Genomic DNA, 109,037 nt, shown 5'->3' with positions numbered 1-109,037 from the left:
TTGCCGGCGAAGGTCGGGGTGATGACCGGGCCGGTCAGGCCCTTGGTGGTCGTGCCGACCAGCTTCACGCCGGGCAGGCGCAGCACCATGTCGCGCATCTGGTCGCCGATCGCGAAGGCGCGGCGCTCTACCTCGGCCTCGCCGATGGCGTCGAGTGCATCGAGCGTCGCATCGATCGCGATCAGCTTGGGATCGTCGCGCTGGCCGAGAATTTCATATTTCTGCGCAGTATCGAGATTCTTCTCGTCGGTCAGCCAATAGCCATGGCTGAGCATGATCGGCTGGAGCTGTGCCTGGCCTTCGCGCCGGACATAGAGGACGCCGCCCTCCAGCGGACCCATCATCCATTTATGGGTGCTGCCCGAATAGGAATCGACGCCGAGCGCCGGCAGGTCGAGCCGCAGCCAGCCGAAGGTCTGGGCACCGTCACCATGCAGCCAGATGCCCTTTGGTCGGGTCAGCGCAGCAATCTGCGCCAGCGGGAAGATCATGCCGGTGACGTTCGACATGTGCGACAGGAAGATGGCGCGGGTGCGCGGCGTAATGGCGGCAGCGAACAGATCGACCACCGCCTGGGCAGACGTCGCATAGACCGGCACCGGCAAAATCTTGAGCACCAGCCCCTCGCGCGCGGCGCGCAGCTTCCATGTCTCCAAGGTCGAGGGATGGTTGTGGTCGGTCAGGATCACCTCGTCCCCGGCCTTGAGCGCCAGGCCGCGGACCGCGACCGTGTTCGCCTCGCTGCTGTTGCGGACCAGCGCGATTTCCTGCGCGCTGACGTTCATCCGCTTGCCCAGCCGCGCGCGCAGGGCATCGGCGGTGGCCGGATATCTGGTGCGATATTGGGGTGAGGGATTGGCCTGGAACGCCTGCGTCTCGCGCTCATGCGCGACGATCGCGCTGCGGAAGGCCGGGCCGATATTGGCGGCGTTGAAATAATGGATGTCGGGCGCCAGCAGCAACTGGTCGCGCGCGCTATTGCCCGATGGGGCCGCGCGCGCCGCCAGCGGCAGCGCCGCCCCCACGACGGCAGCCGCCTGCAACAAGCCCCTGCGCGAAACGTCCTTGCTCCGGTCGGTCATGCGATGCCTCCTGCCCTGTTCACCCGATGGACGAACGAACGCGTCCGAATCCCCTAACCCCGACAAGCGCCTAACCCAGACTGGCGGTTGTCTTTCGGGGGGAGCGGCCTAGTGTGGCGCCCAATCCCTATCCCGAACCGTTGAGAGAGCGATGACCCGGCATATTCCATGGATACTGACTGCGCTGGTGGGCGCGGTGTCGCTGGCGGTCGTCGCGGTCTCGCGCGGCGAAACGGTCAATGCGCTGTGGATCGTAGTCGCATCGGTCAGCTGTTTCCTGGTCGCCTATCGTTACTATGCGCTGTTCATCGCGCGCGAGGTGATGCGGCTCGATCCGGCGCGGCCGACCCCGGCGATCCGCCGCGCCGACGGGCTCGACTATGTCGCGACCGATCGCACCGTGCTGTTCGGCCATCATTTCGCCGCGATCGCCGGCGCGGGGCCGCTGGTCGGGCCGGTGCTGGCGGCGCAGATGGGCTATCTGCCCGGCACCTTGTGGATCATCGCGGGCGTCGTGCTGGCCGGCGCGGTGCAGGACTTCATGGTCCTGTTCATCTCCATGCGCCGCGACGGCAAGTCGCTGGGCGAACTCATCCGCATGGAAATGGGCCAGGTGGCGGGCACCATCGCTTTGTTCGGCGCCTTCATGATCATGGTGATCATCCTCGCCGTGCTGGCGCTGATCGTGGTGAAGGCACTAGCGGAGAGTCCCTGGGGCATGTTCACCGTCGCCGCCACCGTGCCGCTGGCCATGGCGATGGGCGCCTATACCCGCTGGATCCGCCCCGGCCGCATCGGCGAAGTGTCGATCCTGGGCCTGATCGGCCTGCTCGCCGCCATCGTCTATGGCCAGGCGATTGCGCAATCGCCGGTCTGGGGGCCGATCTTCACCTTCACGCCGGTGCAGCTCTGCTGGATATTGATCGGCTATGGCGCGGTAGCATCGGTGCTGCCGGTGTGGCTGCTGCTGGCGCCGCGCGATTATCTGTCGACCTTCCTCAAGATCGGGGCGATTGCGGCGCTGGCGATCGGCATCGTCATCATGGCGCCGCCGCTCAAGATGCACGCTGTCACCCAGTTCGCGGCCGGCGGCGGGCCGGTCTGGTCGGGCGGCCTCTTCCCCTTCCTGTTCATCACCATTGCCTGCGGTGCCGTGTCCGGCTTCCACGCGCTGATCGCCAGCGGCACCACGCCCAAGCTGATCGCGACCGAGAGCGACGCGCCGCTGATCGGCTATGGCGCGATGCTGATGGAGGCATTCGTGGCGATCATGGCGCTGGTCGGCGCATCGATCCTGGACCCCGGCATCTATTTCACGATGAACAGCCCGGCCGCCGTGATCGGCACCGATCCTGCCGCCGTGTCCGCCGCCGTCACCGCCATGGGCTTCCCGATCAGCCCGGACCTGATCGTCCAGACGGCCAAGGATGTCGGCGAACATACGATCATCAGCCGCGCGGGCGGCGCGCCGACGCTGGCCGTGGCGATGGCGGAAATCTTCAGCCATGTGTTCGGCGGGCCGGCGATGAAGGCCTTCTGGTATCATTTCGCCATCCTGTTCGAGGCGCTGTTCATCCTGACTGCGGTCGATGCCGGCACCCGCGCCGGCCGCTTCATGCTGCAGGATCTGATTGCGCTCGCCGTGCCGAGCTTCAAGGACAGCAAGAGCCAGCTGCCCGGCTTCATCGCCACGGGCCTGTGCGTCGCGGCCTGGGGCTTCTTCCTCTATCAGGGCGTGACCGATCCGCTGGGCGGGGTGAACACGCTATGGCCGGTGTTCGGCATCTCCAACCAGATGCTGGCGGCAATCGCGCTGATGCTGGGGACCGCCGTGCTGTTCCGGATGAAGCGCGACCGCTTCGCCTGGGTGACGATGGTGCCGGCCGCCTGGCTGCTGATCTGCACGCTGTCGGCGGGCTTCCTGAAGCTGTTCTCGACCGATGCGAAGGTCGGCTTCCTGGCCCATGCCGCCAAATATAGCGCGGCGCTGGACAAGGGCGAGGTTCTGGCGCCGGCCAAGTCGATGGCGGAAATGCGCCAGATCCTGTTCAACGATTATGTCGATGCCGGGCTGGTGGCGATCTTCCTGGCCGTGGTGCTGTCATTGCTGGTCTTCACCATCCGCACCTGCCTGGCCGCACGCGGTTTCACCACGCCGACCGCGCGCGAGATTCCGGCTCAACTGGTCACGAAGCCATGAGCCAATTTCTCCAGACGCTGCGGCGCATGGCGCATCTGATGGTCGGCCAGCCCGACTATGACGCCTATCTGCGCCATATGCGCGACCATCATCCCGGCCATGCGCCGATGGACCGCACCGCCTTTTTCCGGAACCGGCAGGAGGCGCGCTATGGCGGCAAGAATGGCGGAAAATGCTGCTGATCAGCAGCGTTTGATCAGCGGCGGGCGTTGAAGCCGGCGACCATCCCGGCGGTGATCGACAGGGCGATTTCCGCTGCGCCAATCGCGCCGATGTCGAGCCCCGCCGGCCCGTCGATCCGGGCGAGATCGTCCGTGCCGAAACCCTGCGCCGCGAGCCGTTCGAGCCGCGCGGCATGGCTGCGCCGCGATCCCAGCGCCGCGACATAGCCGGTCGGGGCGGCCAGCGCCGCAATCAGCGCGGGATCGTCGATCTTGATGTCATGGCTCAAGGTCACGACGGCGGTGGATTCGCCGGGATGGCGCGCGGCGATCGCCGCGTCGGGCCAGCGATCGTCCAGCTCGATGCCGGGAAAACGCTCCGCCGTCAGGAAGCGGCCGCGCGGGTCGATCACCACCGGCGTGACGTCGATCGCCTGCGCCAGCGCGGCAAGCGACTGGGCGATCTGCACCGCGCCGACGATCAGCAGCCGGCGAGGCGGATCATAGCGGTTGAGAAACTGCCCCTCGACCGCGCCCTCGCGGGTGATGCCTTCGTCCAGATCGGTCGAGAGCGTGAGCGCCCGGCCGCGCGCGCTTTCCGCCGCGATCCGATCGAAAAGGTCGGGGGCGAAGCCACCCTCCCCCACGGGCTGCACCAGCACGCTGATCTCGCCGCCGCAGGGCAGGCCGACCTCCCACGCATCACCATCAGCCACCCCATAGCGCGCGACATGGCCGGGCCGGCCGGCAATCACCTCGGCCGCGCGCTGCAACACATCGGTCTCGACGCAGCCGCCCGATATGCTGCCCTCCAGCCGGCCATCCTGATGCACGATCATGTGGCTGCCGCGCGGGCGCGGCGCCGATCCCCAGGTCGACACGACCGTCGCCAGCGCGATCGGCGCACCGCGCCACTCGATCGCCTTGCGGATCACCGCGCCATTATCGTTCATGATCCAGCCTTCCCCTGTTTTCCTGGACATAGGAAAGGCACGGCGCCTTTCAAAGACGGACCAGGCTTCTCAGACCAGCCGCCTGCCTGTCCAGACGACCCGGCCGACGATCGCCACCATCGCCGGATCGATATCGGTCCAGTCGGGATAATGGGGATTGTCGCTCAATACGCTGAACCGGCCGCGCAATGGCCCCATCGCCACCCGCTTGACCATCAGCACGCCGTCGAGCCGCAGCACATAGACGCCGTCACGCAGGCGATCGGCATCATCCTCATGATCGACCATGATGTCGTCGCCATCGTTGAGCGTGGGCGCCATCGATTCGCCATCGACCCGGATGATCGACACACGCTGCGGCCGCACGCCCAGATGCCGTAGCCATTGCGCGTCGAACGCCATCACGCCGGCCGTGCGCTCATCCTCATCCAGCGAGCCCGCGCCGGCCGAAGCGCCGAGCGACAGGCGTGGCACGGCAACCACCGCAGGCAGGCCGCGCACGCGCGGGATCGGTGCGCCGGCTGGCAGCGGACTGCCCAGCATCGTTTCCGCCACGCCGAAATAGCGCGCCAGGATGCGGCGATCCGCCTCGTCCAGCTTGCGCGGCGTGCCACGCTTGATGAACTGCTGAATATAGGCGGGATTGCGCCCGATCAGCCGCGACAGATCGGCATAATTTTCCCCGCGTTCGACGATCAGCCGATCGAGGGCAGTCCGGGCGTCCTGCGCTTCATCCATGTTGCATCCATAATGATAGGAATTTTCCTAGACAAGTAGGAAAATGAATATGAGATAGGAAATTGCCTATCGATTCGCAGGGGGCGAATCGGCTCGATAAAGGAGAGGTCCGTCCATGCTGCTGCGCACGATCGAGAAATTCCTGCGAGACTATCAGATCGCGCCGACCCGTTTCGGTCGCGACGCCGTGCGCGATCCGCGCCTGGTCTTCGACCTGCGCATGGGGCGCGATCCGGGCGATCGAGTAAAGAGACGCGTAGAACATTTCATGAACGAATATCGCAGGAGCGTGAGCCAATGACAAGCGCCGACATGCTGCGCACGAGCGCGAATCTGGTCCGTAATCGAGCAGAAGAACGGCGCGAGGCCGATCCGCTGGCCCAGTTGCTGGTCCAGTTGATCGCCCGGATCGGCGAGCCGGCGACGGTCGAGCGTGCTGTCAGTCGTCCCTGGGCCAGCGCCCTGTTCGAGGGGCGTCGCCATGCCATCCTGTTGCGGGTGGCGGGCGGCAGCCTGCGCGCGCGCCGGGAGGCACTGGCCAACGAATTGCAGGAAGCGGAATGGACTTTGCCGGGCCATTTCGTCGCCGACATCGTGATCGACGACCTGCGCGGCGATGCGGAGGGCGAATGGATCGAGCTGTCCGCCCTCACCATCCGCGACTGGTAGCCTGGTCGTTTAGCGCGGGCGCCCGGTCATGGTGCGCAGCGTGCCGAGTGCGGCACGCAGCGCATCCTCGACATCCTCCGATACCGCCTCGCGCACCGGCACCGCCGAGGCGATCGGCATGTCGGCGATGACGCGCGGCGCGGTCGCCGGTCGGCCACGCTGGACCAGCGCCCGCTCCAGCCGCTCGGTCAGTTCGGTAATCGACAGGCTGTCGATGCTGCGCGCGCTCGGGACGGGCGATGCCTCCGCCCTCAGAACGAAAGGTGCGGGTTCGGGCGCAGGATCGAACGCCTGGATCGGTTCTTCGATCACCGGTTCCGGGACGAAGGCAGGGGCCTGCTCGACGACCGGCTCTTCGTCAAAGGCGGCACATTCCGCCACTGCCTCTTCTTCCCAAGGCTCGAATATAGCGTCTTCCGGCGGCGCGAACGGCGCGCGGCCGAGCGGGATCGGATTGGTCGACAGGGCCGGCATGGCGTCGAACGGACGCGAGAAGGCGGGCGCGGGCGCGATCGCCATATCCTCGACCGGCGCCTCTTCATGCGGGGTCGGCATGGCAAAGGCGGCCGGCGTCTCCATGCGCACCACCGTCGCCGCCACCGGCTCCACCGGATCGCTATCGACCACCAGACGACGACGCCCCGATTCCGGGCGCGCGAAGATATCGGCGCCGCCAAAATCGCGGCTGGCAAAGATCGGAGGACGGGGCGGCGCATCAGGATGTGCGTCGGCGCGGCGCTGCGCGGGTGCAGCCTCTTCGGCAGCGGGCACATTGCGTCCGCGGGCAAGCGCGGTCAGCTTGGCAAATGCGAAACCCATTTTTCTTGCTCCTTGGGCGTCTGGATGACGCCTTCCGCTTATTCTCAAGCGCCTGTGCGGCGCATCCGATCCATTTCGCCGCACCGCGGCCACAATTCCTACACTCATCAGCGCGGCAAAACCGGCCAGCAGCAATCTTGCCTTCATGCCCAGCGGCGGACCGGCCGCCGGGATCGTCTCGCTCAGACCGCTCGACGCGACCAGCATTTCCATCCAGCCGACCGGCAGGGTCAGCACCACCAGGGCACCGCAGCCTGCCGCGGCCAATGCCATGATGGCCAGTCTCCGCATGGACGGTGTGAACTTCGGCATCGCCGCCGTTCCTCAGGCCGCCTTTGCGGTCGAGTCGCGTCCCAGAAGTCGCTGGTAAACAGGCTCATAACGCAAAATGTTTGACGACCAGTTACGCTCCCTCTCGACGAAATCGCGCGCCACGATGCGGCGTTCATCCCAGAAGCCGCGATCCGCGAACATGCCTGCCAGCGCCTGCGCGATCGCGGCCGGGTCGTCCGGCGCGAACAGGGTGCCGGTCACGCCATCCTCGATCAGTTCGCGATGGCCGCCGACGCTCGACGCAGCAACGAGTCGGCCCTGCGCCATCGCCTCCAGCGGCTTCAATGGCGTCACCAGATCGGTAAGGCGCATCGCCTTGCGCGGATAGGCGAGGACATCGACCTGGGCATAATAATGTTCGACCTGGTCGTGTGGCACCCGGCCGACAAAGACGATATGGTCGGTGAAGGGCGAGGCCAGCGCCTGATCGCGCAGCGCCTGTTCCATCGGCCCGCCGCCGACCAGCAGCAGCTTCGCCCTGGGCCGCGCCCGCACGAGTCGCGGCATGGCGGCAATCAGATCGTCCAGCCCTTCATAATCATAGAAGCTGCCGATGAAGCCGACGACATCCGCCCCTTCGAGCCCCAGCTTCGCGGTCAGAGCCGGATCACGCGGCACCGGCGCGCCGAACTGATCAAGATCGACGCCATTGGGCGAGACGGTGATCTTGGCCGAGTCGATTCCGCGCGCAACCAGATCGGACCGCAGCCCTTCGCAGATGACGGCAACCGCATCGGCGGCACGGACCGCATGGGTTTCAAGCTGGCGGGTCAGCCAGTAGCGCGGGCTGCCTTCGGTCCCGGTGCCGTTGCCGACCGCCGCATCCTCCCAGAAGGCACGAATCTCGTAGATCAGCGGAATCCCGTGCCGGCGCGCGACTCGCTGCGCGGCCATGGCGTTGAGCACCGGCGAATGGGCATGGATGATGTCCGGCCGCCACTGGCGCACCAGCGACTCGATCGCATCGGCATGGGCGGAAATGTCGCGCCATTCGCGCAGCAGCGCATTGCCGCCGGCCGCTTCGCCCGGCGTGCGGTGGAAATGCAGGCCGTCGACCAGTTCCTCCTGCGGTCCCGCAGAGACATGGCGCCGGCCGGTCAGCCCGCGCACGTCCCAGCCCTTTGCCAGTTGCGCGCGCAGGATCGCCCGCGTGCGGAACGTATAGCCGCTGTGCATCGGCAGGCTGTGATCGAGAACGTGAAGGATACGAGTCATAGCGGTAACTTTTTGCCGAAAAAGGTTTAACGCCCCGTCAACTCTGTCACGCTAGGGATTTTACGGGGCAAGAGTCCAGAACCGGCAGATCAAAACACGCAATGATTGATACCCTATCCCTGCTGATCAGCCATGGCGTCATCCTGCTGGCCGCCTGGCGGCTGCTGTCGCGCCCGGACCTGGATCGCGACATCGACACCCCGCCGGCATCGCCGGACGGAGACGCCGCCGATGCGTGACCTGTTCTTCATCGCCTTCCTGGGCGCCTTCTTCCTGATGGGATTCAAGCGGCCGTTCCTTCTGGTCATCATCTACGCCTATATCGACATCGTTTCGCCCCAGCGGCTCTGCTATTATCTGCTCAATTCGATCCCGATCTCGCTGATCGCCTTCGTCTGTGCGGTCGGTGCCTGGATAGTGGTCGACGACAAGAAGGATTGCCGTTTTTCCGCGCGGCAGGTGCTGCTGCTCGTCCTGCTGGCCTGGTGCGGTTATACGACCGCCACCGCCGATTTCCCGATCAACGCCGCGACCAAATGGGCCTGGGTGTGGAAGGCGATCGTCTTTGCCGTGTTCCTGCCGCTGGTGCTGCGCACGCGGCTGCGGATCGAGGCGCTGGCGCTGTTCATGGTGCTGTGCGCGAGCACGATCATCATCAATGGCGGCATGAAGACCGCGCTGTCGGGCGGCGGCTATGGCGTGCTCAATCTGATGGTCGACAATAATAGCGGCCTGTATGAGGGTAGCATCATTTCCTGCGTGGCGATCGCGCTGATCCCGATCATCCTGTGGCTCACTCAGCATGGCACCATCTTTCCGCCCGACTGGAAGGTGAAGGCCTTTGCCTATGCCTTGTGCCTGGCCTGCATGCTGATGCCGGTCGGCACGGAGGCACGCACGGGCCTGGTCTGCCTGGTGATCCTGGCCGGCATGATGCTGATGCGGTCGAAGCGCAAGTTCGTCTATGGCCCGCTGCTGGCCTTTGCCGCGCTGGCCGCCATCCCCTTCCTGCCCGCCAGCTTCACCAAGCGGATGCAGACAATCGAAAATCATCAGGGCGACGAAAGCGCGTCCACCCGCGTCGCGGTGTGGATGTGGACGCTCGACTATGTGAAGACCCATCCGGGCGGCGGCGGCTTCGACAATTATCTCCAGAACAGCTTCACCTATTTCGCCCAGAGCGAGGTCGGCGATGGCGACGAGAAGCGGATCGAGCGCCGCCTGGTCACCGACAAGGGCCGTGCCTATCACAGTGCCTATTTCGAGATGCTGGGCGAGCAGGGCTATTTCGGCTTCTTCCTGTGGGCGCTGCTGCACCTGAGTTGCTTCATCCGCACCGAATCGATCCGGCGCATGTATCGCAAGCGCGACGGACCGGATGAGGCCTGGATCGCGCCCTTCGCCGTGGCGCTGCAGCAGGGCCATGTCGTCTACATGATCGGGTCGCTGTTCGTGGGCATCGCCTATCAGCCTTTCATCTTCATGATGCTCTCGCTCCAGATCGGCCTCGACACTTATTTGACCCGCAAGCGCAAGGACGCCGGACGCGTGCCGTTCTTCGAACAGCCTGGCGCACAGGCGGGAGTGACGGCATGACCATGGAATTGCGGATTTTGGGCTGGCTTCAGGGACTGATGCTGGGATTGATCCTGGCTGCCCCGCTGCTGTCCCCCGCCTATATGCCATGGGGCGTGCAGATGCTGTTTGCCCTGTCCGCCTTCCAGTTGCGGCAGGCCGACCGGCGCTGGGCATTGCGGCCGGGCATGACCGGCTGGATCAGCCATATCCGCATGGCGCCGTCGCGGATGCTGCCCTGGGCGGCGAGTGCCGTCGTCGCCTTCATCGCGGACGGTGCGGGCGCGGCGGCCCCCGGCGCGATCCTGCTGGCGGCGCTGACCTGCGAATTGCTGCTCTATCCGCTGCTCACCCGCCTGATCGGCGGCTGGCAGTGGCGCCGTGCCGCGCTGGCGATGATCGGGCTGATTGCCGCCTGCGCCATCGTGCCGGCCGGCGCGATGCAGAATATCGCCATGTTCGCGCTGGGCGTCACGGGCTGCCTGTTCTGGCTGCGCGGCCCCGACGGCGACCTGCGGGCGACGCTCGCGGCCTTTGGCGGCGGGTTCTCGGCGATCATCCTCGCCTTTGCCATGCCCGCCACCATGATGCTGGCCTTCCCGCTGGCGGTCATCAGCCTGATCGTCGGCTGCGCCCAGGCGACGACGGTGCGCCGCCAATTGCTGCCCTGGACCGGCCATTATGGCGCGGGCACCGGCTGGCTGCAGCGGCTGCGATCGCGCCCGTCCTGACAGCGCCGGGCAGGCTGCACGCGGAACGAAGCCGATCATCACGGGTTGGACCGGGAGAAAGAAGGTCGCCCGGTTCCCATGTCGTCCCCCGCCATCATCCATAGCCATGACGGCATGCCCGGCATCAGCCGGCGCGCGCTGAAGCAGGGATGGGCCTATCGCGCGGCGGACGGCAGCCGCATCACCGACCGGGACGAGATCGACCGGCTGAACGCGATCGCCATGCCGCCCGCCTATCGCGACTGCTGGTTCTGCCCTTCGCCCCACGGCCATATCCAGGCGACCGGCTATGACGAGCGGGGGCGCAAGCAATATCGCTATCACCCCGATTTCCGGGCCGCGCGCGAGGCGGAGAAATATGCCGGCTGCCCCGCCTTCGGCCGCGCCCTGCCGCAGCTGCGGGCGCAGATGGAGGAGGATCTGTCGCGGCGCGGCCTGCGCAAGGCGCGGACGACCGCGGCGGTGGTGCGGCTGCTGGACCTCGCCAAGCTACGGGTCGGCAACGAACATTATGCCACCACCAACAAGAGCTTCGGCGCGACCACGCTGCGGCGGCGGCATGTCGACCTGAATGGCCGCAGCCTCACCCTGCGCTACCGCGCCAAGTCCGGCAAGGAACAGCAATTGAGCATCACCGACAGCCGCCTGCTGCGATTCGTGCGGGCGGTGCAGGATCTGCCGGGCCAGCATCTGTTCCAATATCTGGACGAGGATGGCGAGGCGCATCCGATCAGTTCGAGCGACGTCAACGCCTATATCGCGCAGGCCATGGGCGGCGACTTCACCGCCAAGCATTTCCGCACCTGGGGCGCATCGACCATCGCCTTCGAGACGCTGGCGGCGGGCCATGTCTCGCTCAAGGAGATGATCGAGCCGGTCGCGGCGGCGCTGGGCAACACGCCGGCGATCAGCCGCAAATCCTATATCCACCCCGCCCTGATCGACCTGTGCAAGGACGGACAGGATGAATGGCGGCAGGGGCTTCGCCTGCCGCGCCGGACGCGCTATCTGTCGCGTCACGAACGCGGGCTGATCGCGTTCCTCGACGATCTGGCCAACGCGCCCCCGCTGGCAGCGGCAGCCTGATCGAGCCCACGGACCATCAATCAAGGATCAGCATGGCCAACAAGAACGACCCCGGCATCGACATCAGTGTGCGTGCGCCCAACCTCACGGAAATGTGGCATTCGACCATCGCCTGGTTCCAGCTTCATTATATCCAGATCCTGATCGCCATCGGCGCGGCCACGATCATCTATCTGGCGCTCGCGACGCTGCGCCGGATCGGCACCAAGCATCGTGGCCGGCGTGGCGACCCGCTGGGCCTTGGCAATGTGCTGAGCCGCGCGGCGGCGCGCACGACGCAATATTTCATGATCATGGTCGCGGCCCGGCTGGTCGTGGTGTTCGCCGACGCGCCCACGTCGCTGGACAAGACCGTCACCTTCTTCTTCACCATCGCCGTGGTGGTGCAGGCCGCGATCTGGGCACGGGAGATCATCCTGGGCCTGATCGAGCGCAAGACGCTGGCCGAGGATGGCCAGGGCGAGACGTTGGCCAATGCCATGGGCCTGATCCGCATCCTGGTGACATTTGCCCTGTTCGCGATCGCCGCGATCGTCGTGCTCGACAATCTGGGCGTCAACGTGACCGGCCTGGTCGCGGGTCTGGGTATCGGCGGCATCGCGATCGGCCTTGCCGCGCAGGGCATCTTCTCCGATCTGTTCGCGGCGCTGTCGATCATCTTCGACAAGCCGTTCCGCCAGGGCGAGATCATCACCTATGACCAGACCACGGCGCGGGTCGAGAAGATCGGCCTGAAATCCACCCGGCTGCGGGCGATGAGCGGCGAGAAGAAGGTGATTTCCAACGCGAACCTGCTGCAGAAGGAAATCACCAGCCTGCAGACGCTGATCCAGCGCCGCGTCACCTATGCCATCGGCATCATCTACCAGACGTCGGAGGAACAGGCCGAGGCGATCCCCACCATATTGAAGGAGATCGTCGAGGCGGAAGGCATGATCTTCGTCAATGCCGGGATCATAGCCTTTGGTGCCAGCAGCCTGGACTATCAGCTCAATTTCGATGTGCCCGATCCCGACCATCATGACTATTTCCAGATGCGCCATCGCATCGGCCTGGCCATCTGGAAGCGGTTCAATGCCGAGGGCATCGAGTTCGCCTATCCGACGCAGACCAGCTTCACCGCAGCCCCCGACGGCAAGGCGATCATGCCCTATGCCGAGGTGCAGCCGGTGCGCCGCGTCGACGGATAGAACGAAACACCTCGCTTCACCGCAGGACGGATTCGGCTGGTCCCCTTTCCGCTTGCCGGCGGGGACCAGCCGCGCCCTTACCCATCCATCACCAATGACTGATATGGATTTGCCATGAAAATGAACCAGATGGCGGCCCTTGGCCTGCTGATCGCTGCCCCCCTTATGGCGCCTGCAGCCCATGCCGAGGGACTGGGCGCCGAAGTCAATTATGGCCGCGCCGACGGCCATTGGGGCACCGAGATCGGCGCCGGCTATGCGCTCGACATGGCGGGCTTCAGCCTGACGCCGGGCGGCGGCGTCTATCTGCGCGATGGCGATACCAAGCTCTATGGCCGGGTCGAGGCGGCCTATACGATCCCGATGTCGGTCTCGATCGGTGCGGGCGTGCGCTTCAGCGGCGACAATACCCGCCCCTATGCGACGCTGGCGATGCCGCTGATCCCCAAGCTGCGCGCCAAGGCCAATGTCGGCCCGAAATATTATAGCGTCGGCCTGACGCTGGGTTACTGAGCCGAGACAATCTGTCGCGATCGGCGGGCCTGGCAGGGTCACGCCGACGCGACAGCCCCGAAGTTCACAGTGTCGTCGAGCAAAATGGGCCGTTTGCACCGGATATGCACCACCCACGCCCCTGTCACGCGACGCCGGCGCGACACCTGGGTCACAGTTGCCTGTCGATCGGGTCACGACCAGGCGACGATGACGCGCCATCGAGGCGACACTTGGGTCACGCCTCCCATGGGCGACGGGCGATGACGCGGATTGCATCGCCGAGGATAGACCAGAGAATGGCCGAGTAGGAAAGCGGTGGCCGGTTGGGGGCCTGCTTCAGGCGGCCTGCCCCCTCCATCATCCTGCGGATGGCCCCTCCCCGCACGCGGGGAGGAATGGTTTCAGCCCTGGCCCCAGAGGGTGCCGGGGTGGAGCAGGCCATCGCGCAGCGGCAGGGCACCGTCGCGATCCTTCGCCAGCAACAGCGCGCCGTCGAGATCGATCCAGTCGGCACCCTGTGCCACCAAGGCGGCAGGCGCGATGCCGAGCGAGGTGCCGAGCATGCAGCCGACCATGATGCGAAAGCCGCGCGCGCGTGCTGCCTGCGCCAATGCCAGCGCTTCAGTCAGACCACCGGCCTTGTCGAGCTTGATATTCACCGCGTCGAAATCGCCCAGCCGGTCGAGATCGGCGCGGGTGTGGCAGCTTTCGTCGGCGCAGAGCGGCAACGGCGCGCGCAGACTGGCCAGCCTGTCCTCCCGCCCGTGCAGGATCGGCTGTTCCACCATTTCCACGCCCAGTTCGGCGAGCGCCGCCGCCTCCGCCACGATGTCGCGGTCATGCCAGCTTTCATTGGCGTCGACGATCAGCCGGACGCCGGGCGCACCGGCGCGCACGGCGGCAATACGGGCATGATCGCCCTCCCCCGTCAGCTTGCATTTGAGCAGGCCAAAGCCGCGCGCGACGGCAGCGCGGGCATCGGCCTCCATCCGCTCCGGCTCGCCCAGGCTGATGGTGAAGGCGGTGGGCAACGGCGTCGGTGCGGCAAGGCCGGCCAGTTGCCAGACCGGGACGCCGGCCCGTTTCGCCTCCAGATCCCACAGCGCGCAGTCGAGCGCGTTGCGCGCGGCGCCGCGCGGCATCGCCTGCAACAGCGCTTCGCGATCGAGCGGCCCGGCATAGGCGTTGATCGCCGCCGCACAGCCCTGTGCGGTCTCCCCCTCATAATAGATGGCCGTGCCCTCGCCCCGCCCGACATGATCGCCGTCGCCCACGGTGCAGACGACGACATCCACCTCCGTCTTGGCGCCGCGGCTGATGATGAAGGCGCCCGCCACCGGCCAGCGTTCGACCGTCGCGGAAATTATACGGGTCATCGGCGTTTCCTGCGTCATGATTTGACCAATTGGATGGGCGTCATATGCGTGAAACAGGACTGCTGGCATAGTCCCCGCCTTTGCGACAGGAGCGTATTTCCCCGTGACTTCCCGTGAATTGACCGGCTTCCTCTCGCTGCATGAATCCGCCCCCGTGACCGATGACCTGTCCCGCCGCACCTCCGACATGGCATGGCGCCTGGCCTTTGGCGCGATCGGCTGGCCCTGGCTGCTGGCCAGCCTGTCGGGCGGGCGCAAGGCGGACAAGCGCGCGCTGCTGGACGAACTCAAACTGCCCCATGATGCGCTGCCCCATCTGGGAAGCTGGAAGGCCGATGTCGGCTTCCTGCGCCATATCGTGCGCGAGATTGCGCGGCTGCGGCCGGCGCATGTCGTCGAACTGGGCGCGGGCGCATCCTCGCTGATCGCGGCGCGGGCGCTGCAATTGCATGGTGGCGGACAGCTGCACAGTTTCGACCAGCATGGCGGCTTTGTCGACGCGACCCGGCAATGGCTGGCCGACCATGCGCTGGACGTGGATATCCGCCATGCGCCGCTGACGCACGAAAGCGCCGACTGGCCGGGCCGCTGGTATGCGATCGACCGGCTGCCCGAGCAGATCGACCTGATCATCATCGATGGCCCGCCCTGGAGCGTGCATCCGCTGGTGCGGGGCGCGGCCGACAGCCTGTTCGCGCGCCTATCCCCCCATGGCGTGGTGCTGCTGGACGATGCCGCGCGGCCGGGCGAACGGCTGGTCGCGCGCCGCTGGCGCAAGCGCTGGCCGCATATCGATTTCCGCCTGATGCATGACGGCACCAAGGGGACGCTGGTCGGCCGGCGCCGCGACATGTCGCAACCGGTGGCCAATGACAATGAGGCCGGGCGCGGCTGGCGCCATGTCGGCCGGGCGGCGGCGATCGCCGCGCTGCTGGCGACGGGGTGGATCGGCCGGGGCGCGCTGGGCGAATTTCCCCAGGCGGCACAGGCCAGCACCTTCCTGGACGAGGCCGCCGCATCGCGCCGCGCCGGCCTGCTGCGCCAGCAGATGGCGTCGCAGGTCGAGAGCGCCAAGCTGGACGATGCCGAAATCCGGCGGTCGACCGGTATCGTGCTGCCGCGCCTGCCGGCCAATTGGCAGGTGCGGGACGTGCAACTGTTCCCGACCGCCGACAGCCCGGCGATCGCGATCGCGCTGACCACCGAAAAGGGCGAGCAATTGTCGCTGTTCGCCGACCGGGCGGAAACGCCGGCGGAAGGGCAGCCGCTGATCGCGGAACGGCGCGACGGCACGGTCGCCTATTGGGAGGCCGGCGACATGGCCTATGCGCTGACCGGCAAGGCGGATACGCCGCGCCTGATGGCGCTGGCCGAACGGATCGCACCGGCGGCCTGAGCGGCGGGATCACGCCCGCCCATTGAGGCGGGCGCGCCGCGCTGCTAACGCCCCGACATGGAGGATGCCACCGCACCCGCGCCGCGCCGCGCCGATCGCCCTGCCCTGTCGAGTCTGGCCATGCTGTGGCGCTTTGCGACGCGCTATCCGGCGCGGATCGCCGGGGCGCTGACCGCGCTGATCGTCTCTTCGGCCGCGACGCTGGCGATCCCAAGTGGCTTTCGCCTGGTGATCGACAAGGGCTTTACCGGCGGGGGCGATATCAGCCGCTGGTTCGAATATCTGTTCCTGCTGGTGGTGATCCTGGCGCTGGCAAGCGCGCTGCGCTTCTATTTCGTGTCCTGGCTGGGCGAACGGGTGGTCGCCGACATTCGCAGCGCGACCCAGGCCAATCTGCTGCGCCAGGCGCCGGCCTTCTTCGAGGAGAACCGGCCGTCGGAGATCGCATCGCGCATGACGGCGGACACCGCGATCATCGACCAGGTGGTGGGATCGACCGTGTCGGTCGCGCTGCGCAACCTGGTCACCGGCATTGGCGGCCTCATCTATCTGTTCATATTGGCGCCCAAGCTGGCGGGGCTGCTGATCCTGGGCATACCGGTGATCGTGCTGACGTTAGTGACGCTGGGCCGGCGAGTGCGCAAATTGTCGCGCGCCAGCCAGGATCGGCTGGCCGAGGTCGGCAGCGTCACCACCGAAGTGCTGGGCGCGATGAAGATCGTCCAGGGCTTTGGCCAGGAAGGACGCGAGGCGGCCCGGTTCGACGCGACCGTCGCGAGCGGCTTTGCCACCGCCCGGCAGCGCATATTGCTCCGCGCGGTGATGACCGCGATCGCCTTTGCGCTGGTGTTCGGGTCGATCACCGGGGTGCTGTGGCTGGGCGCGATCGACGTCGCGGCCGGGCGGCTGTCGGGTGGCAGCATCGCCGCCTTCGTGCTGACCGGCGGGCTGGTGGCCGGCGCGTTCGGATCCTTGTCGGAAAGCTGGGGCGACCTGTTGCGCGGCGCCGGGGCGGCGAGCCGGCTTGACGAGCTGATGGTGGCCGAGCCGGCGATCGCCGCGCCAGCGGCGCCGGTCGCGATCCCCACGCTGCCGCAAGGCGCGCGGCTGCGCTTCGACAATGTCCATTTCCATTATCCCACCCGCCCCGACCAGGCAGCGCTGAACGGCGTCACGATCGACATTGCGCCGGGCGAGACGGTGGCTGTCGTCGGCCCTTCGGGGGCGGGCAAGTCAACGCTGATCCAACTGGCGCTGCGCTTCTATGATCCCGACCAGGGCGAAGTGCGGCTGAACGATGTGCCACTGCCGGCCGCCGATCCAGCCGCGCTGCGCGCCACGATGGCGATGGTGCCGCAGGACAGCGTGATCTTCGCCGCCTCCGCCCGCGACAATCTGCGCTACGGCAAATGGGATGCGAGCGACGAGGAAATATGGGCAGCGGCGCGGGCGGCCAATGCCGAAGCCTTTCTGCGCGCGCTGCCCCAGGGGCTGGACAGCCATCTGGGCGAAGGCGGCGCACGGCTGTCAGGCGGACAGCGCCAGCGTGTGTCGATCGCCCGCGCGCTGCTGCGCGATGCGCCGATCCTGCTGCTGGACGAGGCGACGTCGGCGCTCGACGCGGAATCCGAGCAGCTGGTCAAGGATGCGCTCGACCGGCTGATGCAGGGGCGCACGACGATCGTCATCGCCCATCGGCTGGCGACCGTGCGGGCCGCCGACCGGATCATCGTGCTGGATCGGGGACGGATCGTGGAACAGGGCGACCATGCGACGCTGGTGGCGCTGGGCGGCCTTTATGCGCGACTGGCCAGTCTGCAATTCCAGGACCAGCTGAACGGCTGAACCGCCGTCCCGCCGGACGCGCGGTCAGCGACCCGCGAGGCAGCGCTGGACGATATAATCGAAGATGGCGGGATGGAGCGGGCGCTCGAAGGTGCAGCCCGATTCATGCGCGCGCACCCATTGGACGCGGGCGCGGCGCCCCTCGAAACCCGGCAGCATGATCCACAATTCGCTGCCGACGGTGAGCTTCATGAAACTGTGCAGGCGAAAGCCGGTAAGCGACATGTCGGCGATATTGCTGGTGAACCAGGTTTCACCCGTACGCCGCACCTTGACGCTGATCACAACGTCGCGCCGTTCGGCAAGCCGGCCCCTGCGTTCCAATTCGGTCAGTCGTTCAGCGCCCATGGTCCACATCCACCCATTCCCCTTCAGCATCGCGCAGGAAGGTAAGGGAAATGTTAAGCGGGAGACGGACGGGCACAAAAAAGGGGCTGCCGAAGCAGCCCCTGGTCTGTGGTCCGATTGATCGTCCGACGGGTCGGAGACGGGAAGTCTGAGACCGACGGGCCCCGGACGATCAGGGATCAGAACGAGCTATACTGCTCGTTGCCGACGAAACCCAGCTTGGTCACGCCCGCGCGCTTGATCTCCGCCAGCACCTCGTCAACGACGACGTAGCGGGTCTGCGCGTTCGGCTGGAACTGCAGTTCCGGCTCGACGGGCAGACGCAGCGACTGCTGCAGATACTGACGCAGGGTCAGCAGGTCGATCGGCGCGCCGTTCCAGCTGATCACACCGCCGGCATCGATCGCGACCTTGTTCTTGACAGGGTCGACCACATTGTCGCTCGGAGGCGCGCTCTGCGGCAGATCGATCTTAACCGCGTGGGTCTGGATCGGAATGGTGATGATGAACATGATGAGGAGAACGAGCATGACGTCGATCAACGGCGTCGTGTTCATTTCCACCATCGGCTCACCATCATCGGAGCCCATGCTCATGGCCATAACGAATTCTCCTTATGCGGCCGATCAGAGGCGGGTCGTCGTCGAACCGGGTTCCGGTTCGGAGATGAAGCCCACCTTCGGGAAACCGGCGCGCTGCATCGTGTAGATGGTGCCGCCGATGCAACGATAGGGGGTATTGATGTCGCCGCGGATATGCACTTCGGGCAGATCCTCGGGCGTCAGATTTTCAACACCACCAGCCTTCTTGATGTCCGCTTCCAGCTTGGCGACGGCGCGATCGAGCAGTTCGTCGGAGCTGACCTTGGTCAGGTTCCAGTAAACCGCACAGCTGCCGTCGGGCGCCGAGGTGACCGACAAGGAAACATTTTCGGGTTTCGTCGTGGTCGGCTCGAACGCCACCTTGGGAAGTTGCAGATCGACCGTCTGGACGACGACCGGGACCGCGATGAGAAAGATGATGAGCAACACCAGCATGACGTCGACGAGCGGCGTCGTGTTGATGTCGGACATCGGCTTGTCGTCACCGCCGTCGGAGCCAACACTCATTGCCATTGATACAATCCTAACCTTGGTGTCGTAGGTGCCCCGTTAACCGGGGCCCCTGTCCGGCAGGGGCCGGGTGGTCGCAGCCGCCACCCGGCGCCCGAACCGGCGTCTTAAGGCGATTAGGCCTTGGTCGGCGCAGCAGCCGGCTTGGCAGCAGCAGCGGCCGGAGCGGCAGCAACGGTCGGCTTCACGGCGCCGTCCGAAACCAGGTAGGCCAGCAGGTCGACGGTGAAGCCGTTCAGCTGTTCCGAGATCGCCTTGTTGCGGCGCTGCAGGAAGTTGTAGGCCAGAACGGCGGGAACGGCCACGGCCAGACCCAGCGCGGTCATGATCAGAGCTTCACCGACCGGGCCGGCAACGGCGTCGATCGAGGCCTGACCGGCAGCACCGATCTTGATCAGAGCGCGGTAGATGCCGATAACGGTACCGAACAGACCGATGAACGGCGAGGTCGAACCGACGGTGGCGAGGAACGCCAGGCCGCCACCGAGCGACGAGTTGATCGCGGCTTCCGAGCGAGCCAGCGAGCCGTGCAGCCAGTCATGTGCTTCGACCGGATCCTTCAGCTTGCCATGCTCTTCCTGAGCCTTGATGCCGTCATCGACGATCTGCTTGTAGGCCGAGTTCTTTTCGAGCTTGGCCGAAGCTTCCTTCAGCGAAGCGGCGCGCCAGAAGGTCGCACGGATCTTCTTGCCCTGGCTGATCACCTTCTGCTGTTCGATCAGCTTGGTGAACAGGATGTAGAAAGTGCCGACCGACATGGCGCACAGGATGATGAAGACGGTCCAGGCAATGGTGCCGCCCTGCTCCAGGGCTTCCATCAGGCCGTACGGGTTTTCCGGCTTGGGCGCCGCGGCTGCGAGATACATCAACATGTTCAAGACTTCCCTCTCAAAAGGATCGTGAAAGGGGAGAGCGGCGCCGGGCGCCTGCCCTCCCGTTTAAATTACTGCGGGATCCGCCACTGAATGCGGTTCGCGTAGGTCGACGGGATCTTGTTACCCTGGTCATCTTCCGCGGGGCTAAAGCGCGCGCGGCGGGAAACCAGCTTACAAGTTGCGTCGTCCAGTTCAGGCGAGCCACTCGACTGCGTAACGGTGCAGCTCGTGACACGGCCATCGGCGCCCACTTCAAGACGGAAACCAGTGGTCCCCTGCTTTTCTTCACGCAGAGCGCGCGAAGGATAGTCTTCCGTGGTTGCCCAGGAACCCGGATTGCCACGCGGCGACACGCCCTTTGCAGCCTGCTTTGCAGCGGGCGGCGGCGGCGGGGCCGGCGGCGGTGCGGGCACCGGAACCTCATTGAACACCGGCGGCGGCGTCCGAACCGTCTGGATCGGCGGCGCTGGGGCCGGGGTCTGGACGATCGGCGGCGGCGCGACGACCGGCGGAGGCTCAATCGGCTTGTCCGGCGGCGGCGGCGGCGGCTCCTCGTCAGGTGGCGGGGGCTCCTCCTTCACGTCGATCACGTTCAGCTGTTCCGCCGCCTTTTTGACATATTTCATGCCAAGACCGGTGACGAAGGCATAGCCGAGAACAGCGTGAATCAGGGCGACGATGACGATCGATATCGTGCGACTCGATCCTTGCGAGTGGTCAGCATAGGCCATTCGGCAACGACACTCCTTAACTCATCTTACCAGTGGGTTGTACAAATCAGCCAAAAACGGGCCGAGCTGCCCGGGGGTATCCCCGACCACCTTTGGCCCTTATCCGTCCATTTGCTACCGTGCGAACTCCTATCGCGGCGCATCGTGGCACGCAAACGCTTTATCGAACTACCGGCTTGCGTTTACCATTACACACCGGAATGACTTGCCTGTGACATCCCTGCCACGGGCTGATAGCATAGGACGAAGATGCAGAAGAAATCCACCACGGCCATGAAGACGCTCGCCTCGTTGTGCCTCATTTCGGCCTCATATACCGCCGTTTTCCCGGCATTTTCTCAGACAAATTCGATGACAGCGCAATCATCGACGGTTGCCGCCGGATTGACCTATGCCGACATTGCCGACCTTTCCGATGCGGCACCGCTGGTTGCCAACGTGCGCATTAGCAACATCGTCCCATTGAAGCCCGAACAGGCTCCGGACGTCCCGGCAGGCTATCGCAGGGTCTATGTCGAGGCCGAAGTGACCGCACTGATTCGCGGCGAAGGGGGCATAAGCCCGACCGTCGGCTATCTTTATGACGCCCGCCTCGATTCGAAGGGCAAGATGCCCAAGCTGAAAAAGGCGCAGGTGCTGCTGTTTGCCCGTCCGGGCGGGCGGCCGGGCCAGATTCAACTGATTGCGCGCGATGCGCAGATCGCCGCCACCCCTGCTGAAGTAGAACGGGTGAAGACCGTTCTGTCGGCACTGGTTGCGCCGGACGCACCGCCGCGAATCATTGGCCTGGGCGACGCTTTCCATGTGGCAGGCACGATCGCCGGCGAGGGCGAGACGCAGATTTTCCTGCGCACCGAAAATGGCGACCCGGTATCGCTGTCGATCATCCGCCGCCCCGGACAACAGCCCAGCTGGGCCGTGGCGCTGGGCGAAATCGTCGACGAAGCCGCCCGCGCCCCTGCCCCCGGCAGCCTGCTCTGGTATCGGTTGAGCTGCAGCCTGCCGGCCACTCTTCCGGCCCGGTCGGTCCGCACCCTGGCAGTGCAGGACGCCGAAGCCGCCCGCGCCGATTACCAGTTCGTCCTGAACGCACTCGGTCGCTGCGCACGCAATCGAAAGCCGAGCTGACCCCCTACGCACTTATCTTTCAATCGGGCGCCGCTGTGCTTTTCCTTGGACAGCGGCGCTCGGGCCGCTATCAGCGCGGCTCTTACAGTGCGAAGGACCAGGAAACGCCATGACCAATCTCCACCGCCATGCCCCGCTGCGCGTCGCGCTCGTTGGCCTCGGAACGGTGGGTGGCGGCGTCATTCGCCTGCTCAACACCAATGGCGACCTGATTGCCCGCCGCGCCGGCTGCCCGGTGCAGGTGGTCGCCATCTCCGCGCGCGACCGCAACAAGGATCGCGGCGTCGACCTGTCGCCCTATGAATGGGTCGACGACATGACGACGCTGGCGACCCGCGACGATATCGACGTGGTGGTCGAACTGATCGGCGGCGCCGACGGCCCGGCCCTCACCCTCGCCCGCCAGTGCCTGGCCGCCGGCAAGCCGTTCGTCACCGCCAACAAGGCGATGCTGGCCCATCATGGCCTGGACCTTGCCAGCCGCGCCGAGAAGGCCGGCGTGGCGCTCAAATATGAAGCGGCGGTCGCCGGCGGCATCCCGGTCATCAAGGGCATGCGCGAAGGCGCGGCCGCCAACGAGATCAGCCGCGTCTATGGCATCCTCAACGGCACCTGCAATTACATCCTGACCACCATGGAGAAGGAAGGCCGGGGCTTTGACGAGGTGCTGAAGGAAGCCCAGGAGCTGGGCTATGCCGAGGCCGATCCGAGCTTCGACATTGACGGCGTCGATGCCGCGCACAAGCTGACCATCCTCGCCAGCCTCGCCTTTGGCACCGAACTGGACTTCGACCATGTCGCCACCACCGGCATCCGCCATGTGATCGCCGCCGACATTGCCGAGGCGGCGGCCCTGGGCTTCCGTATCCGCCTGGTCGGCATGGCGGAGAATGGGCCAGAAGGCCTGTTCCAGCGCGTCCATCCGATGCTGGTGCCGCTCGACCATCCGCTTGCCCATGTCGACGGTTCGCTCAATGCCGTCGTGGCCGAGGGTAATTTCGTCGGTCGTCTCTTCTTCCAGGGGCGTGGCGCGGGCGACGGCCCGACCGCATCGGCGGTGGTCGCCGACCTGATCGACGTGGCGCGGGACGAATATGGCGATGCGCTCGCGATGCCGGTCGCCGCCCTGACCCCGCAGCAGCCGGCAGACGCCGGCCAGCGGATCGGCCGCGCCTATCTGCGCTTCAAGGTGCAGGATCGTCCCGGCGTGCTGGCCGAGATTGCCGCCGCGACCCGCGATGCCGGCGTCTCGATCGAGAGCATGATCCAGCGCGGCGCCAACCAGGCCGATGGCGTGCTCGTGGCGATCGTCACCCATGCCGGCGAGGAACGCTGCGTGCGCGAGACGCTGGAGCGGCTGGCCGGCTCCGACAGCCTGCTCGACACGCCGATGGTCATGCATATTCTGGATTGATCGCGCCGGGACCGGTTGGATCAGTGCTGGCCGGCGCCCTTGACCGAAACCGGCAGGGGCGGCGGTGGCGCCATGTCGGCGTCGGGGTCGAACAAATGGGTGATGGCCTTGCCGGCCAGCATGGCAGCGCCCAGGATCGGCACGCCGCCACCGACGCAGCCCGTCCCCTGCCCGCCGACGACGCCACAGGCGCCCTGCCTGGGTGCGGCAGCGGACGCGCGCGGCGTATCGCCGGCAAGCGGGCGCCCCTCGACCGGCTCGCGCGGTAGCGGCAGCCTTTCCTTCGCATTGCGCTCCGCCCGGCTGCCGCAGACGACGATGCCGCCGCCGCTGCGATCGCAGGGGCGCACGACAGCGGTGCGCGCCTGATATTCCTCCATCGTGGTGCGCTGGGCGAGCGGCGCTTCATCCACCGGCACGATCTCCTGCGCGGCTGCCAGCGGCAGGCCGATCAGCAAAAGAGGGAAAGACAAGACCCACCGCATGACGACATCTGAACAGTCGAACATGGCGGGATGATGGCAGCGGCTGGACGCTGCGGAATGCCATATAAGGCAAAGGCGCGTCCATCCGTGGCATCACGACTATGAAAAGCTTTGCGAGCCGGGCAAGTTGGGTCGACAAGCAGAGGCGGACATCCTATCGCCCTGCTCTATCAGTTACAGCAGAGGAGTGGCTATGGTGCAGGCTAGTTCGATTCTCGATCGCGTCTTGGTACTCGAAATGGTGCGCGTCACCGAAGCGGCTGCAATCGCCGCATCCAAGCTGGTCGGTCGGGGCGACGAGAAGGCCGCCGACGCCGCTGCGGTCGAGGCGATGCGCCTGGCCTTCAACGACCTCTACATGGACGGCACCGTCGTGATCGGCGAGGGCGAACGCGACGAGGCGCCGATGCTCTATATCGGCGAGAAGGTCGGCAACGCGATCGGCAAGGGCCCCAAGATCGACATCGCGCTCGATCCGCTGGAAGGCACCACCATCACCGCCAAGGCCGGCCCGAACGCGCTGGCCGTGCTCGCCATTTCGGAAGAAGGCGGCCTGCTCAACGCGCCCGACGTCTATATGGACAAGATCGCCGTCGGTCCGGGCTATCCCGACAATATCATCGACCTCAACAAGTCGGTGAAGGAGAATGTCGAGGCGGTGGCCAAGGCCAAGGGCGTCGATCCGCACGAGATCATCGTCTGCGTGCTGGATCGTCCGCGCCACGAGAAGCTGATCGCCGAACTGCGCGCGATCGGCTGCGGCATCATGCTGATCCCGGACGGCGACGTTGCCGGCGTGATCGCGACCACCAATCCCGAAACCACGATCGACATCTATATGGGTTCGGGCGGCGCGCCCGAGGGCGTGCTGGCCTGTGCCGCGCTGCGCTGCGTGGGTGGCCAGTTCAAGGGCCGCCTGCTGTTCCGCAACGATGACGAGAAGCAGCGCGCCTACAAGTGGGGCATCACCGACCTGGACAAGGTCTATGACCTCAAGGAACTGGCCAAGGGCGACTGCATCTTTGCCGCGACCGGCGTGACCGACGGGTCGCTGCTGGCGGGCGTGAAGCATCTGCCGGGCGACAAGCTGACCACCGAGAGCGTGGTGATGCGCGCCAGCACCGGCACCGTGCGCTGGGTCAAGGGCGAGCATCGCGTGGAGCGCAAGGACGCCTGATCGGGCGGACAGGACGGAAAGACGAAGGGGGCCGAGAGGCCCCCTTTTTCGTGGTCATCGATGCGGGATGATCGCCCCCCGATAATCGCCGGCGATCAGTGGCTGGCGCGGTGGTTGAGATCGTGGCCGAGGGCGAGAATGGCGACGCCAAGCAGCGTATAGGCGCTTTCCTGCCAGCCATGGTCCATGGTCAGCGCGCCGGCCATGATGCCAAGGCCCAGCGAACCGATCGCGGCGGGCATCATGAAACGATGGACCAGCGCGCCATGGCCGAGCGCGATCGCGCCCATCAGGATGGCGAGCGCCAGCCCCGCTTCATGGAAGATCGGACTGTCGAAAATGCCGCCGGCCGATGCCAGCAGGCCCAGCACCACTGCGGTCAGGAAACAATGCGCGACGCACAGGCCCGAAAGCGCCATCGCAAGGCGATCGAGGCGTCCGGATTCCAGGGCGTGACGGAAGCTGAGCAGCATGGTGCGTGCTACATAGTCGAGACCGGCATAAGTTACAACATAACATCACCGATTTTTCCGGCGGGAAAGACGCTCCCGTTCCGCCGGACCGTCAGGCGGCGAAGCGCAGACAGTTGCGGCCGCTGCCCTTGGCGGCATAGAGCGCCTTGTCCGCCGCCTCCATCAGGGTCGCGGCGCTGGCGCTGCCGTCCAGTTCGACAAGGCCAGCGCTGAAGGTGATGGCGATATCCTCGCCATTGCCGAGCGGGAAAGACCGCACCCCGACGCGGGTGCGCAGATGCTCGCAGATGCGCTCGGCCCGTTCCAGATCGACATCGGGCAGCAGCACGGCAAATTCCTCGCCGCCCAGGCGCCCGATGCTGCCGGTGCCACGCAGCGCCTGGCGCAGCCGCTCGACAAAGCCCACCAGCACCCGGTCGCCAGCGGCATGGCCATGGCGGTCATTGACCGACTTAAAATGGTCGATGTCGATCAGCAGCAGGCAGGCCTGTCCGCCGGCCGCGACGCGGGCGATCTGGTCGTCCAGCTTTTCCTGCAATGCGCGGCGGCTGTCGGCACCGGTCAGGGCATCCTGCGCCGCGGCCTGGTGCAGCGCTCGCTGGCGCGCCTTGTGGCGGGAAATGTCGCGCACCGTGCTGATGACCCCGATCGCCCGCCCCTGCTCGTCCAGCACGGCGCGGACCAGCATCTCGTACCAGTCGAAATCATTGTCCGGCCGGTTGGGGCGAAATTCGACCGCATGCGCCTCCCCCGGATGGGCGAGCGCGCGGCGATGGGTGACGATTGCGAAGGGCCGATATTCCGGGTCGATCAGGTCGACGGCCGGCTGGCCCAGCAGTCGGTCTGCATCGATGCCGATCTGGTCGACGGCCGAAGGCGAGACATATTGGATGATGCCGTCGATGCTGAGATTGACCACGCCGTCGCCGCTATGTTCGGCAAAGGCGCGATAGCGCGCCTCGCTGTCGCGCAGCATGCGGATCAGGCGGCGACGGCTGTTGAGTTCGGCCGCCACGGGGACGGACAGCAGGAAGCTGAGCGCGAGATAGAATTGGAAGAACTGGATGCGTTCGGGAATGCTGGCCGCGACCAGACGGAGCGGTCCATGGCCGGTCATGGTCGCCGTGCCGCCGATCAGGGCGAGGATGACGATCGCCGCCGCCGACCCTGCATAGCCGGTGCGGAAGGCGATCAGCACCAGCGGCAGGAGCGAGGCGAACAGCATGGGATAATCGACGCGATAGAAGATCCACCAGGCGCACAGGGCAAAGGCGGACAGCAGGCCGAACGCCTCCAGCCGCTCGATCGGCCGGGCCTGGCGCGCCCAGCGGCTCACCTCGCCCTGCAGCAGGATCAGCAGCAGCGGCGTGCAGATGAGGCCGCCCAGCACATGGCCGCTATACCATTGCAGCCAGATATGGGGAAAATCACCACCCAGCAAAATGGAGACCACCAGCCCGGCACCGATAGCGGCAAGCACATTGGCGACGCCCGCCAGCGCGAAGATGAAGATGGACAATTCGCGCATCGATGCGGCGATCTGTCGCCCGACGCCAAGCCGGCGGCAGATATAGGCGACCACCAGCGCCTCCCCGACATTGAGGATAGCCATCGGCGCCGCCGCCAATGCGCCAATGCCGAGCAGCGCCGTCGCCATCGTGCTGGCGACCATGCAGGAGAGGATGAGGCGCGGCCAGGCGCGCATACGCGCGGTCATCATTTCCGCCATCAGCAGGGCATTGGCGCCCCAGATGAAGGCCAAACCACCTTCGAATCGCGAGGTCAGCAAAGCAAGCGACGCGACCGCGAAGTAAAGCAGGCCGGTAAATACCGACATTTTCAGGGAAATATGGCGAAGGGCGGGCCGCGTCATGTTCCCATCCGGGTTAAGCGGACAATGTTAATATATATTCCTATGCCGCCGACTATTTCACAGCGAATAGATGAAAACAGGCCCCGGTGACCATCATCGGGGCCTGTTTTTACAATATTACAAGTCTATTCAACTGGATGCGTCAGCCAACAGCGCATCGGTCGGAGCCGAAATCGACGGATTGCGATCCTTGATCGTGGCCCGTGCCTGACGCACGCCCGCGCCATAGTCGGGATGAACCTGATCGAAGAGCTTGCACTGGCGTTCCTCGATCTCATCCGGGATATCGCCCATGGCGGCGGCGATATTGGCGAAGAGACGCGCCTTCTGCGCATCGTCGAACAGGTTGAACAGCGCGCGCGGCTGGCCGAAATCATCATTGCCTTCGCGATGATTATAGCGGTCGGCATCGCCCGAAATCTTCAGCGGCGGCTCCATGAAGCGCTGATCCTCGACCGGGCCGCCAAAGCTGTTGGGCTCATAATAGGCGGCCGGGTTCGGATTGTTCGGGAAGAAGCGCATCGCCCCGTCCTTATGATAATGATGCACCGGGCATTTGGGGGCGTTGACCGGCAGCGCCTCATAATGGGTGCCGATCCGATGCCGGTGCGCGTCGGCATAGGAGAAGATGCGCGCCTGGAGCATCTTGTCGGGCGAGAAGCCGATGCCCGGCACGATGTTGGACGGCGAGAAGGCTGCCTGCTCGATCTCCGCGAAATAATTGTCGGCGTTGCGGTTCAGCTCCAGCACGCCGACGTCGACGGGCGGATAATCGGCATGCGGCCAGACCTTGGTGAGGTCGAACGGATTATAGGGCGTCTTGTCCGCATCCAGTTCCGGCATGATCTGGACCTGCATCTTCCATTTGGGGAAGTCGCCCTTCTCGATCGCCTCGAACAGATCCTCCTGCGTGGATTCGCGGGTGCGGCCGACGACATCCGCCGCTTCCTCGTTGGTCCAGTGGCGATGGCCCTGCATCGTCTTGAAGTGGAACTTCACCCAGAAGCGCTCGCCGGCGTCGTTGATGAAGCTGAAAGTGTGGCTGCCATAGCCGTTGATGTGGCGCACATCGGTCGGCAGGCCGCGATCCGACATCAGGATCGTCACCTGGTGCAGCGATTCCGGCGACAACGACCAGAAGTCCCACATCGCCGTGGGCGAGCGCAAATTGGTGCGCGGATGGCGCTTCTGCGTGTGGATGAAATCAGGGAATTTCAGCGGATCGCGCACGAAGAAGACCGGCGTGTTGTTGCCGACCAGATCCCAATTGCCTTCGGGCGTATAGAATTTCATCGCAAAGCCGCGCACGTCGCGCTCGGCATCGGCCGCGCCCAATTCGCCGGCCACGGTTGAGAAGCGCAGGATCATCGGCGTCTGCGCACCCGGCTGGAGCGCCTTCGCCTTGGTATATTTGGAAATATCGCCAGTGATCGTCAGCGTGCCATAGGCGCCCCAGCCCTTGGCATGGACGACACGTTCGGGGATGCGTTCGCGATTCTGGTGCGCCAGCTTTTCGAGCAGCTGATAATCCTGGAGCAGCAGCGGCCCGCGCGGGCCTGCGCTCAGGCTGTTCTGGTTATCGGCAATCGGCGCACCCGCGCTCGTCGTCATCACTGGCTTATCGACCATATCGTCCTCCTCAACTTTGGATGAGAACAGGCTAAGGCCCCGCGAAGTTTCAGAAAAACTGATTAAATCGGATTGGGTGATCGATTTTTACGGTCAATCTGAAGATCGCCCGAGTCAGGCGGTCAGCGCCCGATCGCGCAGGCGGTGCCATGCCGACAGTCGCGCATCGCGCGGCTGCGGCAGCATTGCCGGATCAAATCGAGTCGTCTTCCCTGCCATCGTCGCGGCCTCGTCCAGGGAGCGGAACAATCCAGCCCCCAGCCCTGCCAGCATGGCCGCACCCAGCGCCGTGGTTTCCACATCCGCCGGACGGTCCACACTGACATCGAGCATATCAGCGATATCCTGGGCGATCCAGTCATTGACGCTCATGCCGCCATCGATCCGCAGCTGGCGCCAGGGCGCGCCGTCAGCGGCGAAGGCGGTGGCGAGATCGGACAATTGGTGCGAAAGGGATTCGAGCGCGGCGCGGACGATGTGCGCGCGGGTCGATCCCTGGGTGAGGCCGGCGATGACGCCGTTCACATCGGGCCGCCAGTGCGGCGCACCCAGCCCCGCCAGCGCCGGCAGCATCAGCACGCCGCCGCTGTCGGGCACGGAGCGAGCCAGTGCCTCCGTCTCCGCCGCCGATCCGATCAGGCCGAGCTGATCGCGCAGCCATTTGATGAGATTGCCGGCGATGAAGATCGATCCTTCGAGCGCATAGATGCGTTGGCCGCCGATCCGGTAGAGCAGGGTGCCGAGCAGGCGATGGCGCGAGGCCGGCATCTGCGCGCCCATATTGGCGAGGATGAAGGCGCCGGTGCCCAGGGTCGCCTTGGCATCGCCGGGCGTCAGGCAGGCCTGACCGATGCTGGCCGCCTGCTGATCGCCGGCCAGTCCGCGGATCGGGATGGCGCCGCCGAACAGCTCTGCCAGCGTGTCGCCAAAGGTGCCGGCATTGTCGACGATTTCGGGCAGCGCCGCGCGGGGCACGCCGAACAGGTCGCACAAGGCCGGATCCCAATCGGTGCCGTCGAGCGCCACCAGCTGGGTGCGGCTGGCATTGCTGGCGTCGCTGACATGCAGGCCAGCGGTCAGTTTCCATACCAGCCAGCTTTCGATCGTGCCGAGCGCCAGCCTATCCCCCGCCTGCGCCACGGCCGGCACATGATCGATCAGCCAGCGCATCTTGCTGGCAGAAAAATAGGGATCGACGACGAGACCGGTGCGCTGTTGCAGCATCGCTTCATGGCCGGCCTCACGCAGCGCCGTGCATTGCGCCGCCGTGCGCCGATCCTGCCAGACGATGGCGGGCGCCAGCGGTTCGCCGGTGCGCCGGTCCCAGGCGACCACAGTCTCGCGCTGGTTGGTGATGCCGATGGCCGCGATCCGGTCGGCGCCACCCGCCCGATCCACCATCTGACGGGTGCAATCGCGCGTGCGGGTCCAGATTTCGGCGGCGTCATGCTCGACCCAGCCGGGCTGTGGATAATATTGGGTCAGTTCCGCCTGCGCCATCGCGATGCGGCAGCCGTCGGGGGCATAGAGCATCGCGCGGGTCGAGGTGGTCCCCTCGTCCAGCACCAGCAGATAGCGGTCGGTCATGCCCTCTCCTCAAGCCAAGCATCGAGCGCGGCCAGTTGCGCGGCGTCGAAGCGCAGGCCCAATTTGGTCCGGCGCCAGAGAATATCCTCACTGGTCTGTGCCCATTCGCGCGCGAGCAGGTAGCAGAGTTCCGCTTCGGTCAGGCCATGGCCGAAATCCCGGCCCAGGTCCGACCAGTCGCGCGCCGCGCCCAGCCAGTCGCGGGCACGGGTGCCATAGGCGCAGCCGATCCGTTCGGCCGTGTCGAGATCGAGAAAGGGGTAGTCGCCGGCCAGCGCGGCGACGAGATCGGCCAGGCCGGTCATCGGGAAATCGCCGCCGGGGAGCGGCGCGTCCGCCGTCCAGTCATCACCCGCCAGCGCAGGCACGAGCGGCTTCAGCAGGGCGATCGCATCGGCCGCGAGATGGCGATAGGTGGTGATCTTGCCGCCATAGATGCTGAGCAGTGGCGGCGCGCCCTCCTCCCGATCAAGATCGAGATGATAGCCGCGCGTCGCCGATTCCGGCCGGGCCGATCCATCGTCGATCAGCGGCCGGACGCCGGCAAAGGCCCAGACGACATCGGCGGGGCTGATCGACCGGGCGAAATAGCGGTTCGCGCCCTCGCACAGATAGGCGATTTCCTCGGCACTGGCCTCGATCGGATCGACGCCATCCTGATGATCGCGGTCGGTGGTGCCGATCAGCGTATAGAGATGCTGATAGGGGATGGCGAAGAAGATGCGGCCGTCGGGCAGCTGGAAGAAATAGGCCATGCCATGGTCGAACAGGCGCGGCACGACGATATGCGATCCGCGCACCAGCCGGATGAGCCGATCGGCGCGGCGATCAGCCCGATCCAGCAGGTCGAGCACGGCGGGACCAGTGGCATTGACCACGACCCGCGCATGGAAGGTCTGCGCCTGCCCGGCCGCATCGCGCGCATGGATGCGCCAATGATCGCCGGCCTGCTCCAGCCGCAGCACCTGCATGCGGGGGCGGATATCCGCGCCATGATCGGCGGCGTCGCGGGCATTGAGGATGACCAGGCGGGCGTCGTCGACCCAGCCGTCCGAATAGACATAGGCAGGGCCGAACCCCGCCCGCAGCGGCGCGCCGGCGACATGCTGGCGCAGGTCGATCGCCTCCGTCGCCAGCAGGGCGCGGCGACCACCAATATGATCGTAGAGGAAGAGGCCGAAGCGCAGCAGCCAGCGCGGGCGCAGCCCCTCGACCCAGGGCAGGACGAAACGCATCGGCTGGATGATGTGCGGCGCGATGCGCCACAGCCTTTCCCGTTCAGCCAGGGATTCGCGGACCAGGCCGAAGGCCCGATGTTCCAGATAGCGCAGCCCGCCATGGATGAGCTTGGTCGAGGCCGAGGAGGTGCCCTGTGCCAGGTCGCCCCGTTCGAGCAGCAACACGCTGGCCCCCCGCCCCGCCGCATCGCGCGCGATGCCGCACCCGTTCACCCCGCCGCCGATCACGGCAAGGTCGTGGATGAAAGGGGCCGTCTCCTGCGTCACGCCGCCGTTCTAGCGGCAAAATGCTGCCCCCGATATTAACGAAGGCAAGATCGTGAAAATTCATCCGGCCAGCCCCATGCGCGATAGCCCATGGTGCCGGCCGGATGTCTGCGAGCCCCCGCGCTCGTCAGAAGGGCGCGCCGTCAGGCGAGGCTGTCGACCACCAGACCGCTATTGCTGCTGCTCGTGGCGCTGCTGGTCGATCCGTAGAGCGACTGGCTGAGGCTGGAGCGGAGATTTTCGAGGAAGGCGATGATCGAATCCAACTGATCGGTGGCGCTGGTCGCGCTCGTCTCGCTGGTCGTGCTGTCGTCATCGCTGCTGTCCTCGACCGGGCGCGGCGGCGGTGGGCCGCGCATGCCCTGCGGCCCCTGCATCCCGTCCATGGCGGCCAGGCCGTCGATGCTCATACTGTCTTCGCCATCGGACGACGCCCCCGCGCCGCCCGGTCCCTGGGCAAAGAGGCTCTGCAACTGCGCCGCCTGATCCTCGGTCAGGGTGCCGGCCGATACCTGATCATCGATCAGGGAATCGATCCGATCCTTCATCGAAGACGGATCGAGCCGTGAACTGCCCGAACTGGCGGAGCTGCTGAGCGCGGAATCGATGGAATCGAGCGCGGTTTCGAGCGCGTCGCCATCCGTCTCCGAGATGGAGCCGGTCTCCACCGCGGCGTCGATGCGATTGGTCATCGACATGCGCGGCGATGGCGGCATGGTCATGTTGTTGTAACTGCTGATAGTCGTCATGCTGGAAGTCCCCACTTCGTTTAGCGGGACCATTCATGCCGAATAAGTCTGAAAAAACATTGTATTTCAATCATGTAATCGATTGAAATAGAGGCGCTACACTGGCCAAGAAAAGGTTAAGGGCGCGCGCCCTCCCGACAATGTCAGGCCTTTTCCAGCGTGCATTGCAGCGGATGCTGGTTTTGCCGGGCGAAATCCATCACCTGGTTCACCTTGGTCTCGGCCACTTCATAGCTGAAGATGCCGCACACGCCGACGCCGCGCTGATGGACGTGCAGCATCACCCGCGTCGCTTCCTCCATGTCCATGCGGAAGAAATGCTGAAGGACATGCACGACGAACTCCATCGGGGTGTAATCGTCATTCAGCATCAGCACCTTGTAGAGCGACGGCTTCTTGGTGCGGGTGCGGGTACGCGTGGCGACGCCGATGTTCGGGTCATTGTCGCCCGTATCGTCCTGATCCGGACCGGCCCTGAAGGGCGCGCCTGCCGATGCGTTGAAGAGATGGTTCATGATGCAGAAGAATATGGCGATTTGTCCTGCCAAGGCAAGGGGGCCGACCGCATGCCATCGCTGCGTAACCACGTTTCCCCGGCGAGAAAAAGGGCGATGCTCCGACCGGAGCACCGCCCTCGTTCGTCATCCCGGCCGGATATCGGCCCGGAAATTCGGCTGTAAAATCAGCCCGCCTCAGGCGGCGAGCGACTTCACCTTGTCGGTGACCAGGGTCACGCGCGCGGTCAGCGGCTGGCTGATGTCGCCGGCCAGCTTCATGAAGGCTTCGCTGCTCTTGGCCGCTTCCTTGGTGAACTCGTCGAAGCTGCTCGACAGGAACTGGCTCTGCAGCTGGAAGAATTCGGTCGGGGTCTTGGCGGTCGAGAAGCTCTTGATCGAGGCAGTCGCCTTCTCGAAGCTCTTGCGGCTGTAGTCGACGGCTTCCTGGCCCAGCGTCTCGAAGCCCTTGGCCGCGATCTTGCCCGATTCCACCAGCGCTTCGACATTGCCCTTGGCGATGTCGCTCAGCTCTTCCATCGCCTTGGTCGACTTTTCGACACCGGCCTTCGCCTTCTCGTTCAGGTCGGCATAGGCCGTTTCCATCTTGGCCTTGGTATCTTCGGCGAACTTCTTACCGGTTTCGAGGATATCGTTCATGATCAATGTTCCTTCCGTGGCAGGCAGCGTCTTCGCTTTGGTCTTCGGGGCGGACACAGGCTCCGGAGCCACTACCGCCTCAACATCTTCAACAATCGGTTCGGGTGCGGCATCCACCGCCGTCGTCGCCGCGACCACCGCCACCGGATCGGCAACGGGTGCCGGTTCCGCAGCAGGGGCTTTAGCAGCAGCAGCGACCGACGCCGGCTTCTTTGCTATCGGCTTGGGCGCGGACGCCTTTGCCGGAGCAGCCTTGGCGACGGGTTTGCGCGGGACAGGCTTTTTGGGCGCGGGCTTTTCACCCAGGGCGGACTCAGCCGCCTTGAGTGCCTCACTGGCAGACAAGGTTGCGGAACCGCTTTTCGCGACCGGCTTGGCACGCGCAGACTTAGGGGTAACGGCCATCGACCATCCTCCGTTTGTTGCACTGCACAATAAGCCTTATCCCAAAGGATTACAAGCCCATTGTGCAGTGCAACAAATCAGACATATTGATGTTTCGGCACTGATCGGCGGCCAATGGGGAATGGCTGAAATCCGCGCCTCTACCGGGCTTTTACGTAACGTCCGGGCGCATCTTCTATTGCCCGAAGCTTGCCGCCGCCCGGCCTGCGCGCGCCGCGGACAGCCACTTCGCGCGAATCGATGCCGCGCAGCCATTCGGCCCAGTCCGGCCACCAGCTGCCCTTGGTCTCGCGCGCAGCCGCAACAAAATCATCCAGCGTCGGCTGCGGCGCGTCAGCGGTCCAATATTGATATTTCTGCGCGACCGGCGGGTTGATGACGCCGGCGATATGGCCCGAGCCTGCCAGCAGGAAGCGCACCGGCCCGGCGAGATGCTCGGTCAGTTTCCACACGCTTTCAAGCGGGGCGATATGATCCTCCCTGCCGGCCTGGACATAGGCCGGGGTGTGGATCTGCGTCAGGTCGATCGGCGTGCCCGCGACGCTGATCGCGCCGGGCACCACCAGCATATTGTCGCGATAGAGCTGGGTCAGATAGTCGCGATGCCAGCGCGCCGGCAGGTTGGTGGTGTCGCCATTCCAGTAGAGCAGGTCGAAGGGCGGATAGTCCATGCCGAGCAGGTAGTTGTTGACGACATAGTTCCAGATGAGGTCGCGCCCGCGCAGCAGGTTGAAGGTCGCCGCCATGTAGCGCCCGTCGAGGAAGCCGCTGGAGGAGAGACGGTCGACCAGTTTCATCTGCTCGTCATCGACGAACAGGGTGAGGTCGCCGGCCGCGCTGAAATCGACCTGCGCCGTGAAGAAGGTCGCGCTCGCCACCTTGTCGGCTTCGCCCCGCGCCGCCAGCAACGCCAGCGTGGCGGCCAGCGTCGTGCCCGCCACACAATAGCCGATGGTGTGGACGCTGGGCACGTTGAGCAGGTCGCGCACCGTGTCGATCGCGTCGACCTGGCCATTGAGGATATAGTCGTCCCAGACCATGTCCTTCATCGAGGCGTCGGCCGATTTCCACGAGACGAGGAAGACGCTGATCCCCTGATCCACCGCCCATTTGACGAAGCTTTTTTCGGGCGAGAGATCGAGAATGTAGAAGCGGTTGATCCAGGGCGGGAAGATGATGAGCGGCGTCGCCAGCACCCTGGGCGTCGAGGGCGCATAATGGATGAGCTGGTAGAGCGGGGTTTCGTGAACCACCTTGCCCGGCGTCGCGGCGATGTTGCGCCCTAGTTCGAACTGGGTGCCGTCGGTATGGGTAAGCTGGCCCTTCTCCATATCGGCCAGCATATGCTGGAGGCCCTTCACCAGATTCTCGCCGCCGCTCTGGATCGTCTTTTCAACGACCGTCGGATTCATCAGCGGAAAGTTGGACGGCGCCATCGCGTCGAGCATGCCGGTGGTGGCAAAGCGCAGCTTGGCCTTCGCCTTGGGATCGACGCCGTCGACCGCATCGGCCAGGTTCATCAGATAATCGGAGATCAGCAAATAGCTTTGCCGGATCAGGTCGTAGAAGGGATGGGTCGTCCAGGCGGGATCGGCAAAGCGCCGGTCCTTGCGCGCAGCCGGGCTGTCGGCCGGCGGCGGATCGGGCTGGTCGCGCAGCAGGCCGCCAGAATCAAGAAAGCGCTGCCATAGCGCCAGCCCTTCATCGGCAAAGCTGGTCTGGATGCGGGCGACGGTCTCGGGATCGAAGGGCAGCACCCGGCCGGTCGCACCCGCCGCCTGTTCCAGCATCAATTGCTGCGCGCGGCCCAGCACCTGGGTCCATTTCTGCATCTCCGCCAGGGTCGGGAGATGGGGCTCCAGGACATCCTGCGTTTCCATGGCCACCTTCCTCCTCCTGGCATTGCCGATATCAGCCGCTTTCACTGGCGCGCCGCAGCCTGGCGGGTTATAGCCAGATTGTGACACGCCGAATGCGTGCCACGCACTATTCCTTACCGAGAGCTTTCAGGAAAGCCCCTATAATGTCCGAAGAATTCTACCGCATGAAGCGCCTGCCGCCCTATGTCATCGCCGAAGTGAACGCGATGCGAGCCGCAGCCCGCGCCGCGGGAGAGGATATTATCGACCTGGGCATGGGCAATCCCGACCTGCCGCCGCCCGATCATGTCATCGCCAAGCTGGTCGAAGTCGCCAGCAAGCCGGACGCCCATGGCTATTCCCAGTCCAAGGGGATTCCGGGCCTCCGCAAGGCGCAGGCCAATTATTATGGCCGCCGTTTCGGCGTCGACGTCGACCCGGAAACCGAAGTCGTCGTGACCATGGGGTCGAAGGAAGGCCTCGCCAGCCTCGCCACCGCGATCACCGCGCCGGGCGACGTGGTGCTGGCGCCCAACCCCAGCTACCCGATCCACATGTTCGGCTTCATCATTGCGGGCGCCACCATCCGGTCGGTGCCGACGACGCCGGACGAGAATTATTTCCGCGCGCTCGACCGCGCCATGGCCTTCACCGTGCCGCGCCCGTCGATCCTGGTGGTCAATTATCCGTCCAACCCGACGGCGGAGACGGTGGACCTGGCCTTCTATGAACGGCTCGTCGCCTGGGCGAAGGAGAACAAGGTCTGGGTGCTGAGCGACCTCGCTTATTCCGAGCTTTATTATGACGGCAATCCGACGCCTTCCATCCTGCAGGTGCCGGGCGCCAAGGATGTCGCGATCGAGTTCACGTCCCTGTCCAAGACCTATTCGATGGCCGGCTGGCGCATCGGCTTTGCGGTCGGCAACAAGCAGCTGATCGCGGCGATGAGCCGGGTGAAATCCTATCTCGACTATGGCGCCTTCACGCCGATCCAGGCGGCCGCCTGCGCCGCGCTCAACGGCCCGCAGGACATCGTCGCCAAGAATCGCGAACTCTATCACAAGCGCCGCGACGTGATGGTCGAGAGCTTTTCCCGCGCTGGTTGGGACATTCCCGCGCCGCGCGCGTCGATGTTCGCCTGGGCGCCGCTGCCCCCCGCGCTCAAGGACATGGGGAGCCTGGAATTTTCCAAGCAGTTGCTGACCCATGCCAAGGTCGCGGTGGCGCCGGGCGTGGGCTATGGCGAGGATGGCGAAGGCTATGTCCGCATCGCCATGGTCGAGAATGAGCAGCGGCTCCGCCAGGCGGCGCGCAACATCAAGCAGTATCTTAAGTCGATGGGCGTCAACACGCCCTCGTCGAAGGGCGCTGCCTGACCTTCACGCGCGTTGCGCGCCCGAAACATGACCATGATCGCCGTCGGACATTGGTTTGTCCGGCGGCGTTTGCTTTAGGCCCCCTTGCCCCTTGGCCCGCGATCAAGGATAGAAGCGAGGGATGAGAGGACCAAGTCGATGATCCCCCTTCCGCAGGTCAGCCAGGTCGCCCAGACGATCCAGCTGGCGCTTGCCCCCGTCTTCCTGCTCGCCGGTATCGGCGCGTTCCTGAATGTCTGCGTCAGCCGCTTGGCCCGCATCATCGATCGCGCCCGTGCGGTCGAGGAATGGGTGCTGAGCACGCGCGGCAAGGAGCATGACCGGATGGTGAGCGAGATCCGCGTGCTCGACCGGCGCATGAGCGTGGTCAATGGCGCGATCTTCCTGTCGGTGGCATCGGCCTGCGCGGTCTGTCTGGTCGTCATCCTGCTGTTCGCGGGCAATCTGTTCAACGCCCATCTGGGCACGCCGGTGGCGATCCTGTTCAGCCTGGCGATGGTGCTGCAGGCCGCCGCCTTCGGCACCTTCATCCAGGAAATCCGCCTGGCGTCACGCACCATCCATATCCGCAACGAGGTGCTCTACCACAAGGTGGAGGAGGAAGAGGCGGCATGACGCGCTTCACCGTCAACGACCGGCCGGTGCAATATCGGATGGATCCCGAAACGCCCCTGCTGTGGGCGCTGCGCGACGCGTCGAACCTGACGGGGACCAAATATGGCTGCGGCACCGGCGATTGCGGCGCCTGCACCGTGGATATCGACGGCGAGGCGGTGCGGTCCTGCCAGGTGACGATCGGCAAGACCGAGGGCCGGTTCGTCACGACGATCGAGGCGCTGTCGCCCGATCGCGGCCATCCCCTGCAACAGGCGTTCGCGGCCGAGAATGTCTCCCAATGCGGTTACTGCATGTCCGGCATCATCATGGCGGCATCGGTATTGCTGCGGCGGACCAACGACCCGACCGATGCGGAGATCGATGCGGCGATCACCAATATCTGTCGCTGTGGCGTCTATCCCCGGCTGCGCGGTGCGATCAAGCGCGCCGGCCGGATCATGCGCGGCGAGGACCAGGCCGGGGATGGCCCGATCCAGGCCGCGCCCCCGCCCGGCATCGCGCCGGACGAGGCGGTGCGCACCGTGCCGGCGCTGCGCAAGCCGTAAATATCGGCCTTAACCGAAACGATAGCCCGAAACCGTCCAGCCCAGCACCGTGCTGCGATGGGCACAGATGGCGGCGTCCTCGCCGCCGGCCCCCAGCGCCACCATCAGCGGCAGCAGATGCTCCTCGCGCGGATGGGCGAAGCGGGCATGGGGCAGATGATCCCAGGCGGCGACGCGCGCCGCCCGGCGAGCCGGATCGGGATCGGTCACCGCATCGCGCAGCGCATCGTCCCATTCGCGCGAGGGCGCCGTCGCCATCGCGCCGCGCACGCGCAGATTGTGGAAGCTCATGCCCGATCCGACAATCAGCACGCCTTCGTCGCGCAGCGGCGCCAGTGCGCGACCGGCGGCGATATGAGCGGCGGGATCAAGATCACGGCGCAGCGACAATTGGGCGACCGGAATATCGGCATCGGGCAGCGCGACCTTCATCGGGATGAAGACACCATGGTCCCAGCCTCGTTCGGATTCGCGCGCTGTGGGAAAGCCGGCCTGTTCCAGCAGTTCGGCCGCACGATCGGCAAGCGCGGGTGCGCCCGGCGCGTCCCAGCGGAGCTGATAGGTATGCGGCGGGAAGCCGAAATAGTCGAACAGCAAGGGCGGCTGGCTACCGTCATGGACGGTGAAACCGGGCGTTTCCCAATGGCCCGACACCAGCAGGATTGCGCGCGGCCGTTCCGGCAGGTCGGCGATCAGGCCGGCGAGATAATCCTGCATCGGCTGCCACATGGCGTCACTGTGCGGGTGCTGGGGATCGGCGGGGTCCATGAAGAAGCAGGGACCACCGCCATGGGGGATGAACAAGGCAGGCTGTTTCATGCCCGCCTAGATCGGATGTCGGCGCCGCCCGCGCAACGCGCCAGGCGGAAACCGATTGTTTCCTGTCAGCCCCTGGCCAGCATCGGGGCGATCGCCTGGGCCAGGGTCGCGCCAGAATAGGGTTTCTTGAGCAGGATGACGTCGCTGAAGCGATCCGGCAGGTCGAGCCCGTCGCCATAGCCGGTGGCGAACAGGAAGGGCACGCCGCGTTCCGCCAGCATGTCGGCTATCGGCAGGCTGGTTTCATTGCCCAGATTGAAGTCCAGCACGGCGAGGTCGACCGGATGGAGCGCGATCGCCTCATGCGCGCGGCCGATGCTGGCGGCAGTCACCACCTGCGCGCCGAGGTCGCGCAGCGCATCCTCGCCATCCATGGCGATGATCATATTATCCTCGACCAGCAAAATCTGTCGCCCCTTGAGCAGATGCGGCGAGGGAGCGGGCGCCGGCTTGGCGCGATCGGTGCCGGCCACGTCGGGCAGGATCGAGGCGACATGGGCGGAGGGAATGCAGAAGCGCGCCTCCAGCCCCGCCAGTCGATAATTGACCTCCGCCCGGCCATCCAGATCATAGGGAATGGAACGCTCGATCACGGTCGAGCCAAAGCCCCGGCGCGAGGGCGCGACGACCGCCGGGCCGCCGCTTTCCAGCCAGTGGAGCAGCAGGCTGCCCTCGGCGTCGACATGCCAGTCGATCGCGACCGATCCATTGTCCGACAGCGCGCCATATTTGGCGGCATTGGTCAGCAGTTCGTGGATGACGAGCGCCAGCACGGTGAAGGCGGCGGGGGTCAGCAGCACATTGGGACCGGTCAGCTTCACCCGGTCACGCCGGTCGCCGAGATAGGCGCCAGCCTCCACCTCGATCAGGTCATAGAGGCGCGCGGGCGCCCAGCGATCGGCGGTGATCTGGTCATGGGCGCGGGCCAGCGCATGGACGCGGCTTTCCAGCGTGCCTATGAACTGGTCGACCGACATGGCGCTGTCGCGAGTCTGGGAAATCAGGCCACGGATCAGCGCGAGGATGTTGCGGACGCGATGGTTGAGTTCCGCGATCAGCAATTCCTGCTTCTCATGCGCGCGTTGCCGTTCCTCGTCAGCGGAATCGGACAGGCGCAGGATGACTTCCAGCAGCGCCGTGCGCAGCGCTTCGGCGACGCGCAGTTCGGCTGGCATGAAAGCGACGGCCGTGCCCTTCACCAGTTCCGACCATTCCTCGAAACTCTTGCGCGGGGTCAGGCGCGGGCCGTTGGGGCCATATTCGATATGCTTGTCCTGCTTGCCGGCCCAACGGACCGAGCGCAGCTGTTCGGCGCGGAACAGCACGACATAGTCGCGCGGCCGGCGCGAGATCGGAATGGCGAGCAAGCCGGCGGCGCGATCGGCATGGGCCAGCGCTTCCGGCATGATGCGGGCGATGCTGTCGGTGGTATAGACCTGGCTGGCGGCCGTCCGATTGAGCATCGACACGATCGCGGCGAAGGACGGCTCGTCCGGGGTCAGGCCCGACAGCGTCATCTGCCCGTCGATATAGATGCCCACGCCATCGGCGGGAATCGTGTCGAAGATGATGTCGCCCAGCCAGCGGGCGTTGGACATCAGGTCATGATCCTGCGCCACCGCGGAGAGCAGCCGGTCGGCGACCTGGCGGGCCTTGCCCTCATAGCTCGCCGTTTCCGCCCGCTCGCGGCCTTCCAGCATCATCGAGAAGATCTGGCCGAACAGTTCGGCGGCACTGCGCTGCGCGAAGCTGGGCAGGCGCGGCGCATAATGGTGGCAGGCGAACAGGCCCCACAGCTTGCCATCAACGATGATCGAGATGGAGAGCGAAGCCCCCACCCCCATGTTGCGCAGATATTCGATATGGATCGGCGACACCGCGCGGGTGACGCAGAGCGACATGTCGAGCGCGGCGCCGGCGGGATCGAGCGCCGGGATAACCGGCACCGGCGGCGCGTTGATGTCGGCGATCACCCGGAAGATGTTGCGCATGTAGAGCGCGCGCGCCTGCGTCGGGATGTCGGAGGCCGGATAATGCAGGCCGAAGAAACTGTCGATGCCGGGACGCAGCGCCTCCGCCACCACCTCGCCATCGCCATTGTCGGCAAAGCGATAGACCATCACCCGGTCGAAACCGGTGAGCGCCCGCACCTGGCGCGCACCATCGCGCAGGAAGGCGGTCATGCCATCCGCCTGCGCCAGCCGCGCGACCATCGAGCGGACCATGGAACTGGCCTCCATCTCGTCGGGCACGGCAGGCTCTGCCTCGATCACCACCAGTTGGCCGGAGAAATGGACGGCCACGTCGAACGGCGCACCGCCCTCCACCAGCGGCAGCGAGAAGACCCGCTCCACCGAATCGGGGCCACGCAGCAGGGTAATGCGGTTGCGCAGCGTGTGGATCGCATCGGCGGTGAAGAGCGCGCTGATCGGCTGGCCCAGCATCTGGTCGGGCGCCAGGCCGATATGGTCGGCACTGTTGGTCGAGACGCGCGACACCAGCCAGTCGGCCGTCAGGGCGACAAGAAAGCCGAAGGGCTGGACCGTGCCGAGCACATGGATCGGCTCGCGATCGCAATTATTGATGTCGACGGTAAAGCCCTGGGCTTCCGGGCTGGTCACATCAGTCACAGGCGACCTCCCGCTCGGCGCGCGCGCCCGCCTCGAACAGAGTGAAGGCCGTCCGGGCGCCAGCGATCGCATCGTCCAGCCAGTCCTGATCGCCCTTAGCCGCTGCGTCATCGAGTTGCTGCTGGAAGGCGACCCAGCCGCCCTTGCCATGAACGGCGGAAAGATAGGCACGGGGCAGATCCTGGGCGACCTGGCGCGCAAGCATCGCGCCGCCCAGACGCGATCCTTCGAGCGCATAGAGCAGGCCCCAGCGGAAGCCGTCGCCGCCCGTGGACGGCATCGACAGCGGCGCAGGCATGGCCTCCCCCAAGGCCGCCAGATCCTGCGCCATCAGCGCAAGGCGCGGCGAATCGGGCTGGGCGACCGGCTCCAGCGCGGCGATCGCGCGGGCATGGGCACGCAGGAACGCCCGGTAATCGGGCGCGGAAGCGAGCGAAAAATGGGAAAACAGGTCATCGACCCGTTGATGGCTCTCCATCGTCGCGGCGCGCAGGGCCTGTCTTATGCGGCCGGCATCGGCGGTTCTTATCACCCGTTGGTCCTAAAGGTTGTTTGTCGGCACTGCACTGATCTGGATCAGCTTTGCGCCGAACAGCCCATTTACCGGGCTTTTCCGATGCAAGATGGTGGGATGGATGGAATGATCGAGATTGTCCATTGTTCCGGGACAGAATCTTTCAAATCGCTGACAGAAGAGTTCAGCATCGCGACATCGCCATCCGCGTAAAGATGCGGCATGAAGGGAACAGATGGTTCCCGCACGAGGAATCGGAACGATGCTGAGGAAATGGATGCTGGCCGGCCTGATGGGTGCGACGCTGCTGGGCGGCGTGGCACCGGCCTATGCCCAGCGCAACGACAATGGCGGCGGCCCGCGCGGCGAGCGTGGTGCCGGCAATCCCGGAAACCGGGGCGGCGACATGCGCGGCGCGCAGGGCAGCACGCGCTGGCAGGGCAACAGTGATCGCGGTGGCGATCGCGGCGGACGTCCGCAAATGGCGGCGCCCGCGCAGCGCTGGCAGGGCGGCCCGGAACGGGTTGCTCGCCCGGATCAGCGCCCCGACCAGCGCCCCGATCGCCCCAATGGCAATTGGCAGCGTCTCGGCAATCCCGGCCCCGCCAATCCGGGGTCTGGCATGCAGCCGATCGCCCGACCCGACCGCCCGGACGGACGCGGTGATGGGCGCGGCGATGGACGCCGGCCCGACGCCCGCCCGGATTCCCGCCCCGATTGGAACCGGCAGGTCTGGGACCGCGATCGCAACGGTCGTGACTGGAATGACCGCAATCGCGACGGCCGCCCCGACGATCGGCGCTGGAGCGACAATGACCGGCGCGACGATCGCCCCGGCTATCCCGGCAACTGGAACAATGATGGCCGCCGCTATGACGATCGCACCCGTTGGGCCGACCAGCGCCGCTGGGACAATGGCTGGCGCCAGGACCGGCGCTATGACTGGTATGGCTATCGCAGCCGCTATGGCGACCGTTACCGCATGGGCCGCTATTATGCGCCGTCGGGCTGGAATTATGGCTATCGCAGCTTCTCGATCGGCGTGTTCCTGTCGGGGCCGCTCTATGGCAGCAATTACTGGCTGAACGATCCCTATTATTACCGCCTGCCGCCCGCCTACGGCACGATGCGCTGGATCCGCTATTATGACGACGCACTGCTGGTCGATATCCGCGACGGCTATGTCGTCGACGTGATCCGCAACTTCTTCTGGTGACAGCCTCCTGAACTGGCCTTCAGGACACTGGGCCCGGTGCGACACCGCACCGGGCCCTTTTTCATTGCGCGGCGCCGGCCGGAAATGGCAGGGAGGCGGCATGAACGAGATAGTGGATAATGGCGGCACCGCGTCGCCCGCCCGCGCCGCGATCGGCGATCGGGTGCGCGAGAAACTGCACCGCAACCCGCTGGTCAGCCGCATCGACAGCCCCCATCTGGAAATCTATGGGCGGCAGGATTTCCTGGGCGACGAAGAATGCGCGGTGATGCGCGCGATCATCGACGCTGGTGCCCAGCCCTCTACCCTGTTCACCGGCCGGGAAAATGCCGATTATCGCACTAGCCATAGCTGCAATCTCGACCGGGAAGACCCGCTGGTCCATGCGATCAGCGCCCGCATCTGTGCGATGACCGGGCTGGAGCCCGACCATGGCGAGACATTGCAGGGGCAGCGTTACACCCAGGGCCAGGAATATAAGGTCCATTGCGACTATTTCCCGGTCAATGCCAGCTATTGGCCCGAGATGCGCAAGACCGGCGGCCAGCGTAACTGGACGGCGATGATCTATCTCTCGCCGGTCGAGGGCGGGGGCGAGACCCATTTTCCGCGCTGCGAATTCATGGTGCCGCCGATCGAGGGGATGATCCTGATCTGGAACAACCTGAAGCCCGACGGTGCGCCCAACCCCTATAGCCTGCACGCCGCCCGGCCGGTGGCTCAGGGCACCAAATATGTCGTGACCAAATGGTTTCGCGAACGCCCCTGGGTTCGCTGACCCAGAACGTCGCGCGCCATTACACTTTGCGACATAAATGACTGGTTCCTGACAGCGCCGTTCCCGGACGGTTCAGCGAATCCACTCCATATTCAACATGTTGGTAAGGGAACCTGCCCCGCTTGAAGCGGTTGGAAGCGTCCCCGAGCCTCCAGATTGATGGGAGTAGAATTATGCGCAAGATCATCATCCTTGGCCTTCTTGCGGCCACCGTCGTCCCCAGCGTCGCTTCCGCCCAGTCCTATGGCGAAGCCCGCCGCAGCGAGCAGCGACTGCGCGAAGACCAGCGCGACCTGCGCGCGGCCCAGCGCTATGGCGATCGCCGCGATGTCCGCGAAGCCCGTCGCGATGTTCGCGACTCCCGCCAGGAAGCGCGCGAAGACTGGCAGGATTATCGCCGCAGCCACCGCGACGTCTATCGCGCCGGCAACTGGAATGCGCCCTTCCGCTATTCGCGCTGGAATGCCGGCGCCCAGCTTCGCCCGGCCTATTATAGCTCGCGCTATTATATCGCCGATCCCTATCGCTATCGCCTGCCCCGTCCGGCCGTCAATCAGCGTTGGGTCCGCCACTATAATGACGTGATGCTGGTGAATGTGCGCACCGGCCGGGTGATGACCGTCCATCGCGGCTTCTTCTGGTAAGCCGAACGACGAAACAGAAAAGGCCCCGGACAGCGATGTCCGGGGCCTTTCTTTACCCCCTTGGCCGCGCCCCCCGTTTCCGGGCGGGCGCGGCCGATGCCGTGCCAGGCACGCCATCAGTCCGAAAGGGGGGTGGACCGTTCGCGAAACGCCCCTCGCGCGCGATGGTTCCCCCGCTTCTTTCCGATCAGGCGGCGAGCGCCTGCGCAATCAGCTTGCGGCTGTTGTCGATGCCATAGAGCGCGATGAAGCTGCCCATGCGCGGCCCCTGATCGGCGCCCAGCAGCGTCTGGTAGAGCGCCTTGAACCAGTCGCGCAGCTCGGCGAAGCCAAAGGCTTCATCCTTGCCGATGGCATAGACGATATTCTGGATATCCTCCGCGCTGGCATCGGCCGGCAAGGCGGCCAGTTCTTCGTCCAGCTGGCGCAGTGCGGCGGCTTCGTTGGCGTGCGGCGCCCGGCGCTGGAGCGTCGGCGCGACGAAATCGCGATGATAGGCCAGTGCATGGCCGATCAGCGCGTCCAGTTCGGGATAGGTTTCCGCGCTGGCGCCGGGGACATAATTCTGGAGATAGCTCCACACCTGTTCCCGGCTGGCATCGCCCATCACGCCGACCAGATTGAGCAGCAGGCCGAAGGTCACCGGCAGCTCGCCCTGCGGCAGCTTGCCATCATGGATATGATGGACTGGATTGCCGAGCTGCTGCTCGATCGCCTGCTTGGGATAATTGCCGCGGAACTGCCAATATTCGTCGACCGCACGCGGGATCACGCCCATGTGCAGCTGCTTGGCCTTCTTGGGCTCGCGATAGGCGTAGAAGGCCAGGCTTTCCTGCGGGCCATAGGTCAGCCATTGTTCGAGGCTGAGGCCATTGCCCTTGGACTTGGAGATCTTCTCGCCCTTTTCGTCGAGGAACATCTCGTAGTTGAAGCCCTCGGGCGGGCGGCCACCGAGCGCGCGGCAGATCTTCGATGACTGGGTGACCGAATCTATCAGATCCTTGCCCGCCATTTCATAGTCGACGCCCAGCGCATACCAGCGCATCGCCCAGTCGACCTTCCATTGCAGCTTGGCACCGCCGCCCAGGATCGACTGTTCGATCGTCTCGCCCCCAGGAACGGAAGTGTCCACGAAGCGAACGATACCAGCCTCGGCATCGACCACCTCGACCGGAACCTGCAGCACGATGCCGCTCTTGGGGCTGATCGGCAGCACCGGCGAATAGGTTGCCTGCCGCTCCTTGCGCAGGGTCGGCAGCATGATGTCCATGATCGCCTGATAACGGCGCAGCACCTGGCGCAGCGCTTCGTCGAAGGCGCCGGCCTGATAGCGTTCGGTCGCGGACACGAATTCATAGTCGAAGCCGAAGCTGTCGAGAAATTCGCGCAGCATCGCATTATTGTGATGCGCGAAGCTTCCATATTTCTCGAACGGATCAGGCACCTGCGTCAGCGGCTTGCCCAGATAGTCGGCCAGCATCGCCTGGTTCGGCACATTGTCCGGCACCTTGCGGAAGCCGTCCAGATCGTCGCTGAACGCCACCAGCCGGGTCGGGATGTCCGACAGCGCGTGGAAGGCATTGCGGACCATGGTGGTGCGCAGCACTTCGTTGAAGGTGCCGATATGCGGCAGGCCCGACGGGCCATAACCGGTCTCGAACAGGATATGGCCTTTCTCCGGCGCGCCATTGGGGTAACGCTTGAGAAGCTTGCGCGCCTCCTCATAGGGCCAGGCCTTGGACGCGTTCGCGGCGGTGCGGAGAATGTCGGATATGGTCATGATGCCAAAGCCCCTACCGCCGCAAGGGGCGAAAGGGAACGGCTTTTGGAGGCAAAAACGCGTTAAACCGGGCTTCATATTTAGATTTTGTTCACCCTGTTCCTCCATGGTCTGGTCATATGGAGGCTCCCATGCAGACACCCCGCAGCCGCGAACGGATTCCCGTCGACATCGCGATCACCATCACGACCGTGCTCGACAGCCTGGAAGGGACGATCGTCGATCTGAGCGCGGGCGGCGCGCAGGTCGTCGGCTGTTCGCTGCCGACCGGAAGCCAGTGTCAGCTGGATATTGATGGCTATAGCGTGTTCGGCACGGTGCGCTGGTCGGAAGAGGACCGGATGGGCATCCGTTTCCCCTATATCCTGACCGAAGGGCCGTTGTTCGAACAGCTGGAAATGGCGCGCCTGGCCCGCCGCGCGCCGGTGGCGTTCCAGCCCCGACCGGCTGCGCCCGCCTTCACCTATTCCGGCCCCATGGGTTTTGGCCGCCGGACCAATTGATCGGCGCATTTCGGTTTCCCTTTTGTTCGCCTTGCCCTAAGCCGGGCGGGTGATCGATCCTGCTGCCCTGCCCGCCCTCCATGCCAGCCATGGCGGCATCTGGCTGCGCGAAGGCAGCCGCACCATGGGCGTTGCCAAGGGGCAGGCCATTGCCCGCACCGCCGAGACGCCGACGCTGCTGCTCAATGCACCGTTGACCGGCCAGCGGCTGGGCTATCCCGATCTCAATGGCCTCGACCTGCTGGAACTCTGGGCCTTCGTCCATCCCGCGCGCTTCCTGGTGCCCACGCCCAAGGGGCTGGCCGAGGCGCTGGACCTGCCGCAGCCGGGACAGGAAGGCGATATCCCGGCCCTGTTGCAAATGGCGGCGCGCGCGCTGCTCGACCGGCTCGATTCCCCGGAATGGAAAGAAAGAGAAGGCGGCTGGACCGCGGCGCAGGCGCTGCACCGGCTGCGCTGGCCCTGGTCGCCGCTGGTCGCGCCGCGCATCAGCCGCCCGGCTGAGGCGGAACGCTGGCTCTTTTCCAAGCTGCCCGAATGGGAGGAGGCCGCGCCCCGCCCTGCCCCGCGCACCGTCGCGATGGAGGAGGAGGCCGTGCTGGCGCGGCTCGACAGCCTGACCGGACCGGGCGCCGAACCCCGCCCCGGCCAGCGCGCCTATGCCGCCGCCGCAATGGAGGCCTTTCGCCCGCGCAGCCATCGCGACCAGCCCAATATGCTGCTGGCGGAAGCCGGCACCGGCATCGGCAAGACGCTGGGCTATCTCGCCCCCGCCTCGCTCTGGGCCGCGCAGGCGCAGGGCACGGTGTGGATATCCACCTATACCAAGGCGCTGCAACGCCAGCTCGACCGGGAATCGCTGCGCCTCTTCCCCGATCCGGCGACCGCCGCGCGACGCGTGGTGGTGCGCAAGGGGCGGGAAAATTATCTCTGCCTGCTCAATCTGGAAGATGCGTTGCAGGGCGGCTTTGCCGGCCGCGCCGCCATATTGGCGCAACTGGTCGCGCGCTGGGCCGCCTTCTCCAAGGATGGCGACATGGTGGGCGGCGACCTGCCCGGCTGGCTGCCCATCCTGTTCCGCCGCAACGGATCGACCGCGCTGACCGACCGGCGCGGCGAGTGCATCTATGCCGGTTGCCCGCATTATCGGAAATGCTTCATCGAGCGGTCGGCGCGGGCATCGGCCGAGGCGGACATCGTCATCGCCAATCATGCGCTGGTGATGATCAACGCCGCGCGCGGCCGCGAGACAGGGCAGCGCCCCCAACGCATCGTCTTCGACGAGGGCCATCATCTGTTCGACGCGGCCGACTCGACCTTCTCGGTCGCGCTGTCGGGGCAGGAGGCAATCGAGCTGCGGCGCTGGGTGATGGGACCGGAAGGCGGATCGCGCGGCCGCCGCCGGGGCCTGGCCGCGCGCCTGTCCGACCTTGCCAGCTATGACGAGGAAGGCGGCGAGGCGATCCGCACCGCGGTCGAAGCTGCGCGCGCCCTGCCGGCCGACGACTGGCTGAAGCGAATCGTGGCAGGTGAGCCTTTCGGTCCGCTGGAGGAATTGCTTGCCACGGTGCGCGGCACCGTCTTCGCGCGCGCCGCCGACAGCGGCGAGGCGGATGCCGGCTATGGGCTGGAGACCGAACTGGCCGAGCCCGATGGCCCGCTGGTCGAGGCGGCACAGGAAGCGGCGATCGCGCTCGATACGCTGCTGAAGCCGCTGGTTCGACTATCCAAGCGGCTGGAGGCAGTGCTGGAGGATGCGCCCGACTGGCTCGACGGCGCGGCGCGGGCGCGGATCGAAGGGGCGATCGGATCGCTCGGTTGGCGCCGCGACCTGATCAGCGCCTGGCTGGCGCTGCTGGCGCGGATCGGCGGCCCGGCCGACCCCGATTTCGTCGACTGGATGACCGTCGATCGTGTGGAAGGGCGCGAATATGATATCGGGCTGCACCGCCACTGGCTCGACCCGACCCGGCCGCTGGCCGAGGCGGTGTTGCAACCCGCGCAGGGGGTGATCGTCACCTCCGCCACGTTGAAGGGCGGCGGCGACTGGTCCAATGCCGAGGCGCGCAGCGGCGTCACCCACCTGCCCCACAGCGCCGAACGGTTCGAGGCGGCGAGTCCGTTTGACTATCCCGATCGCGCCGAAGTGCTGATCGTCACCGACATCAAGCGCGGCGACATCGCCGCCATGTCGGGTGCCTATGCCCGGCTGATCGAGGCATCGGGCGGCGGCACGCTGGGCCTGTTCACCGCGATCCGGCGGCTGCGGGCCGTGCATGCGCGCATCGCCGACCGGCTCGCCCGCGCCGGCCTGCCGCTCTATGCCCAGCATGTCGATCCGATGGATACCGGCACATTGGTCGATATCTTCCGCGACGATCCGCGTGCTTCGCTGCTGGGCACCGACGCGCTGCGCGATGGCGTCGACGTGCCCGGTCATTCGCTGCGGCTGGTGGTGATGGAGGGCGTGCCCTGGTCCAAGCCGACCGTGCTGCATGCCGCCCGGCGCTTGGCGGGGGGTGGCAGCGCCTATGACGACCGGCTGATCCGCGCGCGTCTGGCGCAGGCGTTCGGTCGGCTGATCCGACGCGCCGAGGACAAGGGCAGTTTCGTGATCCTGTCCGCCGCCATGCCGAGCCGACTGCTGAGCGCCTTCCCGCCGGGCACGCCGATCCGCCGGCTGACGCTGGACGAGGCGATCATCGCCGTCAGCGCAAAGATGCAGGCGCGGGACATGCAGGACGCTGGTCTTGGCGACCGAACAACGTTAGGGCATCAGGGAAGCGAACCCGGCATGCGGTGACCCGACAGGGCACGGCGCCTTTGTTTTCTGCGTTTTTGCGAGTCGGCAGGAGATATTCCGCCGCGACAAGGCGCGAGGAGCTGGAGCGAGAATGAAGCGGTTGACCCTGTTGCGCCATGCCAAGTCCGATTGGGACGATCCGGTCGCGCGGGATTTTGATCGGCCGCTCAACCGCCGGGGAGAAAAGGCCGCGCTGCTGATGGGCCAGTTCGCCGCGCGCAAGGATATGCGGTTCGACCTGCTGGTCGCCTCCCCCGCTGCCCGCGTCGTCCAGACGCTCGACACCTTCTTCACTGGTTATGGCGAAACGCTGGACGCGCGCTGGGACCGGCGCATCTATCTGGCCTCCGCCCCGACCCTGATCGACGTGCTGCGCGATTTGCCGGATGAGGCGGACAGCGTGCTGATGGCAGGCCATAATCCCGGCTTCGAGGAACTGATCCTGAGCCTGGTCCCCGATGATGGCGCCAATCCGCTGCGCGAGGATGTGGAGATCAAATTCCCGACCGCCAGCATCGCGGTGATGGATCTCGCCATCGACCAGTGGGACGCGACGACGGACAAGTGCGGCACATTGCTGAGCTTCACCCGCCCCCGCGACCTGGACCCGGCTCTGGGGCCGGGATCGCGCTGAGCTTGACCACGCCGATTCACTGGCGCCCGGCCGTCGCCTCCGATACCTCCGCATTGTCGATATTGGGCGGCGCCACCTTCCTGGCCAGCTTTGCCCATGACCATCCCGGCGAGGCGCTGGTCGCCCATATCCGCAAGGCGCATGGCGAGGACTATTATCGTGCAGCCCTCGCCGATCCGGCCCAGACGATCCTGATCGGCGAGACGCCATTGGGCGCGCCGGTGGGCTATGCACTGATCACGCCGCCCGACCTGCCGGTACCGACCGACGACCGGGCGGATGTCGAACTCAAGCGCATCTATCTGCTGAGCGGATGGCAGGGCGGCGGCAATGGCGATGCGCTGATGGCGCTGGTGCTGGCGGAGGCCCGGCGACGCGGCGCTCGCCGGCTGCTGCTGGCCGTCTATCCACAGAATGATCGGGCGCGGCGCTTCTATGCCCGGCATGACTTTGTCGAGATCGGCGAACTGACCTTCATGGTCGGGGACGTGCCGTTCCGCGACCTTGTCTATGCCCGGACGCTCTGAGCGGGATCAGCGACCCAAGGCGCGCGCCAGATCGGCCCGGATGGCTTCGAGCCGGGCGATCAGGTCCGGCTCCGGCGTCGCGGCGGGCAGCGGATCGACCGCTATGTCGTCCGTGCCATCGGCCAGCGCCTTCTGCGCGCCCTTGACCGTGAAGCCCTCGACATTGAGCAACTGGTTGATGCGCCGTGCCAGCGCCACATCGGCAGGACGATAGTAGCGCCGGTTGCCCGATCGCTGGAGCGGACGCAATTGCGGAAAGCGGGTTTCCCAATAGCGCAAAATATGTTGGGCAAGACCCAGCTCTGTCGCCAGTTCGCTGATGGTCAGAAATGCGCCCTCGGCCTTTTCCATGGGCGCAATGTTGCACCCATAGTCCCGTAAAGGTCAACTACGGTAAATATACGCCAATATTACAAAAGCTGACCGAATTGCCTCAGGTCGAGGCAACCCGGTCCCGCATCGTCTGGCTCGCGCGGAATGTGAGCACCCGGCGCGGCTCGATCGGCACCTCGATCCCGGTCTTCGGGTTGCGCCCCATGCGCTCATTCTTGTCGCGCAGGACGAAGGTACCGAAACTCGAAATTTTCACATTTTCGCCGCGCTCCAGCGCAGTCGACATATGCTCCAGGATCGATTCGACCAGTGCCGCCGCTTCCGCGCGGGACAAGCCAATGTGACGATTGACGCTCTCCGCCAGATCAGCGCGGGTCAGTGTGCCAGTGCCGGTCATCGCAAATCCCCAATGTGCCCCCCTGCATCATCTGCCAGGGCAAATGATTGCGACACAAATGTGATGCATGTTGGGTGATTCGGCAAGCAGGTCAGATACGTAGGGGCGATCGTTTCGCCGCCGTATCAGACCCGCAGGACGCAGGCGCCCCAGGTGAAGCCACCGCCCATCGCTTCCAGCACGATCAGATCGCCGGCCTTGATCCGACCATCGCGGGTCGCCGCATCCAGCGCCAGCGGCACCGAGGCGGCCGAGGTGTTGGCATGCTGGTCGACGGTGACGACGACCTTGTCCGGGGACAGTTTGAGCTTGCGCGCGGTCGCGTCGAGAATCCGGGCATTGGCCTGGTGCGGCACCAGCCAGTCGATGTCGGCGGGCGTCATCTCCGCCATCGCCATCACTTCCTTGAGCACGGTGGCGAGATTCACCACCGCATGGCGGAAGACTTCCTGCCCCTTCATGCGGACCTTGCCCACCGTCTGGGTGGTCGAGGGACCGCCATCGACATAGAGAAGCTGGTTGTGGCGGCCATCGGCATGCAGCTTGGCAGCGAGGATGCCACGCTGGCCGTCCGCGCTTTCCTCCGCGCCGAGCACGACGGCGCCGGCACCATCGCCGAACAGCACGCAGGTCGCGCGGTCTTCCCAATCGAGAATACGGCTGAAGGTTTCCGCGCCGATCACCAGCGCGCGCTGCGCCGCGCCCGAGCGGATCATCGAATCGGCGACCGTCATCGCATAGAGGAAGCCCGAGCAGACGGCCGCGACGTCGAAGGCGACGCAGTCATCGATGCCGAGCGCAGCCTGCACCAGCGTGGCGCTGGCCGGGAAAGTCTGGTCAGGGGTGGCGGTCGCCAGGATGATGAGGTCGATATCCTGCGCGGCGAGGCCAGCGGCCTCCAGCGCGCGCTTCGCGGCGTCAGTCGCCAGCGTGGTCGTGGTCTCCCCCTCGCCGGCAATATAGCGGGTGCGGATGCCGGTCCGTTCGACGATCCATTCGTCGCTGGTGTCGACGGTCTGCGCCAGTTCCGCATTGGTGACGACGCGTGCGGGCAGGGCCGAGCCCGTGCCCAGGAGAACGGATCGACGCATCACTTGACGGGCAGCTCCAATTTGGACGCGACGGCGGACAGATCCTGCACCCCGGCCATATCGGCGGCGATGCGTCGCGTGATATCCTCTTCCAGCAGGCGGGCGGCGACATGCACCGCATTGGCCACGCCCTTGGCATCGGCGCTGCCATGGCTCTTCACCACGACCCCGTTGAGGCCAAGGAAGACGGCGCCATTATGGTTATTGGGATCGAGATGATGCTTGAGCAGGTGCATCGCCGGCTTCGAGATCAGGAAGCCGATCTTCGACCGCAGCGAACTGGAGAAGGCGCGGCGCAGCAGGTCGGCGACGAAGCGGGCGGTGCCCTCGGCCGTCTTGAGCGCGACATTGCCCGAAAAGCCGTCGCACACGATCACGTCGGTTTCGCCGCGGCCGATCTTGTCGCCTTCGGTAAAGCCGTCGAACGAGAATGGCAGGGTGTCGGCCGCGCGCAGCACGGCGGCGGCATCACGGATCTCGTCCGTGCCCTTGAGCTCTTCGGTGCCGATGTTGAGCAGCCGAACGCGCGGCCGCTCCAGATCGAGGGCGATGCGGGCATAGGCCGCGCCCATCACCGCGAACTGGACGAGATTGCGCGCATCGCACTCGGTATTGGCACCAAGGTCGAGCATGACGACATCATTGTCGCCAAGGGTGGGCAGCATCGCTGCCAGCGCAGGTCGATCGACGCCGGGCATGGTACGCAGCGCCAGCTTCGCCATCGCCATGAGCGCACCGGTATTGCCGGCGGAAACCGCCGCACCGGCATCACCCGATTTCACGGCGTTGATCGCCATGCTCATCGAGCTGCTCTTCTTGCGAATCGCGACGCTGGGCTTGTCCGTGCCCTCGACGATCGTGTCGGAATGCACGACTTCCGACGCCGCTCGCAAATTGGGGTGGTTGTCGAGAGCCGCCTTGATCCGGGTCTCGTCGCCGAAAAGGGTGAAGCGGAGTCCTTCGTGCCGGCGACGGGCAAGCGCAACGCCTGCCATCATCACCCGCACGCCTTCATCCCCGCCCATCGCGTCAATTGCGATTCGCGGTTGGCTGGACACTGAGATCACCCCTTTGCGGAGATCGAAAAAGTCTTACGCCCCGACGGCGATGACTTCGCGGCCGTTATAATGGCCGCACGCGTCGCACAGATTGTGGGGACGCTTCAGTTCACCGCAGTTCGAGCATTCCTGGAATGCTTCGACGCGCAGCGAATCGTGGCTACGACGCATGCCACGCTTGGACGGGGAAGTTTTCCTTTTGGGGACAGCCATGTCGGCACCTGTTTCCGTAATTAAATCTGGTTATGCGACTGGCCGGTTTCCAAATGAGACGCCGACGGCACGGGTGCCGCAGACCATGCGGCCCGGTTGATCGCGAAGCCCTGCGCCTATAGCCGTTTTTGCAGATGGTGCAAGTCCTTCCTTGCCCGCCGGCCCGCCGCGCCTATGGTGACGGCCCGTCGAATAGGGGGATGCCCATGTTGTTGCCGATCACGCTTACACTGGCCGCGGCCTGTGCGCTCATCAATTTCTGGCTGGCGGTGCGCTGTGCGCGAATCCGCGTGGGCGCGAAGCTTTTGCACGGCGACTCGGGGAATATGTTGCTGGCCCGACGAATGCGGGCGCACGCCAATTTCATCGAATATACGCCGATCGTGCTGATTCTCTTTGGCCTGATTGAAATGGCGATCGGCGCGCCGCTGTGGCTGTGGATCGGGGCGATGATCTATGCGCTGGCGCGAATCGCCCATGGCTTTGGCATGGACGCGGACAAGCCGACGGTTTGGCGCGCGGGCGGCGCGCTGCTCACCTGGATCGTGATGCTCGGCCTGGCGGTCGCGGCGCTCTATGTCGCCTATGGCGCGACTCGCGCCGTGCCTGCCCCGCCGGCGATGGCGCGCGTTTAACCGAGAACGGAATCGGCCACATAGGGATTGGTCCGCCGTTCATAGGCGAAATTGCTCATCTCGCCATGACCGGGGACGAAAGCGGTCTGGCCGCCCAGCGGCCAGAGTTTGCCAGTGATCGCGTCGATCAAGTCCTGATGATTGCCGCGCGGAAAGTCCGTGCGGCCGATCGATCCCTTGAACAGCACGTCGCCCACGATCGCGAGTTGGCTCGGCGCATGGTGGAAGACGACATGGCCGGGCGTGTGGCCGGGGCAATGATAGACGTCGAAAGTCAGATTGCCGACCGTCACCTGGTCGCCGTCGACCAGCCAGCGGCTGGGCTCGAAACTCTCACCGGGGATACCCCAGCGCTCGCCATCCTGCGGCAGCCGATCGATCCAGAAGCGATCATCCTCATGCGGCCCCTCGATCGGGACATTGAGGTCGCGGGCCAGCACGCCGGCCTGGCCGCAATGGTCGATATGGCCATGGGTGACGAGGATCTTTTCGATCGTGACGCCATGCTGCTCAGCAGCGCGCTTGAGCACCGGCAGGTCGCCGCCCGGATCGACAAAGGCGCCGCGCATCGTTTCCGTACACCAGAACAACGTGCAATTCTGCTGCAGCGGGGTGACGGGGATCAGGGCGGCTTTGAGCGGCGGCGTGGTCATCGCGCTGATGTGGCGAAGCGGCATGGCGAGCGCAAGGGCGTCAACACTCCGGCGTCGCTGCCCCTTATGCCAGCCCTTCAGCGGCGAAAGGTTCAGCCAAGCTGATGCTGTCTAGAACCTTGGCGGTTTCATCGCGGACGCGCAGCATCACCCGGTGCAGGCGACATTCGCTTTCGGGCAGGCAGTTGGTACATGTTTCATGCGCGAAACGGCTGGCGCAGGGGGTCAGAGCCAGTGATCCCCGCGTCAGGCGGACGATATCGCCATAGCTGATGTCGACCGGTGCCAGCGCCAGCCAATAGCCGCCGTCGCGGCCCCGCTGGGTCGCCACCAGCCCTTCGCGCGACAGTTCGGACAGGATCACCGTCAGGAATTTCGCCGGGATATTCTGGCGCGTCGCAATCTCGTTTAGAGGCACGGGCCCCTGGCGATAGCGGTCGGCAAGATGCTGGAGCGCGCGGATGGCGTAACGGGTCTTCTGGGACAACATGGTCTGTTCGTTATTCGCCTGCGGCCCGGCTTTGGCAAGTCGAGCCGCAGAGTAGAGAAGGGAAAATGCGCTTTAATTTGCGCGATATCGCCGATCAGGGCGTCGTACCGCCCAGCGCGTCGCGGGCCTGTCTGGGAAAGTCGCTGAAAATGCCATCGACACCGGTCGCCGCGATCGCCTGAACATAGCCGGCGAAATCGCCCCGGCCCTGCGGATCATCCGGGCGCTTATACTGGTCGGGCAGGAAGTTGTTTTCCATCCGGAGCGTCCAGATATGCACCTGAAGCCCGGCATCATGGGCGCGGCCCACCAGCGCCGTGGGCCCTTCAGGCGCCAGCACCATGGCGGCGGACGGACCAAGACCGGTGGCATAGCCGGCAATGGCCTCCAGCCCCGATACGGTCATCATGTCGGCATAGGTGGTACCCGGCTCGTCGGCGGGCCCGCCCTCTGCATCGACCAGCTGGATCAGGCGCAGCCGGGTCGCTTCATGCAGCGCCTTCAAATTGCCGACCTCGAACGACTGGATGAAGACCGGATCGTCGGCATTGGTGTAGCCATATTTGCCGAGCAGATCGAGCAGCACCTGCTGATGCGGCAGACCGATGCCGGCGAAATAGCTGGGATGCTTGGTTTCGGGATAGAGGCCGATGCGACGATGCTGCTCCGCCTCCTTGGCCCGGACCAGCTTCAATATCTCCTCGAAGGTCGGGATGAGATAAAGGTCGTTGAAGCGGACATTGGCCGGACGCAGATCAGGCAGGCGCTCACGCGCCCGCAAGGTGCGCAATTCGGCGAGGGTGAAATCCTCCGTGAACCAGCCGGTCATGGCCACGCCGTCGATCGTCTTGGTCGTCCTGCGATCGGCAAATTCGGGATGGTCGGCGACGTCGGTGGTGCCACCAATCTCATTCTCATGCCGGGCGACCAGCACGCCATCCTTGGTCAGGACCAGATCAGGCTCGATATAGTCGGCACCCTGGTCGATCGCCCGCTCATAGCTGGCGAGCGTATGTTCAGGCCGCTCCCCGCTGGCACCGCGATGCGCGATGATCAGCGGGTCGGCGGCCCGGACGGCAGAGAGGGGGAGCAGGCCCATCATCAGCAATGCCCCGATGCCCAGCAGCCCCCGTCCGATCACGCCATCACGCCTTTCAGCGCATTTTCATAAGTCGTCGCCTTGAAGCCGACGATCGTGCCCTTGCCGGTGTCGAGGATCGGGCGCTTGATCATCGACGGGTTGGTGATCATCAGCAGGATCGCCTTGTCCGCATCGATATGCGCCTTGTCACCCGCGTCGAGCGCCTTGAAGGTGGTGCCGGAGCGGTTGAGGATGGTTTCCCAGCCATGCTCCATCACCCATTCCTCCAGCTTGGCCTTGTCGACGCCCGCGACCTTATAATCGTGGAAGCTGTAGGCGACGCGCTCATTATCCAGCCAGTTGCGGGCCTTCTTGATCGTGTCGCAATTCTTGATGCCGTACATGGTAATCATGATGCTGTATCCCTGTTACCCTTTGAAGGCAGTGACTTCGATTTCGATCTTCATCTCCGGCTTGATGAGGCCAGCGACGACGCAGCTGGCGGCCGGGCGGATTTCGCCAAAGATGGGCGCTGTGGCCTTGCCCAGATCGTCCCAATAGGCAGGGTCGGTGATATAATAGGTGACGCGCACGACATCGGCAAAGGAGAAGCCGGCGTCTTCGAGCGCCTTGCCGATCACCTTGAGCGCGTTGACGCCCTGATCGACCACGCTTTCGGGCATGATCTTGGTTTCGGGATCGGTGCCGGTGGTGCCGGCGACGAAGCACCAGTCGCCCTGGACGACGGCGCGCGAATAGCCGACCTGCGCCTCGAAGGGCGAGCCGGAGGAAATGAGCTGGCGGGACATGGAGGGATTCCTGTTGCGATGCGAAAAGGATCGGGGCGAAAAGGATCGCGACGGCCTTTGCCCCCTTGGTTCCGCGCTGTCCAGTGCGTTTCCGGGCGCGCTTGCACGGAACGGGAAAATGGGGTGATCGTTGGAGGGGGACATGCCCCTGCAAGGAGACGCGCCATGACGATGTCCGACAATCGCCCTTTCCCCGACGAGAGTGAGGAGAATAGCGAACAGGCCGATGCCGGCACCCAGGCGAACGACGTCGCCGACGATGCGCTGGGCCGGAGCAGCGACCTGAGCGAAGAGAGCGAGCATGGCGGGCGGAGCAACCCGGCGCAGATCATCCCCGACGATGTCCCCGACCTGGTCGACAAGATGAACGAGATGGACCGGTCCGGCTGGATCGACGAGGGCGCGTTCGACGGCGAGCCGCGCATGGACGACGAGGATGATGGCGAGGAAGACGAAATCCTCAATGAGGATGACGACTAGCCGCTAGCGGGGGTGCGCCTGTGCCGGCGCGAGGCCGAAATTGATCATGCCGCGCGCCATATGGCCGAGCGCTTCCGCCATGGCGTCGGCGATGTCGGTGTCGAGATCTTCCTGCAGGGCGATGGCGCAGGCGGCCGCCGTCGCCCATTGATCGGCCAGTTGCGGCGTGATCGGAAAGGCGCGGTGCAGCGACATGATGCAGGTGCCGCGCTGAAACCAGTCGCGTGGGCCGCCCAGCCAGCCGCACAGGAAGCGGGTGAGGCCGTGGCGCACCACGGAGAGGTCGGCGGCATGAATGGCGCGCAGCTCGACATAGGCCGGGTCGCTTTCCAGCAGGTCATAGAAGCGGTTTGCGATAGCGCGGACGACCGGTTCGCCGCCGATGCGGACATAGGGGCTGGGCGGCGCGGCGGCGTTCATGCGGCAATCTCCATGGGCTGAGGCCGGCGCACCCTGCGCATCCCCTGCGCTTCCCACATTGATCCCGATCAAACGCCGGTTCGCCCCGAAATGGCGACAAGCCGGATCAGATTTAACCCTCTGTTTTTCTTGAACCTGCTAGGGGCGCGCCATGTCCAGACGCCCCGACCGATTCACCCCCGACCGCATCGACACATTCTGGCGCCGGGAGGCGGCGCGGCGCAGCGGCTTCAGCGGCAAGACACTGGGATTGGTGCTGGCGCTGGGGATGATGATCGGCTGGCAGGCGCCCGACTGGTGGGCGCGGCTGGCACCCGAGATCGCGATGCCGACGGCGTCGACCGGCACCGCTCCGTCAAGCGCCAGCGCCGACCAGCTATCGGCCGATTTCGGCTATTGCCATAGCGGCGGCGGGACCAATTGCGTCGTCGATGGCGACACTTTCTGGTTCCGGGGCGAGAAATATCGGATCGCCGACATCGACACGCCCGAAACCCATGGGCCGCGCTGCTCGGAGGAAGGCGCGCTGGGCGCGCGGGCAACCAGCCGGTTGCAGCAATTGATGAATGCCGGCCCCTTCTCGCTGGAGATCGACGGACGGGCGACCGACAAATATGGCCGGGCGCTGCGGATCGTGACGCGTGATGGTCAGTCGATCGGCCAGCAGCTGGTGGACGAAGGGCTGGCCCGGACCTGGGACGGACGCCGCCACCCCTGGTGCTGAAAAAAGGGGGCGTCCTAGCCCCCTTTTTCCGATCAGCGGCAGCTGAGGCTGCCGCGGTCGATCTCGCGGCCGAGCAGCGCGCCGGCGCCGCCGCCGATCAATATGCCCGCCGTGTTGGAATAGCCGCGATCGAGCTGGCCGCCGATCAGTGCGCCGATCGCGCCGCCGATGATGAGGCCGGTGGTCCCATCCGAACGGCGGCAATAATAGCGGTCGTCATAACCGCGATAGATGCGCATGCTGCGGTCGACCCGGATCGGCGCATAGCCGCCGCGATAATAGCGGTCGGGGCGATAGCGGCCGCCATAGCGCGGATCGGGCCGGTTCCAGTCATAGGCGTAGACCGGCGGGCCGGGCCGGCGATAATTGCCACGGGGCGGCGGCGGGCGATGGTTGCCGGGACGGCCATATTGGGGCGGACGACCATTGCCGGGCCGGCCCGGCTGGGGCGGGCGGCCTGCCCCCGGCCGGCCGGGCTGGGGCGGACGCTGGGCACCGGGGCGACCACCCTGGGGCGGTCGCTGGGCATGATTGCCGCCATGGCTGGGCGGCCGATGCGCGTTGGAACCGCCGGGACGGCCATGCTGGCTGCCACCGGGGCGATGATCGTTCGGCCGATGCTGGGCAGCAGCAGGCAGAGTGGAAATGGCCATCGCCCCAAGGGCGAGCGTGGCGATCATGGCCTTCAGGGCATTGGGCATCGCATCGGTCCTCCACTTTCCGCATCGACGGGATGCGGGTCAGAACTGTTTGCCGGGAACAATGTTGCATGATCGAAACAGAATGACGAGACCAAGCGCAGCCCCCCTCTCCCGAAATAGGAAATGCTGCGCTTAACTTCGCATATTTCCCGCACATTCTGACATTTAATTTCCAACATTTGTCACTTTGGAACAAGTGAGCGTCAAAGACAGGCCCGACGCCAGACGGCAATATAGGCCTGCGGGAAGGAATAGGACAGCGCGTCCGCGACGCCCGCCCTGCGCCTTTCAGAGCGTGTTGGCGATGATGGCGCGCTGGCTGTTGTCGAGACCGTCCAGCGCCGCGGTCGCGGTCTGATCCGCGCCGGCCTGATCACCGCCATCGCTGCCCACGAACTGGATCGCGCTCAGCAGCACCAATATCGCCCAGAGCAGGGCCATCCAGCGGCTGGTGAAGAGGGAGCGGAGTCGGACGCCGAACATGGCGACCGGTCTGGCATGGCGGCGGTTAAGGAAGCGTCACGCCCGCCGCGCCGATCAGCCCGGCGCCGGCGGGAAGGCCGGGGTGCGGGACGGCAAGCCGGATGGCGGGCTGGTCAGCAGCAGCCGGTCGAGCTGCGCATAGCCCAGGCAGCGATGGCAATAGGCAAAGTCGAAGGCCGTGTTGAGGATCCAGGCCTGGGTCGCGACGTCCCAGGCCGCCCAGGCTTCGCGCGTAACCTGATCGCTGCCGCAGACATTGCAGACGAAGACGTAAAATGGCGGAGATGGGGGATCGACGGCGCTGCTCATGACCGGACCATAGCCCAGGACATCGCCATTCCGGCGCGAGACTGGTCCGTTATGGACGCGATGCGGGGCGCTCCAGCAGCGCACAAAAAAGGGGAGGCGCTCCCCGCGCCTCCCCTCCCCTCGAACAGGTCGAAAGCCCTTTGCAAGCTGCCGTGATGCTGGCTGATCAGCAGCCTTAAACGCGTCAGCGCCGCGCGGGCTTGATCACAGCGCGACGCGCATGGCGCGTCGCGCTGTGATCTTATTCCGCCGCGATGCCGGCGGCCTTGAACATGTCCGGATCGCTTTCGTCGACATTGGCCGCTTCGGCGCCCTTGAGCTTCTTGCGGCGGTCGAACGCGTCCCAGACGTCGTTCCACTGGCCACGGGTCGCGCCCTTCGAATATTCGGTCGCGCGGGTTTCGAAGAAATTGGCATGCTCCACGCCGTTGAGCAGCGGGGTCAACCAGGGCAGCGGATGCTCGTCGATCATGTAGATGGGCTTGAGGCCCAGCTGCCCCAGGCGCCAGTCGGCGATGTAGCGGACATATTTCTTGATGTCCTTGGGCGTCATGCCGGGGACCGGGCCCATTTCGAAGACCAGGTCTACGAACGCGTCCTCGATGCGGACGGTCTTCTGGCACATGTCCATGATGTCGTCCTTGACCGATGCGGTCAGGCAGTCGCGTTCCTTCACGAAGCTGTGGAACAGCTTGATGATGCCTTCGCAATGCAGGGTTTCGTCGCGGACCGACCAGGTGACGATCTGGCCCATGCCCTTCATCTTGTTGAAGCGCGGGAAGTTCATCAGCATCGCGAAGGAGGCGAAGAGCTGGAGGCCTTCGGTGAAGCCGCCGAACATCGCCAGCGTCTTGGCAATATCCTCGTCCGTGTCGACGCCGAACTGGGCGAGATAGTCATGCTTGTCCTTCATCTCCTTATATTGGAGGAAGGCCGAATATTCGCTTTCGGGCATGCCGATCGTGTCGAGCAGATGCGAGTAGGCGGCGATATGGACCGTTTCCATGTTGCTGAACGCGGTCAGCATCATCTTGATCTCGGTCGGCTTGAACACGCGACCGTACTTCTCGTGGTAGCAATCCTGCACTTCCACGTCGGCCTGGGTGAAGAAGCGGAAAATCTGGGTCAGCAGGTTGCGCTCATGGTCACTGAGCTTCTGCGCCCAGTCACGGCAATCCTCGCCCAGAGGCACTTCCTCGGGCAGCCAGTGGAGCTGCTGCTGGCGCTTCCAAAATTCATAGGCCCAGGGATATTCGAAGGGCTTGTAGACCTTGGAGGCTTGAAGAAGGGGCATCGTCGAACTCCTCAGTTCGCAAAATAAGTAAAAAGTGCAGCGACGATCAGTCCGATCGCACCAATGATAATTTCTCGGCGCCCCCTCTTGCGAACGGCCGCCATGTCATCCGGCGGGGTTGTGCCATAGGCCTGCCAACTCCGTCGTTGTTCAAAATAGGTCTCTTCACCGCTGGCGATGAAGGCGGCATTTTGTTCCGCAATTCGCCCCGAGCAGATCATGGCATAGACACCATAACCGATCGAGAAGAGCGAGATAGCTACCAGGAATGCCATGGTTAGATGCTCTTGCTCAACGTGGCGCGGGCCCAGCGTTGGGTGAACAGCGCCCCGCGCTGTTCAGGCCATGCCGGGGGCATGGCCGACCCAACACTCTCTCCCACAAGGGGAGAGGAAATTAAGGCGTCACTGGCAGGCGAGGCACTCGTCATAGTCGGTGGTCTCGCCGATCTCGAACTTGGGGGCGTCGATCGTGTTGTCCGCTTCCACGCCACCGGCGAAGCCGGCGCGCTGCACCGACTTGGAGCGCAGATAATAGAGCGACTTGATGCCCAGTTCCCAGGCGCGGAAGTGGAGCATCAGCAGATCCCACTTCTCGACATCGGCCGGGATGAACAGGTTCAGCGACTGGGCCTGGTCGATATAGGGGGTACGATCGGCCGCCAGTTCGAGCAGCCAGCGCTGGTCGATCTCGAAGCTGGTCTTGTACACATCCTTTTCTTCCTGGGTCAGGAAGTCGAGATGCTGGACCGAGCCGCCGCGTTCCAGGATCGAGTTCCACACGGCGCTCGAATCCTTAGCCTTTTCGACCAGCAGCTTTTCCAGATAGGGGTTCTTCACCGCAAAGCTGCCCGAGAGCGTCTTGTGGGTGTAGATGTTCGCCGGGATCGGCTCGATACAGGCCGAGGTGCCGCCGCAGATGATCGAGATCGACGCGGTCGGCGCGATCGCCATCTTGCAGGAGAAGCGCTCCATCACGCCCTGATCGGCGGCGTCGGGGCACGGCCCGCGCTCCTGCGCCAGCATCATCGACGCCTCGTTCACCTTGGCATTGATATGCTTGAAGATGCGCAGGTTCCACGACTTGGCCATGGCGCCTTCGAACGGGATGCCCCGTGCCTGCAGGAAGCTGTGGAAGCCCATGACGCCCAGGCCGACCGAGCGTTCGCGGCTGGCGCTATATTTGGCGCGGGCCATTTCCGGCGGGGCGCGGTCGATATAGTCCTGCAGCACATTGTCGAGGAAGCGCATGATGTCTTCCGCGAAGGTCGGATGATCCTTCCACTGATCCCAGGTTTCCAGGTTCATTGAGGAGAGGCAGCAGACCGCCGTGCGATCCTGGCCGAGATGGTCGCGACCCGTCGGCAGGGTGATTTCCGAACAGAGGTTCGACGTCGAGACCTTGAGCCCCAGGTCGCGGTGATGCTTGGGCATCATCCGGTTCACCGTGTCGGAGAAGACGATATAGGGTTCGCCGGTGGCGAGACGAACCTCGACCAGCTTCTGGAACAGCGCGCGAGCATTGACGGTGCCGCGCACCGACTGGTCCTTGGGGCTGCGCAGGTTGAAATCACTGCCGTCGCGCACCGCTTCCATGAACTCGTCGGTCAGCAGCACGCCATGGTGCAGGTTGAGCGCCTTGCGGTTGAAATCGCCGCTCGTCTTGCGGATTTCGAGGAACTCCTCGATCTCCGGGTGGGAGACGTCGAGATAGCAGGCGGCCGAGCCGCGACGCAGCGAGCCCTGGCTGATCGCCAAGGTCAGCGAATCCATCACGCGGACGAAGGGGATGATGCCGCTGGTCTTGCCGTTGAGGCCGACCGGCTCACCGATGCCGCGCACGCTGCCCCAATAGGTGCCGATGCCGCCGCCGCGCGAGGCGAGCCAGACATTCTCGTTCCAGGTGTTGACGATGCCTTCCAGGCTGTCGTCGACCGAGTTCAGATAGCAGCTGATCGGCAGGCCGCGGCCGGTGCCGCCGTTCGACAGCACGGGCGTTGCCGGCATGAACCAGAGCTTGGAGATATAGTCATAGACGCGCTGCGCATGGTCGGCATCGTCCGAATAGGCGGCGGCGACGCGGGCAAACAGATCCTGATAGCTCTCGCCGGGCAGCAGATAGCGATCGTTCAGCGTGTCCTTGCCGAATTCGGTCAGCAGCGCATCGCGCGACGAATCCGTCACGACATGAAAGCGACGCTCATGAATCTTGGACGACGCGGACTCGGTCGCCTTGCCCTTGGCAGCCTTGGGCTCGGCCTTGTCCACCAGATCCTCGATACGCTCGTCCATTACCGTCGCCACGTCGCCGTTTCCACCTTGTTCACTATCTCGAAAGTCCATGCGAGCCCCCGATTGTTCCTGTTCCGTTCGATTCGGTCCAGCAATGCCGGGGCGCACCCAGGCATCATAGCATGAACCCGATCGGGCCGGGACAGAAATGGGGTCAACCGATCCGATCGCAAGGACAAAAGCCCCATATCGCCGGAAGCAGGTCCGACAATGCAATCACAATCTATTGGGTGACCCCCTTGGTCCCGATACCACAGATAGTGCCACAGCCCCGCCGACACGCAAGAGGGTAAATGACAGTTCGGGGACTCGGTTCATCGACGCCGGGATTCGTTTCGTCGCTGACACGCCACCCCATAGCGCAACGACGCGCGGACTTCCAAGGGCCTTAGAAAAGACAAGGGGGGCCTATGAAATTAAAAAATAAATTTGCCTTGCCACGCAAATGCGCGCGTCGCGCGATTGGCGACAAAATCATGACATGGGGGCAGAGGCACGGACGCGACCACAATCTGTTGAATCGCTGCCTTTATCGTCCCCCTGCATATCGTCGCGCGATACGCTATGATGATGGGAAGGCAGGCGAATCCATCCGCAGCGATCGGGAGGCAGGCATGATCCTCTATTACCATCCCCTCTCCTCCTATTGCTGGAAGGTGCTGATCGCCTTCTACGAAAATGGCACGCCTTTCACCCCGCGCATCCTGGAGGATGAAGCGGCCCTGGCCGAATGGCAGGCGCTCTGGCCGCTCGGCAAATTCCCCGTGTTGCATGACCCGGTGCGCGGCGCGACGATCGCGGAGGCGAGCATCATCGTCGAATATCTGGGCCGGCACGAACCCGGCACCTTTCGCCCGATCCCGGTCGATGGCGATGCGGCGATCGAGGTGCGGCTGATGGACCGGTTGTTCGACAATTATGTGATGGGGCCGATGCAGGCGCTGGTGGCCGACCGGCTGCGGCCCGCGGATGCGCGCGATCCCCATGGCGTGGCCGCCAATGTGGCGGCGCTGCGCAGCATCTATGCGGTACTGGAGGATCGACTGGCGGGGCGGACCTGGGCAGCGGGCGATCATCTGTCGCTGGCCGACTGCGCGGCGGCGCCCTCGCTTTATTATGCCGACAGGATCGTGCCGCTGCGCGCCGGCCATCCGGTGCTGGGCGCCTATCTGAACCGGCTGGAGGCGCGGCCGAGCTTTGCGCGGGTGCTGCGCGAAATGCAGCCCTGGTGGCAGAATTTTCCCTTTGCCGACGGGCCGCTTGCGTCCTGAACCGCAACCCTCTTCTGGACTCATCGCCTCAAAGGCCTATAGCCCCGCCTTGCAGGGACCTGCCGTGCAGAGGCGGGCCGCAAGAATAGGGACCAGGGTAGATGACCGTCATCAAGACCGCCGACCTCATCGAGAGCGTCGCCGACGCACTCCAGTTCATTTCCTACTATCACCCGATGGATTATATCCGGGCACTGGGTAAGGCCTATGAGGCCGAAGCCAATCCGGCGGCGAAGGACGCCATCGCCCAGATCCTGACCAACAGCCGCATGTGCGCCGAAGGGCATCGCCCGATCTGCCAGGACACCGGCATCGTCAATGTCTTCGTGAAGTGGGGCATGGAGTGCCGGCTGGACGACAATAGCCGGTCGATGCAGGAGGTGATCGATGAGGGCGTGCGCAAGGCGTACCTCAACCCCGAGAACCGCCTGCGCGCGTCGATCCTGAAGGATCCCGCTTTCAGCCGCCAGAACACCAAGGACAACACGCCCTGCGTGCTCAACGTGGAAATGGTGCCGGGTAACAAGGTGATCATCGACGTCGCGGCCAAGGGCGGCGGCAGCGAGAACAAGACCAAGTTCAAGATGATGAACCCCAGCGATTCGATCGTCGACTGGGTGCTGGAAATGGTGCCGCAGATGGGCGCGGGCTGGTGCCCGCCGGGCATGCTGGGCATCGGCATCGGTGGCACGGCGGAAAAGGCGGTGGCGCTGGCCAAGGAAAGCCTGATGGACCCGATCGACATGGGCGAGCTCAAGGCGCGCGGCCCGCAGAACAAGATCGAGGAACTGCGCATCGAGCTGTTCGACAAGGTCAATGCGCTGGGCATCGGCGCGCAGGGCCTGGGCGGCCTTGCCACCGTGCTCGACATCAAGATCCACGACTATCCCTGCCATGCGGCGGGCAAGCCGGTGGCGATGATCCCGAACTGCGCCGCGACCCGCCACGCGCATTTCACCCTCGACGGGTCCGGCCCGGCCTATCTGGAAGCGCCCAAGCTCAGTGAATGGCCGCAGGTCGACTGGAAGCCGAGCAAGGAAGCGATCCGCGTCGACCTCGACACGCTGACGCCGGAACAGGTGCAGGGCTGGAAGCATGGCGACCGCCTGCTGCTGAACGGCAAGATGCTGACCGGCCGCGACGCCGCGCACAAGCGGATCGCCGACATGCTGGAGAAGGGCGAGACCCTGCCGGTCGATTTCAAGGGCCGCGTGATTTACTATGTCGGCCCGGTCGATCCGGTGCGCGACGAAGTGGTCGGCCCGGCCGGCCCCACCACCGCGACGCGCATGGACAAGTTCATGGACATGATGCTGGAACAGGGCCTGGCCGCCTGCGTCGGCAAGGCCGAGCGCGGCCCGGCCGCCACCGACAGCATCGCCAAGCACAAGAGCGCCTATCTGATGGCGGTCGGCGGCGCGGCCTATCTGGTCGCCCGCGCGATCAAGGAAGCCAAGGTCGTGGGCTTCGAGGATCTGGGCATGGAAGCGATCTACGAGTTCACGGTGGAGGACATGCCCGTCACCGTCGCCGTCGATAGCGAAGGCCAGAATGTCCACCGCCTCGCCCCGCTGGTGTGGCAGGAAAAGATCAGGAAAGAGAAGCTGCTGGAGAAGGCATGAGCTTTCGGCCTTTTGGCACGAAGATAGACTTCTATTCTCCTCTGCCGCCGGACGAGTGCCGGCGGCGGTTGGAGGCAAAATTCGTACCCCGGTGGGAACGCCCTGCGGACCTGAGAGCACGAGGTAAATTTATAGGCCACATATTGGTGATGTGGCTTGGCGCATTCGACTGGATTAATCGCTCCTCAGAGCCAAAGCTCGTAGCAAAATTGCGACCGGAGATGGCTGGCACACGCATTGTGGGGCGATTGATACCGGGTATCCAATTTGTGCTATTCCTAGTTCCCATGACGGTCGGAGCGCTTTGGGGCAGCGTAGCGTTGATCATTTACCGACCAGATCATCCACCGGCTGACCCAATTATCTATACGGCCGTAAAGGCCATCACGGCCCTCATCCCCATAGGCATAGCTCTCGGCATTTGGTGGTTTGCGAGCAATGAGGGCAAATCTGGCCGACCGCTAATCTCTTTTCTCAAGCGCACATTATGCGTCGATGGCGGGACATCTAAGAAAACGATCTAGTCGACGAAGGCGCGCTATCATGTAGATGGCGCGCCTTCTCTGGTACCGATGATGTTTCTCGACTTCGCTCGAAACGAACGGAGAAAGGGCGCAGCCCCCTCCCCATGCTGCGCATGGGGAGGAATAGGACTTACTCTTACAGCTTGCCGCTCAAGGACACGCCGATGATGCGGGGTTCGTTGAACACCGGCGCCATATAGTTTTCGATCACGCCCTTCATATTCTTCTCGCCCGTGATGTTGCGGGCGAAGGCGGCGATCTCGTACTTGCCGTCCGGCGCGGTGTAGCCGATCTTCAGGCCGCCTTCGAAGTCGCCCTTCGAGTAGAACTCCTTCGTCTTGTAGAGGACGAAGTTGGTGTAGCCCTGGATGTTCCAGTCGGTCGCCGCGAAGATCTTGCCGCCATTGCCCAGCGGCATGTCATAACGAGCCGCGATGTTGGCAGTGTATTTCGGCGCGTTGGGCAGCGGGTTGCCGTCGATCTGGGCAAAGACGCCGCGCGCGTTGGTGACGGTCGGGTCTTCCACGGTGCAGACGACCACGCCGTTCAGCGTGCAGACCTGGGCATAGACATTCTTGTCGTTGATCTCGCTGTGCAGCAGGCTGAGGCCGGCCGACAAAGTGAGATTGTCGAACGGACGCGCTTCCAGATCGGCTTCCAGACCATAGGCCTTGGCGGCGTCGGCGTTGAACAACACGCCATTGCCGTTCACGTCATTGCCGTTGAGCTGGATGTCCTTCACCTTCCAGGCGAAGCCCGACAGGTTGAAGCGCAGGCGGTTGCCCAGCAGGTTGGTCTTGATGCCGCCTTCGTACGACATGATCGTTTCCGAATCCGCCGTGGTGAAGTCGCTGTTGAACACCGCCGAGCGGCCCTGGATGGTCGGGCCACGGAAGCCGCGCGCGACGCGGGCATAGAGGCTGACCTCGGGGCTGACTTCATACAGCGCGCTGACGTCCCAGCTCGGTTCCTTGCCGGTCAGCTTCACATAGCGACGGCCGGCATAGGTCGAGACGCCCGCCGCATTGGCGGTGGCGCGGACCAGACGGGTTTCCTTCGTGTCCTTGGTGTAGCGGCCGCCGGCGGTGATGGTCAGGCCCGGTACCACTTCGTAGCTCGCCTGGCCAAACAGGCCCCAGCTTTCATTCTTGTTGCGCAGACGCACCCAGTTGTTGGGATTGTTGGCGGTGCCGGTCAGGAAATAGGCGCGCTGGTAGAAATCGGTGGTGTCGCGGCTGTCGAAATACATGCCGCCAACCTGCCACTTGAAGGCGCTGTCGCCATTGCTGGCGAGGCGGACTTCCTGGGTCAGCTGGTCGAGATCGCGGACATTGCCCTGGCTCTGGCCGAAGCCGTTGGCCACGCCGTTCACCGGATAGTCCGCGCCCGCGCCGCCATCGGTGTCGCCACGGCTGTAGCCCGAGGTGGTTTCATAGGCGGTGATCGAGGTCAGGGTAACGGGGCCCATGTCGATCGCGATATTTTCCGACGCGCCATAGGTCTTGTAGGCCTGCGGGTTGTTCATCGCTTCATCGAGCGCGATCTTCGAGCGGGGTTCGCCCGACACGCTGTTGCTGCCCTTGGTGAGGCCGGCGCGGTGGAAGATGGTCGAGGTACCGTCATAGTCGCGGGCATGGACGCTGGTCAGCATCGAGACATTTTCGGTCGGCGTCATCAGCAGCTGAAGGCGCACGTCCTTCTCATTATAGCCGCCCATCGCGTCCTTCTTGGGGGACACGGTGCCGTCGGCGCTGGGGCCGGTGTAGGTGTTGTCGACCCAGTCGTCGCGATGCTGGTAGAGGGCCGAGACGCGGAAGGCGAGCTTATCCGCGACGATCGGGCCGCCGATGCCGCCGTCGAAGGTGACGGTGTTATAGCTGCCATAGCTGGCCTGGGCGCGACCTTCCCAATCCATCGACGGACGGATGGTGTCGAACTTGATGATGCCGGCCGTGGTGTTGCGGCCGAACAGCGAACCCTGCGGGCCGCGCAGCACTTCCACCTGGTTGACGTCGAACACCGGGTTCGACTTCAGCACGACATGTTCCAGCACGACATCGTCCTGGATGATCGACACCGGCTGCGATGCGCCGAGATAGAAGTCGATATTGCCCAGGCCGCGGATGTAGAAGCGCGGGAAGATGCGGCCGGTGGTGGTTTCGGCATAGAGGCCGGGCACGCGGGCGGCGAGTTCGAGAATGTCGCCGCCGCCGGCGGTCAGGTTGCGCAGCGCATCGCCCTGCACGACGCCAACCGAGACGGGCACCTTCTGCAGATTTTCCGAGCGGCGCTCGGCGGTCACGACGATCTCGTCGAGCTGGCCGGCGTCAGCGCCCGCTTCCTGCGCATGGGCGGCGCCACCAAGGGCGAGCGCACCGAAGGCCGAGGTCAGCAGCAGCGCCGACCGTGCGAAAGTGAATTTCGACAAGGTTATTCCCCGATAATATTGCTTTTGCGTCCGGGAAAGCGGCGCCCCTGCGCCTGCCGTCCGGGATGCCATCGCCGCTAGGCGCGATTTGTGGCGGGACGGTGACGCTCGCCCTGCCCAACATGGGAACATGTCGGAATATTGCCGAGCGTTGTAACAATGCAACACAATGCGATCCGCGCGCCAAGGTGACTGGCAAGCGTCATACACGCTTGTTATCGTCCCCGCTCATGACAGGGGAAATCGAAGCAGCGGGTGACGCGATCACCGGGGGCATGCTGGCACGGGCGGTCGAGCCAGGCCATGGGGAAGCCCATGAGGCCGGCCATGGCGCCTGCCTTAATTGCGGCACGGCGGTGACGGGCAATTATTGTCCCGAATGCGGCCAGGCCGCGCATCTGCATCGCAGCTTTGCCGCGATCGGCCATGACCTGGCCCATGGCGTGCTGCATTTCGAGGGCAAGATCTTCACCACCCTGCCCGAGCTGGCGCTGCGCCCCGGACAGCTGACGCGCCGCTATATCCATGGCGAGCGGGCCAAGTTCGTATCGCCCTTTGCCCTGTTCCTGTTCAGCGCCTTCCTGATGTACGCGATCTTCTCGCTGACCAGCCATCATGGGCCGGAAGGCGCGCGCAACCAGGTGAAGATGAACAGCGAGGCAATCGCCGAGCTGAAGAAGGAAGAGGAAAAGGCCGATGCCCGCATCGCCAAGGTGCAGGCGCAACTGGCCGAGCCGGGGATCAGCGCGAGCCGGCGCGAGACATTGCAGGAAAAACTGAAGGACGCGCAGGACGAGCGGAAGGGCCTGTCGCTGGCGAGCGGCCTGACCGACTCGCTGACCGGCGAAGGCGTCAACAAGAACGTCGCCGATACGGTCGGCAAGGCGATCAGCGCGGCGGCCAAGGATCCCGAATTCGCCTATTACAAGCTCAAGGCCAATGCCTATAAATTCTCCTGGCTGCTGATCGTCATATCGCTGCCTTTCCTGTGGCTGCTGTTCCCGTTCAGCCGCCGGTTCAAGATTTATGACCATGCGATCTATGTGACCTATTCGATCGCCTTCATGTCGCTGCTCTTCTCGCTGTCGATGATCCTGACGGCGGTCGGCATCACCCATGGGCTGGTGACGCTGGTGCTGCTGCTGTTCGCGGCCTGGCACATGTATCGCCAGTTCAAGGATGCCTATCAGCTTTCGCGCAGCGGCACCTTGCTGCGGCTGCCGCTGCTGTACGGCTTTGCCTGTGCGTCGCTGTCGCTGTTCTTCGCCTTCCTGATGATGATGGGGTGACGGGTCGCGTCCCTATTGTATAGGGCGCGCATGATTACGTCCCCGATCTGGTTGCCCGCCACCCTGATGGCCGGGGCCACGCAGGCCTGGCGCACCGCGGTGCAGCGGCGCGTGGGCAAGACGCTGTCGATCAATGCGGCGGGCCTGGTCCGCTATCTTTACGGCATTCCCTTCGCGCTGATCCTGCTTGGCGGCTATCAGCTGCTCTTCCCCGCGCCCTTCCCCGTGCTGGGCCGGCTGTTCCTACCCTTCTGCCTGGCCGGCGGGCTGGCCCAGATCATCGCCACCAATTTGCTGATCATGGCCTTTGGCCATCGCAATTTCGTCGTCGGCACCGCTTATTCCAAGACCGAGGCGGTGCAGGGGGCGATCCTGTCCTTCCTGCTGATGGGCGAGCGGCTGAGCGCGCTGACCTGCGCCGGCATCGGCTGCGGCGTCGCCGGCGTCATGCTGCTGTCGACCGGGGGCAAGCGGATGGGGCCGATGGATTTCCTGCGTGCGCTGGGCCAGCCGGCGGCGATCACCGGCATTGCATCGGGATTCTTCTTCGCACTGACCGCGATCGGCATCCGCCGCGCGACGCAGCAGGTGGGCGGGGGCGATCCGATCCATGCCGCGCTGATCGTGCTGAGCGTCACGGTGCTGCTGCAGACGCTGCTCCAGGGCGGCTATCTGGCGCTGCGCGAGCCGGGCGAGATGCGCAAGGTGTTCACCAGCTGGCGCGTGTCGGGCCAGGTCGGCTTCCTGTCGGCGATGGGATCGGCCTGCTGGTTCACCGGCTTTGCCACCGCGCCGGTCGCGCTGGTGCGGATCGTCGGCCAGATCGAGGTCGCCTTCACCATGGCGTTCGGCCATTTCTACCTGGGCGAACGGATGGCGCGCAGCGAGGCGATGGGGCTGATGCTGGTCGCCTGCGGTGTGGTTCTCGCGCTGCTGGGGGCGCTGTAGGGGGTGTGGGCCGGTGCGGAGGCATCATTCTGACGAAGCTGACATCCGTGTCAGTATGATAACCGATATTTTACCATCCATGGCTAGCCAGTTGCCGTGGGCACAGAAACGCAATCGGGAACCGTCGCACGAGCGGTAATGAAGGTCGCCAAATTATCCGGCGACCTGGGTATCCGTACGCTCGACCTTCAGGCAGACATCAGCGAACTCGCGGACCGGGTGACGCAGCAGGCGCGCACGATCGAGGCGATCAGCGGCGCCGCGTCGCAATTGTCGCGCGACGGCGAAAGCGTGTCGCTGGTCGGCCAGGACGCGCGCGAGAAGGCGGTCGCCGCCCGCGCGATCATCGATGATTCGGGACGGCAGCTGTCGACCGCGAACGGCAATTTCGTCGACCTGATCGAACAGGTGAGCCGCATCCATGCGCGCCTTGACGGCTTTGGCGAGGCGCTCAAGACCGTCGCCCATGTCACCAGCGTGATCAGCGGCATCGCCAGCCAGACCAATCTGCTCGCGCTCAACGCGACGATCGAGGCGGCACGGGCCGGCGACGCGGGGCGCGGCTTTGCCGTGGTCGCGGCCGAAGTGAAGAAGCTGGCGCAGGAAACGGCGAGCGCGACCCAGACGATCGAGCGGTCGATCGGCGCGCTGACCAGCGAGGCCGGCGGCATGCTGGACAGCATCACCCATGGCGCGCAGACCGCGCGCACGGCGCTGTCCGACACCAAGAATATCGAGGCGCTGGTCGACCGGCTGGGATCGCTGATGCAGGGCCTGTCGAGCAACAGCGAGGCGGTGGCCGAGCGGATCGCCTCCATGGTCGGTTCCGCCAGCGAGATCCGCACCGGCCTGTCTGCGCTGTCGAGCACGTCGGGCGACAATGCCGACGGCCTGCAACGGCTGTCTGGCCGGGTGTCGATCGCCAGCGACGATACCAACATGCTGCTGCAATATCTGGCGGAGAGCGGCGTCGACATTCCCGATTCGCCCTATATCCGGTTCAGCCTGACCGCCGCGCAGGCGGTGGGCCATGCAATCGAGCAGGCGCTGGATGACGGCCGCATCGGCGAGGCCGATGTCTTCAGCGAATATTATGCGCCGATCCGCGGCACCAATCCGCCGCAATTCACCCATCCGATCCAGCCGATCATGCAGGCCGAGGCGCGCGCGCAGCAGGAAGTGGCGCGCGGCTACAAGGGCTTGTTCGGCATGACCTTCACCGATCGCAACAGCTTCGGCGCGATCGCCATGCCGGAACGCGCGCTGCCCCAGCGGCCGGGCGACGAGAAATGGAATGCGGAATTTTCGCGCCAGGGCGTGGTGTTCGATTTCCCCGACACGCGCGAGCAGTGCAAGATCACCGAACCCTTCTGCATCAAGGCCTATCGCCGCCTGACCGCCGAGGGCGAGGTCATCCTGCTGAAGCAGGTAATCGCCTCCATCCATGTGCGCGGGCGTCATTGGGGCATCTTGCAAATGGCCTATAAGGATCAGGGCTGATCCGCGCCGCCCCGCGCGTCCGTTTCCTCCTATAAAAGAGGCTGCCCCGCAGCGACCATGGCCGCCCGCCCGATAGAGCAGGGCGGCCATTTTCCTGCCGATGGGGAGGCACGGATGAAGCGCATCGTGGTCTGTTGCGACGGCACCTGGAACGAGCCCGACCATAATGAGCAGGGCAAGCCCTGCCCGACCAATGTGGTGAAGCTGGCAAGCCTGATCCCCGCGATGGCGGAGGACGGCACGGCGCAGCGCGTCTTCTATCATAATGGCATCGGGTCGATGGCGTCGCGGACCAAGCGGCTGATCGACGGGGCCACCGGCTATGGCATCAGCCGCATCCTGCTGTCCTGCTATGCCTGGCTGGTGCGCACCTATCAGCCGGGCGACCAGCTCTATTTCTTCGGCTTCAGCCGGGGCGCCTATACCGCCCGGTCGCTGGCCGGTTTCGTGCGCAATTCCGGCATATTACGGCCCGAGCATGAAAGCCTGATCCCCGATGCCTTCGCGCTCTATCGTTCGCGCGACGGAACCCGCGCGCCACGATCGGAGGCGTCGCGCCTGTTCCGGCAAAGCTATGCCTGGTCCGACGGCACGCCGATCCGGTGCGTCGGCGTGTGGGACACGGTCGGGTCGCTGGGCGTGCCCAACACCTTGTTCCAGGGGATATTGAAGCATCTGTTCCGGGTGAACCGGGAATTTCACGACACCGACCTGTCATCGAGCGTCGCCTTCGCCTTTCATGCGGTGGCGATCGACGAGCATCGCAAGCCGTTCCTGCCGACATTGTGGACGATCCCCGAGGGGCAGGGCGCAGGCCAGCATGTCGAGCAATGCTGGTTCCCCGGCTGCCATGCCGATGTCGGCGGCGGCAATCCCGATTCCGCCCTGTCGGATATCGCACTGGAATGGATGGTGGCGCGCGCGCGGCTCGCGGGACTGGCGGTGGATGATCCGTTCGGGCTGGTGCCGCCCGGTTTCCCGCCGCACCATCCCGATCCGCTGGGCCCGGTCAGCGAATCCCAGACCTTCTTCTATCGCCTGTTCGGATCGGGCGAGCGTGCGATCGACGTGCCGCATGACGCCGGGCGGACCAATGAAGCCCTGTCCGATGCGGCGATCGAACGCTGGCACAAGCTGCCCGAATGGCGGCCGGCGGCGCTGGTCGACCTGGCGAAGCGCAAGCCCGACATGCTGCAGCCATAACACGCAAAAAGGGGCGGATCAGGGCCGGCCGGCGCCTGATCCGCCACCCCGTCGCATCAAGGGACGACGGGAAGCGATCCGGGCACGACGCCATATTGCTGCAGGCCCGACATGATCGCGTGGATCGCCAGCGCCGCCTGCAGCACCGCGATCATCCAGCCGAACGCCATCAGCGTTCCGGCGTGGATGAAGCCCAGCAACTGGCGGGCAAAGATCATCGCCAGAAAATCGGCCACCATCATGCCCAGGAAAATCCCGAACACGCCGGTCAGGAAGGTCCGGGTATCGCCAGCCACGGCCGCGAACAGCAGCAGCGCCACGATACCATAGGGCGTGATGATGATCGGGAAGGTCACCGGCGACATGGCCAGCCCCTTGGCCGAGGTCGGCGGCGCATCGGGCGCAGGGGCGTGCTGCGCATTCTTGACCGCCTCCAGCGCGCCGATCAGCAGCAGCACGCCGCCGGTCAGCAACAGATCGGGCGATGCGATCTGCCAATTCTGGCGCAGATTGTCGCCGATGAACAGGATGAGGAAGCCGACGGCCGTGGCGATCAGGGTCGACCGGAGCGCCAGCGCGCGCCGCTCCCCATCGGGCAACTGGCTGGTCAACTGGGCAAAGGCGGCGATCACCTTGATCGGTCCTAATGTGACGAAGAAGATGACCAGGACGAAACTCAGATCATTCATGGCACGCACCCCTATCTGCCGAACCATCGGATGCCGCAGTTCGGGCCCCTGCGGCATCCGCGTCATGCCTGTCGCGATCAGCGCGCTTGCGAGGCCGATGCGTCCGCCACCATCGCATCCAGATCGAAATCTAGGCTCTTGATGCGCGGCGGATATTCCTGAAGCGACTTCATGAATTTTGCGATCTGCGCGGTGGCCGGCGCCAGCGTCCAGGATCGGTTTTCCTGCCACTCGTCGAAGCCGCGCGCTTCATGGAAACGCTCGAACGGATCGAGCTTCAAATTGGTGATGAGCGGCGTGTTCAGATTTTCCTGAATGCCGTTGAACCATTTGTCCTGCGTCTTGAACAGGAACTTCCAGTCGCCATAGCGCAGGCCGTGCAGCGTGGTTTCCGTGAAATAGTAGAAATCCTTGCGCTTCGACTTGCCCTTGCCGCTGAGCAATTCGGTCTGGTCATAGCCGTCGAGATGGACCTTGTAGGTCACGCTGCCGATGGTCTTGCCCTTGAGCAGTTCATCCTTGAGCTCCGGCTCGCCCAGCGCGGACAGGATGGTGGGCATCCAGTCCTCCATCGCCATGAACTCGCCAGTGGCGACATTTTCCTGCACATGGCCGGGCCAGCTGACGACGCAGGGCACGCGGAAGCCGCCTTCATAGCCGCCGACGCCCTTTTCGCCGCGGAAGGGCTGGTTGCCGCCATCGGGCCACGAATTGGAGGCCGCGCCATTGTCGGTCGAGAACATGACGAACGTGTCGTCGGCCACGCCCAGTTCTTCGAGCAGGTCGAGCAGTTCGCCGACATGATCGTCCATCTGCTTCACGCCGTCGGCATAGAGACCATAGCCGGTGACGCCGTCATATTCGGGCGGCAGGTGGGTCTGGTAATGCATGCGCGTCGTGTTGTGCCAGACGAAGAAGGGCTTGTCGGCCTTCACCGCGTCGGTGATGAAGCGCTTGGATTCGACCATGAATTCATTGTCGAGCGTCTTCTGCCGCTCGGAACCGAAAGGCCCCTTGTCCTCGATCGACTGGCCCCCCTTGCCGTCGGCCTTGCTGTGGATCACGCCGCGCCAGGCGAAGGCCTTCGCCACTTCGGGATCCTTGGGATAATCATATTCTTCCGAATATTGGCCGGCATTGAGGTGATAGAGGATGCCGAAAAATTCGTCGAAGCCATGCGCGGTCGGCAGATGCTCGTCCCGGTCGCCCAGATGGTTCTTGCCGAACTGGCCGGTGGCATAGCCATGGGGCTTGAGCAGTTCTGCGATCGTGGGATCTTCCTTCTGCATGCCCTGCGGCGCGCCGGCGAGGCCGACGGTGCTGAGGCCGACGCGGATCGGATATTGGCCGGTGATGAAGGCGGCGCGGCCGGCGGTGCAGGAGGCCTGGGCATAATGATCCATGAAGATCATGCCCTTCTTCGCGATGCGATCGATATTGGGGGTCGAGCCGCCCATCATGCCGCGATGATAGCAGCTGAGATTCCACATCCCGACGTCATCGCCCCAAATGATGAGAATATTCGGCTTTTTGCTCATGCGATGCTCCTGCGAGTCAGACCGGGGAAGACGAACGGCGCAAGGCTAGGTCGGCGATGGGCCGGTTGGTATCGGGGTTATCCTTGAGCCCGAGGCCGGGAATGGCGCACTCGCCAACATGGGTCAGGGTCAATAGGGAGGCCTTGCCCTGCCCCGCCGGTCCGCTATGGCGGCGCGATGACGGGCATGGGAGCAGGCATGGCGCGCGCGGTTGCAATGATGAAGGCTGTCGGTGTCGCGCTGCTGTTCCTGCTGATCGCCGCCTGTCTGGCGACGGTGATTGTGCCGCCCTTCCTCGACCGCATCTATTATGAGGGACCGGCGAGCCGCCATTATGACGGCGCCCGCTTCTTCAACCCCGATGGCGCGATCGACATGCCCGCCCCGCCCGGCACCAGTCGCCAGGGCTTCATCGCCCGCTGGCTGCTGGGCAATGACGATCGCCCCGACTGGCCCGATGCGGTGGCGGTGAAACCGGCGCGCCCCGCCCCCTTTGCCGCGCCGCGCGGCATGGTCGCCACCTGGGTCGGCCATGCGACCGTGCTGGTGCAGGCGGCGGGCATCAACATATTGACCGATCCGATCTGGTCCGACCATGCCAGCCCCTTTCCGCCGCTGGGCCCCAAACGGGTCGCGGAGCCGGGCATTAGGATGAAGGATCTGCCCAGGATCGACCTGATCGTCATCAGCCATAATCATTATGACCATCTGGATATCCCGACGCTGAAGGCATTGTGGCAGCGCGACCGGCCCAGGATCGTCACGGCGCTGGGCAATGACACGATATTGAAGGCGAACGGCATCGCGTCGGTAGCGCTCGACTGGGGTCAGTCGGTGACCGGCGCGCAGTTGAACGGACTGGTGCCCGAAGCGGTGATCCAGTGCGAGAATTACGAGCATTGCCCGGACTATCGGGTCCATGCGACGCGCAACCATCATTGGAGCAGCCGCTGGTTCACCGACCGCAACCGGGCGCTCTGGTCGAGCTTCCTGATCGAGACGCGGGCGGGCAATATCTATTTTGCCGGTGACACCGGCGCGGGCGACATGGGCTGGACCGGCGATGCGACGCGGTTCGGGCCGATACGTCTGGCGCTGATCCCGATCGGCGCTTTCCGCTTCTGGCCGGGGCAGATGGAATCGGACGCGCATATCGGCCCGCGCCGCGCGGTCGAACTGTTCGAGCGGCTGGGCGCTTCGACCGCGATCCCGATCCACTGGGGCACCTTCCGCCTCTCCTACGAGAAGCGCGACACGCCGCCGCGGATGCTGGAGCAATATCTGCGCTGCGAAGGGATAGAGCGAAAGCGCTTCGCCCCGGTGCGGATCGGCCAGGCGCTGCTGGTGCCCAATGTCAGCCCGGTGCCGCGCGGCGCCAGGCATTGCGACCAGCGGGCGATCGACGCGCTGGAATAAGCGGCCCTCGGGCGACTCCGGGCGATATTGGGGCCAAGAAAAACTGGGGTGGCCTTTTCGCCCGTGGCGGCGCATGGGGCTGCACCAAAGGAATATCCGCAATGAATCTTTTCAAGCCGCTGCTGGCCGGTGCCCGCCCGATCGACCGGATGATCGCGGGCCTGGGCGCGGCGATCGGCATCAGCCTGACCATATTGGTGTGCAGCCAGTTGCCGCTGCATGCCGGCGACCTGCCGATCATCGTCGCGCCGCTGGGCGCGTCGGCGGTGCTGATCTTCGCCGTGCCGGCGAGCCCGCTGGCCCAGCCCTGGTCGGTGGTGGGCGGCAATATCCTGTCCAGCCTGATCGGCGTCGCCGCCTATCAGCTGATCCCCGACATGATGGTCGCGGCCGGCGTGGCGGTGGGCCTGGCGATAATATTGATGAGCCTGCTGCGCTGCCTGCATCCGCCCGGCGGCGCCGCCGCGCTGACCGCGGTGATCGGCAGCCAGGGCATTCATGATGCCGGCTATGCCTTCGCCTTTGCGCCGGTCGGGATCAATTCGATCGCTCTGGTGTCCCTCGGCCTCTTCTTCCACCGCCTGTCGGGCCACAGCTATCCGCACCAGCCGGTCGCGCCGCCAGTGATCGCCGAAAAGATACGCGCGGAGGCGGGCTTTCATCTGGAGGATATCGACCAGGCGCTGGCCGAACTGCCCGACAATTTCGACATCAGCCGCGCCGATTTGGACCTGCTGCTGTCGCGGGCGGAAATCCACGCCCAGGCCCGCCGGGCGGACTGAGGCCCACCCGGATCGGCGCCGCCGGTCAGGCCGGGCAGTCGCCGTCGCGCTTGCCGGACAGGTCGTGGGTGGTGCGCAGCACCGGCTTGCCGCCCTGCGTCTTGGTCATGGTGGTGCCGAAGGTCAGCGTATCCTCGGTAAAATTGCCCTCGACCACGATTTCGGAGGTGCCGGCGCCGGCCTTGCAGGCAAGGGTCGCGATCAACCGGCCCTTGCGCACCATCTTGTCCTTGTAGCTGCAGTCGCTGCCTTCCGCCCCGGCTAGCGCATCGGCGTCGGGCACGCCGGCGGCATCGACCTTGATGCAGATCTTGTCCTCGCTCACCTGCTTGAGCGCGGCCTGATATTCCTCCGCCGTGACGGTGGGGGTGTTGTAGCCGGTGGTCTTGCGGCTGAGCGTCCATTGCCCGCTCTTCATCATCGCCGGCGCGGCCTCCTCCTCCTGCGCGGGCGGAGCGGCCGGTTCGCTGCCGCAGGCGGCAAGGGTCAGGCTGGTGGCCAGCAAGCCGCCCAGCGTCAGAATGTCACGCATATCCTCTCCCCGTTCGTTCCACGGCGGCACGCTCTACCGATGCGCGCGCGGGCGCAAGTAGAAATGTTGCGCCCGTCCCTTCATCGCCGTCGGCGTCCGGCCGACAGGGTGGGCGCATGGAAATCGGCCGGCTTGTCGGCGATCCAGGCGAGGAAACGGGCGATGGCGGGATGGCTCCGCAAGGCCATGGCGTCGGCATAGGCACGCGCCAACTCCGCGTTGGACAGGGTGGCATGGATGGTGCGGTGGCAGATCGGATGCACCGGCACCATCTGTCGCCCGCCCCGGCTCTTGGGCACGGGATGATGCCATTCGATCCGCGCGCCGAGCGGCCGGGCGCAGAGCCAGCAGGGTGTCCAGTCAGCCAGGATTAGGGCTCGACCGGCCCGGTTGCGCCTTCCTCGACATCCTCGCCCTCAGCCTCACCGATCGCCCGGACCAGATAGCCCCGATGCACTCGCCCCCACCGGTTGAGCGGCAGATCATAAAGCTGGTCGAGAAACTGGTTGTCCCAGAAGGTCAGGTCGCCAGCCTGCGCCCCGTCGCCAAAGATATTGAGGATCGACGACACCGGCGGTGCCGCCCGTCCCTTCACCTCGGCAAGGCCGACAAAGGCTGCATAGGCGGCGGCGGCCGTCAGCGAAATGCCTTCGGCGCGATTGACGTCGATCAGGATCGTCGCGGTATCGATCGAGCGAATTCCTATCGGCCGGATCAGGCTGGAGGAAAAGCCGTTGACGGTAGGAACACCGTCAGGGAGGGCGGAACCACCCCCCTCACTATTGCCGACACTGGCAGAGGGCGCCACGGAATCCGCCTTGCCGCCGGTGCTGCTGCCCGTAGCGATCGTGTACCACCAGCGGATCGGGGCATCGCCATTTTCGACGTCGCGCCGTTCGGCCCCATGCAATTGGGACATGCTGTTGGATTTACGCGCCGATACCTGCCTGGCCATTTCGCGTCCGTCATCGACGAAGACGATCAGAAAATTGGTTTCACATTCGCCCTTGGCCAGGGGCGCGCCGATGCTGGTCGCAATCTTGCGGACCTTGGTTTCGACCAGGCCGGCGATATCCGACGCGACCCCCCGGACCTGGGGGCAGACCGGCTCTATCCAGCGGGCGATGCCCCGATCACCCTGAACCACGCCCAGGGTGCGAACGAAGCCGGATGCCCTCTCTCGCACCTCCTGACGGGTCAGGCGCTGACCGTCGACCACGATTGTGTCGCCGCCGCCGTCATCGACCGGCTGTTGTGCCTGAAGTGGGAGCGGCAGCAGCGCCAGCAATGCCGACAAGACTTGCATTGTTCGCATCGTCATTGACCCTCCGAACAGTCCGGGCCGATCCAGCGGCCCTCCGACCTTGCCTTCATCGCCATCTCGACGCCATTGGGCAAGTCGGTCTGCCGCATGTCCATCTGTACCGCATAGCTGTCGGGCGCATAGATGCCGGCCATCGTCATGCTGCTGGTGCCGCTATCGCGACGGCAGGTGACATTGCCCTTCACCGTGCCGCCGCGCACGGCGAAGTCGCTGTAGCGGCAATCCTTGCCCGGATCGCCGGAAAAGGCGCGGCCATCGGGATGGGCGGCCTGCTCGGGCGTGACGCAATAGCGCAGGGTGCGGTTCATCGCCTGCTGCATCTGCTGGCGCGCCGCCGCGGGCATCGCCTCCCCGCCGCTCATGTCGATCCGCTCCATCACGAAGCGGCCTTCCCACTGGCCAGGCTTGAGCTGCACCTTCTCGATCTGCGTGACGGCGGCGTCATGGCTCATCGCGTCGGTCGCGGCGATCTGTGTGTCCTGGCTGGCGGGCGGCTTGTTGCATCCGGCCAGCGCCGCGAGCGCGCAGGCCAGCAGGCCGTTGGTCAAGGCTTTGGTCATCACCGGCTTCCCCTGGCATGTCTTGGCAGAAGCGACCCTTTATCTGGCCCAGACTTAGCAAGCGGCGGCGGGTCTGGATATCGGGATTATTGCGATCCGGGGTGGCGGGGCGTTGATGAACGTCCATCCGTTCTTTTTTTGTTCTCAAATTGATGCTAGATGTTACGTTCATGACTGCGCGGCGTGCCGATGACCAAAGAAAGGGCCGGCTTCATGAGCGATAAACTCGACACCCTGGGACCGCTCATGAACGAGATCGGTCAAGAATTGGCCAGCTTGGTCGGAGGCGATCCAGATGGCGTGTTTCTGTATGTGGAAATCGGAGACGGTTGGGTAAGCCCCAGCGTTTTCAAAGATGAAGGCGACGTCGTTCGTTATTATAATCCGCGCGACACAAATCTCAGCGATATGCTTTGGGAAGCCTGGTATCTGGAACCCGACGACCCCAACATGCGCTGGTCAGTGTTGGAATATGAGGTCAGAGACAGGAAATTTCATGTCAGCCTGAAATATCCTGAAGAAGTGAATGTCGAGATTGTCGATGACGAGCGCCGCGAGACTGTCCTGCGCGCGCGGTTCGGTGACAAGCCGGTGATCTATCCGCCGCCGCCCAAGAGCGCGTTCGAATTGCAGCCCTGACTTGCCAGGGCGCGGATTGCGCCCTTGCCCAAAGGCCCCATATTACGCCCATGTCGATTCAGATCCGCACCAGCCTTGACGAACCCGAAACCGGCCAGGACTTCGTGCCGCACCGGCCCGCGCGCCCGGAGAAGAGCGAGGGTGGACGCCCCTTCACCCTGGTCAGCGACTATGAACCATCGGGCGACCAGCCGACCGCGATCGCCGAACTGGTGGCGGCGGCCAAGCAGGGCGAGAAGGACCAAGTGCTGCTGGGCGTCACCGGGTCCGGCAAAACCTTCACCATGGCCAAGACGATCGAGGCGCTGCAGCGGCCAGCGCTGATCCTGGCGCCCAACAAGATATTGGCGGCGCAGCTCTATGGCGAGTTCAAGAGCTTCTTCCCCGACAATGCCGTCGAATATTTCGTCAGCTATTACGACTATTATCAGCCCGAAGCCTATGTCGCGCGGTCGGACACCTATATCGAGAAGGAAAGCTCGGTAAACGAAAGCATCGACCGGATGCGCCATTCGGCCACCCGTGCGCTGCTGGAGCGGGACGATGTCATCATCGTCGCGTCCGTCTCCTGCCTGTACGGCATCGGGTCGGTCGAAACCTATTCGGCCATGACCTTCTCCATGAAGAAGGGCGGGATCGAGGACCAGCGCGAGATCATCCGCAAGCTGGTGGCGCTGCAGTATAAGCGCAACGATGCCGGTTTCGCGCGCGGCAATTTCCGCGTGAAGGGCGACAATCTGGAGATTTTCCCGTCCCATTATGAGGACACGGCCTGGCGCATCAGCTTCTTCGGCGACGAGATCGAGGAGATTGTCGAGTTTGATCCGCTGTCCGGCAGGAAGGTCGCCAGCCTCGATTATGTGAAGGTCTTTCCCAACAGCCACCATGTGACCCCCGGCCCGACCTTGAAGCAGGCGATGGAGGCGATCCGTTTCGAGCTGACCGAGCGGCTGAAGGAACTGGAGGCCGAGGGCAAGCTGCTGGAGGCGCAGCGGCTGGAACAGCGCACCAATTTCGATCTGGAGATGATCGCGGCGACCGGCAGCTGCGCGGGGATCGAGAATTACAGCCGCTTCCTGACCGGCCGCCTGCCCGGCGAACCGCCGCCGACGCTGTTTGAATATCTGCCCGAAAATGCCGTGCTGTTCGTGGATGAAAGCCACCAGACCGTGCCGCAGATCGGCGCGATGGCGCGGGGCGACCACCGGCGCAAGATCACGCTGGCCGAATATGGCTTCCGTTTGCCGAGTTGCATCGACAACCGGCCGCTGCGCTTCAACGAATGGGATGCGATGCGCCCGCAAACGGTGAGCGTGTCGGCGACGCCCGGCCCGTGGGAGATGGAGCAGACCGGCGGCGTGTTCAGCGAGCAGGTGATCCGCCCCACCGGCCTCATCGACCCGCCGGTCGAGATCAAGCCGGTCGAGGACCAGGTCGACGACCTGATCAACGAATGCCGCAAGGTCGCGGCCCAGGGATATCGCACGCTCGTCACCACGCTCACCAAGCGGATGGCCGAGGATCTGACCGAATTCATGCATGAGGCGGGGATCAAGGTCCGCTACATGCACAGCGACGTCGAGACGCTGGAGCGTATCGAGCTGATCCGCGATCTTCGCCTGGGCGTCTATGACGTGCTGATCGGCATCAACCTGCTGCGCGAGGGGCTGGACATTCCCGAATGCGGGCTGGTGGCGATCCTCGACGCGGACAAGGAAGGCTTTTTGCGTAGCGAGACATCGCTGATCCAGACGATCGGCCGCGCCGCCCGCAATGTCGACGGCCGCGTCATCCTCTATGCCGACCGGGTGACGGGCAGCATGGAGCGCGCGCTCAACGAGACGTCACGCCGCCGCGAAAAGCAGCAGGCCTATAATGATGCGCATGGCATCACGCCCTTCACCGTGAAGAAGAATATCGGCGACATCATCGCCCATGTGGCGTCCAAGGATCAGGTCACGGTCGAGACCGGGCTGGAGGATCGCCCGCATCTCGTCGGCCATAATCTGCGCGCCTATATCGAGGATCTGGAGAAGAAGATGCGCGCGGCGGCGGCAGACCTGGAGTTCGAGGAAGCCGGCCGCATCCGTGACGAGATCCGCAAGCTGGAGGCGGAAGAACTGGGCCTGCCAGCGGACCAGCAGGTGGCCGCCCCGCGCGGCCGCGCGACCGAGGGCAAGCCGGGGACGCGGAAAGGCCGGTTCGGGAAGACGACGCGGAAGTTCGGGCGTTAGAGGAAAACCCCCAAGAGGACGGGCGCCCTGAGGGGTATAAACGTCGATTCAAATCTGCTGCAGGTTGCGCCAGATTAGATTGTCGTCCTGTGGGGATATACCGCCATGATCCGCTTCTTCGCCGATCCCGAGACCGAAAAAATCTGGCTTGGCCAACGTAGCCGACGCCTGCCGCCGGACATTCAACAGACGGCTCGGCGTAAGCTGCGGCAGATTCATCGGACACTCAATCTCTACGATCTGCGGGTTCCGACGGGAAATCGGTTCGAGCAGTTGAAAGGCTTTACCCCTTCACGATATAGTCTGCGGATCAACGACCAGTGGCGCATCACCTTCAACTGGTCCGACGGAGGCGCGGAGAATGTCCGAATCGAGGACTATCATTGAGGATGAGGACCGGCTGGACAATATCCATCCCGGCGCGATCCTGCGCGAGGATTTCCTGATCGGCAGCGATGTACCGATGAATGAAGTGGTCGATGGCGCTGGCATTGCAGTGCAGCGGCTGGAAGCGATCCTGGCAGAAAAGGCGCCGATCGATGCCAATATCGACCTGCGCCTGGCGCGGTATTTCGGCGTGAGCGAGGGCTTCTTCCTTGGCCTCCAGATCGATTTCGATCTGGAGGAAGAGCGCCGCGTTCATGGTAGCGAGTTGGCGCGGATCAGTCGCCGCGCAGCCTAAACTAATGTTCAATGCGTCCGGCTGGTCACCTTCGCGGTGCCATCGGGCAGGATTTCGATCAGGTGCGCGGTCTGGTTGTCGCACTGGGCCTTCCAGCCCTTGACGCCCGGCCGGATTTCGGCGCGTTCCGAGCCGGTGACCGAGGGGCAGGCGACGCCCGATGCCTTGATCGCCTTTTCCAGCACGCCGTTGCGCAGGTCGGGGTCGAGCTTGGCGACTTCAGCCGCTGCGCCGGTTTCGGGCATGTTCCGGTTCTCGACCGCCGCCCCCTCATCGCCGCCGCCACAGGAGGCGAGAAACAGCGCCGTCGCCAGCAACATCATAGTCCGCACGTCTTTTCCTTCCATCATGCAGCAAATCCGTCGGTCGCGCGGATCAGCGCGTCCAATATGCCCGGTTCGTTGAACGCATGACCGGCGCCTTCGATCATTTCGAAGCGCGCCTGCGGCCAGGCGCGGTGCAGTGCCCAGGCGGTTTCGGCCGGGCAGGCCATGTCATAGCGGCCCTGAACGATGACGCCGGGGATGCCGGCCAGCTTGCTCGCCTCGCGGATCAACTGGCCATCTTCCAGCCAGCCGCGATGGACGAAATAATGATTTTCGATCCGGGCAAAGGCGAGCGCGAAATCATCGCCCTCATGGGTGGCGGACAGCGCCTCGTCGGGCAGCAGGCGGATGGTCTCGCCCTCCCAGACGCTCCAGGCCTTGGCGGCGGCGACCTGCGCGGCGCGATCATCACCGGTCAGGATGCGGCGATAGGCGCCGACCATGTCGTCGCGCTCGCCTTCGGGAATCGGCGCGACAAAGCGTTCCCACTTGTCGGGATAGATGCGGCTGGCGCCCTGTTGATAATACCAGTCGATCTCTGACTGGCGGATGGTGAAGATGCCGCGCAGCACCAGCTCCGACACGCGCGCGACATGCGCCTGCGCATAGGCGAGCGCCAAGGTCGATCCCCAGCTGCCGCCGAAGACCAGCCACTGGTCGACGCCCATCATCGCGCGCAAGCGCTCGATATCGGCGACCAGATGCCAGGTGGTGTTGGCGTCGAGATGGGCATGCGGGGTCGATCGACCGCAGCCGCGCTGGTCGAACAGCAGCACGTCATAACGGGTGGGGTCGAACAGGCGGCGATGATCGGGCGATATGCCGCCGCCCGGCCCGCCATGCAGGAAGACTGCGGGCTTGGCGCCGGGCGTGCCGGACCGTTCCCAATAGAGGCTGTGGCCATCGCCTACGTCAAGATGACCAGTGGCGTAGGGTTCAATCGGCGGATAGAGGCTGCGCATGACACCGTCCTAACAGGCGGCGGGACGAAGCGAAATGGGGGTTTGACGCAATGCGGACGATGAAGATCATGCTGGGCGCGCTGGCGCTGATGCTGGGCGTGCAGGGCGCGAATGCGAAGCCCGCCGCGCCGGCAAGCCCCAAGCGGCTGGTGATCGTCGACGACGACATGATCGGCCTCAACGGCGTGCCGCTGCTGTTGCTGCAAAGCCCAGATGTCGAGGTGCTGGGCATCACCACCACCAGCGGATCGGTGTGGCGCGACACGGCGACCGCCTATGCGCTGCGCACGCTGGAGATATTGGGCCGGACCGACGTGCCGGTGGTGCCCGGCGCGACCTTCCCGCTGCTCAACAGCGCCGAGGCGACCAAGCGCTGGGAAGGCCAATATGGCCGGCTGGTGTTCAAGGGGCCATGGACCGATTACTGGCCGGGCGACACGATCCAGGAGCATCCCGGATCGACCGATCCGACCAAGGTGCCCGACCTGCCGATCGGCAACCCCAGGACGAAGCCCAGCGCCGAGATTGCCGCCGCCTTCCTGGTGCGGATGGTGAAGGCGCATCCGGGCGAGATCACCCTGTTCGCGACCGGGCCGATGACCAATATCGCCATCGCCCAGAGCCTGGACCCCAGCTTCGCCGCCAATGTGAAGGAAATCCTCTATATGGGCGGCAGCCTGGCGCCGCATCAGGTGCTGGAAGGGCCATCGGCCGAGCAGTTTGCCCGCGAATTCGTCAACTCGCCGCGCCGCGAATTCAACATTCGCTGGGATCCCGAAGCGGCCAAGATCTTTGCCCATGCGCCGTGGAAGAAGATCATGATGATCCCGGTCGATCCGTCCACCGGCACACAGTGGACCCGCGCCTTCCTCGACGGGCTGAAGCCCGCCCACACGCCGCTGACCGATCTGTTCCAGACCGGGCTGGAGCCGGGCTATCCGATGTGGGACGAGATCGTCGCCATGGCCTGGCTCAATCCGGAGATCGTGACGAAGGACGAGACTTTGTGGGTCGATTTCGAGACCAGCCAGACCGCGGCCTATGGTGACACGCTGTCCTGGACGGAATCCTATCGCCCGCATCTGGGCGAGCAGGCGCAGCGCGTGATCCTGTCGGTCGACCGGGCGAAGATGGAGGCAGCGATGGCGCGCCTCTATATGCGGCCCATCGGCAAGGCCGCGAAATAAGCGCTATTTCCGCTTTTTCTTCACGCCAGACCTGGCCTTCGCCTTGGGGCAGGGCCAGGCCTGGCGCGTAGCGGTGAAGACCAGAGCGGAGGCGGACTGGCTGCGCTTGTCCGGATTGGCGCGCAGATAGTCGACGGTGGCGCCCTTCAGCTGGTTGAGCGTCACATCGGCGGGGATGCAGCTTTTGAGACCATTCACCTCGCGCGTGGTGTTGAACGCATCGACCGCGCCGGCGACATAGCCGACGCATTCATAGCTCTTCTCGAAAAAATCCTTGGCATTGCGGTCGGCGGTGCAGCTTTCCAGCAGCGCCTCGCCCGAATAAAAGCCAGCCTGTGCGCTGCCCGGCGACAGGCCCGCCGCCGCAACCAGTATCAGGCCGCTTGCCCTCCGGATCATCATGCGCATGGCTCCCGCCTTATGAGGATGCGTCCGCCTTCCGATAAGACTGGACATGCAGGGGAGGGAAAACCGCTTCGAGCGACTTTGTGTCCGGCAGCACATAGACATAGCCGCCCTTTTTCAGAAATTGCGGGCGCAGGCCGCGATTATAGAAGGCGATCGGCACGTTGATGCAGCCAAAGGTGATGCGATTATCGTCGATCGTGGGCGACAGCATGCGCTCGCGCCGCTTTTCCTTGGGATTGCCCTTGGGGATGGTGTGCATCGCGACCGAGGTCGCATAATCGACCCACAGCACGCGTTGCTTGCCCGCCGCAAGGCCGAATTTGGCGAGAAAACGCCCGGCCGGCGTGGTCTTTTCCGCCGGGCCGATCTCCGCCAGGCTCTTCTTGCCGACGCCGGGCGTGGCATCGTCTCCGGGCGCGATGCCGATCAGCACCGGCGCATCGGCCAGCGCCTTCCCCTTGGCATCGAACAGGAAGACATGGGCCGCCTGCTTGTCGACAATGGCATAGGGCAGGCCATGATTGTCGCCGGTCGCGGCGATCCAGTCGATCACCCGGCGCGCATCGGGCGATCGCGGCGTTTCAGGCGCTGGCTTCTCGGACGCGGCCGCTTCTGGCGCGGCCGCCCGCGCGGGAGAGGCACCGAACAGCGCCAGCATCGCCAGCGCCCATGGGAATTTGTGCATGGAGGAGCCTATCCGGGAATGGGGCCGGCGCCCCCCCATGAAGCGGGGGCGCCGGCACGGGATCGGGACCAGCCCGACCGGATCGGTAGCTTGATCGGCTACGTGATCAGTTGCGTGATCAGTTTCTGGCGCGCTTGGTCTTGGCTTCGCGCATCTGCTGCTCGACACCGTCGACGCGGGCGTTCAGCTGATCGAGGCGCTGGCCGTTATTCTGGGCCTGACCGGCTGCCGACTGGGCCTGGGCCAGAGCCTGCTGTGCCGTGCCGTCGGTGGTCTGCAGCTTGGCGTCGAGCGCATCGACGCGCTGGTTCACGGTCGCCACCTGTTCGCGCACGAAGGATTTCGTGGCACAGCCACCCAGCCCCAGCGAGCCCACCAACACCATGGCAATGGGGGCTAATTTCATCGGGTGCGACATCATTTTCTCCTTATCATCTGCCCCCGCGCCGTCCCAAGCCGAGCCCGTTAACCATGACAATATGATTGGGCCTGAACGTGCATGTGGAGAGCCGAGTGGACGCGGCAGGCCCGCCCCGCCCTTCGACCAACGACCGGAATCGATCGACCGGCATCGGCGCGGATCGTTGAACGGATGCGCGATCGGGCGCATGCTGGCCCGCCTTCCATGAGGGGAAAATCCATGCGCCTGATGCTTGCCCTGGCCCTGAGCGGCCTTGCCCTGTCCACGCCGATCATCGCCCTTGCCAAGACCGACTTGGCCGCCGCCGTGGCCGACCCAAAGCGTCCGGCCGACGCACGGGCGCTGGACGAGAGCCGCAAGCCGGCCGAGACGCTGGCCTTCCTGGGCCTCAAGCCCGGCATGAAGGCGGCCGACATCATGACCGGATCGGGCTATTGGGCGGAGATCATGGCCGATGCGGTCGGCGCCAAGGGTAAGGTGACCGGGTTCGAGCCCAGCCAATTCTATGCCAGCGAGGAAGAGAAGCCCAAATGGGCGGCACTGGTCGCGCGCCGGCCGGAGGTCGACTGGGTGCGCTATCCGTTCGAGGCCTTTGCGGCGGCGCCCGACAGTTTCGACTTCAGCATCATCAACCTGAGCTACCATGATCTCTACTGGCAATCGGACAAATATGGCATTCCGCGCACCGACCCCGATGCCTTCGTGAAGACGCTCTATGCTGCGACGAAACCGGGCGGGATCGTCGGTATCATCGACCATGTCGGCCCGGCGGGCGACACCCGCGCCGTCGTGGACAAGCTCCACCGGATCGACCCGGCGGTGGTGAAGGCCGACTTCCTGCGTGCCGGCTTCGTGCTGGAGGCGCAAAGCCCGCTGCTCGCCAACCCCGCCGACGATCACAGCAAGCTGGTGTTCGATCCCGCCATTCGCGGCAAGACGGATCGTTTCCTCTACCGTTTCCGCAAGCCGAAATGAGGCGGCGGATTTGAGCGCAAGGCACGGGATGACGCCGCGCCGCGCGCCGCCCATGCTGCGCGCCATGGACCTCACTGACCTCGACCTTCATGGCGCCGCGCGCCTGCCTGCCCTGCTTTCCCCGGACCGGTGCGACGCGATCGTCGCGCTATGGGACCAGCCCCATGCCTTCCGCAAGGAGGTGGTGATGGCGCGCCATGGCTATGGCCGGGGGCGCTATCGCTATTTCAACTACCCATTGCCCGAGCCGGTCGCCACGCTGCGCGAGGCACTCTATCCGCCGCTGGCGCAGGTCGCCAATCGCTGGGCGGCGATGCTGGGAAGCGATGCGCTCTACCCCGCCCGTCACGCCGATTTCCTGAACCAGTGCGCGCTCGGTGGCCAGGACAAGGCGACGCCCTTGCTGCTGCGCTATGAGGCGGGCGACTGGAATGCGCTGCATCAGGATGTCTATGGCGCGACCATCTTCCCGTTGCAGGCGGCGATCCTGCTGTCTGAGCCGGAGGCGGACTTCACCGGCGGCGCCTTCATCCTGACCGAACAGCGCCCGCGCATGCAGTCTCGCCCCGAAATGGTGCCGCTGCGCAAGGGCGATGCCGTGGTCTTCCCGGTGCGCGAGCGGCCGGTGAGGGGCACGCGCGGCGTTCACCGGGTGCAGATGCGCCATGGCGTCAGCCGGCTCTTGTCCGGCATGCGCCACACGCTGGGCATCATCTTCCACGACGCCCAGAGCTAGGCGGGGCGATCGAGGGATCGCCCCGCCCCTTTCCATCAATCCAGCGCCGGATCCTCATATTTGAACGGATCGCTGACCGCCGGCTGGGTCGGCAGCGGCATGCGCGGCAGGGTCTTGTCGCTGTTCGCGGCCTGCAGCAGCATGCCGGCGAGGACGACCGCGCCCTGGCGCATATCCTCCGCCTTCAGATGATCGAAGGTATCGATGCCGCTGTGATGGACCCGGCTTTCATAGTCGAGCGGATCCTGGATGAACTGATAGCCCGGCACGCCGATCGCCTGCATATATTCATGGTCGGTGCCGCCGGTCGGCTGCGACACGACATTGCCCGCGCCCATGCTGGCAAAGGGGCTGAGCCATTCGCGCAGCAGCGAGACGGCGGCGACATTGCGTTCGGCATAGAGGCCGCGCAGCTTGCCCGAGCCATTGTCGATGTTGAAATAGGCCTTGAGGTCCGCATAGCCGGGCTTGGGCGTGATCGGGAAACGGGTCTTGTAGCGGAAATACATTTCCTCCCGCCCCTCTTCTTCCTTCGGCCCCGGCGCGCGGGTGGCGAGATATTCGTCGACATAGGCCATGGAGCCGAACAGTCCCTGTTCCTCGCCCGACCAGAGGGCGAAGCGGATCGTGCGCTTGGGCTTGATGCCCAGCGACTTGAGGATACGCGCCGCCTCCATGATCATGGCGCTGCCCGCGCCATTGTCCGCCGCGCCGTCGCCCGCGACCCAGCTGTCGAGATGTGCGCCGGCCATGACATAACCGGCCTTGGGATCGCTGCCGGGGATATCGGCCAGGATGTTGTAGGCGTTGACGTCGCTGTCGTCGAAACGGACGTCGCTGTTGATTTCCAGCACCGGCGCCGGGCCGGTCTTGGCGAGGCGGGCGAGACGGCGATAATCCTCCGCCGCGATCTCGACGCCGGGCAGCGCGGGCGTGTCGCTGACGCCGAAATCATAGCCCTCGCCATGCAGCAGCTTGCCGTCGCGATAGGATTGCCGCGCCCAGCCGACCGCCCCCTCGGCCTTGAGGAAGGCCTCCAGCTTGCGGGTGAAGCTGAGGCGCTTCATCAGCCGCTCCAGCGACGCCGGATCATTTTTCGGCTGCTCGAACTTGTCGAGCTTCTCGATATCCTCACCCTTGAGCCGCTGGAAGGCGGCCTCGTTCGGCTCGTCGCCCGTGCCGGGCAGCGACACCAGTACGATCTTACCGGCGAGCTTGCCGCGCCAGGCGTCGAAATCGCGCGCCTTCTTCATCGGGGCAACGATGATCGGTGCGCTCAGCACGCCATTGGTCGGTGGCGTCCAGGCGATGGGGATGGCGATAAGCTGGATCGGGCGGGGGCTGATCATCTTCACCGAGGAGGCGGCAATCCACCAGCCGCGACCGAAGCGAAAGCCCTGCTTGCGGACATTGGACAGGCCCCATTGGCGAAACTGGTCGGCGGTCCAGGCCTCGGCCTGCCGCATCTGCGGCGAATTGGTCATGCGCCCGCCAATATCGTCGGTCAGATGCTGGGCGATCTGCATCACCTGGCTGTGGTTCAGCCCTTCGTCGATGACGCGGTTGAGATCGTCGGGCTGCTGCGCGGCGACCGGCGCGGCCAGGCACAGCAAGGGCAGCAGGATGATGGAATGGCGCATATAATCCCCCTTCGTCCGGCCGTCAGGCGCGGCCGCGAAAGCCCGTCTATGCCCGACTGACGCGGGATCGCAAGTGAAGCAGATCACGCCCGAACACGCATTTGTTGCACCATGTGACGCGTCGTTACACTTTGCGACAAAACTGTCTTTGCCTTGCCAGATTTTTGCGACAAGTGCGGCCTAAACGAGATCCTGCCAGGGTCCAGATTAGGGGTAAATTTCCGTGCGCCAGACGACGTCGCTGCTGCTGTTTTCACTGATGCTGGGCGCGGCGCCCGGCGCGCTGATGGCGCAGGAAGCCGAGCAGAAGGGGCCGCCGGCCCAAATGGACGAGGGCGACGAGATTGTCGTGACCGGCGCGGTCCAGCGCGGCGCGGTACCCGGCGACATCAAGCCCGAACAGCAATTGTCGCCCGCCGATGTCCGGGCGCTGGGCGTCACGTCGATTTCCGAAATCATCACCGAATTGTCGCCGCAGACCAACGGCACCCCGGTCATCCTGCTGAACGGCAAGCGCATTTCCAGCTTCTCGGAAATTTCCGACCTGCCATCCGAAGCGGTGTCGCGGGTCGACATCCTGCCCGAGGAAGTGGCCCTGTCCTATGGCTATGCGCCGACGCAGAAGGTGGTGAACATCGTCCTGCGCCAGCGTTTCCGCGCGACCACGGTCGACCTGCGCGGCGGCACGACCACCGATGGCGGACGCGAAAATGGTCAGGGCGAAGTGGGCGTGCTGCGCATCCGAGGCGACAATCGGCTGACGCTGAACGTCAAATATAGCCGGGCCGACAATCTGCTGGAGAGCGAGCGCGGCATCAATGCGGCGGCGCCCAGCATGCCCTATTCGCTGGCCGGCAATATCACCGCGATCGAGCGGGGGGCGGAGATCGACCCGGCCCTGTCGGCCGCCGCCGACCAGACCGTGACGGTCGCCAGCGTGCCCGGCAGCGCCGCCAATGGCGCCCCCGCCCTCAATGATTTCATCGCCGGCGCGAACCAGACCAGCGTCAGCAATCTCAGCAAATATCGCACGCTCAGCCCCGCGACCGAAAATTTTTCCGCCAACGCGACCCTGGCGCGCGCGCTGGGCGGCGTATCGGCGACGATCAACGGCCGGCTGGAACTGTCCGACAATGATTCGCTGCAGGGCCTGTCAGCGGCCGCCCTCACCCTGCCCGGCGGCAATCCCTTCTCCGCCTTTGGCGACGATGTCCGCCTCTATCGCTATCTGGAGCAGGCCGGCGCGCTGGGGCAGAAGATTCGCGGTACCACCGGGCACATCGGCGTCACGCTGAACGGTCGGCTGGGCGGCACCTGGCAATGGTCCTTCACCGGCAATGGCGACATTTCCGACACTCGCACCCGCACCGATCGCGGCGTCGACACGGGCGGCATCCAGGCCGCGCTCGATGCCGGATCGGCCAGCGTCAATCCCTATGGCGCCTTCACCGCCGACCTGCTGCAATCGCGCCTGACCGACCGCGCCCGGTCGCAATCGCGCGCGATCGGCGGCGACCTGCTGGTCAGCGGATCGCTGCTGACCCTGCCGGCCGGCAATATCATGACGTCGGTGCGGGTCGGTGGATCGGCCAATGGCTTTGAAAGCCATTCGGTGCGGTCAGGCGTGGAGCGCGGCCTCGACTATAATCGCGAGATTGCGAGCGGACAGGTCAGTTTCGACATACCGCTGACCAGCCGGTCCAAGGGGTTCCTGGGCGCGATCGGCGATGTCGGCGTCAACATGAACGCCGGGGCGCAGCATCTGTCGGATTTCGGCACGCTGTCGACGCTAGGCTATGGCCTGCGCTGGCGGCCTGTGCCGGCGGTGCAGTTGCTGGTGTCGGCCAATCAGGACAAGTCGGCGCCGACCGGCACGCAGATCAACGATCCGGTGATTTCGACGCCCAACGTGTCGGTGTTCGACTATGCCACCGGCCAGACCGTGTTCGTCACGCAATTTTCCGGCGGCAACCCGGACCTGCGATCCAGCACGCGGGACCAGTTCCGCATCAACGCCCGGATCAAGCCGTTCGAGAAGCCGAACCTGACGCTGACGGCCACCTATCTCAACAGCCGGACCAGCAACCCCATTTCCGCCTTCCCGACGCCGACGCCGGCGATCGAGAATGCCTTCCCGCAGCGCTTCATGCGCGACGAGGATGGCCAGTTGCTGAGCATTGACGGGCGGCCGATCAACTATCTGCGTTCGCAGAGCGAGCAACTGCGCTGGGGCTTCGACCTGTCCATCTCATTGAAGTCGCACATCCAGAAGGTGATCGAGGCGTGGCGCGCGGCCGGCGCCAAGCCCGAGGATCGGCCCAAGGAATTGCAGGACATGCGCGCAGCCTTCGGCAATCGCGGCCCGCGCGACGGCGCGGAGGGCAATCGCGAAGGCGGTCCGCCGCGCGGCGAAGGCAATGACGGCGCGCCCCGCGGCGACGGCGACAACAACCAGCGCGGCAATGATGGCCCCGGTGGCCAGAATGGCGGCCAGGGTGGCGGCGACAATGCGCCGGGCGGTGGCGATGGTCCGCGCGGGCCGGGCGGTCCGGGTGGTCCGGGCGGCGGCTTTGGTGGGCCGGGCGGTTTCCGTGGCCCCGGCGCCGGCCAGGCTGGCGGGCGGCTGACCTTCAGCCTCTATCATATCTGGCACCTGACCGAGAGCATCCTGATCGCGCCCGGCGTGCCCGAACTCAATCTGCTCAATGGCGATGCGGTCGGCTCGTCGGGCGGGCAGCCGCGCCACGAGCTGAAGGCGCGGGTCGGCTATGTGAACAATGGCATTGGCGGCCGTCTGGGCGTCGACTGGGAAAGCGGCACCCATGTCGATGGCGCCTTGGGCGGCAGTTCGCGGCTGGACTTTGCCAGCCTGGCGACCGCCAATCTGCGGCTGTTCGCCAATTTCGGCCAGATGCCCAGCCTGGTGAAGGCCCATCCCTTCCTGCGCGGCGCGCGCGTGTCGATCGGCATCGACAATATCTTCAACACCCGCCGCGACGTGACCGACGCGACCGGGGCAACCCCGGTCCGCTATCAGCCGGGCTATCTCGACCCGCTCGGCCGGACCGTGTCGGTCAGCTTCCGCAAGCTGTTCTTCTGAAAGGTCGGCCGGCCGGGCGATGTCCGGCCGGTCGCCTGTGTCGCTATCCGGCCAGCGCGCGCGCCTGCGGGCGAAGCAGGGCCAGATCGATCGGGGCGGCAAATTCAACCCCCATGCGGTCCTCGCGCGACCAGCGGGTGGTCGCGTCGACGCTCTGCCCCTCCGACAGGTCGATCGCGAACTGCGTGCCTTCCGGCACATTCCACAGCCCCTCGATCATCGCGCCGGTGGCGGAGATGTTGCGGATGCGACCATTATAGACATGGCCGTCATGATGGACGGCGACCGTGCGCAGCATCGCCTTGCGCTCCGGCCGGCTCGACTGGAAGCCTTCGGACCGGGCGGAGACGCCATTGGCGCGCTGCCCTTCCAGCACCTGGGCGGCGGGCATCGGCCGGCCATAGATATAGCCCTGGATATGGCTGCACCCCAGTTGCCGGATCAGGTCCAGCTCGTCGCGCGTCTCGGCCCCTTCCGCGGTCGTATCCATGCCCAGCGCCTCGGCCAGGCTGACGATCGCCTTGATGATCGCGCTGTTGCGGCTGCCCCGGATCGCGGCGCCGCGCACGAAGCTCTGGTCGATCTTGATCTTGTCGAACGGCGCCTTCTTGAGATAGCCGAGCGACGAATAGCCGGTGCCGAAATCGTCGAGCGCCAGCCGCACGCCCAGCCCCTTGAGCCGGGTGAACATGGCGTCGGTGCCGTCATTGTCGTTCAGGAACACGCTTTCGGTGATTTCCAGCTCCAGCCGTTCGGACGCCAGTTGCGCGCTCGCCAGGGCCTGCATGACGGTGGTCGGGAAACCGGGATTGGCGAATTGCATCGCCGAGACATTGACAGCAACGCGGATGCCCGCGTCCCACTGGGCCGCATCACGACAGGCGGTGCGCATCACCCATTCGCCGATTGGCGCGATCAGGCCGCTATCCTCCGCAATGGGGACGAACAATGCCGGCGAGATGGCGCCGCGCACCGGATGATCCCAGCGCAGCAGCGCCTCATAGCCGGTGATGCGCTCGGTCGTCGAACTGACGATCGGCTGATAAACGAGGTGCAGGCCGTCCGCCGTCAGCGCATGGCGCAGATCCTGTTCGAGCTGGCGGCGATCCTCCGCATCGGCGTGCATGTCCGCCGAATAGAAGCGATAGACGCCGCGCCCATCGCCCTTTGCCTTGTAGAGGGCGAGGTCGGCATTGCGGATCAGGGCATCGGCGGTGACGCCATCCTCGGGGCAGAAGGAAATGCCGATCGACACGCCGATCACCACGCCCGTGCCCTCGATCGAATAGGGTTGCGACAGGGCGCTGATGATCGCCTGCGCCAGCAGGCCCAGCCGGTTGCGGTCATGGCGGCCATGCACCAGCACCTTGAACTCGTCGCCGCCCTGGCGCCCGACCAGCCCCTGATTGCCGACCACGCGCTGGAGGCGCTGGCTGACCTGGCGCAGCAGCGCGTCGCCGGCCGGATGCCCGAGCGTGTCGTTGACGCTCTTGAACCGGTCGAGGTCGAGCATCATCAGCGCGCATTCGCCCTGCTTGCCGCGCGAACCCAGCACCGCCTGCTCCAGCGCCTGCAGCATCTGCACGCGGTTGGCGAGGCCGGTCAGCGAATCATATTGGGCCAGGCGCGTCACTTCCGCCTGGCTGCGGCGCATTTCGGTCAGGTCGGTGCCGGATCCGCGGAAACCGTGGAACTGGCCATATTCGTTGAACACCGGTTCGCCCGAGATCGACCACCAGCGTTCCTCGCGCGCAATCGCGGCCCGCACGGCGATGTCGGCAAAGCCGGTGCGGGCCGAGAGGTGGAAGCCCAGCGTTCGCTCGCCATCGCCCTGTTGCCGGTCACCCTGCTGGATGATGTCGGTCAGCGACCGGCCGATCAGGCTGCCCGCTTCCACGCCCAGCGGTTCGGCCAGGGTGGCGGAGATATAGGTGATGTGGCCGTGGCGATCGGTTTCCCAGAACCAGCCGCGGCCGGACTGTTCATATTCCTCCAGCAACCGGTCGGAACGCTGCGCCTTGAGATCCTGCCGATGCTGTTCGATCGCCCGTTCACGATCCGCCGCCGCCTGCCGCAGGGTGGCGATCGCCATCACCGCCAGGCAGCTGGCCAGCAGCCCCAGATGCACCATGCCCGCATGGGCGATGCCGGCCACCAGCAGCGCGCCCATGAAATAGCTGAGCCCCAGCAGGCGCCGGTCGCCGACGATGCAGACCGCCAGCAGCGCGATCGCCATTTCCGGCACAGCGGACGGCATCGCCACGCCATTACCCTGCGCCAGCCACAGGCTGAAGATCAGTCCCGAACAGAAGAGCGCGGGCAGCATCAGCCAGTTCTGGACATGGGGGCGCAGATTGCGGAACAGCGCCCAGCGCGGCACCAGCATCAGCAGGCCATCGATCAGCACCACGCCGCACAGCAGGGCGCCATGTTCCGGCCGGGTGAAGGAAAGCATGCCGAGCAGCGCCGCAACGCACAGCTTGGCCAGCAGCATCAGCGGCCACAGGGCGGCGACATGGGTGAAGCTGCGCGACAGCCAGTTGGCGGCGACTTCCGTGCCACTTTCGGCCAGACCTAGCGAAACCAGCAGGCTCGCGGTCCTGGCCGGCGCATCAGTATCTGTTTTGCGGACAATAGCCATGCCGATCGTCTAACCGACAAAGCTTGAGAAGCGATTACCCGCCGGGTCCGGGAGATTCCCTGATATTCAGCGATCTCCCGGCAAGACCGGTCAGACGCGCATCGGCATCAGCACATAGAGCGCCGGGCTGCGATCATTTTCGCGGATCAGCGTCGGAGCAGCCGCGTCGGCCAGGTGCAGTTCGACGATATCGGTGTCGATCTGGCCAAGGATGTCGAGCAGATAACGAGCGTTGAAGCCGATATCGAAGCCTTCGCCCTGGAACGCGCCGGGCACTTCTTCGGCCGCCGTGCCATTTTCCGGGCTGGTGACCGACAGGGTGATCTTGTCCTTGTCGAGGCTCATCTTGACCGCGCGGGTCTTTTCGGTGGCGATGGTCGCAACGCGATCCACGCCTTCCTCGAAGCTGCGCGGGTCGATCTTGAGCAGCTTGTCGTTCGCGGTCGGAATGACGCGGCTATAATCGGGGAAGGTGCCGTCGATCAGCTTGCTGGTCAGGATCGCGCTGCCCAGGCCAAAGCGGATCTTGCTGGCCGACAGGCTGACCTGAACCGAACCCTCGACCTCGTCCAGCAGCTTACGCAGTTCGGCGATGCACTTGCGGGGGATGATGATGCCCGGCATGCCATCGGCGCCGTCGGGACGCGGCACGGTGACGCGGGCCAGACGGTGGCCGTCGGTCGCGGCGGCCTTGAGCACCGGCGAACCTTCGTCCGAGACGTGGAAATAGATCCCGTTCAGATAATAGCGCGTCTCTTCGGTCGAGATGGCGAAGCGCGTCTTGTCGATGATCTGCTTGAGCGTTTCGGCCGGCAGTTCGAAGCTGGTCGGCAGGTCGCCCTCGGCAATCACCGGGAAATCGTCACGCGGCAGGGTCGACAGGTTGAAGCGGGCGCGGCCGGCCTGGATCAGCATCTTGCCGTCGGCCGCCTGCAGCGACACCTGGCTGCCTTCGGGCAGCTTGCGGGCGATGTCGAACAGCGTGTGGGCGGAAATGGTGGTGGCGCCGGCCTGTTCGACCTGGGCCGACACGCTTTCCACGACCTGCAGGTCGAGATCGGTCGCCATCAGCTTGATCGCGCCATCCGCCGATGCCTCGATCAGCACGTTGGACAGGATCGGAATCGTGTTGCGCCGCTCGACCACCGACTGGACGTGGCTGAGGCTCTTGAGGAGCGTTGCGCGTTCGATGGTGGCCTTCATGTCCCTGTTCTGTCCGTTCTTTTTGCGTCGATGGCGAGGATTCGGTCGAATCCCGGCGGCAATGATGGATGGTCCTTCATAACCGCTATGTCAGCGGCGGCAAGCACCTCGACGCGCTTTCGAAACGAAGCCGGGCTTGCAAATGGCGATGGCTTGCGCTTTGCCCGGACCATGCGCCGCCTGCCCGCCCTGCTGATCCCGCTCGTCCTGCTCGCCAGTCCGGCCATGGCGCGCGATTCGCTCGGCATTTTCGAAAGCTGGGGGGCGTTTCGCGATCCCGGCGCCGGCCAGAACGGCCCGCGCTGCTACGCCATCGCCATGCCGGTGCCGCGCCGCGCGGGCGATGCGCCCAAGGGTTTTGCCGCCGTCGGCACCTGGCCGCGCCAGCATGTCCGCGGCCAGGTCCATTTCCGCCTCAGCCGGCCGCGCGCCGCCAATGCGCGGGTCTCGCTCAGCGTCGGCGACCGCCGTTTCGCGCTGGTCGCGGGCCAGGCCGATGCCTGGGCCGCCAATCCGCAGGACGATGCCGCGATCATCGCCGCGATGCGCTCCGCCAGCAGCATGAGCGTGCAGTCGACATCGGCCAAGGGCGGCGCCTTTGCCGACAGCTATGCGCTGCGCGGCGCGGCCACGGCGATCGACGCGGCAGCGCTGGGGTGCGCCCGTTTACGCTGATTGCAACGCCACTTTAAAAATCCGGCAAAATCGACTATGTGCGCGACCATGCATTCCGCCGCCAATCCCATCATGCCGATTCCCGGCCTTATCGACCCTGTGCCCGTGCCCCGCGCGGTGACGCCCCGTGAGGACGGGCGCGTCGACATGCTGGGCCTGACCCGCGCCCAGATGAAGGGCGTGCTGGAAGAAGCTGGACTCGATCAGAAGGCCGCCAAGCTGCGTTCCAAGCAACTGTTCCATTGGCTCTATCATCGCGGCGAAACCGACTTCGAGAAGATGACCGACCTGGCCAAGCCGATGCGGCTGTGGATGGCGGAACGCTTCATCGTCGGCCGGCCGCAGGTGGTGGAAGCGCAGGTGTCGAACGACGGCACCCGCAAATGGCTGCTCCGTTCGGACGATGGCCAGGATTATGAAATGGTCTTCATCCCCGATGCGGACCGCGGCACCCTGTGCGTGTCGAGCCAGGTCGGCTGCACGCTCAATTGCAGCTTCTGCCACACCGGCACGATGCGACTGGTCCGCAACCTGACGCCGGGCGAGATTGTCGGCCAGGTCATGCTGGCACGCGATGCGCTGGGCGAATGGCCCAAGGGCAGCATGGCCAGCGCCAATGACGATGAGACGGACGAGGATTCGCAATATACGGCGGACGGCCGCATGCTCACCAACATCGTGATGATGGGCATGGGCGAGCCGCTCTATAATTTCGATCATGTCCGCGACGCGCTCAAGCTGGTGATGGACGGCGATGGTCTGGCCCTGTCGAAGCGGCGCATCACCCTGTCGACCAGCGGCGTCGTGCCGATGATGGCGCGCGCGGCGGAAGAGATTGGCGTGAACCTGGCGGTCTCGCTCCATGCCGTGACCAAGGAAGTGCGCGACGAGCTGGTCCCGCTCAACCGCAAATATGGCATCGAGGAACTGCTTCAGGCCTGTGCCGATTATCCCAAGGCGAACAATGCCCGTCGCATCACGTTCGAATATGTGATGATCAAGGACAAGAATGACAGCGATGCCGACGCGCATGAGCTGGTCCGCCTGATCCGCAAATATAAGCTGCCGGCCAAGGTCAACCTGATCCCGTTCAACCCCTGGCCGGGCACCGACTATGAATGTTCGAGCCCCGAACGGATCCGCGCGTTCAGCACGATCGTGTTCGAGGGCGGCATTTCCGCGCCGGTCCGCACGCCGCGCGGTCGCGACATCATGGCCGCCTGTGGCCAGCTCAAGTCGGCGAGCGAGAAGAAGAGCAAGGCGGAACTCAAGCGCCTGGCCGAAGAGAAGCAAGCTGCCCTGGGATAATCCGGGGACGACTGGCTGCGCGCATGCCGCGCGACGACAAGCCCCGCCCATACCGGCGGGGCTTTTCTTTTGGGGGAATGAGGATGACCGATGACGAGATCGAAGCGCTGGGCACCGGCTTTTGCGCCTGCACCTTGCCCAAGGCGAGCTGGACCCATGGCGCCCATTTCGCGACCGCGCTGTGGCTGATCCTGCGCCGGCCCGATATTGACGCCGAAATTGACATGCCCGGCATGATCCGCCGCTACAATGAAAGCGTCGGCGGGGTGAACAGCGACACGAGCGGCTATCATGAGACCATCACCCAGGCCTCGCTGCACATGGCCCGACAGTTACTGACCGGCCTGCCCGCCGATGTGACGCCGGCCGCAGCCTATGCGGCGCTGATGGCGTCGCCGCTGGGCGACAAGGACTGGCCCTTCACCTACTGGACGCGCGAGACGCTGATGAGCCCGGCCGCGCGCCGGGCATGGGTCGCGCCCGATCGGACGCCGCTGCCGACATAAAAAAAGGGCGGCCCGAACGGACCGCCCTTCCCCATATTCCGATCGAGAGGGATCAGAAACGGAAGCCGATGCCGACGACGCCAGCGTCACGGCCACCGAAATTATCTTCATACTCGGTGCGCTGATATTCGGCCGAGATGTAGGTGTTCGGGGTCACCGAATATTCCAGGCCACCGCCGTAACGCACGCCTTCCAGCGAGGTGTGGGCGCCAGCGGCTTCGATGCGGCTCGAAGCGTAGCCGACCTTGCCGAACGCCAGGATCTGCGGGGTCACGACATAGCCGAGACGGACCGAAGCGGCGAGGTCGCGGCTGGCGTCGAAGCCCTGGCCGTCGACGGTCGAGTCACCGAACGACACTTCCGGACCGAAGGTCACGCGGTTGGCAACGGCGAGGTCATAGCCGGCGGTCACGCCGTAGCTGAAACCGTCTTCGCCCTGCGCCTTGTCAAAGCCCATGGTGACGCCAGCGCGCGGACCGGTGAACGGCGCAGCATCCTGAGCGAAAGCGGGGGCCGAAACAGCGGCGGCAGCAGCAATCGCTGCGAAAATCACAGTCTTCATAAAGTCCTCGATATTTATTATGACGCTACGACTTAATTGTTCATCTAGCGTTCAGGTTTGATGCTAGGAAAATATGAAATAGAATCACACTTCCTCCTGCTTATTCTTCTCCGACACTTCGGAGAGGAACTGCCCCCTCTGCATCATGAGAGCGCAGTGGCCATCTAGGATCGCCAAACTCACTTGCAAAGGGGCAAGGCCTTTATTTCAATCAATTTCAGGGCTTGTGTTGCAAAAGTGTGACAACGCGCCTGCAGCACGACCGACCGCAAAAAGGGGACGGCCCGACAGCCGCCCCCTTCGCGAAAGCCCCGGTTTCCGGGCGATCAGAAGCGCAGGCCGATGCCCGTCACCAACTGGTGGCGCGACACGCCTGCCTCATAATCGGAATAGCGATATTCGCCCTTGAGGAAGAGCTTTTCGGCGATCCGATATTCCAGACCCGCGCCCAGCCGCAGCCCATCGCCATTGTCGCCGCCGCGGATCAGGCCGCCTTCGCCGTCACTGGCTTCATATTCCATCCGGGCATTGCTGTAGCCCGCCTTCACATAGGCGAGCGCCTTGCTGCCAAGCGGCACACCGATCCGCCCGCCGACATACAGGTCGCGATCGGTCTCGCTCTTGCCGCCGGCGACATGCAGACGGGTGGTGGAATCGGAAATTTCGCCCTCGATGCCCAGGATCAGGCCGCCCAGGGCAAAATCATAGCCGGCATTGAGGCCATAGAGCAGACCGTCGGCCGATTTGACGCCCTTGGCATCGACCACATCATAGCCGGTGATGATTTCGGCATGGGCACCCGTGAAAGGGGCATAATCCTGCGCAAAGGCAGGAGCCGAAACAAAACATAGAACAGCCGAAGCGATGAAAAACGTGATACTCTTCATATTACCCATCCAATATCTGCGTCGAAGCGCCGAAAATCGTGACAGGCGACCTTGTTTATACTCCCGTTTCGTGGAGGAATTTTATCAATTCAAATTTCTGTACGAAAATTCTTTGAAGTCGACTTCATCAGTCCCTTGCAGGGCCAGCCGTTGATCGCAATCGCACGGCGCGCACCATGGCCATTCGACCAACGACGGGCCTGGACATGCGAACGACCGCGATGCGGCTGGATATTTCGACGAAAGACAATAGGGTCATGGCCATGGAGCCGCCTTACGCCCCAGGGGACATGGTCCGCCGCCACCGCCTGGCCACCCGGCTGTGGCACTGGCTGAACGCGCTGCTGCTCTATATCCTCTTCACCTCCGGCCTTGGCATCTTCAACGCCCATCCCCGCCTCTATTGGGGGCAATATGGCGCCAATTTCGATCATGCCTGGCTGGAGCTGGACCGGTTCCCCGGCTGGATCACCCTGCCCGCCCTCTATAATCTGGCGCTGTCCCGCCACTGGCACCTGACCGCCGCGCCGATCTTCGCCTTCGCGCTACTCTTCTACATGCTCTGGAGTCTGGCGGGCGGCCATATCGCCCGTGACCTGGCCTTTCGCCGCGGCGAACTGGCGCCGCGCCATGTCTGGCAGGACATTTGTGACCATGCCCGACTGCGCTTGCCCACCGGCGCCGCGGCGCTGCGCTACAATGTGCTGCAGAAGGCGAGCTATATCGCCGTCCTCTTCATCGCCCTGCCGCTGCTGATCCTGACCGGGCTTACCATGTCGCCGGGCATGAACGCCGCCTGGCCCTGGCTGGTCGACCTGTTCGGCGGGCGCCAGGCGGCGCGGTCGATCCATTTCCTGACCGCTTTTGCGCTGGCCGCCTTCTTCCTGGTCCATATGCTGATGGTGCTGCTGGCCGGCCCGGTGAACGAGATAGGATCGATGATCACCGGCCGCTATCGCCTGCCTAAGGACCGGCCATGATCCTGACCCGCCGCACCCTGCTGCTGGGCGCGACCGCGACGCTGGCGGGATGCGACCGGATCGCGCGCCAGCCGCTGGCCCGCGACATCCTCTTTTCCGCCGACAATTTTCATCAATGGGCGCAGCGCACAATCATGGCGCGCGACGCACTGGCGCAGGAATTCCAGCCCGACCAGATTTCGCCCTTCTTCCGCGCGAACGGCACCGCCAATCCCAACACCCCGGCCTACAAGGCGCTGTGGCGCAGCGGCTTTGCCGACTGGCGGCTGCGCGTCGACGGACTGGTCGCCCGCCCCCTGTCGCTTTCGCTGTCGCAATTGTACGCCCTGCCCCATCGCGAGCAGATCACCCGCCATGACTGTGTCGAGGGGTGGAGCGCGATCGGCAAGTGGCGCGGCGTGCCCTTGAAGCTGCTGCTCGACGGCGCGGGCCTGCGCGATCGCGCGCGCTATATCGTGTTCCACTGCGCCGACGACATGGGCGGCGGCACCGCTTATTATGAGAGCATCGACCTGATCGATGCCTTCCATCCCCAGACCATCCTGGCCTTCGCGCTCAACGACCGGCCGCTGAGCGTCGCCAATGGCGCGCCGCTACGGCTGCGGGTGGAGCGGCAACTGGGCTATAAACAGGCCAAATATCTGATGCGGATCGAGGCGGTCGAGAGCCTATTGTCCATCGGTCGGGGCAAGGGTGGTTTTTGGGAAGACCGCGCCAATTATGATTGGTATGCAGGTATTTGACGGCCGCGTAACGAGAAGGACCAGCCTGCTCCATGAAGATTTTCGACCGCGTTCTGAGACGTCTTGTCACCAAGGGTCAGTTGACCGTTTTCTATGCCGATGGCCGTAGCGTTACCGTCGGTTCGCCCGATCCCGACCTGCCCCCGCTGGCGCTGCGCTTCCTCGACAAGCGCGTGCCCCTCGACATCGTCAAGGATCCGCGCCTGGGCATGGCCGAGGCCTATATCGATGGCCGGGTGGCGATCGAGGGCGGCGGCATCATGGAATTCGTGTCCATGATCCGTCAGAACAACGCCTGGGAAAATGGCAAGTCGATCGACGCCAAGGGGCCGGTGCAGCGCGCGCTGAAGACGGTGCGCCGCAAGCTGTGGAAGGCCAATCATCGCAGCCGGTCCAAGGCCAATGTCGCCCATCATTATGACCTGTCGGGCGCGCTCTACGCCCTCTTCCTCGACCGCGACCGCCAATATAGCTGCGCCTATTTCCCCGATGCGGAGAATGAGGCGGGGATCAGCCTGGAACAGGCGCAGGAAGACAAGAAGGCGCATATCGCCGCCAAGCTCTACCTGAAGCCGGGCATGAAGGTGCTGGACATTGGCTGCGGCTGGGGCGGCATGGCGCTGTACCTGCACAAGCATTTCGGTGTCGACGTCACCGGCATCACCCTGTCGGAAGAGCAGTTGAAGGTTGCGCGCCAGCGGGCGATCGACGCCGGCGTGGCCGACCATGTCCGGTTCGAACTGATCGATTATCGCGACATTGAAGGGCCGTTCGACCGGATCGTGTCGGTCGGCATGTTCGAACATGTCGGCACCGCCGACTATCGCGTCTTCTACAACAAGTGCCGCGACCTGCTGACGCCGGACGGCGTGATGCTGATCCACACGATCGGCCGGGTTGATGGCCCCGGCATCACCGATACCTTCACCACCAAATATATCTTCCCCGGCGGCTATATCCCCGCTTTGTCGGAAATGGTGGCGGGCAGCGAAGGCACGCGGCTGATGATCACCGACGTGGAAGTGCTGCGCATCCATTATGGCCTGACCATCCGCGACTGGTACAAACGGACCATGGCGCACAAGGCGGATATCGTCGCCCTCTATGACGAGCGCTTCTTCCGCCTGTGGACCTTCTATCTGGCGGGCGCGGCGACCGTGTTCGAACATGGGTCGATGGTCAATTTCCAGGTCCAATATGTGCGCGACCGCCGCGCGCTACCTATCACCCGCGACTATATGATCGAGGCAGAGACCGCGCTGCGCGGGCGCTGAAACACCATCGCGCACCGATGATGCGAGGCAGAATTGCGACCGTCCGGGCGGGCTGAACAAAGCCTGTCAGCCCCGTTCCCGGACGGTTCAGTGACCGGCCCCCATTCTCCTCCCCACGTCCCCGCGCTGCCCCGGCAGCCGGGCCGGACAGAGGAGAAGCAAGATGAAATTCCTGTGGAAAAGCGCCGCGATGCTGGGCCTGGCCATGGCCGGCATCGCCGCCACGAGCGCGCCTGCCCAGGCGCAGCATTATCGCAGCGACGGCTGGCGCGGCGATCGTGACGGCCGCTGGGATGGCCGGCGCCATTGGGACAATCGCCGCTGGGACGACCGCCGTCGCTGGCGCGGCGACCGGCGCTATTATGACGGACGACGCGGCTATTATCGCTCCGCCTATCGCCAGCGCTGCTGGGACGAATGGCGCTATAATTCCTATCGCGACCGTCGGGTCCGGGTGCGTGTCTGTCGCTGATCCCGCCTGAGCAAATCCATATCGCGGCCCGCCCCGATTGAACCCGAGGGCGGGTTGCGGCATTTCTGTGCCCATGAGCGATCCTACACCCGTCATCCAGAGCCTGTTGTCGGGCCTGCCGATCCTGCTTCTCCACCTCGCCTGCGCCACCCTGGTCTGGGCGGCCGCCATGGCGGTCTATATGTGGATAACCCCGCACGACGAGTTCAAGCTGATCCGCGCCGGCAATGAGGCGGCCGCCATTTCGCTGGGCGGCGCCTCCGTCGGCCTCGCCGTGCCGCTGGCCTTCTGCCTCGCCGGATCGGTCAATGTCTGGGACGTCGTCATCTGGGGCAGCGTCACGCTGGTGCTGCAACTCATCGCCTTTCGCCTGGTAGACCTGTTGCTGGGATCGCTGTCGGGCCGGATCGAGGCGAATGAGCGTTCCGCCGCGATCTTCCTGGCGATGATGAAGGCCGCGGTCGCCTGCCTGACGGCTGCGGCCGTGGCGGGCTGACGCGATGGGGCGTGGGGGCTGTGGCTGCCTGCCCTGGCTGCTGGGCCTGATCCTGCTGCTCGCCTGGCTGGGCGAGATGCAGGCACCGTCCTTGCAGGTCGAACAATATGATCCCCGTTCGCCCCGCCGCCCGCTGCCGCGCGGTAGCGAGGAACAATATATTATCGAGGATCGGCCCGGCGGCCCGGCCGACGCCATGGGCACGGCCTTTGCCGTCGATCGCAGCGGCGTGTGGATGACCGCCGAACATGTCACCCATGGCTGTTCGCGCGTCGGGCTGGAACAGCGCGGCCGCGCGCTGGAGGTGCCGCGCGTCATCGAAAGCCGGGAATCGGATGCCGCGATCATCCCGCGCGGCCCCCGCAGCCCCGCCGCCCTGCCGCTGCGCAGTGGTGCGCCCTCGCCCGGCTCCACCGGCTATCATATGGGCTTCCCCGCCGGCGAACCGACAT

Annotated in this window: 112 protein-coding genes (2 of these 112 cut by a window edge); 53 read left to right on the top strand and 59 right to left on the bottom strand. The window is 64.9% G+C overall.

Annotated features, from left to right (window positions below; all coding sequences use genetic code 11):
* Window positions 1-1,082 carry the 5' portion of an aminotransferase class V-fold PLP-dependent enzyme gene (locus tag DIZ22_RS20695; RefSeq protein WP_048936303.1) on the bottom strand. Its footprint begins 157 nt before the window's first position, so 1,082 of the gene's 1,239 nt are visible here — the first part of the coding sequence; it begins with the start codon at window positions 1,080-1,082; its stop codon lies off the left edge, out of view.
* 151 nt (window positions 1,083-1,233) lie between these two features.
* Here DIZ22_RS20695 and DIZ22_RS20690 point away from each other — a divergent pair, with 151 nt between their 5' ends.
* Window positions 1,234-3,282, top strand: coding sequence for a carbon starvation CstA family protein (locus DIZ22_RS20690; RefSeq protein ID WP_048936302.1), 2,049 nt, complete (start codon window positions 1,234-1,236; stop codon window positions 3,280-3,282).
* Window positions 3,279-3,464: a YbdD/YjiX family protein gene (locus DIZ22_RS20685; protein WP_010336890.1), complete on the top strand. Its 186-nt coding sequence runs from the start codon at window positions 3,279-3,281 to the stop codon at window positions 3,462-3,464. The genes DIZ22_RS20690 and DIZ22_RS20685 overlap by 4 nt, the downstream gene beginning before the upstream one ends.
* Window positions 3,465-3,478: 14 nt before the next feature.
* Here the strand turns inward: DIZ22_RS20685 and DIZ22_RS20680 are convergent, their stop codons facing one another.
* Both DIZ22_RS20680 and DIZ22_RS20675 read right to left on the bottom strand, forming a co-directional pair.
* Window positions 3,479-4,396: an XdhC family protein gene (locus DIZ22_RS20680; protein ID WP_122928703.1), complete on the bottom strand. Its 918-nt coding sequence runs from the start codon at window positions 4,394-4,396 to the stop codon at window positions 3,479-3,481.
* Between the two features lie 69 nt (window positions 4,397-4,465).
* The gene (locus DIZ22_RS20675; protein WP_048936300.1) at window positions 4,466-5,134 is read right to left on the bottom strand and encodes a S24 family peptidase; all 669 of its coding nucleotides are present in this window, start codon (window positions 5,132-5,134) and stop codon (window positions 4,466-4,468) included.
* Between the two features lie 115 nt (window positions 5,135-5,249).
* On the opposite strand from DIZ22_RS20675, the gene DIZ22_RS20670 reads away from it, so the two are divergent.
* Both DIZ22_RS20670 and DIZ22_RS20665 read left to right on the top strand, forming a co-directional pair.
* Window positions 5,250-5,435 (top strand): hypothetical protein, encoded by a 186-nt coding sequence (locus DIZ22_RS20670; RefSeq protein WP_004210013.1) that lies wholly within the window; start codon window positions 5,250-5,252, stop codon window positions 5,433-5,435.
* Entirely contained in the window at window positions 5,432-5,803 is a 372-nt protein-coding gene (locus DIZ22_RS20665) for a hypothetical protein (protein ID WP_048936299.1), read from the top strand. Before DIZ22_RS20670 ends, DIZ22_RS20665 begins: the two co-directional genes overlap by 4 nt.
* Window positions 5,804-5,812: 9 nt before the next feature.
* Here DIZ22_RS20665 and DIZ22_RS20660 read toward each other — a convergent pair whose 3' ends face one another.
* Together DIZ22_RS20660 and DIZ22_RS20655 are read right to left on the bottom strand one after the other, a co-directional pair.
* Window positions 5,813-6,622 (bottom strand): hypothetical protein, encoded by an 810-nt coding sequence (locus DIZ22_RS20660; RefSeq protein ID WP_240626785.1) that lies wholly within the window; start codon window positions 6,620-6,622, stop codon window positions 5,813-5,815.
* Window positions 6,623-6,946: 324 nt separating this feature from the next.
* The gene (locus DIZ22_RS20655; RefSeq protein ID WP_048936297.1) at window positions 6,947-8,170 is read right to left on the bottom strand and encodes a TIGR04063 family PEP-CTERM/XrtA system glycosyltransferase; all 1,224 of its coding nucleotides are present in this window, start codon (window positions 8,168-8,170) and stop codon (window positions 6,947-6,949) included.
* 101 nt (window positions 8,171-8,271) lie between these two features.
* Between DIZ22_RS20655 and DIZ22_RS22025 the strand changes: the two genes are divergently transcribed.
* From DIZ22_RS22025 to DIZ22_RS20630, 6 genes are all read left to right on the top strand, one after another.
* Window positions 8,272-8,409: a hypothetical protein gene (locus tag DIZ22_RS22025; protein WP_004210005.1), complete on the top strand. Its 138-nt coding sequence runs from the start codon at window positions 8,272-8,274 to the stop codon at window positions 8,407-8,409.
* Window positions 8,402-9,766 carry a putative O-glycosylation ligase, exosortase A system-associated gene (locus DIZ22_RS20650; protein ID WP_010336883.1) on the top strand — a complete coding sequence of 455 codons (1,365 nt, stop codon included), beginning with the start codon at window positions 8,402-8,404 and terminating at the stop codon, window positions 9,764-9,766. Before DIZ22_RS22025 ends, DIZ22_RS20650 begins: the two co-directional genes overlap by 8 nt.
* Complete coding sequence (locus DIZ22_RS20645) at window positions 9,763-10,476, top strand: hypothetical protein (protein ID WP_048936296.1); 714 nt, start codon at window positions 9,763-9,765, stop codon at window positions 10,474-10,476. Before DIZ22_RS20650 ends, DIZ22_RS20645 begins: the two co-directional genes overlap by 4 nt.
* A gap of 78 nt (window positions 10,477-10,554) precedes the next feature.
* Window positions 10,555-11,562, top strand: a complete 1,008-nt coding sequence (locus DIZ22_RS20640; protein WP_048936295.1) for a DNA topoisomerase IB — start codon at window positions 10,555-10,557, stop codon at window positions 11,560-11,562.
* 32 nt (window positions 11,563-11,594) lie between these two features.
* Complete coding sequence (locus DIZ22_RS20635) at window positions 11,595-12,752, top strand: mechanosensitive ion channel domain-containing protein (RefSeq protein ID WP_048936294.1); 1,158 nt, start codon at window positions 11,595-11,597, stop codon at window positions 12,750-12,752.
* A gap of 114 nt (window positions 12,753-12,866) precedes the next feature.
* Window positions 12,867-13,265 (top strand): hypothetical protein, encoded by a 399-nt coding sequence (locus tag DIZ22_RS20630; RefSeq protein ID WP_122928700.1) that lies wholly within the window; start codon window positions 12,867-12,869, stop codon window positions 13,263-13,265.
* A gap of 383 nt (window positions 13,266-13,648) precedes the next feature.
* Here the strand turns inward: DIZ22_RS20630 and dgcA are convergent, their stop codons facing one another.
* Window positions 13,649-14,623 carry an N-acetyl-D-Glu racemase DgcA gene (gene dgcA, locus DIZ22_RS20625; protein WP_048936447.1) on the bottom strand — a complete coding sequence of 325 codons (975 nt, stop codon included), beginning with the start codon at window positions 14,621-14,623 and terminating at the stop codon, window positions 13,649-13,651.
* A gap of 103 nt (window positions 14,624-14,726) precedes the next feature.
* Here dgcA and DIZ22_RS20620 point away from each other — a divergent pair, with 103 nt between their 5' ends.
* Together DIZ22_RS20620 and DIZ22_RS20615 are read left to right on the top strand one after the other, a co-directional pair.
* Window positions 14,727-16,019 carry a class I SAM-dependent methyltransferase gene (locus DIZ22_RS20620; RefSeq protein WP_048936293.1) on the top strand — a complete coding sequence of 431 codons (1,293 nt, stop codon included), beginning with the start codon at window positions 14,727-14,729 and terminating at the stop codon, window positions 16,017-16,019.
* A 57-nt stretch (window positions 16,020-16,076) separates the two neighbouring features.
* Window positions 16,077-17,864 carry an ABC transporter transmembrane domain-containing protein gene (locus DIZ22_RS20615; RefSeq protein WP_048936292.1) on the top strand — a complete coding sequence of 596 codons (1,788 nt, stop codon included), beginning with the start codon at window positions 16,077-16,079 and terminating at the stop codon, window positions 17,862-17,864.
* Window positions 17,865-17,888: 24 nt separating this feature from the next.
* Here the strand turns inward: DIZ22_RS20615 and DIZ22_RS20610 are convergent, their stop codons facing one another.
* The 5 genes from DIZ22_RS20610 to DIZ22_RS20590 all read right to left on the bottom strand — a co-directional run bounded on the left by DIZ22_RS20610 (window position 17,889) and on the right by DIZ22_RS20590 (window position 20,930).
* Window positions 17,889-18,212 (bottom strand): PilZ domain-containing protein, encoded by a 324-nt coding sequence (locus DIZ22_RS20610; RefSeq protein ID WP_048936446.1) that lies wholly within the window; start codon window positions 18,210-18,212, stop codon window positions 17,889-17,891.
* A gap of 179 nt (window positions 18,213-18,391) precedes the next feature.
* On the bottom strand, window positions 18,392-18,814 hold the full coding sequence (locus DIZ22_RS20605; RefSeq protein ID WP_004209993.1) for a biopolymer transporter ExbD: 423 nt from the start codon (window positions 18,812-18,814) through the stop codon (window positions 18,392-18,394).
* Between the two features lie 24 nt (window positions 18,815-18,838).
* The gene (locus tag DIZ22_RS20600; protein ID WP_004209992.1) at window positions 18,839-19,327 is read right to left on the bottom strand and encodes a biopolymer transporter ExbD; all 489 of its coding nucleotides are present in this window, start codon (window positions 19,325-19,327) and stop codon (window positions 18,839-18,841) included.
* A 113-nt stretch (window positions 19,328-19,440) separates the two neighbouring features.
* Entirely contained in the window at window positions 19,441-20,196 is a 756-nt protein-coding gene (locus DIZ22_RS20595; protein WP_004209990.1) for a MotA/TolQ/ExbB proton channel family protein, read from the bottom strand.
* Between the two features lie 71 nt (window positions 20,197-20,267).
* Window positions 20,268-20,930, bottom strand: coding sequence for an energy transducer TonB (locus DIZ22_RS20590; RefSeq protein ID WP_004209989.1), 663 nt, complete (start codon window positions 20,928-20,930; stop codon window positions 20,268-20,270).
* A 249-nt stretch (window positions 20,931-21,179) separates the two neighbouring features.
* Between DIZ22_RS20590 and DIZ22_RS20585 the strand changes: the two genes are divergently transcribed.
* Both DIZ22_RS20585 and DIZ22_RS20580 read left to right on the top strand, forming a co-directional pair.
* Complete coding sequence (locus DIZ22_RS20585) at window positions 21,180-22,058, top strand: hypothetical protein (protein ID WP_048936291.1); 879 nt, start codon at window positions 21,180-21,182, stop codon at window positions 22,056-22,058.
* Between the two features lie 109 nt (window positions 22,059-22,167).
* A complete protein-coding gene (locus tag DIZ22_RS20580; protein WP_010336871.1) occupies window positions 22,168-23,472 on the top strand; it encodes a homoserine dehydrogenase in 1,305 nt (434 codons plus the stop codon).
* 20 nt (window positions 23,473-23,492) lie between these two features.
* On the opposite strand, the gene DIZ22_RS20575 is transcribed toward DIZ22_RS20580, so the two are convergent.
* Window positions 23,493-23,930 carry a hypothetical protein gene (locus DIZ22_RS20575; protein ID WP_048936290.1) on the bottom strand — a complete coding sequence of 146 codons (438 nt, stop codon included), beginning with the start codon at window positions 23,928-23,930 and terminating at the stop codon, window positions 23,493-23,495.
* A 220-nt stretch (window positions 23,931-24,150) separates the two neighbouring features.
* Here DIZ22_RS20575 and glpX point away from each other — a divergent pair, with 220 nt between their 5' ends.
* Entirely contained in the window at window positions 24,151-25,134 is a 984-nt protein-coding gene (glpX, locus tag DIZ22_RS20570; RefSeq protein ID WP_004209983.1) for a class II fructose-bisphosphatase, read from the top strand.
* Between the two features lie 95 nt (window positions 25,135-25,229).
* Here the strand turns inward: glpX and DIZ22_RS20565 are convergent, their stop codons facing one another.
* The 9 genes from DIZ22_RS20565 to phaC all read right to left on the bottom strand — a co-directional run bounded on the left by DIZ22_RS20565 (window position 25,230) and on the right by phaC (window position 36,389).
* Window positions 25,230-25,607 (bottom strand): MerC domain-containing protein, encoded by a 378-nt coding sequence (locus DIZ22_RS20565; RefSeq protein WP_004209982.1) that lies wholly within the window; start codon window positions 25,605-25,607, stop codon window positions 25,230-25,232.
* Between the two features lie 91 nt (window positions 25,608-25,698).
* Entirely contained in the window at window positions 25,699-27,480 is a 1,782-nt protein-coding gene (locus tag DIZ22_RS20560) for a sensor domain-containing diguanylate cyclase (RefSeq protein ID WP_048936289.1), read from the bottom strand.
* A gap of 129 nt (window positions 27,481-27,609) precedes the next feature.
* A complete protein-coding gene (locus DIZ22_RS20555) occupies window positions 27,610-29,109 on the bottom strand; it encodes a catalase (protein ID WP_048936288.1) in 1,500 nt (499 codons plus the stop codon).
* A 114-nt stretch (window positions 29,110-29,223) separates the two neighbouring features.
* Window positions 29,224-30,696, bottom strand: a complete 1,473-nt coding sequence (locus tag DIZ22_RS20550) for a glycerol kinase (RefSeq protein WP_048936287.1) — start codon at window positions 30,694-30,696, stop codon at window positions 29,224-29,226.
* Complete coding sequence (locus DIZ22_RS20545) at window positions 30,693-32,201, bottom strand: glycerol-3-phosphate dehydrogenase (protein WP_048936286.1); 1,509 nt, start codon at window positions 32,199-32,201, stop codon at window positions 30,693-30,695. Before DIZ22_RS20545 ends, DIZ22_RS20550 begins: the two co-directional genes overlap by 4 nt.
* Window positions 32,202-32,344: 143 nt before the next feature.
* Window positions 32,345-32,950: a hypothetical protein gene (locus DIZ22_RS20540; RefSeq protein ID WP_048936285.1), complete on the bottom strand. Its 606-nt coding sequence runs from the start codon at window positions 32,948-32,950 to the stop codon at window positions 32,345-32,347.
* Between the two features lie 143 nt (window positions 32,951-33,093).
* Window positions 33,094-33,465 (bottom strand): ATP-dependent Clp protease adapter ClpS, encoded by a 372-nt coding sequence (clpS, locus tag DIZ22_RS20535; RefSeq protein ID WP_004209974.1) that lies wholly within the window; start codon window positions 33,463-33,465, stop codon window positions 33,094-33,096.
* Between the two features lie 177 nt (window positions 33,466-33,642).
* On the bottom strand, window positions 33,643-34,509 hold the full coding sequence (locus DIZ22_RS20530; RefSeq protein ID WP_048936284.1) for a phasin family protein: 867 nt from the start codon (window positions 34,507-34,509) through the stop codon (window positions 33,643-33,645).
* A 140-nt stretch (window positions 34,510-34,649) separates the two neighbouring features.
* A complete protein-coding gene (gene phaC, locus DIZ22_RS20525) occupies window positions 34,650-36,389 on the bottom strand; it encodes a class I poly(R)-hydroxyalkanoic acid synthase (protein WP_048936283.1) in 1,740 nt (579 codons plus the stop codon).
* Between the two features lie 143 nt (window positions 36,390-36,532).
* On the opposite strand from phaC, the gene DIZ22_RS20520 reads away from it, so the two are divergent.
* From DIZ22_RS20520 to DIZ22_RS20510, 3 genes are all read left to right on the top strand, one after another.
* Window positions 36,533-37,744: an LL-diaminopimelate aminotransferase gene (locus tag DIZ22_RS20520; RefSeq protein WP_004209971.1), complete on the top strand. Its 1,212-nt coding sequence runs from the start codon at window positions 36,533-36,535 to the stop codon at window positions 37,742-37,744.
* 138 nt (window positions 37,745-37,882) lie between these two features.
* Window positions 37,883-38,359 carry a DUF2721 domain-containing protein gene (locus DIZ22_RS20515; protein WP_037507334.1) on the top strand — a complete coding sequence of 159 codons (477 nt, stop codon included), beginning with the start codon at window positions 37,883-37,885 and terminating at the stop codon, window positions 38,357-38,359.
* Window positions 38,356-38,907 carry a (2Fe-2S)-binding protein gene (locus DIZ22_RS20510; RefSeq protein WP_017499095.1) on the top strand — a complete coding sequence of 184 codons (552 nt, stop codon included), beginning with the start codon at window positions 38,356-38,358 and terminating at the stop codon, window positions 38,905-38,907. Before DIZ22_RS20515 ends, DIZ22_RS20510 begins: the two co-directional genes overlap by 4 nt.
* A 9-nt stretch (window positions 38,908-38,916) precedes the next feature.
* Here the strand turns inward: DIZ22_RS20510 and DIZ22_RS20505 are convergent, their stop codons facing one another.
* From DIZ22_RS20505 to DIZ22_RS20495, 3 genes are all read right to left on the bottom strand, one after another.
* Window positions 38,917-39,726, bottom strand: coding sequence for a class III extradiol ring-cleavage dioxygenase (locus tag DIZ22_RS20505; protein ID WP_048936282.1), 810 nt, complete (start codon window positions 39,724-39,726; stop codon window positions 38,917-38,919).
* A 65-nt stretch (window positions 39,727-39,791) separates the two neighbouring features.
* Window positions 39,792-42,356, bottom strand: a complete 2,565-nt coding sequence (locus tag DIZ22_RS20500) for an HWE histidine kinase domain-containing protein (RefSeq protein ID WP_048936281.1) — start codon at window positions 42,354-42,356, stop codon at window positions 39,792-39,794.
* Entirely contained in the window at window positions 42,349-42,834 is a 486-nt protein-coding gene (locus DIZ22_RS20495) for a biliverdin-producing heme oxygenase (protein WP_048936445.1), read from the bottom strand. The genes DIZ22_RS20500 and DIZ22_RS20495 overlap by 8 nt, the downstream gene beginning before the upstream one ends.
* Before the next feature lie 298 nt (window positions 42,835-43,132).
* On the opposite strand from DIZ22_RS20495, the gene DIZ22_RS20490 reads away from it, so the two are divergent.
* The 3 genes from DIZ22_RS20490 (at window position 43,133) to DIZ22_RS20480 (ending at window position 45,508) form a co-directional block, all read left to right on the top strand.
* Complete coding sequence (locus DIZ22_RS20490; RefSeq protein ID WP_048936280.1) at window positions 43,133-44,086, top strand: RcnB family protein; 954 nt, start codon at window positions 43,133-43,135, stop codon at window positions 44,084-44,086.
* A gap of 100 nt (window positions 44,087-44,186) precedes the next feature.
* Window positions 44,187-44,864, top strand: a complete 678-nt coding sequence (locus DIZ22_RS20485) for a 2OG-Fe(II) oxygenase (protein WP_122928698.1) — start codon at window positions 44,187-44,189, stop codon at window positions 44,862-44,864.
* 173 nt (window positions 44,865-45,037) lie between these two features.
* Complete coding sequence (locus tag DIZ22_RS20480) at window positions 45,038-45,508, top strand: RcnB family protein (RefSeq protein WP_037518627.1); 471 nt, start codon at window positions 45,038-45,040, stop codon at window positions 45,506-45,508.
* A 187-nt stretch (window positions 45,509-45,695) separates the two neighbouring features.
* Here the strand turns inward: DIZ22_RS20480 and DIZ22_RS20475 are convergent, their stop codons facing one another.
* On the bottom strand, window positions 45,696-47,288 hold the full coding sequence (locus DIZ22_RS20475) for a lysine--tRNA ligase (RefSeq protein WP_048936278.1): 1,593 nt from the start codon (window positions 47,286-47,288) through the stop codon (window positions 45,696-45,698).
* Between the two features lie 131 nt (window positions 47,289-47,419).
* On the opposite strand from DIZ22_RS20475, the gene DIZ22_RS20470 reads away from it, so the two are divergent.
* The 4 genes from DIZ22_RS20470 to DIZ22_RS20455 all read left to right on the top strand — a co-directional run bounded on the left by DIZ22_RS20470 (window position 47,420) and on the right by DIZ22_RS20455 (window position 51,755).
* Window positions 47,420-47,791, top strand: a complete 372-nt coding sequence (locus DIZ22_RS20470; RefSeq protein WP_004209958.1) for a PilZ domain-containing protein — start codon at window positions 47,420-47,422, stop codon at window positions 47,789-47,791.
* 49 nt (window positions 47,792-47,840) lie between these two features.
* On the top strand, window positions 47,841-50,594 hold the full coding sequence (locus tag DIZ22_RS20465) for an ATP-dependent DNA helicase (protein ID WP_048936277.1): 2,754 nt from the start codon (window positions 47,841-47,843) through the stop codon (window positions 50,592-50,594).
* A gap of 91 nt (window positions 50,595-50,685) precedes the next feature.
* On the top strand, window positions 50,686-51,228 hold the full coding sequence (locus DIZ22_RS20460; RefSeq protein ID WP_017499105.1) for a histidine phosphatase family protein: 543 nt from the start codon (window positions 50,686-50,688) through the stop codon (window positions 51,226-51,228).
* Between the two features lie 2 nt (window positions 51,229-51,230).
* Entirely contained in the window at window positions 51,231-51,755 is a 525-nt protein-coding gene (locus DIZ22_RS20455) for a GNAT family N-acetyltransferase (protein ID WP_048936276.1), read from the top strand.
* A gap of 6 nt (window positions 51,756-51,761) precedes the next feature.
* On the opposite strand, the gene DIZ22_RS20450 is transcribed toward DIZ22_RS20455, so the two are convergent.
* The 5 genes from DIZ22_RS20450 to rpmF form a co-directional block, all read right to left on the bottom strand.
* Window positions 51,762-52,106, bottom strand: a complete 345-nt coding sequence (locus DIZ22_RS20450; protein WP_010336848.1) for a MerR family transcriptional regulator — start codon at window positions 52,104-52,106, stop codon at window positions 51,762-51,764.
* A gap of 82 nt (window positions 52,107-52,188) precedes the next feature.
* Window positions 52,189-52,485 carry an integration host factor subunit alpha gene (gene ihfA / locus DIZ22_RS20445; protein WP_004209953.1) on the bottom strand — a complete coding sequence of 99 codons (297 nt, stop codon included), beginning with the start codon at window positions 52,483-52,485 and terminating at the stop codon, window positions 52,189-52,191.
* A gap of 125 nt (window positions 52,486-52,610) precedes the next feature.
* Window positions 52,611-53,579: a beta-ketoacyl-ACP synthase III gene (locus tag DIZ22_RS20440; protein ID WP_026108753.1), complete on the bottom strand. Its 969-nt coding sequence runs from the start codon at window positions 53,577-53,579 to the stop codon at window positions 52,611-52,613.
* A complete protein-coding gene (gene plsX / locus DIZ22_RS20435) occupies window positions 53,576-54,601 on the bottom strand; it encodes a phosphate acyltransferase PlsX (RefSeq protein WP_010336845.1) in 1,026 nt (341 codons plus the stop codon). Before plsX ends, DIZ22_RS20440 begins: the two co-directional genes overlap by 4 nt.
* 66 nt (window positions 54,602-54,667) lie before the next feature.
* A complete protein-coding gene (gene rpmF / locus DIZ22_RS20430; protein ID WP_004209950.1) occupies window positions 54,668-54,847 on the bottom strand; it encodes a 50S ribosomal protein L32 in 180 nt (59 codons plus the stop codon).
* A 206-nt stretch (window positions 54,848-55,053) separates the two neighbouring features.
* Between rpmF and DIZ22_RS20425 the strand changes: the two genes are divergently transcribed.
* Window positions 55,054-55,482, top strand: coding sequence for an MAPEG family protein (locus tag DIZ22_RS20425; RefSeq protein ID WP_026108754.1), 429 nt, complete (start codon window positions 55,054-55,056; stop codon window positions 55,480-55,482).
* Here DIZ22_RS20425 and DIZ22_RS20420 read toward each other — a convergent pair.
* The 5 genes from DIZ22_RS20420 to DIZ22_RS20400 form a co-directional block, all read right to left on the bottom strand.
* On the bottom strand, window positions 55,479-56,135 hold the full coding sequence (locus DIZ22_RS20420; RefSeq protein WP_048936444.1) for an MBL fold metallo-hydrolase: 657 nt from the start codon (window positions 56,133-56,135) through the stop codon (window positions 55,479-55,481). The genes DIZ22_RS20425 and DIZ22_RS20420 overlap by 4 nt on opposite strands.
* Window positions 56,136-56,199: 64 nt before the next feature.
* On the bottom strand, window positions 56,200-56,625 hold the full coding sequence (locus DIZ22_RS20415; protein WP_048936275.1) for an Rrf2 family transcriptional regulator: 426 nt from the start codon (window positions 56,623-56,625) through the stop codon (window positions 56,200-56,202).
* 94 nt (window positions 56,626-56,719) lie between these two features.
* Window positions 56,720-57,766, bottom strand: coding sequence for a glycerophosphodiester phosphodiesterase (locus tag DIZ22_RS20410; protein ID WP_048936274.1), 1,047 nt, complete (start codon window positions 57,764-57,766; stop codon window positions 56,720-56,722).
* Window positions 57,763-58,119 (bottom strand): ArsC family reductase, encoded by a 357-nt coding sequence (locus DIZ22_RS20405; protein WP_007711205.1) that lies wholly within the window; start codon window positions 58,117-58,119, stop codon window positions 57,763-57,765. Before DIZ22_RS20405 ends, DIZ22_RS20410 begins: the two co-directional genes overlap by 4 nt.
* A gap of 15 nt (window positions 58,120-58,134) precedes the next feature.
* On the bottom strand, window positions 58,135-58,515 hold the full coding sequence (locus DIZ22_RS20400; RefSeq protein ID WP_004209940.1) for a RidA family protein: 381 nt from the start codon (window positions 58,513-58,515) through the stop codon (window positions 58,135-58,137).
* A gap of 165 nt (window positions 58,516-58,680) precedes the next feature.
* On the opposite strand from DIZ22_RS20400, the gene DIZ22_RS20395 reads away from it, so the two are divergent.
* Window positions 58,681-58,995, top strand: coding sequence for a hypothetical protein (locus DIZ22_RS20395; protein ID WP_048936273.1), 315 nt, complete (start codon window positions 58,681-58,683; stop codon window positions 58,993-58,995).
* Between the two features lie 3 nt (window positions 58,996-58,998).
* Here DIZ22_RS20395 and DIZ22_RS20390 read toward each other — a convergent pair whose 3' ends face one another.
* Window positions 58,999-59,415 carry a globin gene (locus tag DIZ22_RS20390; RefSeq protein WP_048936272.1) on the bottom strand — a complete coding sequence of 139 codons (417 nt, stop codon included), beginning with the start codon at window positions 59,413-59,415 and terminating at the stop codon, window positions 58,999-59,001.
* A gap of 151 nt (window positions 59,416-59,566) precedes the next feature.
* On the opposite strand from DIZ22_RS20390, the gene DIZ22_RS20385 reads away from it, so the two are divergent.
* Window positions 59,567-60,139 (top strand): thermonuclease family protein, encoded by a 573-nt coding sequence (locus DIZ22_RS20385; RefSeq protein WP_048936271.1) that lies wholly within the window; start codon window positions 59,567-59,569, stop codon window positions 60,137-60,139.
* A gap of 32 nt (window positions 60,140-60,171) precedes the next feature.
* On the opposite strand, the gene DIZ22_RS20380 is transcribed toward DIZ22_RS20385, so the two are convergent.
* The 6 genes from DIZ22_RS20380 to DIZ22_RS20355 all read right to left on the bottom strand — a co-directional run bounded on the left by DIZ22_RS20380 (window position 60,172) and on the right by DIZ22_RS20355 (window position 65,217).
* Window positions 60,172-60,840, bottom strand: coding sequence for a glycine zipper 2TM domain-containing protein (locus DIZ22_RS20380; protein ID WP_048936270.1), 669 nt, complete (start codon window positions 60,838-60,840; stop codon window positions 60,172-60,174).
* A 288-nt stretch (window positions 60,841-61,128) separates the two neighbouring features.
* Window positions 61,129-61,323, bottom strand: coding sequence for a hypothetical protein (locus DIZ22_RS20375; RefSeq protein ID WP_048936269.1), 195 nt, complete (start codon window positions 61,321-61,323; stop codon window positions 61,129-61,131).
* A 54-nt stretch (window positions 61,324-61,377) separates the two neighbouring features.
* Window positions 61,378-61,632 (bottom strand): hypothetical protein, encoded by a 255-nt coding sequence (locus DIZ22_RS20370; protein ID WP_048936268.1) that lies wholly within the window; start codon window positions 61,630-61,632, stop codon window positions 61,378-61,380.
* Window positions 61,633-61,873: 241 nt separating this feature from the next.
* A complete protein-coding gene (locus DIZ22_RS20365; protein WP_004209931.1) occupies window positions 61,874-62,926 on the bottom strand; it encodes a ribonucleotide-diphosphate reductase subunit beta in 1,053 nt (350 codons plus the stop codon).
* Window positions 62,927-62,937: 11 nt separating this feature from the next.
* The gene (locus tag DIZ22_RS20360; protein ID WP_048936267.1) at window positions 62,938-63,201 is read right to left on the bottom strand and encodes a hypothetical protein; all 264 of its coding nucleotides are present in this window, start codon (window positions 63,199-63,201) and stop codon (window positions 62,938-62,940) included.
* A gap of 129 nt (window positions 63,202-63,330) precedes the next feature.
* A complete protein-coding gene (locus DIZ22_RS20355; protein ID WP_010336832.1) occupies window positions 63,331-65,217 on the bottom strand; it encodes a ribonucleoside-diphosphate reductase subunit alpha in 1,887 nt (628 codons plus the stop codon).
* A 614-nt stretch (window positions 65,218-65,831) separates the two neighbouring features.
* Between DIZ22_RS20355 and DIZ22_RS20350 the strand changes: the two genes are divergently transcribed.
* Both DIZ22_RS20350 and DIZ22_RS20345 read left to right on the top strand, forming a co-directional pair.
* Complete coding sequence (locus DIZ22_RS20350) at window positions 65,832-66,488, top strand: glutathione S-transferase family protein (RefSeq protein WP_048936443.1); 657 nt, start codon at window positions 65,832-65,834, stop codon at window positions 66,486-66,488.
* Window positions 66,489-66,589: 101 nt separating this feature from the next.
* Window positions 66,590-68,110, top strand: a complete 1,521-nt coding sequence (locus DIZ22_RS20345) for a fumarate hydratase (protein ID WP_048936266.1) — start codon at window positions 66,590-66,592, stop codon at window positions 68,108-68,110.
* A 660-nt stretch (window positions 68,111-68,770) separates the two neighbouring features.
* Here the strand turns inward: DIZ22_RS20345 and DIZ22_RS20340 are convergent.
* Window positions 68,771-71,062: a TonB-dependent receptor gene (locus DIZ22_RS20340; RefSeq protein WP_122928696.1), complete on the bottom strand. Its 2,292-nt coding sequence runs from the start codon at window positions 71,060-71,062 to the stop codon at window positions 68,771-68,773.
* Between the two features lie 230 nt (window positions 71,063-71,292).
* On the opposite strand from DIZ22_RS20340, the gene DIZ22_RS20335 reads away from it, so the two are divergent.
* From DIZ22_RS20335 to DIZ22_RS20320, 4 genes are all read left to right on the top strand, one after another.
* Window positions 71,293-72,351, top strand: a complete 1,059-nt coding sequence (locus DIZ22_RS20335; protein ID WP_048936264.1) for a DUF3667 domain-containing protein — start codon at window positions 71,293-71,295, stop codon at window positions 72,349-72,351.
* A gap of 30 nt (window positions 72,352-72,381) precedes the next feature.
* Window positions 72,382-73,299, top strand: a complete 918-nt coding sequence (locus DIZ22_RS20330; protein WP_048936263.1) for a DMT family transporter — start codon at window positions 72,382-72,384, stop codon at window positions 73,297-73,299.
* A gap of 138 nt (window positions 73,300-73,437) precedes the next feature.
* Window positions 73,438-74,799 carry a methyl-accepting chemotaxis protein gene (locus DIZ22_RS20325; RefSeq protein ID WP_048936262.1) on the top strand — a complete coding sequence of 454 codons (1,362 nt, stop codon included), beginning with the start codon at window positions 73,438-73,440 and terminating at the stop codon, window positions 74,797-74,799.
* A 114-nt stretch (window positions 74,800-74,913) separates the two neighbouring features.
* Complete coding sequence (locus DIZ22_RS20320) at window positions 74,914-76,002, top strand: DUF2235 domain-containing protein (protein ID WP_048936261.1); 1,089 nt, start codon at window positions 74,914-74,916, stop codon at window positions 76,000-76,002.
* 56 nt (window positions 76,003-76,058) lie between these two features.
* Here DIZ22_RS20320 and DIZ22_RS20315 read toward each other — a convergent pair whose 3' ends face one another.
* Entirely contained in the window at window positions 76,059-76,691 is a 633-nt protein-coding gene (locus tag DIZ22_RS20315) for a MarC family protein (RefSeq protein WP_048936442.1), read from the bottom strand.
* A gap of 77 nt (window positions 76,692-76,768) precedes the next feature.
* Window positions 76,769-78,229, bottom strand: coding sequence for an arylsulfatase (locus DIZ22_RS20310; protein ID WP_048936260.1), 1,461 nt, complete (start codon window positions 78,227-78,229; stop codon window positions 76,769-76,771).
* A gap of 198 nt (window positions 78,230-78,427) precedes the next feature.
* On the opposite strand from DIZ22_RS20310, the gene DIZ22_RS20305 reads away from it, so the two are divergent.
* Window positions 78,428-79,645: an MBL fold metallo-hydrolase gene (locus DIZ22_RS20305; protein ID WP_048936259.1), complete on the top strand. Its 1,218-nt coding sequence runs from the start codon at window positions 78,428-78,430 to the stop codon at window positions 79,643-79,645.
* A 101-nt stretch (window positions 79,646-79,746) separates the two neighbouring features.
* On the top strand, window positions 79,747-80,427 hold the full coding sequence (locus DIZ22_RS20300; RefSeq protein WP_048936258.1) for an HPP family protein: 681 nt from the start codon (window positions 79,747-79,749) through the stop codon (window positions 80,425-80,427).
* A gap of 25 nt (window positions 80,428-80,452) precedes the next feature.
* On the opposite strand, the gene DIZ22_RS20295 is transcribed toward DIZ22_RS20300, so the two are convergent.
* The 4 genes from DIZ22_RS20295 to DIZ22_RS20280 form a co-directional block, all read right to left on the bottom strand.
* Window positions 80,453-80,959, bottom strand: a complete 507-nt coding sequence (locus DIZ22_RS20295; RefSeq protein ID WP_004209910.1) for a DUF3617 domain-containing protein — start codon at window positions 80,957-80,959, stop codon at window positions 80,453-80,455.
* 80 nt (window positions 80,960-81,039) lie between these two features.
* Window positions 81,040-81,327, bottom strand: coding sequence for an HNH endonuclease (locus tag DIZ22_RS20290; protein WP_048936257.1), 288 nt, complete (start codon window positions 81,325-81,327; stop codon window positions 81,040-81,042).
* Between the two features lie 2 nt (window positions 81,328-81,329).
* Window positions 81,330-82,265 (bottom strand): hypothetical protein, encoded by a 936-nt coding sequence (locus DIZ22_RS20285; protein ID WP_234415657.1) that lies wholly within the window; start codon window positions 82,263-82,265, stop codon window positions 81,330-81,332.
* 11 nt (window positions 82,266-82,276) lie between these two features.
* Window positions 82,277-82,843 carry a DUF3617 domain-containing protein gene (locus DIZ22_RS20280; RefSeq protein WP_048936255.1) on the bottom strand — a complete coding sequence of 189 codons (567 nt, stop codon included), beginning with the start codon at window positions 82,841-82,843 and terminating at the stop codon, window positions 82,277-82,279.
* A gap of 213 nt (window positions 82,844-83,056) precedes the next feature.
* Between DIZ22_RS20280 and DIZ22_RS20275 the strand changes: the two genes are divergently transcribed.
* The 4 genes from DIZ22_RS20275 (at window position 83,057) to DIZ22_RS20260 (ending at window position 86,398) form a co-directional block, all read left to right on the top strand.
* The gene (locus tag DIZ22_RS20275) at window positions 83,057-83,482 is read left to right on the top strand and encodes a hypothetical protein (protein WP_048936441.1); all 426 of its coding nucleotides are present in this window, start codon (window positions 83,057-83,059) and stop codon (window positions 83,480-83,482) included.
* Between the two features lie 50 nt (window positions 83,483-83,532).
* Window positions 83,533-85,716, top strand: coding sequence for an excinuclease ABC subunit UvrB (uvrB, locus tag DIZ22_RS20270; RefSeq protein WP_048936254.1), 2,184 nt, complete (start codon window positions 83,533-83,535; stop codon window positions 85,714-85,716).
* 105 nt (window positions 85,717-85,821) lie between these two features.
* Window positions 85,822-86,103, top strand: a complete 282-nt coding sequence (locus DIZ22_RS20265; protein ID WP_080993506.1) for a type II toxin-antitoxin system RelE/ParE family toxin — start codon at window positions 85,822-85,824, stop codon at window positions 86,101-86,103.
* Window positions 86,078-86,398 (top strand): HigA family addiction module antitoxin, encoded by a 321-nt coding sequence (locus tag DIZ22_RS20260; RefSeq protein WP_048936253.1) that lies wholly within the window; start codon window positions 86,078-86,080, stop codon window positions 86,396-86,398. The genes DIZ22_RS20265 and DIZ22_RS20260 overlap by 26 nt, the downstream gene beginning before the upstream one ends.
* Window positions 86,399-86,406: 8 nt before the next feature.
* On the opposite strand, the gene DIZ22_RS20255 is transcribed toward DIZ22_RS20260, so the two are convergent.
* Together DIZ22_RS20255 and pip are read right to left on the bottom strand one after the other, a co-directional pair.
* A complete protein-coding gene (locus DIZ22_RS20255) occupies window positions 86,407-86,721 on the bottom strand; it encodes a hypothetical protein (protein ID WP_048936252.1) in 315 nt (104 codons plus the stop codon).
* A gap of 23 nt (window positions 86,722-86,744) precedes the next feature.
* Complete coding sequence (gene pip, locus DIZ22_RS20250) at window positions 86,745-87,686, bottom strand: prolyl aminopeptidase (protein WP_048936251.1); 942 nt, start codon at window positions 87,684-87,686, stop codon at window positions 86,745-86,747.
* 50 nt (window positions 87,687-87,736) lie between these two features.
* On the opposite strand from pip, the gene DIZ22_RS20245 reads away from it, so the two are divergent.
* Window positions 87,737-88,873 (top strand): nucleoside hydrolase, encoded by a 1,137-nt coding sequence (locus tag DIZ22_RS20245; RefSeq protein WP_048936250.1) that lies wholly within the window; start codon window positions 87,737-87,739, stop codon window positions 88,871-88,873.
* A gap of 3 nt (window positions 88,874-88,876) precedes the next feature.
* Here the strand turns inward: DIZ22_RS20245 and DIZ22_RS20240 are convergent, their stop codons facing one another.
* The 3 genes from DIZ22_RS20240 to DIZ22_RS20230 form a co-directional block, all read right to left on the bottom strand.
* Window positions 88,877-89,281: a Rap1a/Tai family immunity protein gene (locus tag DIZ22_RS20240; protein WP_048936249.1), complete on the bottom strand. Its 405-nt coding sequence runs from the start codon at window positions 89,279-89,281 to the stop codon at window positions 88,877-88,879.
* A 10-nt stretch (window positions 89,282-89,291) separates the two neighbouring features.
* Complete coding sequence (locus DIZ22_RS20235) at window positions 89,292-89,966, bottom strand: hypothetical protein (protein ID WP_048936248.1); 675 nt, start codon at window positions 89,964-89,966, stop codon at window positions 89,292-89,294.
* Window positions 89,967-90,084: 118 nt separating this feature from the next.
* Window positions 90,085-90,384: a hypothetical protein gene (locus DIZ22_RS20230; RefSeq protein ID WP_004209889.1), complete on the bottom strand. Its 300-nt coding sequence runs from the start codon at window positions 90,382-90,384 to the stop codon at window positions 90,085-90,087.
* 222 nt (window positions 90,385-90,606) lie between these two features.
* On the opposite strand from DIZ22_RS20230, the gene DIZ22_RS20225 reads away from it, so the two are divergent.
* Together DIZ22_RS20225 and DIZ22_RS20220 are read left to right on the top strand one after the other, a co-directional pair.
* The gene (locus DIZ22_RS20225; protein ID WP_048936247.1) at window positions 90,607-91,362 is read left to right on the top strand and encodes a methyltransferase domain-containing protein; all 756 of its coding nucleotides are present in this window, start codon (window positions 90,607-90,609) and stop codon (window positions 91,360-91,362) included.
* A gap of 28 nt (window positions 91,363-91,390) precedes the next feature.
* Entirely contained in the window at window positions 91,391-92,098 is a 708-nt protein-coding gene (locus DIZ22_RS20220; protein WP_048936246.1) for a 2OG-Fe(II) oxygenase, read from the top strand.
* 35 nt (window positions 92,099-92,133) lie between these two features.
* Here the strand turns inward: DIZ22_RS20220 and DIZ22_RS20215 are convergent, their stop codons facing one another.
* Window positions 92,134-93,738 (bottom strand): M20/M25/M40 family metallo-hydrolase, encoded by a 1,605-nt coding sequence (locus DIZ22_RS20215; protein ID WP_048936245.1) that lies wholly within the window; start codon window positions 93,736-93,738, stop codon window positions 92,134-92,136.
* A gap of 223 nt (window positions 93,739-93,961) precedes the next feature.
* On the opposite strand from DIZ22_RS20215, the gene DIZ22_RS20210 reads away from it, so the two are divergent.
* On the top strand, window positions 93,962-96,838 hold the full coding sequence (locus DIZ22_RS20210) for a TonB-dependent receptor (RefSeq protein ID WP_048936244.1): 2,877 nt from the start codon (window positions 93,962-93,964) through the stop codon (window positions 96,836-96,838).
* A gap of 43 nt (window positions 96,839-96,881) precedes the next feature.
* Here the strand turns inward: DIZ22_RS20210 and DIZ22_RS20205 are convergent, their stop codons facing one another.
* Both DIZ22_RS20205 and dnaN read right to left on the bottom strand, forming a co-directional pair.
* Window positions 96,882-99,479, bottom strand: coding sequence for an EAL domain-containing protein (locus DIZ22_RS20205; protein WP_048936243.1), 2,598 nt, complete (start codon window positions 99,477-99,479; stop codon window positions 96,882-96,884).
* A 90-nt stretch (window positions 99,480-99,569) separates the two neighbouring features.
* On the bottom strand, window positions 99,570-100,682 hold the full coding sequence (gene dnaN / locus DIZ22_RS20200; RefSeq protein WP_004209883.1) for a DNA polymerase III subunit beta: 1,113 nt from the start codon (window positions 100,680-100,682) through the stop codon (window positions 99,570-99,572).
* 171 nt (window positions 100,683-100,853) lie between these two features.
* On the opposite strand from dnaN, the gene DIZ22_RS20195 reads away from it, so the two are divergent.
* The 3 genes from DIZ22_RS20195 to DIZ22_RS20185 all read left to right on the top strand — a co-directional run bounded on the left by DIZ22_RS20195 (window position 100,854) and on the right by DIZ22_RS20185 (window position 103,171).
* Complete coding sequence (locus DIZ22_RS20195) at window positions 100,854-101,357, top strand: hypothetical protein (protein WP_170978346.1); 504 nt, start codon at window positions 100,854-100,856, stop codon at window positions 101,355-101,357.
* Window positions 101,358-101,405: 48 nt separating this feature from the next.
* On the top strand, window positions 101,406-102,665 hold the full coding sequence (gene rlmN, locus DIZ22_RS20190) for a 23S rRNA (adenine(2503)-C(2))-methyltransferase RlmN (RefSeq protein ID WP_004209881.1): 1,260 nt from the start codon (window positions 101,406-101,408) through the stop codon (window positions 102,663-102,665).
* An 83-nt stretch (window positions 102,666-102,748) separates the two neighbouring features.
* On the top strand, window positions 102,749-103,171 hold the full coding sequence (locus tag DIZ22_RS20185) for a hypothetical protein (protein WP_048936242.1): 423 nt from the start codon (window positions 102,749-102,751) through the stop codon (window positions 103,169-103,171).
* A gap of 52 nt (window positions 103,172-103,223) precedes the next feature.
* On the opposite strand, the gene DIZ22_RS20180 is transcribed toward DIZ22_RS20185, so the two are convergent.
* Together DIZ22_RS20180 and DIZ22_RS20175 are read right to left on the bottom strand one after the other, a co-directional pair.
* Window positions 103,224-103,733 (bottom strand): outer membrane beta-barrel protein, encoded by a 510-nt coding sequence (locus DIZ22_RS20180; RefSeq protein ID WP_004209879.1) that lies wholly within the window; start codon window positions 103,731-103,733, stop codon window positions 103,224-103,226.
* Window positions 103,734-104,059: 326 nt separating this feature from the next.
* Complete coding sequence (locus tag DIZ22_RS20175) at window positions 104,060-104,620, bottom strand: porin family protein (RefSeq protein ID WP_037507272.1); 561 nt, start codon at window positions 104,618-104,620, stop codon at window positions 104,060-104,062.
* Window positions 104,621-104,910: 290 nt separating this feature from the next.
* Here DIZ22_RS20175 and DIZ22_RS20170 point away from each other — a divergent pair, with 290 nt between their 5' ends.
* From DIZ22_RS20170 to DIZ22_RS20145, 6 genes are all read left to right on the top strand, one after another.
* Entirely contained in the window at window positions 104,911-105,600 is a 690-nt protein-coding gene (locus DIZ22_RS20170) for a cytochrome b/b6 domain-containing protein (protein ID WP_234415658.1), read from the top strand.
* Entirely contained in the window at window positions 105,597-106,343 is a 747-nt protein-coding gene (locus tag DIZ22_RS20165) for a molybdopterin-binding protein (protein WP_048936241.1), read from the top strand. The genes DIZ22_RS20170 and DIZ22_RS20165 overlap by 4 nt, the downstream gene beginning before the upstream one ends.
* Before the next feature lie 32 nt (window positions 106,344-106,375).
* Complete coding sequence (locus DIZ22_RS20160; protein ID WP_004209872.1) at window positions 106,376-107,617, top strand: cyclopropane-fatty-acyl-phospholipid synthase family protein; 1,242 nt, start codon at window positions 106,376-106,378, stop codon at window positions 107,615-107,617.
* Window positions 107,618-107,780: 163 nt separating this feature from the next.
* Window positions 107,781-108,089 (top strand): hypothetical protein, encoded by a 309-nt coding sequence (locus tag DIZ22_RS20155; protein ID WP_010336501.1) that lies wholly within the window; start codon window positions 107,781-107,783, stop codon window positions 108,087-108,089.
* Between the two features lie 73 nt (window positions 108,090-108,162).
* Window positions 108,163-108,585 carry a DUF350 domain-containing protein gene (locus tag DIZ22_RS20150; RefSeq protein WP_004209870.1) on the top strand — a complete coding sequence of 141 codons (423 nt, stop codon included), beginning with the start codon at window positions 108,163-108,165 and terminating at the stop codon, window positions 108,583-108,585.
* Between the two features lie 4 nt (window positions 108,586-108,589).
* Window positions 108,590-109,037, top strand: partial view of a serine protease gene (locus DIZ22_RS20145; protein ID WP_048936240.1) — the 5' portion only. 383 nt of this gene lie beyond the right edge of the window; 448 of the gene's 831 nt are visible here — the first part of the coding sequence; the start codon lies at window positions 108,590-108,592; its stop codon lies beyond the right edge, outside the window.

Source organism: Sphingobium sp. LF-16 (assembly GCF_003711185.1).
GTDB lineage: Bacteria > Pseudomonadota > Alphaproteobacteria > Sphingomonadales > Sphingomonadaceae > Sphingobium > Sphingobium yanoikuyae_A.
This window is presented reverse-complemented; position numbering and strand designations above follow the sequence as displayed.

What these genes read in the sequence shown, in the direction of transcription:
- DIZ22_RS20165 (WP_048936241.1), top strand. Translation starts at nt 105,597, where the DNA reads ATGATCCTGACCCGCCGCACCCTGCTGCTGGGCGCGACCGCGACGCTG.
- rpmF (WP_004209950.1), bottom strand. Translation starts at nt 54,847, where the DNA reads ATGGCTGTCCCCAAAAGGAAAACTTCCCCGTCCAAGCGTGGCATGCGT.
- DIZ22_RS20375 (WP_048936269.1), bottom strand. Translation starts at nt 61,323, where the DNA reads ATGTTCGGCGTCCGACTCCGCTCCCTCTTCACCAGCCGCTGGATGGCC.
- DIZ22_RS20580 (WP_010336871.1), top strand. Translation starts at nt 22,168, where the DNA reads ATGACCAATCTCCACCGCCATGCCCCGCTGCGCGTCGCGCTCGTTGGC.
- DIZ22_RS20285 (WP_234415657.1), bottom strand. Translation starts at nt 82,265, where the DNA reads ATGCAAGTCTTGTCGGCATTGCTGGCGCTGCTGCCGCTCCCACTTCAG.
- DIZ22_RS20495 (WP_048936445.1), bottom strand. Translation starts at nt 42,834, where the DNA reads ATGGAGAGCCATCAACGGGTCGATGACCTGTTTTCCCATTTTTCGCTC.
- DIZ22_RS20490 (WP_048936280.1), top strand. Translation starts at nt 43,133, where the DNA reads ATGCTGAGGAAATGGATGCTGGCCGGCCTGATGGGTGCGACGCTGCTG.
- DIZ22_RS20615 (WP_048936292.1), top strand. Translation starts at nt 16,077, where the DNA reads ATGGAGGATGCCACCGCACCCGCGCCGCGCCGCGCCGATCGCCCTGCC.
- DIZ22_RS20245 (WP_048936250.1), top strand. Translation starts at nt 87,737, where the DNA reads ATGCGGACGATGAAGATCATGCTGGGCGCGCTGGCGCTGATGCTGGGC.
- plsX (WP_010336845.1), bottom strand. Translation starts at nt 54,601, where the DNA reads ATGGGCGGGGATGAAGGCGTGCGGGTGATGATGGCAGGCGTTGCGCTT.
- DIZ22_RS20390 (WP_048936272.1), bottom strand. Translation starts at nt 59,415, where the DNA reads ATGAACGCCGCCGCGCCGCCCAGCCCCTATGTCCGCATCGGCGGCGAA.
- DIZ22_RS20300 (WP_048936258.1), top strand. Translation starts at nt 79,747, where the DNA reads ATGAATCTTTTCAAGCCGCTGCTGGCCGGTGCCCGCCCGATCGACCGG.
- DIZ22_RS20550 (WP_048936287.1), bottom strand. Translation starts at nt 30,696, where the DNA reads ATGACCGACCGCTATCTGCTGGTGCTGGACGAGGGGACCACCTCGACC.
- DIZ22_RS20515 (WP_037507334.1), top strand. Translation starts at nt 37,883, where the DNA reads ATGATCCCCCTTCCGCAGGTCAGCCAGGTCGCCCAGACGATCCAGCTG.
- DIZ22_RS20640 (WP_048936295.1), top strand. Translation starts at nt 10,555, where the DNA reads ATGTCGTCCCCCGCCATCATCCATAGCCATGACGGCATGCCCGGCATC.
- DIZ22_RS20205 (WP_048936243.1), bottom strand. Translation starts at nt 99,479, where the DNA reads ATGGCTATTGTCCGCAAAACAGATACTGATGCGCCGGCCAGGACCGCG.
- DIZ22_RS20400 (WP_004209940.1), bottom strand. Translation starts at nt 58,515, where the DNA reads ATGTCCCGCCAGCTCATTTCCTCCGGCTCGCCCTTCGAGGCGCAGGTC.
- DIZ22_RS20365 (WP_004209931.1), bottom strand. Translation starts at nt 62,926, where the DNA reads ATGCCCCTTCTTCAAGCCTCCAAGGTCTACAAGCCCTTCGAATATCCC.
- phaC (WP_048936283.1), bottom strand. Translation starts at nt 36,389, where the DNA reads ATGGAAACGCAGGATGTCCTGGAGCCCCATCTCCCGACCCTGGCGGAG.
- DIZ22_RS20425 (WP_026108754.1), top strand. Translation starts at nt 55,054, where the DNA reads ATGTTGTTGCCGATCACGCTTACACTGGCCGCGGCCTGTGCGCTCATC.
- DIZ22_RS20230 (WP_004209889.1), bottom strand. Translation starts at nt 90,384, where the DNA reads ATGTCGCACCCGATGAAATTAGCCCCCATTGCCATGGTGTTGGTGGGC.
- DIZ22_RS20265 (WP_080993506.1), top strand. Translation starts at nt 85,822, where the DNA reads ATGATCCGCTTCTTCGCCGATCCCGAGACCGAAAAAATCTGGCTTGGC.
- DIZ22_RS20195 (WP_170978346.1), top strand. Translation starts at nt 100,854, where the DNA reads ATGCGCCGCCTGCCCGCCCTGCTGATCCCGCTCGTCCTGCTCGCCAGT.
- DIZ22_RS20295 (WP_004209910.1), bottom strand. Translation starts at nt 80,959, where the DNA reads ATGCGTGACATTCTGACGCTGGGCGGCTTGCTGGCCACCAGCCTGACC.
- DIZ22_RS20215 (WP_048936245.1), bottom strand. Translation starts at nt 93,738, where the DNA reads ATGCGCCATTCCATCATCCTGCTGCCCTTGCTGTGCCTGGCCGCGCCG.
- DIZ22_RS20325 (WP_048936262.1), top strand. Translation starts at nt 73,438, where the DNA reads ATGAAGGTCGCCAAATTATCCGGCGACCTGGGTATCCGTACGCTCGAC.
- DIZ22_RS20150 (WP_004209870.1), top strand. Translation starts at nt 108,163, where the DNA reads ATGAGCGATCCTACACCCGTCATCCAGAGCCTGTTGTCGGGCCTGCCG.
- DIZ22_RS20310 (WP_048936260.1), bottom strand. Translation starts at nt 78,229, where the DNA reads ATGAGCAAAAAGCCGAATATTCTCATCATTTGGGGCGATGACGTCGGG.
- DIZ22_RS20485 (WP_122928698.1), top strand. Translation starts at nt 44,187, where the DNA reads ATGAACGAGATAGTGGATAATGGCGGCACCGCGTCGCCCGCCCGCGCC.
- DIZ22_RS20155 (WP_010336501.1), top strand. Translation starts at nt 107,781, where the DNA reads ATGAAATTCCTGTGGAAAAGCGCCGCGATGCTGGGCCTGGCCATGGCC.
- DIZ22_RS20650 (WP_010336883.1), top strand. Translation starts at nt 8,402, where the DNA reads ATGCGTGACCTGTTCTTCATCGCCTTCCTGGGCGCCTTCTTCCTGATG.
- DIZ22_RS20420 (WP_048936444.1), bottom strand. Translation starts at nt 56,135, where the DNA reads ATGACCACGCCGCCGCTCAAAGCCGCCCTGATCCCCGTCACCCCGCTG.
- DIZ22_RS20385 (WP_048936271.1), top strand. Translation starts at nt 59,567, where the DNA reads ATGTCCAGACGCCCCGACCGATTCACCCCCGACCGCATCGACACATTC.
- DIZ22_RS20585 (WP_048936291.1), top strand. Translation starts at nt 21,180, where the DNA reads ATGCAGAAGAAATCCACCACGGCCATGAAGACGCTCGCCTCGTTGTGC.
- DIZ22_RS20685 (WP_010336890.1), top strand. Translation starts at nt 3,279, where the DNA reads ATGAGCCAATTTCTCCAGACGCTGCGGCGCATGGCGCATCTGATGGTC.
- DIZ22_RS20600 (WP_004209992.1), bottom strand. Translation starts at nt 19,327, where the DNA reads ATGGCAATGAGTGTTGGCTCCGACGGCGGTGACGACAAGCCGATGTCC.
- DIZ22_RS20665 (WP_048936299.1), top strand. Translation starts at nt 5,432, where the DNA reads ATGACAAGCGCCGACATGCTGCGCACGAGCGCGAATCTGGTCCGTAAT.
- DIZ22_RS20590 (WP_004209989.1), bottom strand. Translation starts at nt 20,930, where the DNA reads ATGGCCTATGCTGACCACTCGCAAGGATCGAGTCGCACGATATCGATC.
- DIZ22_RS20660 (WP_240626785.1), bottom strand. Translation starts at nt 6,622, where the DNA reads ATGGGTTTCGCATTTGCCAAGCTGACCGCGCTTGCCCGCGGACGCAAT.
- DIZ22_RS20280 (WP_048936255.1), bottom strand. Translation starts at nt 82,843, where the DNA reads ATGACCAAAGCCTTGACCAACGGCCTGCTGGCCTGCGCGCTCGCGGCG.
- uvrB (WP_048936254.1), top strand. Translation starts at nt 83,533, where the DNA reads ATGTCGATTCAGATCCGCACCAGCCTTGACGAACCCGAAACCGGCCAG.
- DIZ22_RS20560 (WP_048936289.1), bottom strand. Translation starts at nt 27,480, where the DNA reads ATGACGCGGCCCGCCCTTCGCCATATTTCCCTGAAAATGTCGGTATTT.
- DIZ22_RS20260 (WP_048936253.1), top strand. Translation starts at nt 86,078, where the DNA reads ATGTCCGAATCGAGGACTATCATTGAGGATGAGGACCGGCTGGACAAT.
- DIZ22_RS20655 (WP_048936297.1), bottom strand. Translation starts at nt 8,170, where the DNA reads ATGACTCGTATCCTTCACGTTCTCGATCACAGCCTGCCGATGCACAGC.
- DIZ22_RS20330 (WP_048936263.1), top strand. Translation starts at nt 72,382, where the DNA reads ATGATTACGTCCCCGATCTGGTTGCCCGCCACCCTGATGGCCGGGGCC.
- DIZ22_RS20480 (WP_037518627.1), top strand. Translation starts at nt 45,038, where the DNA reads ATGCGCAAGATCATCATCCTTGGCCTTCTTGCGGCCACCGTCGTCCCC.
- DIZ22_RS20275 (WP_048936441.1), top strand. Translation starts at nt 83,057, where the DNA reads ATGAGCGATAAACTCGACACCCTGGGACCGCTCATGAACGAGATCGGT.
- DIZ22_RS20360 (WP_048936267.1), bottom strand. Translation starts at nt 63,201, where the DNA reads ATGGCATTCCTGGTAGCTATCTCGCTCTTCTCGATCGGTTATGGTGTC.
- DIZ22_RS20170 (WP_234415658.1), top strand. Translation starts at nt 104,911, where the DNA reads ATGGTCCGCCGCCACCGCCTGGCCACCCGGCTGTGGCACTGGCTGAAC.
- DIZ22_RS20510 (WP_017499095.1), top strand. Translation starts at nt 38,356, where the DNA reads ATGACGCGCTTCACCGTCAACGACCGGCCGGTGCAATATCGGATGGAT.
- dgcA (WP_048936447.1), bottom strand. Translation starts at nt 14,623, where the DNA reads ATGACCCGTATAATTTCCGCGACGGTCGAACGCTGGCCGGTGGCGGGC.
- clpS (WP_004209974.1), bottom strand. Translation starts at nt 33,465, where the DNA reads ATGAACCATCTCTTCAACGCATCGGCAGGCGCGCCCTTCAGGGCCGGT.
- rlmN (WP_004209881.1), top strand. Translation starts at nt 101,406, where the DNA reads ATGCATTCCGCCGCCAATCCCATCATGCCGATTCCCGGCCTTATCGAC.
- DIZ22_RS20470 (WP_004209958.1), top strand. Translation starts at nt 47,420, where the DNA reads ATGCAGACACCCCGCAGCCGCGAACGGATTCCCGTCGACATCGCGATC.
- DIZ22_RS20225 (WP_048936247.1), top strand. Translation starts at nt 90,607, where the DNA reads ATGCGCCTGATGCTTGCCCTGGCCCTGAGCGGCCTTGCCCTGTCCACG.
- pip (WP_048936251.1), bottom strand. Translation starts at nt 87,686, where the DNA reads ATGCGCAGCCTCTATCCGCCGATTGAACCCTACGCCACTGGTCATCTT.
- DIZ22_RS20690 (WP_048936302.1), top strand. Translation starts at nt 1,234, where the DNA reads ATGACCCGGCATATTCCATGGATACTGACTGCGCTGGTGGGCGCGGTG.
- DIZ22_RS20405 (WP_007711205.1), bottom strand. Translation starts at nt 58,119, where the DNA reads ATGATTACCATGTACGGCATCAAGAATTGCGACACGATCAAGAAGGCC.
- DIZ22_RS20255 (WP_048936252.1), bottom strand. Translation starts at nt 86,721, where the DNA reads ATGATGTTGCTGGCGACGGCGCTGTTTCTCGCCTCCTGTGGCGGCGGC.
- DIZ22_RS20370 (WP_048936268.1), bottom strand. Translation starts at nt 61,632, where the DNA reads ATGAGCAGCGCCGTCGATCCCCCATCTCCGCCATTTTACGTCTTCGTC.
- DIZ22_RS20530 (WP_048936284.1), bottom strand. Translation starts at nt 34,509, where the DNA reads ATGGCCGTTACCCCTAAGTCTGCGCGTGCCAAGCCGGTCGCGAAAAGC.
- glpX (WP_004209983.1), top strand. Translation starts at nt 24,151, where the DNA reads ATGGTGCAGGCTAGTTCGATTCTCGATCGCGTCTTGGTACTCGAAATG.
- DIZ22_RS20635 (WP_048936294.1), top strand. Translation starts at nt 11,595, where the DNA reads ATGGCCAACAAGAACGACCCCGGCATCGACATCAGTGTGCGTGCGCCC.
- DIZ22_RS22025 (WP_004210005.1), top strand. Translation starts at nt 8,272, where the DNA reads ATGATTGATACCCTATCCCTGCTGATCAGCCATGGCGTCATCCTGCTG.
- DIZ22_RS20680 (WP_122928703.1), bottom strand. Translation starts at nt 4,396, where the DNA reads ATGAACGATAATGGCGCGGTGATCCGCAAGGCGATCGAGTGGCGCGGT.
- DIZ22_RS20160 (WP_004209872.1), top strand. Translation starts at nt 106,376, where the DNA reads ATGAAGATTTTCGACCGCGTTCTGAGACGTCTTGTCACCAAGGGTCAG.
- ihfA (WP_004209953.1), bottom strand. Translation starts at nt 52,485, where the DNA reads ATGACCGGCACTGGCACACTGACCCGCGCTGATCTGGCGGAGAGCGTC.
- DIZ22_RS20240 (WP_048936249.1), bottom strand. Translation starts at nt 89,281, where the DNA reads ATGCGCATGATGATCCGGAGGGCAAGCGGCCTGATACTGGTTGCGGCG.
- DIZ22_RS20180 (WP_004209879.1), bottom strand. Translation starts at nt 103,733, where the DNA reads ATGAAGACTGTGATTTTCGCAGCGATTGCTGCTGCCGCCGCTGTTTCG.
- DIZ22_RS20555 (WP_048936288.1), bottom strand. Translation starts at nt 29,109, where the DNA reads ATGGTCGATAAGCCAGTGATGACGACGAGCGCGGGTGCGCCGATTGCC.
- DIZ22_RS20670 (WP_004210013.1), top strand. Translation starts at nt 5,250, where the DNA reads ATGCTGCTGCGCACGATCGAGAAATTCCTGCGAGACTATCAGATCGCG.
- DIZ22_RS20220 (WP_048936246.1), top strand. Translation starts at nt 91,391, where the DNA reads ATGACGCCGCGCCGCGCGCCGCCCATGCTGCGCGCCATGGACCTCACT.
- DIZ22_RS20185 (WP_048936242.1), top strand. Translation starts at nt 102,749, where the DNA reads ATGACCGATGACGAGATCGAAGCGCTGGGCACCGGCTTTTGCGCCTGC.
- DIZ22_RS20475 (WP_048936278.1), bottom strand. Translation starts at nt 47,288, where the DNA reads ATGACCATATCCGACATTCTCCGCACCGCCGCGAACGCGTCCAAGGCC.
- DIZ22_RS20460 (WP_017499105.1), top strand. Translation starts at nt 50,686, where the DNA reads ATGAAGCGGTTGACCCTGTTGCGCCATGCCAAGTCCGATTGGGACGAT.
- DIZ22_RS20610 (WP_048936446.1), bottom strand. Translation starts at nt 18,212, where the DNA reads ATGGGCGCTGAACGACTGACCGAATTGGAACGCAGGGGCCGGCTTGCC.
- DIZ22_RS20350 (WP_048936443.1), top strand. Translation starts at nt 65,832, where the DNA reads ATGATCCTCTATTACCATCCCCTCTCCTCCTATTGCTGGAAGGTGCTG.
- DIZ22_RS20605 (WP_004209993.1), bottom strand. Translation starts at nt 18,814, where the DNA reads ATGGCCATGAGCATGGGCTCCGATGATGGTGAGCCGATGGTGGAAATG.
- DIZ22_RS20645 (WP_048936296.1), top strand. Translation starts at nt 9,763, where the DNA reads ATGACCATGGAATTGCGGATTTTGGGCTGGCTTCAGGGACTGATGCTG.
- DIZ22_RS20395 (WP_048936273.1), top strand. Translation starts at nt 58,681, where the DNA reads ATGACGATGTCCGACAATCGCCCTTTCCCCGACGAGAGTGAGGAGAAT.
- DIZ22_RS20675 (WP_048936300.1), bottom strand. Translation starts at nt 5,134, where the DNA reads ATGGATGAAGCGCAGGACGCCCGGACTGCCCTCGATCGGCTGATCGTC.
- DIZ22_RS20595 (WP_004209990.1), bottom strand. Translation starts at nt 20,196, where the DNA reads ATGTTGATGTATCTCGCAGCCGCGGCGCCCAAGCCGGAAAACCCGTAC.
- DIZ22_RS20415 (WP_048936275.1), bottom strand. Translation starts at nt 56,625, where the DNA reads ATGTTGTCCCAGAAGACCCGTTACGCCATCCGCGCGCTCCAGCATCTT.
- DIZ22_RS20380 (WP_048936270.1), bottom strand. Translation starts at nt 60,840, where the DNA reads ATGCCCAATGCCCTGAAGGCCATGATCGCCACGCTCGCCCTTGGGGCG.
- DIZ22_RS20355 (WP_010336832.1), bottom strand. Translation starts at nt 65,217, where the DNA reads ATGGACGAGCGTATCGAGGATCTGGTGGACAAGGCCGAGCCCAAGGCT.
- DIZ22_RS20335 (WP_048936264.1), top strand. Translation starts at nt 71,293, where the DNA reads ATGACAGGGGAAATCGAAGCAGCGGGTGACGCGATCACCGGGGGCATG.
- DIZ22_RS20520 (WP_004209971.1), top strand. Translation starts at nt 36,533, where the DNA reads ATGTCCGAAGAATTCTACCGCATGAAGCGCCTGCCGCCCTATGTCATC.
- DIZ22_RS20175 (WP_037507272.1), bottom strand. Translation starts at nt 104,620, where the DNA reads ATGAAGAGTATCACGTTTTTCATCGCTTCGGCTGTTCTATGTTTTGTT.
- DIZ22_RS20630 (WP_122928700.1), top strand. Translation starts at nt 12,867, where the DNA reads ATGAAAATGAACCAGATGGCGGCCCTTGGCCTGCTGATCGCTGCCCCC.
- DIZ22_RS20505 (WP_048936282.1), bottom strand. Translation starts at nt 39,726, where the DNA reads ATGAAACAGCCTGCCTTGTTCATCCCCCATGGCGGTGGTCCCTGCTTC.
- DIZ22_RS20540 (WP_048936285.1), bottom strand. Translation starts at nt 32,950, where the DNA reads ATGACGACTATCAGCAGTTACAACAACATGACCATGCCGCCATCGCCG.
- DIZ22_RS20345 (WP_048936266.1), top strand. Translation starts at nt 66,590, where the DNA reads ATGACCGTCATCAAGACCGCCGACCTCATCGAGAGCGTCGCCGACGCA.
- DIZ22_RS20450 (WP_010336848.1), bottom strand. Translation starts at nt 52,106, where the DNA reads ATGGAAAAGGCCGAGGGCGCATTTCTGACCATCAGCGAACTGGCGACA.
- dnaN (WP_004209883.1), bottom strand. Translation starts at nt 100,682, where the DNA reads ATGAAGGCCACCATCGAACGCGCAACGCTCCTCAAGAGCCTCAGCCAC.
- DIZ22_RS20315 (WP_048936442.1), bottom strand. Translation starts at nt 76,691, where the DNA reads ATGAATGATCTGAGTTTCGTCCTGGTCATCTTCTTCGTCACATTAGGA.
- DIZ22_RS20305 (WP_048936259.1), top strand. Translation starts at nt 78,428, where the DNA reads ATGGCGCGCGCGGTTGCAATGATGAAGGCTGTCGGTGTCGCGCTGCTG.
- DIZ22_RS20235 (WP_048936248.1), bottom strand. Translation starts at nt 89,966, where the DNA reads ATGCACAAATTCCCATGGGCGCTGGCGATGCTGGCGCTGTTCGGTGCC.
- DIZ22_RS20565 (WP_004209982.1), bottom strand. Translation starts at nt 25,607, where the DNA reads ATGCTGCTCAGCTTCCGTCACGCCCTGGAATCCGGACGCCTCGATCGC.
- DIZ22_RS20320 (WP_048936261.1), top strand. Translation starts at nt 74,914, where the DNA reads ATGAAGCGCATCGTGGTCTGTTGCGACGGCACCTGGAACGAGCCCGAC.